Annotated in this window: 109 protein-coding genes, 2 tRNA genes, 1 pseudogene and 1 other annotated feature (1 of these 113 only partly in view); of the genes and pseudogenes, 63 read left to right on the top strand and 49 right to left on the bottom strand. The window is 37.4% G+C overall.

Features of this window, described 5'->3' with window-relative positions:
• Window positions 1–67 precede the first annotated feature (67 nt).
• From ftnA to C0T34_RS09460, 4 genes are all read left to right on the top strand, one after another.
• Complete coding sequence (ftnA, locus tag C0T34_RS09475; RefSeq protein WP_098943162.1) at window positions 68–571, top strand: non-heme ferritin; 504 nt, start codon at window positions 68–70, stop codon at window positions 569–571.
• 435 nt (window positions 572–1,006) lie between these two features.
• Window positions 1,007–1,399: a copper homeostasis periplasmic binding protein CopC gene (copC, locus tag C0T34_RS09470; RefSeq protein ID WP_098943161.1), complete on the top strand. Its 393-nt coding sequence runs from the start codon at window positions 1,007–1,009 to the stop codon at window positions 1,397–1,399.
• Window positions 1,399–2,295, top strand: coding sequence for a copper homeostasis membrane protein CopD (gene copD, locus C0T34_RS09465; protein ID WP_098943160.1), 897 nt, complete (start codon window positions 1,399–1,401; stop codon window positions 2,293–2,295). Before copC ends, copD begins: the two co-directional genes overlap by 1 nt.
• A gap of 47 nt (window positions 2,296–2,342) precedes the next feature.
• Window positions 2,343–2,687, top strand: coding sequence for a YebY family protein (locus C0T34_RS09460; RefSeq protein ID WP_098943159.1), 345 nt, complete (start codon window positions 2,343–2,345; stop codon window positions 2,685–2,687).
• A 304-nt stretch (window positions 2,688–2,991) separates the two neighbouring features.
• Here the strand turns inward: C0T34_RS09460 and C0T34_RS09455 are convergent, their stop codons facing one another.
• From C0T34_RS09455 to yebS, 3 genes are all read right to left on the bottom strand, one after another.
• A complete protein-coding gene (locus tag C0T34_RS09455; RefSeq protein WP_075673379.1) occupies window positions 2,992–3,234 on the bottom strand; it encodes a DUF1480 family protein in 243 nt (80 codons plus the stop codon).
• A gap of 211 nt (window positions 3,235–3,445) precedes the next feature.
• Window positions 3,446–5,764: an MlaD family protein gene (locus tag C0T34_RS09450; protein ID WP_098943158.1), complete on the bottom strand. Its 2,319-nt coding sequence runs from the start codon at window positions 5,762–5,764 to the stop codon at window positions 3,446–3,448.
• The gene (gene yebS / locus C0T34_RS09445; RefSeq protein ID WP_098943157.1) at window positions 5,706–6,962 is read right to left on the bottom strand and encodes a membrane integrity lipid transport subunit YebS; all 1,257 of its coding nucleotides are present in this window, start codon (window positions 6,960–6,962) and stop codon (window positions 5,706–5,708) included. The genes C0T34_RS09450 and yebS overlap by 59 nt, the downstream gene beginning before the upstream one ends.
• A gap of 278 nt (window positions 6,963–7,240) precedes the next feature.
• Here yebS and C0T34_RS09440 point away from each other — a divergent pair, with 278 nt between their 5' ends.
• The 5 genes from C0T34_RS09440 to htpX all read left to right on the top strand — a co-directional run bounded on the left by C0T34_RS09440 (window position 7,241) and on the right by htpX (window position 14,161).
• Window positions 7,241–7,738 (top strand): GAF domain-containing protein, encoded by a 498-nt coding sequence (locus C0T34_RS09440; RefSeq protein ID WP_098943156.1) that lies wholly within the window; start codon window positions 7,241–7,243, stop codon window positions 7,736–7,738.
• A 95-nt stretch (window positions 7,739–7,833) separates the two neighbouring features.
• A complete protein-coding gene (gene proQ / locus C0T34_RS09435; protein WP_098943154.1) occupies window positions 7,834–8,529 on the top strand; it encodes an RNA chaperone ProQ in 696 nt (231 codons plus the stop codon).
• 19 nt (window positions 8,530–8,548) lie between these two features.
• Window positions 8,549–10,609: a carboxy terminal-processing peptidase gene (gene prc, locus C0T34_RS09430; protein ID WP_098943152.1), complete on the top strand. Its 2,061-nt coding sequence runs from the start codon at window positions 8,549–8,551 to the stop codon at window positions 10,607–10,609.
• Between the two features lie 912 nt (window positions 10,610–11,521).
• Window positions 11,522–12,874 (top strand): OprD family outer membrane porin, encoded by a 1,353-nt coding sequence (locus C0T34_RS09425; protein ID WP_098943150.1) that lies wholly within the window; start codon window positions 11,522–11,524, stop codon window positions 12,872–12,874.
• 408 nt (window positions 12,875–13,282) lie between these two features.
• Window positions 13,283–14,161, top strand: a complete 879-nt coding sequence (gene htpX / locus C0T34_RS09420) for a protease HtpX (protein ID WP_075673372.1) — start codon at window positions 13,283–13,285, stop codon at window positions 14,159–14,161.
• A gap of 99 nt (window positions 14,162–14,260) precedes the next feature.
• Here htpX and C0T34_RS09415 read toward each other — a convergent pair whose 3' ends face one another.
• From C0T34_RS09415 to hxpB, 4 genes are all read right to left on the bottom strand, one after another.
• The gene (locus tag C0T34_RS09415) at window positions 14,261–15,124 is read right to left on the bottom strand and encodes a hypothetical protein (RefSeq protein WP_226892298.1); all 864 of its coding nucleotides are present in this window, start codon (window positions 15,122–15,124) and stop codon (window positions 14,261–14,263) included.
• 129 nt (window positions 15,125–15,253) lie between these two features.
• Window positions 15,254–16,645, bottom strand: a complete 1,392-nt coding sequence (locus tag C0T34_RS09410; RefSeq protein ID WP_109850058.1) for an L-cystine transporter — start codon at window positions 16,643–16,645, stop codon at window positions 15,254–15,256.
• A gap of 243 nt (window positions 16,646–16,888) precedes the next feature.
• Window positions 16,889–17,455: a metal-dependent hydrolase gene (locus C0T34_RS09405; protein ID WP_098943147.1), complete on the bottom strand. Its 567-nt coding sequence runs from the start codon at window positions 17,453–17,455 to the stop codon at window positions 16,889–16,891.
• 310 nt (window positions 17,456–17,765) lie between these two features.
• On the bottom strand, window positions 17,766–18,434 hold the full coding sequence (hxpB, locus tag C0T34_RS09400) for a hexitol phosphatase HxpB (protein WP_098943145.1): 669 nt from the start codon (window positions 18,432–18,434) through the stop codon (window positions 17,766–17,768).
• Between the two features lie 200 nt (window positions 18,435–18,634).
• On the opposite strand from hxpB, the gene C0T34_RS09395 reads away from it, so the two are divergent.
• Window positions 18,635–19,174, top strand: coding sequence for a YniB family protein (locus C0T34_RS09395; RefSeq protein WP_006537133.1), 540 nt, complete (start codon window positions 18,635–18,637; stop codon window positions 19,172–19,174).
• Between the two features lie 134 nt (window positions 19,175–19,308).
• Here the strand turns inward: C0T34_RS09395 and C0T34_RS09390 are convergent, their stop codons facing one another.
• From C0T34_RS09390 to C0T34_RS09370, 5 genes and pseudogenes are all read right to left on the bottom strand, one after another.
• Window positions 19,309–20,181 (bottom strand): fructosamine kinase family protein, encoded by an 873-nt coding sequence (locus C0T34_RS09390; RefSeq protein ID WP_098943144.1) that lies wholly within the window; start codon window positions 20,179–20,181, stop codon window positions 19,309–19,311.
• Window positions 20,182–20,335: 154 nt separating this feature from the next.
• Window positions 20,336–21,193, bottom strand: a complete 858-nt coding sequence (locus C0T34_RS09385; protein ID WP_098943143.1) for a metal ABC transporter permease — start codon at window positions 21,191–21,193, stop codon at window positions 20,336–20,338.
• Entirely contained in the window at window positions 21,190–22,101 is a 912-nt protein-coding gene (locus C0T34_RS09380; protein ID WP_098943142.1) for a metal ABC transporter permease, read from the bottom strand. Before C0T34_RS09380 ends, C0T34_RS09385 begins: the two co-directional genes overlap by 4 nt.
• A 2-nt stretch (window positions 22,102–22,103) precedes the next feature.
• Window positions 22,104–22,991, bottom strand: coding sequence for a manganese/iron ABC transporter ATP-binding protein (locus C0T34_RS09375; RefSeq protein WP_098943141.1), 888 nt, complete (start codon window positions 22,989–22,991; stop codon window positions 22,104–22,106).
• Window positions 22,988–23,797 (bottom strand): annotated as a pseudogene (locus C0T34_RS09370) (metal ABC transporter substrate-binding protein); the annotation flags it as partial. The pseudogene C0T34_RS09370 and the gene C0T34_RS09375, both read right to left, overlap by 4 nt.
• Window positions 23,798–24,363: 566 nt before the next feature.
• On the opposite strand from C0T34_RS09370, the gene C0T34_RS09365 reads away from it, so the two are divergent.
• Window positions 24,364–25,035 (top strand): transglycosylase SLT domain-containing protein, encoded by a 672-nt coding sequence (locus C0T34_RS09365; protein WP_098943139.1) that lies wholly within the window; start codon window positions 24,364–24,366, stop codon window positions 25,033–25,035.
• Here the strand turns inward: C0T34_RS09365 and C0T34_RS09360 are convergent.
• Together C0T34_RS09360 and C0T34_RS09355 are read right to left on the bottom strand one after the other, a co-directional pair.
• The gene (locus C0T34_RS09360; RefSeq protein WP_098943138.1) at window positions 25,032–25,745 is read right to left on the bottom strand and encodes a MarC family NAAT transporter; all 714 of its coding nucleotides are present in this window, start codon (window positions 25,743–25,745) and stop codon (window positions 25,032–25,034) included. The two genes, C0T34_RS09365 and C0T34_RS09360, sit on opposite strands and share 4 nt — an antisense overlap.
• A gap of 99 nt (window positions 25,746–25,844) precedes the next feature.
• A complete protein-coding gene (locus C0T34_RS09355; protein ID WP_098943137.1) occupies window positions 25,845–26,438 on the bottom strand; it encodes a GNAT family protein in 594 nt (197 codons plus the stop codon).
• Between the two features lie 266 nt (window positions 26,439–26,704).
• Between C0T34_RS09355 and C0T34_RS09350 the strand changes: the two genes are divergently transcribed.
• Both C0T34_RS09350 and C0T34_RS09345 read left to right on the top strand, forming a co-directional pair.
• A complete protein-coding gene (locus C0T34_RS09350) occupies window positions 26,705–27,043 on the top strand; it encodes a tRNA-binding protein (protein ID WP_109850057.1) in 339 nt (112 codons plus the stop codon).
• A gap of 96 nt (window positions 27,044–27,139) precedes the next feature.
• Window positions 27,140–27,829 carry an AraC family transcriptional regulator gene (locus tag C0T34_RS09345; RefSeq protein WP_109850056.1) on the top strand — a complete coding sequence of 230 codons (690 nt, stop codon included), beginning with the start codon at window positions 27,140–27,142 and terminating at the stop codon, window positions 27,827–27,829.
• Window positions 27,830–27,833: 4 nt separating this feature from the next.
• Here C0T34_RS09345 and C0T34_RS09340 read toward each other — a convergent pair whose 3' ends face one another.
• A complete protein-coding gene (locus C0T34_RS09340; RefSeq protein ID WP_098943134.1) occupies window positions 27,834–28,274 on the bottom strand; it encodes a PACE efflux transporter in 441 nt (146 codons plus the stop codon).
• 627 nt (window positions 28,275–28,901) lie between these two features.
• Here C0T34_RS09340 and thrS point away from each other — a divergent pair.
• The 18 genes from thrS to C0T34_RS09250 all read left to right on the top strand — a co-directional run bounded on the left by thrS (window position 28,902) and on the right by C0T34_RS09250 (window position 47,514).
• Window positions 28,902–30,830 (top strand): threonine--tRNA ligase, encoded by a 1,929-nt coding sequence (gene thrS / locus C0T34_RS09335; protein WP_075673357.1) that lies wholly within the window; start codon window positions 28,902–28,904, stop codon window positions 30,828–30,830.
• Between the two features lie 3 nt (window positions 30,831–30,833).
• The gene (infC, locus tag C0T34_RS09330) at window positions 30,834–31,373 is read left to right on the top strand and encodes a translation initiation factor IF-3 (protein WP_036937410.1); all 540 of its coding nucleotides are present in this window, start codon (window positions 30,834–30,836) and stop codon (window positions 31,371–31,373) included.
• 94 nt (window positions 31,374–31,467) lie between these two features.
• Window positions 31,468–31,665, top strand: a complete 198-nt coding sequence (gene rpmI / locus C0T34_RS09325; protein ID WP_004263702.1) for a 50S ribosomal protein L35 — start codon at window positions 31,468–31,470, stop codon at window positions 31,663–31,665.
• A 42-nt stretch (window positions 31,666–31,707) separates the two neighbouring features.
• Window positions 31,708–32,064: a 50S ribosomal protein L20 gene (gene rplT, locus C0T34_RS09320; RefSeq protein WP_006537111.1), complete on the top strand. Its 357-nt coding sequence runs from the start codon at window positions 31,708–31,710 to the stop codon at window positions 32,062–32,064.
• A 106-nt stretch (window positions 32,065–32,170) separates the two neighbouring features.
• Window positions 32,171–32,294, top strand: a sequence feature (Phe leader region).
• Window positions 32,295–32,394: 100 nt separating this feature from the next.
• Window positions 32,395–33,378: a phenylalanine--tRNA ligase subunit alpha gene (pheS, locus tag C0T34_RS09315; protein WP_023582383.1), complete on the top strand. Its 984-nt coding sequence runs from the start codon at window positions 32,395–32,397 to the stop codon at window positions 33,376–33,378.
• 14 nt (window positions 33,379–33,392) lie between these two features.
• On the top strand, window positions 33,393–35,780 hold the full coding sequence (pheT, locus tag C0T34_RS09310; RefSeq protein WP_109850055.1) for a phenylalanine--tRNA ligase subunit beta: 2,388 nt from the start codon (window positions 33,393–33,395) through the stop codon (window positions 35,778–35,780).
• Between the two features lie 4 nt (window positions 35,781–35,784).
• On the top strand, window positions 35,785–36,081 hold the full coding sequence (gene ihfA / locus C0T34_RS09305) for an integration host factor subunit alpha (protein WP_023582381.1): 297 nt from the start codon (window positions 35,785–35,787) through the stop codon (window positions 36,079–36,081).
• 380 nt (window positions 36,082–36,461) lie between these two features.
• The gene (gene btuC / locus C0T34_RS09300; protein ID WP_098943132.1) at window positions 36,462–37,472 is read left to right on the top strand and encodes a vitamin B12 ABC transporter permease BtuC; all 1,011 of its coding nucleotides are present in this window, start codon (window positions 36,462–36,464) and stop codon (window positions 37,470–37,472) included.
• Window position 37,473: 1 nt separating this feature from the next.
• Window positions 37,474–38,223: an ATP-binding cassette domain-containing protein gene (locus C0T34_RS09295; RefSeq protein WP_098943131.1), complete on the top strand. Its 750-nt coding sequence runs from the start codon at window positions 37,474–37,476 to the stop codon at window positions 38,221–38,223.
• Window positions 38,224–38,356: 133 nt separating this feature from the next.
• The gene (arnB, locus tag C0T34_RS09290; protein WP_109850054.1) at window positions 38,357–39,502 is read left to right on the top strand and encodes a UDP-4-amino-4-deoxy-L-arabinose aminotransferase; all 1,146 of its coding nucleotides are present in this window, start codon (window positions 38,357–38,359) and stop codon (window positions 39,500–39,502) included.
• The gene (gene arnC, locus C0T34_RS09285; protein WP_098943129.1) at window positions 39,503–40,483 is read left to right on the top strand and encodes an undecaprenyl-phosphate 4-deoxy-4-formamido-L-arabinose transferase; all 981 of its coding nucleotides are present in this window, start codon (window positions 39,503–39,505) and stop codon (window positions 40,481–40,483) included.
• Window positions 40,483–42,465 (top strand): bifunctional UDP-4-amino-4-deoxy-L-arabinose formyltransferase/UDP-glucuronic acid oxidase ArnA, encoded by a 1,983-nt coding sequence (gene arnA, locus C0T34_RS09280; RefSeq protein WP_098943128.1) that lies wholly within the window; start codon window positions 40,483–40,485, stop codon window positions 42,463–42,465. Before arnC ends, arnA begins: the two co-directional genes overlap by 1 nt.
• A gap of 9 nt (window positions 42,466–42,474) precedes the next feature.
• Window positions 42,475–43,368, top strand: a complete 894-nt coding sequence (arnD, locus tag C0T34_RS09275; RefSeq protein WP_088495780.1) for a 4-deoxy-4-formamido-L-arabinose-phosphoundecaprenol deformylase — start codon at window positions 42,475–42,477, stop codon at window positions 43,366–43,368.
• 7 nt (window positions 43,369–43,375) lie between these two features.
• Entirely contained in the window at window positions 43,376–45,040 is a 1,665-nt protein-coding gene (gene arnT / locus C0T34_RS09270) for a lipid IV(A) 4-amino-4-deoxy-L-arabinosyltransferase (protein WP_098943127.1), read from the top strand.
• Complete coding sequence (gene arnE, locus C0T34_RS09265) at window positions 45,040–45,375, top strand: 4-amino-4-deoxy-L-arabinose-phosphoundecaprenol flippase subunit ArnE (protein ID WP_098943126.1); 336 nt, start codon at window positions 45,040–45,042, stop codon at window positions 45,373–45,375. Before arnT ends, arnE begins: the two co-directional genes overlap by 1 nt.
• Window positions 45,376–45,377: 2 nt before the next feature.
• Complete coding sequence (gene arnF / locus C0T34_RS09260) at window positions 45,378–45,776, top strand: 4-amino-4-deoxy-L-arabinose-phosphoundecaprenol flippase subunit ArnF (RefSeq protein WP_098943125.1); 399 nt, start codon at window positions 45,378–45,380, stop codon at window positions 45,774–45,776.
• A gap of 149 nt (window positions 45,777–45,925) precedes the next feature.
• Complete coding sequence (locus C0T34_RS09255) at window positions 45,926–46,417, top strand: NlpC/P60 family protein (RefSeq protein ID WP_036937364.1); 492 nt, start codon at window positions 45,926–45,928, stop codon at window positions 46,415–46,417.
• 77 nt (window positions 46,418–46,494) lie between these two features.
• Window positions 46,495–47,514 (top strand): lipoate--protein ligase A, encoded by a 1,020-nt coding sequence (locus C0T34_RS09250; RefSeq protein WP_098943123.1) that lies wholly within the window; start codon window positions 46,495–46,497, stop codon window positions 47,512–47,514.
• Window positions 47,515–47,601: 87 nt separating this feature from the next.
• Here the strand turns inward: C0T34_RS09250 and C0T34_RS09245 are convergent, their stop codons facing one another.
• From C0T34_RS09245 to C0T34_RS09200, 10 genes are all read right to left on the bottom strand, one after another.
• The gene (locus C0T34_RS09245) at window positions 47,602–47,970 is read right to left on the bottom strand and encodes a helix-turn-helix domain-containing protein (RefSeq protein WP_069369334.1); all 369 of its coding nucleotides are present in this window, start codon (window positions 47,968–47,970) and stop codon (window positions 47,602–47,604) included.
• A gap of 526 nt (window positions 47,971–48,496) precedes the next feature.
• Window positions 48,497–49,291 carry a heme ABC transporter ATP-binding protein gene (locus tag C0T34_RS09240; RefSeq protein WP_098943122.1) on the bottom strand — a complete coding sequence of 265 codons (795 nt, stop codon included), beginning with the start codon at window positions 49,289–49,291 and terminating at the stop codon, window positions 48,497–48,499.
• Window positions 49,288–50,292 carry an iron ABC transporter permease gene (locus C0T34_RS09235; RefSeq protein ID WP_098943120.1) on the bottom strand — a complete coding sequence of 335 codons (1,005 nt, stop codon included), beginning with the start codon at window positions 50,290–50,292 and terminating at the stop codon, window positions 49,288–49,290. The genes C0T34_RS09240 and C0T34_RS09235 overlap by 4 nt, the downstream gene beginning before the upstream one ends.
• Window positions 50,292–51,107 carry an ABC transporter substrate-binding protein gene (locus tag C0T34_RS09230; RefSeq protein WP_098943119.1) on the bottom strand — a complete coding sequence of 272 codons (816 nt, stop codon included), beginning with the start codon at window positions 51,105–51,107 and terminating at the stop codon, window positions 50,292–50,294. Before C0T34_RS09230 ends, C0T34_RS09235 begins: the two co-directional genes overlap by 1 nt.
• A 15-nt stretch (window positions 51,108–51,122) precedes the next feature.
• Complete coding sequence (locus C0T34_RS09225; RefSeq protein WP_109850053.1) at window positions 51,123–52,172, bottom strand: ChuX/HutX family heme-like substrate-binding protein; 1,050 nt, start codon at window positions 52,170–52,172, stop codon at window positions 51,123–51,125.
• A 39-nt stretch (window positions 52,173–52,211) separates the two neighbouring features.
• Entirely contained in the window at window positions 52,212–54,239 is a 2,028-nt protein-coding gene (locus C0T34_RS09220) for a TonB-dependent hemoglobin/transferrin/lactoferrin family receptor (RefSeq protein ID WP_109850052.1), read from the bottom strand.
• A 68-nt stretch (window positions 54,240–54,307) separates the two neighbouring features.
• Window positions 54,308–56,494, bottom strand: a complete 2,187-nt coding sequence (locus C0T34_RS09215) for a TonB-dependent receptor (protein ID WP_109850051.1) — start codon at window positions 56,492–56,494, stop codon at window positions 54,308–54,310.
• An 81-nt stretch (window positions 56,495–56,575) separates the two neighbouring features.
• On the bottom strand, window positions 56,576–56,758 hold the full coding sequence (gene hemP / locus C0T34_RS09210; protein WP_098943113.1) for a hemin uptake protein HemP: 183 nt from the start codon (window positions 56,756–56,758) through the stop codon (window positions 56,576–56,578).
• 257 nt (window positions 56,759–57,015) lie between these two features.
• Window positions 57,016–58,065 (bottom strand): 3-deoxy-7-phosphoheptulonate synthase, encoded by a 1,050-nt coding sequence (locus tag C0T34_RS09205; RefSeq protein ID WP_098943112.1) that lies wholly within the window; start codon window positions 58,063–58,065, stop codon window positions 57,016–57,018.
• Between the two features lie 121 nt (window positions 58,066–58,186).
• The gene (locus C0T34_RS09200; RefSeq protein ID WP_098943110.1) at window positions 58,187–59,053 is read right to left on the bottom strand and encodes a pyruvate, water dikinase regulatory protein; all 867 of its coding nucleotides are present in this window, start codon (window positions 59,051–59,053) and stop codon (window positions 58,187–58,189) included.
• Between the two features lie 217 nt (window positions 59,054–59,270).
• On the opposite strand from C0T34_RS09200, the gene ppsA reads away from it, so the two are divergent.
• Window positions 59,271–61,643, top strand: a complete 2,373-nt coding sequence (ppsA, locus tag C0T34_RS09195; protein ID WP_088495766.1) for a phosphoenolpyruvate synthase — start codon at window positions 59,271–59,273, stop codon at window positions 61,641–61,643.
• Window positions 61,644–62,097: 454 nt separating this feature from the next.
• Here the strand turns inward: ppsA and ydiK are convergent, their stop codons facing one another.
• Complete coding sequence (gene ydiK / locus C0T34_RS09190; RefSeq protein WP_088495765.1) at window positions 62,098–63,210, bottom strand: AI-2E family transporter YdiK; 1,113 nt, start codon at window positions 63,208–63,210, stop codon at window positions 62,098–62,100.
• Between the two features lie 216 nt (window positions 63,211–63,426).
• On the opposite strand from ydiK, the gene C0T34_RS09185 reads away from it, so the two are divergent.
• From C0T34_RS09185 to C0T34_RS09135, 11 genes are all read left to right on the top strand, one after another.
• Window positions 63,427–66,483: an FAD-binding and (Fe-S)-binding domain-containing protein gene (locus tag C0T34_RS09185; RefSeq protein ID WP_109850050.1), complete on the top strand. Its 3,057-nt coding sequence runs from the start codon at window positions 63,427–63,429 to the stop codon at window positions 66,481–66,483.
• Complete coding sequence (gene menI, locus C0T34_RS09180) at window positions 66,480–66,893, top strand: 1,4-dihydroxy-2-naphthoyl-CoA hydrolase (RefSeq protein ID WP_072070326.1); 414 nt, start codon at window positions 66,480–66,482, stop codon at window positions 66,891–66,893. Before C0T34_RS09185 ends, menI begins: the two co-directional genes overlap by 4 nt.
• 171 nt (window positions 66,894–67,064) lie before the next feature.
• Window positions 67,065–67,685, top strand: a complete 621-nt coding sequence (locus C0T34_RS09175) for a hypothetical protein (protein ID WP_109850049.1) — start codon at window positions 67,065–67,067, stop codon at window positions 67,683–67,685.
• A gap of 416 nt (window positions 67,686–68,101) precedes the next feature.
• On the top strand, window positions 68,102–68,470 hold the full coding sequence (gene sufA, locus C0T34_RS09170; RefSeq protein WP_036913225.1) for a Fe-S cluster assembly scaffold SufA: 369 nt from the start codon (window positions 68,102–68,104) through the stop codon (window positions 68,468–68,470).
• Window positions 68,471–68,487: 17 nt separating this feature from the next.
• The gene (gene sufB / locus C0T34_RS09165; protein WP_109850048.1) at window positions 68,488–69,990 is read left to right on the top strand and encodes a Fe-S cluster assembly protein SufB; all 1,503 of its coding nucleotides are present in this window, start codon (window positions 68,488–68,490) and stop codon (window positions 69,988–69,990) included.
• A 44-nt stretch (window positions 69,991–70,034) separates the two neighbouring features.
• A complete protein-coding gene (sufC, locus tag C0T34_RS09160) occupies window positions 70,035–70,781 on the top strand; it encodes a Fe-S cluster assembly ATPase SufC (protein ID WP_088495761.1) in 747 nt (248 codons plus the stop codon).
• Window positions 70,756–72,063 (top strand): Fe-S cluster assembly protein SufD, encoded by a 1,308-nt coding sequence (gene sufD, locus C0T34_RS09155; protein WP_109850047.1) that lies wholly within the window; start codon window positions 70,756–70,758, stop codon window positions 72,061–72,063. Before sufC ends, sufD begins: the two co-directional genes overlap by 26 nt.
• 11 nt (window positions 72,064–72,074) lie before the next feature.
• Window positions 72,075–73,313: a cysteine desulfurase SufS gene (gene sufS, locus C0T34_RS09150; protein WP_196556551.1), complete on the top strand. Its 1,239-nt coding sequence runs from the start codon at window positions 72,075–72,077 to the stop codon at window positions 73,311–73,313.
• A gap of 21 nt (window positions 73,314–73,334) precedes the next feature.
• Window positions 73,335–73,763 (top strand): cysteine desulfuration protein SufE, encoded by a 429-nt coding sequence (gene sufE, locus C0T34_RS09145; RefSeq protein ID WP_109850045.1) that lies wholly within the window; start codon window positions 73,335–73,337, stop codon window positions 73,761–73,763.
• 116 nt (window positions 73,764–73,879) lie between these two features.
• A complete protein-coding gene (locus C0T34_RS09140; RefSeq protein ID WP_109850044.1) occupies window positions 73,880–74,797 on the top strand; it encodes a L,D-transpeptidase family protein in 918 nt (305 codons plus the stop codon).
• 162 nt (window positions 74,798–74,959) lie between these two features.
• Window positions 74,960–75,637 carry a hypothetical protein gene (locus tag C0T34_RS09135; protein WP_109850043.1) on the top strand — a complete coding sequence of 226 codons (678 nt, stop codon included), beginning with the start codon at window positions 74,960–74,962 and terminating at the stop codon, window positions 75,635–75,637.
• Window positions 75,638–75,782: 145 nt separating this feature from the next.
• On the opposite strand, the gene C0T34_RS09130 is transcribed toward C0T34_RS09135, so the two are convergent.
• The 5 genes from C0T34_RS09130 to C0T34_RS09110 form a co-directional block, all read right to left on the bottom strand.
• Window positions 75,783–76,022, bottom strand: a complete 240-nt coding sequence (locus tag C0T34_RS09130) for an Lpp/OprI family alanine-zipper lipoprotein (RefSeq protein WP_098943092.1) — start codon at window positions 76,020–76,022, stop codon at window positions 75,783–75,785.
• 445 nt (window positions 76,023–76,467) lie between these two features.
• Window positions 76,468–77,880, bottom strand: coding sequence for a pyruvate kinase PykF (pykF, locus tag C0T34_RS09125; protein ID WP_075673229.1), 1,413 nt, complete (start codon window positions 77,878–77,880; stop codon window positions 76,468–76,470).
• A gap of 466 nt (window positions 77,881–78,346) precedes the next feature.
• A tRNA-Val gene (locus C0T34_RS09120) sits at window positions 78,347–78,423 on the bottom strand.
• Between the two features lie 29 nt (window positions 78,424–78,452).
• Window positions 78,453–78,529 (bottom strand) — tRNA-Val (locus C0T34_RS09115).
• A gap of 148 nt (window positions 78,530–78,677) precedes the next feature.
• Complete coding sequence (locus C0T34_RS09110; protein WP_098943088.1) at window positions 78,678–80,051, bottom strand: MATE family efflux transporter; 1,374 nt, start codon at window positions 80,049–80,051, stop codon at window positions 78,678–78,680.
• 313 nt (window positions 80,052–80,364) lie between these two features.
• On the opposite strand from C0T34_RS09110, the gene C0T34_RS09105 reads away from it, so the two are divergent.
• Window positions 80,365–81,036 (top strand): riboflavin synthase subunit alpha, encoded by a 672-nt coding sequence (locus C0T34_RS09105; protein WP_098943087.1) that lies wholly within the window; start codon window positions 80,365–80,367, stop codon window positions 81,034–81,036.
• 88 nt (window positions 81,037–81,124) lie between these two features.
• Here the strand turns inward: C0T34_RS09105 and cfa are convergent, their stop codons facing one another.
• Window positions 81,125–82,279 carry a cyclopropane fatty acyl phospholipid synthase gene (cfa, locus tag C0T34_RS09100; protein WP_098943086.1) on the bottom strand — a complete coding sequence of 385 codons (1,155 nt, stop codon included), beginning with the start codon at window positions 82,277–82,279 and terminating at the stop codon, window positions 81,125–81,127.
• A 305-nt stretch (window positions 82,280–82,584) separates the two neighbouring features.
• A complete protein-coding gene (gene punC, locus C0T34_RS09095; RefSeq protein WP_109850042.1) occupies window positions 82,585–83,802 on the bottom strand; it encodes a purine nucleoside transporter PunC in 1,218 nt (405 codons plus the stop codon).
• 118 nt (window positions 83,803–83,920) lie between these two features.
• Between punC and punR the strand changes: the two genes are divergently transcribed.
• A complete protein-coding gene (gene punR / locus C0T34_RS09090; RefSeq protein ID WP_098943082.1) occupies window positions 83,921–84,823 on the top strand; it encodes a DNA-binding transcriptional activator PunR in 903 nt (300 codons plus the stop codon).
• A 26-nt stretch (window positions 84,824–84,849) separates the two neighbouring features.
• Here the strand turns inward: punR and purR are convergent, their stop codons facing one another.
• Window positions 84,850–85,875 (bottom strand): HTH-type transcriptional repressor PurR, encoded by a 1,026-nt coding sequence (gene purR / locus C0T34_RS09085; protein WP_075673235.1) that lies wholly within the window; start codon window positions 85,873–85,875, stop codon window positions 84,850–84,852.
• A 489-nt stretch (window positions 85,876–86,364) separates the two neighbouring features.
• Window positions 86,365–86,943 (bottom strand): superoxide dismutase [Fe], encoded by a 579-nt coding sequence (gene sodB, locus C0T34_RS09075; protein ID WP_098943081.1) that lies wholly within the window; start codon window positions 86,941–86,943, stop codon window positions 86,365–86,367.
• A 374-nt stretch (window positions 86,944–87,317) separates the two neighbouring features.
• On the opposite strand from sodB, the gene C0T34_RS09070 reads away from it, so the two are divergent.
• Both C0T34_RS09070 and C0T34_RS09065 read left to right on the top strand, forming a co-directional pair.
• Window positions 87,318–87,677 carry a hypothetical protein gene (locus C0T34_RS09070; RefSeq protein WP_109850041.1) on the top strand — a complete coding sequence of 120 codons (360 nt, stop codon included), beginning with the start codon at window positions 87,318–87,320 and terminating at the stop codon, window positions 87,675–87,677.
• A gap of 80 nt (window positions 87,678–87,757) precedes the next feature.
• Complete coding sequence (locus C0T34_RS09065) at window positions 87,758–88,261, top strand: hypothetical protein (RefSeq protein ID WP_162556821.1); 504 nt, start codon at window positions 87,758–87,760, stop codon at window positions 88,259–88,261.
• Between the two features lie 186 nt (window positions 88,262–88,447).
• Here C0T34_RS09065 and C0T34_RS09060 read toward each other — a convergent pair whose 3' ends face one another.
• Window positions 88,448–89,263 carry a sulfite exporter TauE/SafE family protein gene (locus C0T34_RS09060; RefSeq protein WP_109850039.1) on the bottom strand — a complete coding sequence of 272 codons (816 nt, stop codon included), beginning with the start codon at window positions 89,261–89,263 and terminating at the stop codon, window positions 88,448–88,450.
• Between the two features lie 557 nt (window positions 89,264–89,820).
• Between C0T34_RS09060 and C0T34_RS09055 the strand changes: the two genes are divergently transcribed.
• Together C0T34_RS09055 and C0T34_RS09050 are read left to right on the top strand one after the other, a co-directional pair.
• The gene (locus tag C0T34_RS09055) at window positions 89,821–90,285 is read left to right on the top strand and encodes a hypothetical protein (protein WP_098943073.1); all 465 of its coding nucleotides are present in this window, start codon (window positions 89,821–89,823) and stop codon (window positions 90,283–90,285) included.
• A gap of 355 nt (window positions 90,286–90,640) precedes the next feature.
• Entirely contained in the window at window positions 90,641–90,982 is a 342-nt protein-coding gene (locus tag C0T34_RS09050) for a Grx4 family monothiol glutaredoxin (protein ID WP_006537039.1), read from the top strand.
• A gap of 123 nt (window positions 90,983–91,105) precedes the next feature.
• Here the strand turns inward: C0T34_RS09050 and rnt are convergent, their stop codons facing one another.
• Together rnt and gloA are read right to left on the bottom strand one after the other, a co-directional pair.
• Window positions 91,106–91,744, bottom strand: a complete 639-nt coding sequence (gene rnt / locus C0T34_RS09045; protein ID WP_098943071.1) for a ribonuclease T — start codon at window positions 91,742–91,744, stop codon at window positions 91,106–91,108.
• Window positions 91,745–91,840: 96 nt separating this feature from the next.
• The gene (gloA, locus tag C0T34_RS09040) at window positions 91,841–92,248 is read right to left on the bottom strand and encodes a lactoylglutathione lyase (protein WP_036937247.1); all 408 of its coding nucleotides are present in this window, start codon (window positions 92,246–92,248) and stop codon (window positions 91,841–91,843) included.
• A gap of 185 nt (window positions 92,249–92,433) precedes the next feature.
• Between gloA and C0T34_RS09035 the strand changes: the two genes are divergently transcribed.
• The gene (locus tag C0T34_RS09035; protein ID WP_098943070.1) at window positions 92,434–92,673 is read left to right on the top strand and encodes a DUF1289 domain-containing protein; all 240 of its coding nucleotides are present in this window, start codon (window positions 92,434–92,436) and stop codon (window positions 92,671–92,673) included.
• 452 nt (window positions 92,674–93,125) lie between these two features.
• A complete protein-coding gene (gene slyA, locus C0T34_RS09030; protein ID WP_075674400.1) occupies window positions 93,126–93,554 on the top strand; it encodes a transcriptional regulator SlyA in 429 nt (142 codons plus the stop codon).
• Between the two features lie 319 nt (window positions 93,555–93,873).
• Here the strand turns inward: slyA and C0T34_RS09025 are convergent, their stop codons facing one another.
• On the bottom strand, window positions 93,874–94,341 hold the full coding sequence (locus C0T34_RS09025; protein WP_075672187.1) for a glycine zipper 2TM domain-containing protein: 468 nt from the start codon (window positions 94,339–94,341) through the stop codon (window positions 93,874–93,876).
• 221 nt (window positions 94,342–94,562) lie between these two features.
• Here C0T34_RS09025 and anmK point away from each other — a divergent pair, with 221 nt between their 5' ends.
• From anmK to pdxY, 4 genes are all read left to right on the top strand, one after another.
• Window positions 94,563–95,675: an anhydro-N-acetylmuramic acid kinase gene (gene anmK / locus C0T34_RS09020; RefSeq protein ID WP_098943069.1), complete on the top strand. Its 1,113-nt coding sequence runs from the start codon at window positions 94,563–94,565 to the stop codon at window positions 95,673–95,675.
• A gap of 43 nt (window positions 95,676–95,718) precedes the next feature.
• Window positions 95,719–96,372, top strand: a complete 654-nt coding sequence (gene pdxH / locus C0T34_RS09015) for a pyridoxamine 5'-phosphate oxidase (RefSeq protein ID WP_109850038.1) — start codon at window positions 95,719–95,721, stop codon at window positions 96,370–96,372.
• A gap of 132 nt (window positions 96,373–96,504) precedes the next feature.
• Window positions 96,505–97,779, top strand: coding sequence for a tyrosine--tRNA ligase (gene tyrS / locus C0T34_RS09010; RefSeq protein ID WP_036913193.1), 1,275 nt, complete (start codon window positions 96,505–96,507; stop codon window positions 97,777–97,779).
• A 122-nt stretch (window positions 97,780–97,901) separates the two neighbouring features.
• Entirely contained in the window at window positions 97,902–98,771 is an 870-nt protein-coding gene (gene pdxY / locus C0T34_RS09005) for a pyridoxal kinase PdxY (protein ID WP_088495743.1), read from the top strand.
• 69 nt (window positions 98,772–98,840) lie between these two features.
• Here pdxY and gstA read toward each other — a convergent pair whose 3' ends face one another.
• From gstA to pspF, 9 genes are all read right to left on the bottom strand, one after another.
• Window positions 98,841–99,452, bottom strand: coding sequence for a glutathione transferase GstA (gstA, locus tag C0T34_RS09000; RefSeq protein ID WP_109850037.1), 612 nt, complete (start codon window positions 99,450–99,452; stop codon window positions 98,841–98,843).
• A gap of 212 nt (window positions 99,453–99,664) precedes the next feature.
• A complete protein-coding gene (locus C0T34_RS08995; RefSeq protein ID WP_109850036.1) occupies window positions 99,665–100,369 on the bottom strand; it encodes a DUF3592 domain-containing protein in 705 nt (234 codons plus the stop codon).
• A gap of 243 nt (window positions 100,370–100,612) precedes the next feature.
• On the bottom strand, window positions 100,613–101,401 hold the full coding sequence (gene fabI / locus C0T34_RS08990; protein ID WP_006537026.1) for an enoyl-ACP reductase FabI: 789 nt from the start codon (window positions 101,399–101,401) through the stop codon (window positions 100,613–100,615).
• Between the two features lie 207 nt (window positions 101,402–101,608).
• Window positions 101,609–102,418, bottom strand: coding sequence for a putrescine export ABC transporter ATP-binding protein SapF (gene sapF / locus C0T34_RS08985; protein ID WP_098943064.1), 810 nt, complete (start codon window positions 102,416–102,418; stop codon window positions 101,609–101,611).
• The gene (gene sapD, locus C0T34_RS08980) at window positions 102,408–103,409 is read right to left on the bottom strand and encodes a putrescine export ABC transporter ATP-binding protein SapD (RefSeq protein ID WP_098943062.1); all 1,002 of its coding nucleotides are present in this window, start codon (window positions 103,407–103,409) and stop codon (window positions 102,408–102,410) included. The genes sapF and sapD overlap by 11 nt, the downstream gene beginning before the upstream one ends.
• Window positions 103,409–104,302, bottom strand: a complete 894-nt coding sequence (gene sapC / locus C0T34_RS08975; RefSeq protein ID WP_098943060.1) for a putrescine export ABC transporter permease SapC — start codon at window positions 104,300–104,302, stop codon at window positions 103,409–103,411. Before sapC ends, sapD begins: the two co-directional genes overlap by 1 nt.
• Window positions 104,289–105,254 carry a putrescine export ABC transporter permease SapB gene (gene sapB, locus C0T34_RS08970; protein WP_098943058.1) on the bottom strand — a complete coding sequence of 322 codons (966 nt, stop codon included), beginning with the start codon at window positions 105,252–105,254 and terminating at the stop codon, window positions 104,289–104,291. Before sapB ends, sapC begins: the two co-directional genes overlap by 14 nt.
• 3 nt (window positions 105,255–105,257) lie before the next feature.
• Complete coding sequence (sapA, locus tag C0T34_RS08965) at window positions 105,258–106,943, bottom strand: ABC transporter substrate-binding protein SapA (RefSeq protein ID WP_098943056.1); 1,686 nt, start codon at window positions 106,941–106,943, stop codon at window positions 105,258–105,260.
• A gap of 290 nt (window positions 106,944–107,233) precedes the next feature.
• The gene (gene pspF, locus C0T34_RS08955) at window positions 107,234–108,229 is read right to left on the bottom strand and encodes a phage shock protein operon transcriptional activator (RefSeq protein WP_098943054.1); all 996 of its coding nucleotides are present in this window, start codon (window positions 108,227–108,229) and stop codon (window positions 107,234–107,236) included.
• Window positions 108,230–108,443: 214 nt separating this feature from the next.
• Between pspF and pspA the strand changes: the two genes are divergently transcribed.
• From pspA to tyrR, 8 genes are all read left to right on the top strand, one after another.
• Window positions 108,444–109,112 (top strand): phage shock protein PspA, encoded by a 669-nt coding sequence (gene pspA / locus C0T34_RS08950; protein WP_072062534.1) that lies wholly within the window; start codon window positions 108,444–108,446, stop codon window positions 109,110–109,112.
• 36 nt (window positions 109,113–109,148) lie between these two features.
• The gene (pspB, locus tag C0T34_RS08945; protein ID WP_069369279.1) at window positions 109,149–109,379 is read left to right on the top strand and encodes an envelope stress response membrane protein PspB; all 231 of its coding nucleotides are present in this window, start codon (window positions 109,149–109,151) and stop codon (window positions 109,377–109,379) included.
• The gene (pspC, locus tag C0T34_RS08940; RefSeq protein WP_098943052.1) at window positions 109,379–109,735 is read left to right on the top strand and encodes an envelope stress response membrane protein PspC; all 357 of its coding nucleotides are present in this window, start codon (window positions 109,379–109,381) and stop codon (window positions 109,733–109,735) included. Before pspB ends, pspC begins: the two co-directional genes overlap by 1 nt.
• A gap of 118 nt (window positions 109,736–109,853) precedes the next feature.
• Window positions 109,854–110,108 (top strand): peptide permease, encoded by a 255-nt coding sequence (locus tag C0T34_RS08935; protein WP_223672449.1) that lies wholly within the window; start codon window positions 109,854–109,856, stop codon window positions 110,106–110,108.
• On the top strand, window positions 110,089–111,483 hold the full coding sequence (locus C0T34_RS08930) for a YcjX family protein (protein ID WP_088495733.1): 1,395 nt from the start codon (window positions 110,089–110,091) through the stop codon (window positions 111,481–111,483). Before C0T34_RS08935 ends, C0T34_RS08930 begins: the two co-directional genes overlap by 20 nt.
• Window positions 111,480–112,523: a YcjF family protein gene (locus C0T34_RS08925; RefSeq protein ID WP_109850035.1), complete on the top strand. Its 1,044-nt coding sequence runs from the start codon at window positions 111,480–111,482 to the stop codon at window positions 112,521–112,523. The genes C0T34_RS08930 and C0T34_RS08925 overlap by 4 nt, the downstream gene beginning before the upstream one ends.
• A 537-nt stretch (window positions 112,524–113,060) precedes the next feature.
• A complete protein-coding gene (locus tag C0T34_RS08920; protein ID WP_226892297.1) occupies window positions 113,061–113,480 on the top strand; it encodes a hypothetical protein in 420 nt (139 codons plus the stop codon).
• A 153-nt stretch (window positions 113,481–113,633) separates the two neighbouring features.
• A complete protein-coding gene (tyrR, locus tag C0T34_RS08915; RefSeq protein WP_098943048.1) occupies window positions 113,634–115,199 on the top strand; it encodes a transcriptional regulator TyrR in 1,566 nt (521 codons plus the stop codon).
• 80 nt (window positions 115,200–115,279) lie between these two features.
• Here tyrR and tpx read toward each other — a convergent pair whose 3' ends face one another.
• Window positions 115,280–115,343, bottom strand: the 3' portion of a protein-coding gene (gene tpx, locus C0T34_RS08910; RefSeq protein ID WP_098943046.1) for a thiol peroxidase. Its footprint extends 440 nt past the window's final position; 64 of the gene's 504 nt are visible here — the last part of the coding sequence; the start codon falls outside the window, past its right edge; it ends in the stop codon at window positions 115,280–115,282.

The raw sequence follows: 115,343 nt of genomic DNA, 5'->3' as shown, positions 1-115,343 counted from the left end.
CTATATTTTTATTTTTAAGTGTGCATAATATCCATAATGTTAATTTTCATCGCAAAGGACGTAAAATATGTTACATCAAGATATGATCAATAAATTGAATGAACAGCTAAATTTAGAGTTTTATTCAGCAAATCTTTATTTGCAAATGAGTGCTTGGTGCGATGATAAAGGATTTGATGGTGCAGCTAAATTTTTAAAAGCACATTCTCGTGAAGAAATGGAACATATGCACCGTTTATTTGATTACTTAAGTGATACAGGTGCAATGCCTTTACTTGGTGCGATTGAAGCTCCACCAGCTGAGTTCTCATCATTATCTGAATTGTTCGTTAAAACTTATGAACATGAAAAACATATTACATCTGAGATTAATAAATTAGCGCATGTTGCAATGACGACTCAGGATTATTCAACGTTTAATTTCTTACAATGGTATGTTGCAGAACAGCATGAAGAAGAGAAATTATTCAAATCAATCCTAGATAAATTAGCAATGGTTGGTGACAGTGGTAAGGCTTTATTCTTGTTAGATAAAGATCTGAGCACATTATCAACATCTGCACATGTTTAATTAGTAATAAAGCTTTAGATAACTGAAGTTAATAAATGAATTATTGCGCTCTGCTGTAAATGAATAGCAGGGCGTTTTTTTATTCTTCTGCATTAGCTCCATCCTTATTCCTATTTTTTATCTCTTCCTCACTTTCGTTTGCGTGTTTTTTATCCTAAAAATTCTTTTTGATTGTTATTTATACAAGGTATTTATTTTACTTTTAGTTGTATTCGGTTATGTATTGAACTGTTTAGACTGTCAATATGGGTATTATATTTTTTCGAAGTGTAAAAATGGGTGATATTTGAAACAGAAACTGGTCTAAATAACATATATTTTGAGTGCTAGTTCACAACCTTTTATTTCTAATATCAAGAAGCGGAGATCTTGGCGTAAATTTGCTATAAAATATTTTCATAAATAAAAAAATCACCTGTAATTTAAGAGGTTATTATGTCATTAAATACACTTAAGACATCTTGGGGTAAATTATCGGCTATTGCTGTGTTATTCCTTGGTATGTCATACCAACAAGCATTAGCACACGCACACTTAAAATCACAGTTACCTGCGGAAGGTGCAGCTATTGAACAAGCGCAAGCGCCTAAAGTGATTACGCTAGACTTTTCTGAAGGTATTGAATTAGCCTTTAGCAAAATCAAAGTCACTAATAGCGAAGGTAAAGAAATTACTGTAGGAAAATTGAGTTTAGACCCTGTTAACAATACTAAATTGTTATTGCCTTTAGAAAGTGATTTAGCAGAAGGTAACTATTTAGTTAATTGGAACGTTGTTTCTGTTGATGGGCACAAGACAAAAGGTTCTTATCAATTTAGTGTAAAATAATGACACCTGAAGACGTTTATATTTTATGCCGTTTTTTCCATTTCGTGGCAGTCATGTTTATGTTCGGACTGAGCTTTTCGGCTGCCATTCTTGCAAAAGATAAGTTCATCCCTCTTATTCAAGTTCGTTTGCGTCCTGCATTAGCCATTAGTACTGTCACTGTCTTTATTACAACTTATCTATGGATGGCTGTACAATCAGGTATTATGGGCGATGGATGGGAGGATGCTTGGTCATTTGAAGTATGGAAAGCAGTATTAGGTACTTCATTTGGTCAAGTTTGGCAATGGCAATTAGTGTTGGCAACCATTGCATTAGCTGTTTTATTTATACATCAACGCTATGTTCGTAATTTCTCTCTATTAATTGTTGCTTCGATTATGTTGATCTTACATGCATCTATTGGTCATGGTGCAATGTTTACAGGATCAGAAGCGATATTTTATAAGATTAATCAAAGCATTCATCTTATCAGTGCTGCGTATTGGTTTGGTGGTTTATGGCCATTTGTCGCTTGTTTACAGTTTTTGCGGAATAAAGACGAGCTTGCAGACGGGATGATCAAACCTATTATTGGTACCATGAAGCGGTTTTCACTTTTTGGTCATATTGCCGTTTTATTGGTTACAATTACTGGTGTTATTAGTGCCGTAATGTTAATTCCAGGATGGCCAGCAATACAATTATCATCTGAATATCAAAGTATGTTATGGCTTAAAATTAGTTTAGTGGTGTTAATGCTTGGTCTAGCTGTAATCAATCGTTATGTTTTAGTTCCTCATATCCGTAAGAAAAATAATTTTCAATGGTTACTAGTGAATAGTTGGTTTGAACTGTTACTTGGAACAATGGTTATTTTTACTGTCGCCATCTTTGCGATTAACTCACCTGTATAGATTGTTATATAATCGAAAAAACCTAATTTCTTAAATGAGATATCCACATGAAACGTTTTTTATTAGCAGGAATGTTAATACTATTTTCTTTTCAAGCATTCTCGGCAGCACCTATTTCAACTGTCAGTAAGCTTCAATTTGGTGACGACTGGCCATTTACACGAGAAGAGGTGATGCTTAATTGTCGTGCTGATGGTGCTTGGTTTGTAATTAACCCAGCAACACTGGTGCAATATCCACTTAATGAAATTGCAATGGAACAAATGGAAAGTGGAAAAGTAAAAGCACAGTTAATTGATGTTATTTTACTGCCAGATCCGAATATACCTGAAAAGAAAAAATCAGTAGAAGTGATACAAAATGCGATTAAGTCGCTCTGCGAGAATAATTAATCAAGTGATTAATAATATGGATAAGAATTTTTTATTTTTATCGCATTGATTTAAATGATAAAAATTAAGAGTGATAATTTTTTGAATAGAAAATAGTGTGCTACTAGGTTGTTTACTGGATCTTTACATATTGTTAGCTAATATTTAACAGTAGGTTGTGAGATAGAAAAGTCTGAGTTAGTCCTCGATTTTTTGTTTATGCAGTAATCAGCAATTACTTTTTAGCGCACGGCTCGCAATGAGCCATTTCCCTAAGCCAGATAAATGATTTATCTGGCTTTTTTTATTTCGCTTTAGCATCTCATTATGCCACTTTTAAGATCCAGTGGTGGCTATCTTTATCATAAGCATGGCGATAAAGCAGAATATTTTTATCTTTCAATTGGGCTGGAATACTTGTGTTTTCATCCCATCCGTCTAATTGCATGCAAAACTCTTTGTCATAATCACATGGAATATGAATATAAGTTAATTGGTTATCGGAAGAGTGTTTCAAAGTAATATCTTCAATTTCATAGCAAGCAATTTTCAACGTTGTCTTTTTCATAATAGAGCTCCGGTTTAAGCGATGTCGTGTTGTGTTCCATTGTGTTTTATTGGTAGCATTTATTTTTAAGAATGCTTTTTGACCAAACAAAATTAAGCATAGTATAAATGGAATATGTTTCCAAAATATTTTTTTGAAATAAAAAAAGCGGATCATTTTTTGTGATCCGCTTTAAATAAATTATCTGAAGTAGGGCAGAATTATCTAATTTTTAAGGTTTAGGTATTGCCGTTCCCCATTCATCCCAATCCTTGGGTTCTTTATCATTTAAAATGAAATTCTGTTCCTGTTTTGCTTTCACTTGTAATGGTGTGGAAGGTGGTGTTGCAAAAGTGATCCCTCCACGTATAAATTGCTTGAATGTACCACTACGAATAACACCGCCTGTTAAACCAAATGAGAAGTTATATCCTGATGAAAGCCAAAACTCTGTATTATTTCGAACAAGGTATTGGTATTTTTTACTAATACGGATGTGAATTAATACTCTGTCTGACATGTTTCCTAGTTCAAGACCTGTCACGGCACCGACCTCAAGACCGCGATAGTAAATTGGGGTACCAATTTGTACTGAACCTGCCTCTGTGGCATTTAACACAAGATTTAATCCATCGAGATAGCGTGAGTCTGTAATATTGGATGTTTGCAATTCAAATTGACGATATACGCCACCATTACCAGGCTCTGCTTTAATATAAGGTTGAATAAGTGAATCTAAGTTATCTAACCCTGATGCTGTTAATTCAGGAGTAACAACAGCAAAACGACTGCCAGATCTCGCAAAGGTTTTGACATAATCAGGGTAGAGAACTGCTGATACAGTTACCGCTTTTCTATCTGGCGAAAGGATTAATGATTCGACTTGACCAATATCAATTCCTAAATAACGAATAGGCATTCCTTCAGAGAGTTTACTTGCATCGTATGTTTTTAGCGTAATTTGTGCACCGATAGCTCGAGCACTAGTTTCTGATGGGTAGAGTTTGTAACGTGAAACGTTATTATTGATATTTTCGAAGTTATCAAAACTGATCGCGCCTTTTAATGCACGATTTAATGGTGTTGCTTCAACAGTTAACCCTGAGCCATTAACAGATACTTTAGCAGCCCCTTCAGTCCAGAAGACACTCTTTTCCGTGAGTAGATGGCGATATTGTTTAGAAATATAAACATCAATATCAAATTCATCCATTAAAGGCCGAACATCAGTAATTTCACCGACTTGGAATTGATGATAAAGAACCACTGAACCTTTTTGGATACCCGGAAGGCTTGATGCTTTTAAAGTGAGTGTCACGGGTAATTCATTACCATTAACACTGGCTTTCGCAAAGAAGTCGTTACGGTAAAGGCGATACTGTTCTTTAGGTGCCCCTTTAGTACCTTGAATAAGGTGAATACCTCCCTCAAGCCATTCTTGAGGTGTTGCACCTTGAACTTCAATACCATTTAGACCCATATTGACGTTGATTCGGCTATTGGCAACAAATTTACTATTTTCATAAATATAATGCTTATATTCAGGGGCAATAATTGCATCAAAAATAACCCCATCATCACTCATATTACGCTGAATGATTTGGCCAATAGAAATTCCTCTGAAAAGAATAGGTTGCCCTGCATCGACTCCCCAGCTTTCTTCACTGGTTAGAGAAATAATTAATCCATCTTCACCATATATTGCTTTACCTGCATCTACAGAGGTAGCTGATTGTAAAACGAATTGCTGGTTTTCTTGTGCTGGAGGGCTGTTTTCCGGTGAATCAAAAGCAATTGCGCCATTGATTAAAGCAGAAACACTTTCCATTTTTACAGACACGCCACTTTTTAAATTGAAATTACCTTGAAAGCCAGAGACGTTCCAGAAATGGCTATCTTGACGTATTAAGTGGGCATATTGTTTATCGATACTAAGTTCAATAAAAATACCCTGATTATCGGGGCGAATTGCATAGCTATACACTTTACCAACAGGAACTTGGCGATAATAAACTTGAGAGTCAACATTGAGTGATCCCAGTTTATCTGCTGTCAAAGTAATTAATTGCTGATTTTTATCGATATTAGCTTGAGGGCGGACTTCTTGAGCAATAAATTTAAACTGCTTTTCACCGTCACCCGGCAACATACTGATATAGTTACCACCAACTAAGGCATCTAACCCAGATACACCGGAAAGGCTGGCTTTCGGTGTAACTAACCAAAACTGTGTGTTCTTGCGCAATGCGGTTGCGAGATCTTTGCGGATATCAGCCGTAACAATAACTCGACGTAAGTCATCGCTTAAAGTGACATCTTTAACAAGACCCACATCAACACCTTGATAGCGAATAGGTGTTCTGCCAGAGACAATTCCTGATGCCGATTGAAAATCAATCGTGATTTGTACGCCTTTATCTTGCCAATGTTGGAAAAGCAACCAACTAGCAATAAAAATGGCGATAACAGGGAGTAGCCAAAATGTCGAAATTTTACGCTTGCGGCGTATTTGGGCTTGTGTGTCCTGAACGTCGTTTTCTTCTTGTTGCATAAGTATCCCATAGTAAACGACTATCCAACCATTCAACGGCAAGGATAGTAAGAATAACCGCAGTACCAAAATAAAAAGCCGCTGGCCCCATTGTGAAAGTCATCAGTTGATCTCGATTAATCAATGACATCATCAGTCCAATCACAAAGAGATCAAGCATTGACCATCGTCCTATCCAAGAGACAAAACGGTATAGTTTCATTCGTAGTAGAGGGTCAATACGAGAATTAATATGAATGCTTAATAATAAGCCCAACATAATAATAATTTTGAAAAAAGGCACAAAAACACTGGCAATAAAAACAATAATCGCAATTGGTGTATTGCCTGAATTCACTAAGGAAAGTACACCTGAAAAAATAGTGTCTTCACTACGTTGACCGTTTAAATAGAAGATAGAGATAGGCAATAAATTTGCAGGTATTAGTAAAATTATTGCTGAAATTAATGCCGCCCATGTTTTTTGTAAACTCATTGGCTGTCTTGGGGTATAACAAGATTTACAACGTGGGCAGCGCGTTGATGGCATTTTTTTAAAATGATAGTGACAAGCATGGCAAGTTGCAGGGCTTTTTTCTATCTCTTTTTGTGGGTAAAAGCGTTGCCAAAGTTGGTCCATATTAATGTTAATTAGCATTAATAAGCTGAGTATCATTAAAGAAACAAAAGCAATTAAGCCATTGCCAATATAGACAGTTGCATAATCGCCTAATTTTATTGTTGCAACACCAAGTCCAATTAAATAGACATCTAACATTACCCACTCTTTCAATTTCCCTAACATCAATAAGACTGGGCGAAGATTAAGGCGTAAGCGAGATCCTAAATGGAGATATAAAATAGCGATGGGGAGGCTAAGCGGTGCAGCAATAGCACAAAAGGCTACCATCGTTGCCGTAAGAGGAGAACCTTGCTCTGACATCATGCGAATACCGTCAAGTACATTCGCCGTTATCATTGTGCCTAATAGATGGATTTTAATCAGTGGCTGAGTAAATGCTATTGATGCCAAAATAAGCATTGTAATAGATAGTATAAGTAGACGAGTTAATGACCAATATCGATAAGATGCAAGTTTTGCTTGGCAACGAGGGCAATAAGCATCCTCTCCACGTTTTAATGTGAGAGGGAGTGTCACGAGGTGATCACACTCCTGACAGTGTATTGATTTCTTTTCCTTTGTTGCGATATTGTTCACTATGTTGCTCGTTAATTCGCTTAAGTTGGTTTTCTTAAGAGTTATCGTTTGATTAAGCTAAAAAAAAGTACCTATACTCAATGGTTCACAAGTTATCATTTTTATTATATTTATGCCTTTCATTTTACATTACTAAGTGTCTGATTTTTTTTGTGGGTGTTAAGGGGATATTATCGTTTTTTTACCCAATTCTTGAAAATGGAGTATTCAACCTCAAGATAAAATAGGCTAAATTACGAGTATGTTATCTATTTTAGTTACACAAATAGGGTTTAATGATGCCAAAATCGCTTTTTTATCAGGAACTCACTGATAATTTGTCAGCCTTGTTGTCTGGTGAAAATGATCTTATTGCATCACTTGCTAATACCAGCGCTCTTCTTTACGAGAAGTTAGATACAATTAATTGGGTTGGGTTTTACCTTAATGATGGTGATTCATTAGTCCTTGGCCCATTTCAAGGCAAAATTGCTTGTGTCAGAATAGGTTTTGGGAAAGGAGTTTGTGGAACTGCATACTCTGAAAACAAAATTTTAAGAGTAAGTGACGTTCACCAATTTAGTGGTCATATTGCTTGTGATAGTGCAAGTCAGTCTGAAATTGTTCTACCTTTAGAAGTAAATGGACAAATTATCGGCGTTCTCGATATTGATAGTCCTATTTTTGATCGTTTTGATAAAAAAGATGAAAATGGGCTTAAAGCGTTGTGTGACGTGCTCTGCGAGCATTTAAAAACTTGTCATACAGCAAAATATTGTGAATTTTGTGTAAGTTAACAGGCGTTTGCCATAGAAATTGTTGGCAACACTATTATAATGTCGCTTGTTCATGCCTGCGCTGGTTGGCAAAACCGTTGTAATCAGGAAATTTCATGGAAAATCAACCTAAGTTGAATAGTAGTAAAGAAATCATCGCTTTTTTAGCTGAACGTTTCCCTAAGTGTTTTATCGCTGAGGGCGAAGCTCGCCCTTTGAAAGTTGGCATTTTTCAAGATCTTGTTGAAGATCTAAAAGATGAAACTCAACTGAGTAAAACACAGTTACGTTCGGCATTACGCTTGTATACCTCAAGTTGGCGCTACCTTTATGGAGTTAAAGAAGGGGCAAAACGTGTCGATTTGAATGGTAATGACTGCGGCGAACTGGAAGCTGAGCATATTGAACATGCTCGTACACAATTAGCAGAAGCTAAAGCGCGCGTTCAAGCTCAAAGAGCAGAACAACGTGCTAAGAAGCGTGAAGCTGAAGGTGATAAGGAGACCAGCAAACGTCCGGCAGCGAAAAAGCCAAACAATATGCGTCGTCAGCCACCTAAAGAGGGTGAAAAACGACAGCCTCGTCCTCAAAAAGCGACTCAAGCACCTCGTAAAGCACCAGCACGCCAAAATACCGAAAAGTTAGTTCCAGTGAAAGACACCTCAGTTCTTACTGTTGGTCAATCGCTGAAAGTTAACGTTGGTAGCAGCGTGATGGACGCGACGGTGCTAGAGATAGCGAAAGAGGGTGTACGTGTACAATTGCCTAACGGTTTGGCAATGAATGTACGCACGGAACATTTAAAGTTCTGATACGGAGGCCAACCAGAGCATGAACAAACTTTTAAATGTGGCTTTTGCAATCGGATTAACGTTAACAGGCACTTCTGTTGTGATGGCTGAGAAACCAGCCACTCCAGCAATGGTAACTATTGATCAGTTACCCGAATTAAAGCAAGAGCCACAACATTCTACTGTGAGCGAGCGAGTAACCTCTCGTTTTGAACGCTCTCATTACCGTCAGTTCTCGCTAGACGCGAGCTTTTCTGAAAAGATTTTTAATCGCTATCTTAATTTATTAGATTATAGCCACAATGTGTTGCTAGCATCAGATATCGCCCAATTTGATAAAGAAAAAACCAAAGTAGGTGAATATCTGAAGAAGGGTGAGCTTCAGCCCCTTTATGATCTCTTTAATTTAGCGCAAAAAAGACGTTTTGAACGTTTTCAATATGCTTTAAACCGCCTAGATAAACCTATGGATTTAACTGGCCAAGATAAGTTTGAGTTAGATAGAACAAAAGCACCATGGCCACAAACTCAAGCTGAGCTAGATAAACTTTGGGATGAAAAAGTAAAATATGATTGGCTAACGCTGAAACTATCTGAAAAAACAGATAGCGAAGTTAAAGAGACACTAACTAAGCGTTATAAAGCTGCGTTACGTCGTCAAACACAAAGCCAAAGCGAAGACGTTTTCCAAGTCATTATGTCAGCATTTGCTCGCGAAATTGACCCTCATACAAGTTATCTATCACCAAGAAATACAGAAGCTTTTGACTCTGAGATGAGTCTTTCTTTAGAAGGTATTGGCGCTGTATTGCAGATGGATGATGATTACCCAATGATCAACTCTATGGTAACTGGTGGTCCGGCTGCAAAAAGCAAAGAGTTGAAAGTTGGCGATAAAATTATTGCAGTAGGGCAACAAAACAAGCCAATGGTCGATGTTGTTGGCTGGCGACTTGATGATATTGTTGCTTTGATTAAAGGGCCGAAAGGTAGCCAAGTAAAATTAGAGGTTATCTCTGATGAGAAAGGCGCTAAACCAAGAACAATCACTTTAGTCAGAGAGCAAATCCGTTTAGAAGACAGAGCTGTTAAGCTAACTGAAAAAGTCATTAATGGTGATAAAGTTGCAATTTTGGATATTCCAAGCTTCTATGTTGGTTTAACCAATGATGTGAAAACACAGTTGCAAAAAGTGGCGAAAGATAATGTTTCATCTTTGGTTATTGATTTGCGTGGTAACGGCGGTGGAGCGTTAACAGAGGCGATTTCACTGTCAGGATTATTTATTCCAAGTGGTCCTGTTGTGCAAGTCAGAGATAACAATGGTCGTGTACGACAAGATTTCGATAAAGATGATGTGGTTTATTATAAAGGGCCACTAGTTGTTATCGTAAATCGCTTTAGTGCTTCTGCCTCTGAAATTTTTGCTGCTGCAATGCAAGACTACGGACGAGCATTAATTGTGGGGGAACAAACGTTCGGTAAAGGAACGGTTCAGCAATATCGCCCATTAACCCGTGTTTACGATCAAATGCTAAGCCCTGATTGGCCTGGTTTAGGTTCAGTGCAATACACTATTCAAAAATTCTATCGAATTAATGGTGGTAGTACTCAACTCAAAGGGGTAACACCTGATTTATTGTTGCCAAGCTTTGATAGTGCTGAAATGGGTGAAAGTTTTGAAGATAATGCATTGCCTTGGGATAGTATTTCTCCAGCAAGCTATCAGCTATCTGAGTATTCAGACAAGCTAAAAGCGGCGTTCGCACCATTAACTGAACAACATACTAAGCGCATTGCAAATGACCGAGAGTTTTCATACATCTTTGCTGATATTCAGCGTTATAACGATGCGAAAGCAAAAGGTGAAGATAAATTTGTTATCTTAAACTTCACTGAAAGAGAGAAAGAAAACAAAGAGCTAGAAGCCATTAAATTAAACCGCATAAATGAGCGTTTTAAATTAGAGGGTAAGCCTGCGTTGAAATCACTCGATGATTTGCCTAAGGATTATGAGGGTCCAGATCCTTATTTAGATGAAACTGCTAAAATTGCAGTTGATCTCTCAAAAGTGCTTAAACCTAAGAAATTATTAAATTAAGTTATCAGTTATAACAACGGATACTTAAAGCAACCCCCCAATAATTGGATAACCAATTGCTGGGGGGTTTTTATATTTATATTAATCGAGATATAAAATTATCATTGCTAATCAATGTTTATCAGGCATTCCATCAAAAACTCTTTTTAAGAGAGCCATAATATCTTATTAGATGGGATCATTCATATTTTTAGTTATTCACTATATTAAGTTACCAGTAATATAAATAATTATTAATAAATGGATATTTAAATTTAACTTTATGTAACTTAATTTTTAATTCGAAATATATCTTGAATAACTTTGTAAGCTATAAGAGAGAATGCTAGGTTGATTTTTAGATAAAAAATGAGTTTCTTTTCTTATATGGGGAATAAAAAGATAAAGTGGTTATTTATTGTGATTAAGATCTCATTTAATGGCATGTATATTGCAATAAATGTAACATGTTGTGACAATGATCTCTTAAATTGACATAAGATTACTATAGTATACAGATTATGAAATATTTGCGTCATTTTGGGGATATTGACGCGTTAGCTAAAATCTTACCTAAATGATGAGTTATCTTTATTCTATGAGTTCAAAATGTATTTTTAGAATAAAATGTCATAACTGAAATATATATTTTTAGAGTAAGGTTCTCTACGTAAGAGATAATGACTAAAGGCAAATAATCTACTATTTGCTTATAGAATTTTATTACGAAAAAATAAGTAAATATAAATATGGTGAGATATCCATATTGGATTTTTTATGCCAAAAAATGACTCTATTGCTTGAAATTAATGCAACTATAAATTTAATCAAAGGTTATTTTTTAGCTAAATAAAGAAATAGTGCTTTATTAAACTTGCTGAATATAAGTCAGCATAACTTAATTCAAATATTTATTAACCAGGTTGCATTAAGATGAAAGTAAAAAAATTAGTATTGTTTATGCTGTCTCCTTGTTTTTTAGCGGTGGACGCTGCTAATGCTGCAAATTGGGAAAACTCAATTAAAGAAAATGCATTGATTTCAGATTCTGAGCTTGAGCTTTCTACAATTAATATGTGGAAATACTTAAAAACTGAAAACCGTTTTGATAAAGAAGAGCAGCGTTACAGAAAACAAGTTGCCAATGCTTGGGGTCAAAACTTCCAAGCTGATTTCAGATCAGGTTATTTAGGTGGTATTCTCGGATTTGATGTCTCTTATTATGGTGGTATCAAATTAGGCGCAAGTAAAGACTTCGCCTCTCGTGCAATCTTATTTAATGATGATGGCGAAGCAAAAGGCTATAACAAAATTGGTCAGCGTTTTGCAAAAGTGAAATTCGATTTAGATCCTGTAATGATTAATGGTAAAGCAGGTTGGTTTACTCTGAAAAATACAGGTATCTTCACTAACTCACAACGTCTATCATTAAACAGCTACAATGGTTATGCAACCAATACAGCACTGGGTGACTGGAACTTAGATTTACTGTTCCTTGACGGTAAAGTAATGCGTCGTGATAGCCCAAATATCGACAGAATGTATTTCAGTGATGGTAATGGCGTTAGACATAATATCGACCATGTTCTTACTGGTGGTATTAACTACAACTCCAAACCGTTAAAAGTATTTTATTTCTATGGTCAAGCGGATGATGTATTCCGTCAGCACGGTTTAGAAGCAAAATATAAATTAACCTCAGATGTGACTATTGGTGGTGTTGTTTATTATCACGATTACGGTAGTGATGGTAAACGTACATTAAGTGATGCCAACAAGGGGAAACGTAATTTTGATAATGATGCATGGCACTTTGCAGGTACTATGGAATGGCGTATTCCAGAGTCACCATGGACATTACGTACAGGTGTGACTTATACCGATGCTGAAAAAGCTAATGGTGTTGGTCAATTCGCTCGTAACCCAATTGGTAATACCCGTGGACGCTTTAACTCACCAGCTTACGCAGATATCGACTATGTACGTGATGGTGAGGTTATGGGTGCATTAGAAGCTGAATACAGAGTTAGCAAAGAACTGTCTGTTGGCGCACGTACTAACTATAGTGAATTCAGCTATTCTGGTGAAAGATTAAAACAAGGACAGTTTGGTTTATTTAGCTACTGGAAACCAACAGCAAATCTGTCTGTTTCCTTAAGCGGTGGTATCGGCTGGCACCACCAGCAAGAAAACGACTATACCACACCAAAACTTTATGATGGTCACTCACAACGAGCTCACTCATTATCAGGCTCTATGACAACTACATATCGTTTCAAAATGTAATTTATAGCGTTATTGCTTATATCAGATGCACGACTTGCATACTTTGTAAGTCGTGCATAAAAATATAGAGGTAGTTGTTCTACCGTTGTTTGTGTCGCGTGAGTTATGGTTTTTATGATAAACATAAACCCATTGGCACTATATTAAACGATACAAACCGTTCCTAAATTAATCCTTCCGTTCGACAACACAGAAAAATCACATCATCTATTATCAATCTCACTTTATACTTAAATTTTTAATGATGCCTAATATTGGGTGTTCACTGGCTATTTTTTTTATCAAAATGTAAAGTTATATCGTTTTTAATATTAAATAAGTTAAAGGGCTTGATAAAATCTAAAAAAGCCTTATTTATAAGACAGTTTTTGCAATGTGATAATTAGATAAAATAGGAACAGTATCAATATGATGAGAATTGCATTATTCCTGTTAACAAACTTAGCCGTTATGTTTGTTTTTGGGATCATCTTATCTTTAACAGGTATACAAGGTCGTAGTGTTCAAGGCTTGATGATCATGGCGGGCTTATTTGGCTTTGGTGGTGCATTTATTTCACTATTAATGTCAAAATGGATGGCATTACGTTCAGTGGGTGGTCAAGTCATCGAAAACCCAACTTCAGAAGTAGAGCGCTGGTTATTAGATACAGTAAGACGCCAATCTGAACAAGTCGGTATTAAAATGCCACAAGTGGCTATTTATGATGCGCCTGATATTAATGCGTTTGCGACAGGTGCTCGTCGTGATGCATCGCTGGTGGCTGTGAGTACCGGTTTGTTAGCCAGTATGAGCCGTGACGAAGCAGAAGCAGTTATTGCTCACGAAATTAGCCACGTTGCTAATGGTGATATGATAACCATGACCTTGCTACAAGGTGTTGTGAATACTTTCGTTATCTTCATTTCTCGTATCATTGCCCAATTCGTTGCTAACTTTATCTCTAATGATGAAGAGAGCGAAAGTAGCAATGGAAACCCGTGGGTATATATGGGGGTTTCAATGGTTCTGGAAATCGTATTCGGTATTCTTGCCAGTATTATTACAATGTGGTTCTCACGTTATCGCGAATTCCATGCAGATGCTGGCTCTGCAAAACTTGTTGGTCGTGAGAAAATGATAGCTGCATTGCAACGTTTGAAAACAAGTTACGAACCACAAGAAGAGAGCAGCATGATGGCTTTCTGTATTAATGGCCGTAATAAGTCATTCAGCGAGCTATTTTTATCTCACCCACCATTAGATAAGCGTATTGAAGCACTACGTAACGGTGAGTATTTGAAATAAAGTTGAAAGTTTAATCGCGAACTCTCAAATGAAAGCGCTCGATATGAAAGTATTGGGCGCTTTCTATTTATAAAGAACAGATTATAAAGAGCAGGATCTTTAATCTAAATACTTGCCAAAGTATATCGCCACTTTTTCTTCATCAATTTTCAGATTACCTTTCCAGCCCGCCCACGGCATTTCCATATCAGAGCGACCTTTGGTGTTATTAAGTTGATTTTCTGCAATGGTAATATCGCCGAAATTAGCCCAATGATCCAAAGATAATGGAATATAGGCATTAGGAATAACACCAATTAAGGCAAGTGAGTGCAAAATACCTCGTTTGGTATATCTATCACCAGAAATTAATTTAGTCTCATTTAACCGCTTTTCAAATTTACCCGGTGTTTCATCTTCAGGTGCATGGCGTAATAACTGGAGTAATTGCTTGAAGATTTCTTTATCTGCTAGTGTTGGGCTAACAGGCGCGACAGTGAGTAGATGTTTTAAATTCAAGTAAGCGTAAGAGGAATTGCCTGTATAAGAATTACCGTAATAGAGGCAATATTGAAAATGGCTGTCATTAATATGTTTTTGCTGATCACCATCACTACAAACCCAACAGCAGGCATATTGAGGTTTTTCTTCATAATCATGTAATGGCAAATTTTGTAATTTATGAAAAGCACCTAGAACAGAGCGACCTCTAAGGTAACTGCCTCCGACACCAGCAACAAAAGCATCTAAGCAACGCTTTGGGGTGAGTGATGGATTGTTTTTTAAGCTATTTAATTTTGAAATAACATCAGTGTGATCAGCAAATCTTTCTATGATATTAGGTTGCCAATTGACCTCAGATAACAAGGTTCGTTCTTTGTCTGAAAGAATATCAAGCTGATACAGTGAGACTTGGCGTTCAGGGTCATATTGACTGTTTTCATATTTATAGAGTTTACGTAAAACTCGCATAATTTTTTGCACGATCTTTACCTTGTTATAGTTTTTTATTGATATTGGTGAATGGCATAAATAGAAGATATATAAATTAATATAGATACAAAAAAAAGCCAGTTCAAATGAACTGGCTTTATCAATAGATGCAGATAAAGTTTATTTTACTGTAAGTTCAGTATCTTCATCTTGGTTGAAGATAGCTTTGTCCGTTTGTCCCATAATCTGGCTGGTGATTGTACCCGCTGTCATTGAGCCGCTAACGTTTAATGCAGTACGTCCCATATCGATTAACGGCTCTACAGAGATTAGCAGAGCAACTAATGTTACAGGTAAGCCCATTGCAGGTAAAACGATAAGAGCCGCAAATGTTGCACCGCCACCAACACCAGCAACACCCGCAGAGCTAACAGTCACAATAGCAACTAAAGTTGCGATCCACATTGGATCTAATGGGTTAATGCCCACAGTAGGTGCAACCATCACAGCTAACATCGCAGGGTAAATGCCTGCACAACCATTTTGACCAATCGTTGTACCAAAAGATGATGAGAAACTTGCGATAGATTCTGGCACACCAACACGCTTAATTTGTGTTTCAATATTTAGCGGAATACTTGCAGCACTTGAACGGCTTGTAAATGCAAATGCTAATAAAGGCCCCGCTTTTTTGAAGAATTTAATCGGGTTTAACCCTGTAAAGCTCACCAGTAAACCATGAACAACAAACATTAAGCCAATAGCAACATAAGAGGCAACAACAAAGCTTCCTAATTGAATGATGTCGTGCATATTTGAGCTTGCAACAACTTTGGTCATCAGAGCCATTACACCGTAAGGTGTTAACATCATAACAATACGAACTAGCTTCATGATCCATGATTGTAAGCAATCAATCGCGACTAAAACTTTCTCACCACGAGGCTGATCTTCTTTGAGTAATTTCAGTGCAGCCATACCTAAGAAAGTAGCAAAGATAACAACGCTAATAATCGATGTTGAGCTGGCACCTGTTAAATCAGCAAATGGATTTTTAGGAATAAATGACAAAATAAGCTGTGGCATCGTTAAGTCAGAAACTTTGCCCATATAATTTTGTTCAAGCGCAATCAGGCGCTGTGCTTCTTGTTCACCTTGCACTAAGCCTTCTGCTGTTAAGCCAAATAAATTAGCAATAACAATACCGATTAAGGCAGAAATAGCAGTAGTGAATAATAGTGTACCAATAGTGAGGCCACTAATTTTTCCTAGTGATGATGCTTGATGCAATCGAGCTACGGCACTAAGAATAGAGGCAAAGACTAATGGCATAATGATCATTTGTAACAGCTGTACATAGCCATTACCCACGATATTAAACCAAAGAATAGATTCTTTAATAATAGGATCGTGTGAGTCATAGAATGCGTGTAATGCTAGTCCAAAAGCAACACCAAAAACTAAACCAACAAGAACTTTCTTTGAAAGGCTCCACTGACGTTGACTTAATTTAGCCAAGATGAGTAATAGCACAACAAAGACGAGTACGTTAATGATTAACGGAAAATTCATCTTAACTCTCCAACGAGATCTTTATTTATATAATTTCGACGATTGTATGCGATATGAGTTCTTAGGTAATAAGAAAGGATATAACAGCACCAATTCGTTATATGGTAACAGGATTGTTAATAACTTTTTATAATTAATTATTATTTTATATAATCGTTTGGTTATAAAAACAAGGAGAGTAGGCATAAAAAGATGTAAGAATTTATAAATAGATAGAGAAACGTAGGGTTTTGTCAGAGGGTGTTAAAAATTAGTGCGCTTATCGTGGTACATCTGTAACCAGTTGTTGACTTGCGAAGGCAGGGTAACAGTAAGGTGAGGTGGTAAAAAAAGTGCGCCAACAAGGATCAAAACAGAGATAAATCTCTCTCCTTTTTTATTATTCTTTTTACCTAAAATAGGTAATGCAAAACGCATTTTTAAAGGCCACAAGAAAGGAACACCAGCGGGAGTTAACATATCGGCAATGAGATGGCTAAGATAGCCCAATAAAAGGGCATGGAAGATATCAGCAGAAATATCCCAACGTGGTGAAACTTGGGTTTCCCACAAAATAGCCAAACCACAAAATGCAAGCAAGCTATGTGTAAAACCTCGGTGACCACAGAGTTTTGATAGAGGTAGAGAGATAATACGGAATAATCGCCCAAGAATAGAACCAGGGTGATCTAAATCAGGTAGAAGCGAGCCCAATAAGACAGCAGGGATCATGTGAAACCAATCACCATGAGCAAGAGCTGGCGTTATTTCAAGCTTCTGCGCTAACACAAGTGTTGCTACAGAAAAAAGTAGATGTCCTTCTGCTGTCATTCCATGTCTGTTCGTTTGCTGTTCATTTATACAGTAATGAAGTATAAAAGGTTTTGACGATAACTAACAGTCAAAAAAGATAAAAATTGTCTTAAATATTAAGGAATAACAGAAATATTTTATTTGATTGATTTAAAAATGATCGAATTTAGGATAAAAAACTAAAAAGTCAGATAAAGGTAAGTGAGCATTAAACGAAATATACAAGTGGAAGTCTTAAAGATAAAAAAGAGTGAGGAGAGTTGTGCACATTAGAAATAGAATAAAAAGGATATCTTACAAGGCAGGATATCCTTTTTATTTATGGCTATTAGCCCAATAAATGCAGTTGCGTTAATTCATTGAGTGATGCAATTTTTACATCAGCTAAGCCCCATTGTTTATCATTAAATTGTTCTGTTGCTGGTACAACGATAGAGCGCATTCTTGCGCCTTTACAAGCAATCATACCATTGCGAGAATCTTCTAATGAAACACAGTGGATAGGATCAAGATTAAGAGCTTTAGCTGCGTTTAGATAAACTTCTGGGTGAGGTTTGCTGTGTGGCAATTCATCGGCAGATACGACGGCAGAGAAGTAATGACGAATATTAAACAACTCAAGTACACGCTCAAGCATAAAGTCAGGAGATGCGGATGCTAGTGCAATTTTTAATCCTGATGATTTGCAAAGCTCTAAAGCATGCTCAACACCCGGTAATAGTGGCTTTGTTTCTTCAACCAATTTGACAACACGAGAAACCATTTTTTGTTTTGCTTCTTGTTTTGAAATGCCTTGCCAAGGTGATGCTCTATACCATAAATCAATGACTTCGTTTATTCTTAACCCAACCATATCGGGCATTGCCGATGCGAGGGATAAATCGACGCCTAATTCAGCAAAGACCTCATGTTCTGCTTGCTGCCAAAATGGTTCAGAGTCGATTAATAAACCATCCATATCAAATATTGCAGCTTCAATAGGGAATTTAAAAGACATGTTACTCTCCATAAATAAGGTCTATGTTGTCGAGTGGCGATTGTAGCAAGAGTTACAAGGAAAATCTTTTTAATCAGTTTCTTATTTATTGTGTAAAATAAATAGAGAGAATAGCTACTATTAATTTATTGTCGTATTAGCCGTTAATTAGACTACGATAAACAGATAAATATTGACGAATTCTACTTAGTGAGGATGTGATGAGTTATCAATATGCAGGATTGTATGCCATTTTAAAGCGTGTACTTGGTTGGCTTATTTTTATTCCTGCCTTTATTTCGACAGCCGTATCATTGATAGGATTGGCTGCGATACAACGCCCAAGTGGTGATGGTGTAAATGCCGTAATTAATGACTTTTTTCGTGTATTAGCGGAAATGGTGCAATTTAATACACCTTTCTTAGGTTTTTTCTGGCGAAATTCACCTATTCCCAATACACAAATGGGATTTAGCCAAGAAAATATTACTTTTTTTGTTATCTTTCTTTTTATGTTTATTGGCTTAGCATTTAGTGCATCAGGATTACGAATTTACCGCCAAGTGAAATATTTGAAGGAAAATATACAAGATCAGCTGATTATAGAACGCGCAATGAAAAGTGGTGTGACAGCTGAGGAATTGCAACAAAATATCAAATTGCCTCGACATACTATATTTACGCAAATTATGGTGCTTTATCTTTCGCCTCTAATTGTCATTGCAATAGGCTATTTCTTGATGAAATTCTTAGGATGGTAACACTGTTTTAAAGTGAACGAGGACGGTTCATTTATATTAATTAAAGGGAAAAATAAACCTCGCACAACTGAATCTGGCGAGGTTATACTTTTAGTTTATGTATCTTATCTCAGCAGGACTTCACTCGTTTCCTATTAAGGTGTTGCTAATAGGTCGTCAATTATTTTTCTAACTTCTAAATAATTTTCTTCTCCTCCAAATAAGTTACAACGGTTAAGGAAGAAATAGAGTTGGTAAATAGGCTGACGTGATAAAAACTTATCTGATAGTGGCCAAACACTTTGATAGCCATCGAAAATATTTGCAGGTACTGCTGTGCAAAGCGGTAACATCGCGATATCACACTCTCGATCACCCCAATAACAAGCAGGATCAAACACCGTACCTTCTGATTGACCAATTGCAGCACAGTTTTTAGGCCATAAGTTACCGTGAAGCAAAGAGGGTTGAGGGGTATGATCAGCAAGGCGATGATTGATGATTTTAGTGATCTCGTCGATATCCCCAAAAATCATGCCTTTCTCGGAAGCTAGTTGTAGCTGAAAGCCAATACGTTTTTCCGAATAAAAGTGATTCCAGCGTTTTTCCCAGCTATTGAGTTGAGGAGTGGTATCGATTTGGGTATCGAAATCAAAGCCATAGCTAGGTTGATCTTCCCACTGATGTAGCCTTGCTAGCTGTTGTCCGAAGCAGTAGGCACTATGAGGTGTAAATGGTTGAACAGGCAAAAACTCAAGAAGTAGGAAGCTGGCATCTTTACTATTACCGATACCAAGAACCCGAGGAGTTCGAATTGTTTGGCTTTTTGCCAACATTTCGAGTTGTTCTGCCTCATTTTTAAAATTAGGCAGAAATTCACGCAAGTTGGATTTCACAAAAACAGGCGTATCACCATAATAAATTTTCCATGTATGATGAATATCGCCACTAGAAAGGTGAATTTTTTCGTTTATCTTTGCTGAAAATCCTAAGTTTGATTCCAGTAAACGACCTATATTCTGCCACATACTTACACCTCGCAAAGTTGTTTACTTAGTAGACCCAAATAAAATAATAACGAGCGATGTTTATACTATGACAATAACACTTTAATTAAATCAATAAAGTATAAAGCTAAAAAACGGGATGATTATCCCGTTTTTGCTAAGATAAAGAATATTATCAGGCGCTAGCGGGTTTTGTTTGTCGCTTTATTTTTGCTAATTTAATCTGATTACAGAGTAGCGCAATAATAAAGAACACAGCTTGCGTTAGCACAATACATGGACCTGTTGCTCCATCAATATGGAAACTAATAAATGTTCCTATAACGCTAGATGCGACAGAAAATACAATTGCTAACATAATCATGCGTGAAAAACTGCGTGTTAATAAATACGCGGTGATCCCCGGTGAAATAAGCATAGCGACAACCAAAATAATCCCAACAGCTTGCATTGAGGCGACGATGGTTAATGCCAAAATAGACAGTAATCCATAGTGTAATAATGTGACAGGTAAACCAACAATTCTTGCTTGGTTAGGATCGAAGCAATAAAGCATAAAATCTTTTTGCTTAATAAGCATAATAGTGATGGTGATTACACAGATAATACTAATTTGAGTTAATACGTTCGGCGTAATGCCTAGAATATTACCAAATAAAATATGCATTAAATGTTGGTCTGTATCGACACTGGCAAAAATGACCAAACCCACTGCAAACATGCCTGAAAATACAATTCCCATTACGGTGTCTTCTTTAATGCGGCTGTGTTCTTTTAAATAACCCGTGGCAAAAGAACAAAAGAGTCCGGAAAGAAAGGCGCCTACGGTTAATGGGATAGCGGTGACGTAAGCAAGAACGACTCCGGGCAAAACGGCGTGAGAGATTGCATCCCCCATTAAAGACCAGCCTTTTAATACCATATAACATGATAAAATGGCGCAGGCGATACCTATAATAATGGCTGCAATAATAGCGCGTTGCATAAACGGATATTGAAAAGGCTCAATGAAAAACTCGATCAACTCATTCATAGTTTCACCTCTTCTGATTTTGTTGATCCTTTATGTTGATGAGATTGTGTGATCAACTGTTGTGAACTCTGACGAGCACGGCGACGAGCTGCCAACATACCGTGTTTAGGTGCAAATAAGAACGCCAACAAAAAGAGTGATGTTTGCATTGTAACAATCACGCCACCTGTTGCACCATTAAAGAAGTAGCTAAGATAAGCGCCTACTGCACTTGTGATTGTACCAATACAGATAGCAATAATTGCAAGTCGTTTAAATTGGTCTGTGAGTAAATAAGCCGTTGCACCGGGCGTCACTACCATAGCAATGACAAGAATAGCACCAACAGTTTGAAGCGCTGCAACAGTACATGCGCTTAAAAGAGTAAAAAAGATAATTTTTAATTTTAGTGGCGATAAGCCGATTGATTTTGCATGAACTTCATCAAAGAAAACTACCAGCAAGTCTTTCCAGATGCAAAATAAGACTAAGAAAGAGACACCTGTAATAATCACAACTTGCCATACATCTTCATCAGCAATACCTAAAATATTTCCGAGAATGATGGTCTGAACGTTGACGGCTGTCGGTTTAAGAGAAACCAGCAACAGACCAAAGGCAAAAAAAGTGGAGAAGATAAAACCGATAACGGCATCTTCACGAAGGCGTGTGATATGACGAATAAATGTCATTGATAATGCGGCGAGTAAACCCGTAAAAAAAGCACCGACTGCGTAAGGCAAACCTAATATATAAGCCCCTGCAACACCGGGAACAACTGAGTGGGAAAGGGCATCTCCCATTAACGACCAACCTTTCAAAATAAGATAGGATGAAAGAAAAGCGCAGACGGCACCAACTAAGGCACTTACCCAAATCGCTTTCACCATATAGTTATATTCAAAAGGTTGCAGGAGTAAATCTAGCATGGCTAATCTCCTTGTTTGCGCTGGCTTTGGTGCGCAGGAGTGTGTTCTTCTTGATGACCATAGAAGACGGCAGCACGTTCATCATCAGTAATGACAGTGAGTGAGCGAGGATCGTCATCATCATGAAGATCAGAACCTGATAGGCTAATGTGGCGTAATACACCACCAAATGCGTGTTCTAAGTTTTTCTGCGTAAATGTCGTTTCAGTCGGACCACTGTCTAATACTGTTCTATTGATCAAAATAACGTGGTCACAAAATTCAGGAACACTTCCCAAGTTATGTGTTGAAACTAAAACTAAGTGGCCTTCTTCACGCAAATTACGTAATAGCTCAATAATGGCATTCTCTGTTTTAACATCGACACCAGTAAATGGTTCATCAAGTAATAAAACAGTACCTTCTTGAGCCATTGCTCGTGCTAAGAAAACACGTTTTTTCTGGCCACCTGAAAGCTCACCAATTTGGCGATGTCCTAAACCTGACAAGCCAACGCGTTCTAATGATGCTTCAACAACCTCATGGTCGCGTTTTGAAGGAATACGAAAAAAGCCCATTTTTCCATAACGCCCCATCATCACAACATCAGAAACGAGGACTGGGAAATTCCAGTCAACTTCTTCTGTTTGCGGAACATAGGCGATCATATTTTGTTTTAATGCCTGTTGGATCGGGCTATCGTTTAATGTCACTTTACCTTTAGAGGGCTTTACCAGTCCCATAATGGTTTTAAATAGTGTGGATTTACCACTGCCATTGATGCCCACCAGGGCACAAATAGTGCCGCCAGTGATAGAAAAGCTTGCATCAAAAATAGCCGTATGACCGTTGTTGTAAGTAACAGTGGCATTATCAACAGTCAAAGTAGGATTAGCTTTTATATTGCTCATTGCCCAAATCCTTTCGCAATTGTATCTACTGTAATAGTAATTAAATCAATATAAGTAGGAACTTCGCCACCTTCAGCGGAAAGTGAGTCAACATAAAGAACACCACCATATTTTGCGCCAGTCTCTTTGCTGACTTGTTTAGCGGGTTTATCTGAAATTGTACTTTCACTAAAGACAACAGGGATCTTGTGTTCTCTAACAGTATCAATCACATATTTAACTTGTTGTGGTGTGCCTTGTTCTTCTGCATTGATTGGCCATAAATAAACTTCTTTAAAGCCATAGTCATTGGTTAAATAGCTGAATGCACCTTCACTCGTTACTAACCAACGCTCTTCTTGTGGGATACGAGATAATCTTTCTCTTAATGGTGCATCAAGTTGTTTAATTTTTTCTGCGTAATTTGCTGCATTTTGATTATAAATAGCTGCATTATCTGGATCATGTTCAACAAGCGCTTTACGAATATTTTCAATATAGATTAATGCATTATTCGGTGACATCCATGCGTGTGGATTAGGATTGTTTTTGTAAGCACCTTCACTGATTGCCATTGGTGTAATGCCTTCAGTGACAACGACAGCGGGTACGTTACGTAATTCATTAAAAAAGCGTTCAAACCAACGTTCAAGGTTTAAGCCATTCCATAAAATAAGATCTGCTTTTTGAGCTTTTACAATATCTTTAGGAGTAGGTTGGTAATCGTGAATTTCAGCGCCGGGTTTTGTGATTGATTCAACAATCGCTGCATCTCCCGCCACATTTTGAGCGATATCTTGAATAATAGTAAATGTGGTGACAACTTTTAGTTTATCTTTTGCTTGTGTTGGTGCTGTTAAAAATACGGATGCCATAAGGCATAAAGCCGTAAGTGAAAGTTTGTTTACAGAGCGAAATATATCCATATTATTATTGCCTTATAGTTGCAGAGTTATTTTCTCAATTGATAATGATTATCAATATCATTTCAAAAAAGTCAAGTTATCTCTGTGTAAAAAGCTTCATTTGATAACGACTGGAAATAAGATAACAACATGTATTCCAATAAATGTTAAGTAGATTGTCGGTTTTTGTCACAAAAATTAACAATAGTTCGTAACTATTTGTGCGAGAGATTATTTTTATGATTATAGCTATCCCTCAGTGAATTGTTTTTATTACAGATATTCTGATTGAGAGATTTCGTGAAGAAAACAGGAAATAGGATAGATTTGAGATAAAACGCACACACTAGAAGTAGTAATAGATTGATTTATTTCTCGTGCTTTGCCATATTTTAGCATACATTTTTATGTGGAAATAGAATAATATATCAACAACCCTTTGATATATAAATATATCTTGTACAACCCGTTATGCAAAAGGATAAAACGTGAAAGTAAAAATCATCTTTTCTTTGGCAATTTTGCTTCTTGCTGGTTGTGCGGATCATGCTCGTCAACCTATTCAAAAAGAAACATCACGATTTTTAAGCCAAAAAACAGTAGAGAACCGCGTTAATAATGCTTCAATCTCAACGGCACAATGGAAATCAACACCTTTTGATAATCATATACAGCAAGCATCAAGTCGTTACGATGTTGATGAAACATTAATTAAGGCGATTATCCAAGTTGAATCAAACTTTAGACCTGAAGTTATTAGCAAATCAAATGCAGTTGGATTAATGCAAATTAAAGCATCAACTGCGGGAAGAGATGTTTATCAAAATAGAGGCAAGGCAGGGCAACCAACAACAGCCCAATTAAAAGACCCTGCTATTAATATCGATTTAGGTACAGCCTATATTCAATTATTAAGAGAGCGCCATCTTGTTGGTATTGCCGATCCTGAAACGCTTTATTACGCCACTATCCTTGCTTATGTGAATGGCGCCGGCGCTTTATTAAGAACATTTGATAAAGATAGAGGTAATGCTATTGCTAAAATTAATTCAATGAGCGCGGATGATTTTTATCGTTATGTTGAAAAAAATCATCCGGCTTCTCAAGCGCCACGCTATTTAGCAAAAGTGAGAGCGGCTTACCATGCAGGTGATAATTAATCTGGCAAATTAGCGACTGCTTGAGCCTGTTTTAATAAAGCAGGCAAATCAGCAATAATTTCAAGGACGCCATTGATCATAAACTGAACGCCCATACAGATTAATAAAAATCCCATTACGCGAGAAATAGCGTCAATACCACTGTGGCCTAAATACTTCATAATGCTGGTGGAGCCACGAAGTGACACCCAAACGATAACGCTAATTAAAAAGAAACTTGTCACAGGGGCGATATACAATACCCATTGTGCAATATCAGTACGTGATGGGATTGAAGCTGCTGTACTGATTATCATTGCAATCGTACCGGGGCCTGCTGTACTTGGCATTGCTAAAGGAACAAAGGCAATATTAGGCTCTTTAGGATTACGATGTGGATTATTATCGTCTGAAATAGGATCATCGACATTAGGTGTGTTTGGAAACAACATACTAAAGCCAATAAAGGCAACTATCATTCCGCCAGCAATACGAAGACCGGGGATAGAAATACCAAAAGTTGTCATTATGATCCGTCCCGCATAGAACGCGATGGTCATAATGAGGAAAATATATACACACGCCATTAACGATTGTTGATTACGTTGTTCCTTTGTCATATTGCCTGAAAGGCCAAGCCAAAGAGCGACAGTCGTTAATGGATTAGTTAAAGGCAAAAGCAAAATAAGACCAAGACCGATAGCCTGAAAAAACTGGTAAACAGAGTGCATGGAATATAAAAGCTCCCAATAACAGATAATTAAGGAGTAATTATGATAACAAATTAAATGAGATAAAAGTTATTTTCCTCGTAATATTCTTAATGTGTATTAGTATTTTTTCATAAGCCATTCTAAATGCACTTTTACCGATCCCCAGTCGTAATCAGTAATGCTATAAACGCAAGTATCTCTTTTTTGACCACCTGTTGTTAATCTATGATTACGCAAAATACCATCCAGTTTTGCGCCAAGTCGTTCAATCGCTCTACGGCTAGTTTGATTTAATATATGAGTACGAAATTCAACAGCAATACACTGTAAGTCTTCTAAGGCATATTTAAGTAAGAGGTATTTAGCTTCTGTGTTTATTCCTGTTCTTTGTACTTCTTTGGCATACCATGTTGAACCAATTTCTAATCTTGGTGTTTGACTATCAATATTCATAAAGGTTGTTATGCCAACCACACGGTTATTAGCTTTAGAAATTATGGTAAATGGCAGCATTAACCCTTTTTGTTGCAAATGAAGTTTATGCTCAATATCGCGTTGTAACTCTGTTACTGAAGGAACAGTGGTATACCAAAGCTCATCGGGTCTATCTTTTTCAATTAGCTCATGGAGTTCTGAATAGTGTTCTATGCTAAGAGGCACTAAACGTACAAGTTTTCCTTCCAGTGTTGTCCACTCTGTTATCTTTTTCATAATAAATATTCTCTGGGGTTGTTAATAATACTGCATTTCTTAAGAATACTTTTTATACATAACAAATTTATGAATTGATATGGTTATTTAAAAGGCTATTAGAAAATAAGCAAAATTCAGAATGATGAAAATAAAGAAAAAAGAGTGTGAGTGATTCTTTCTCAACAGAGAATGACTGCCTCACCACAGGTGAGCCAGTATAATGCGTGTTAATCTATAATCCAGTAATAGAGATATAACCGTAAACACAATAGATTGGTAAAAAGATGACAGATTTAATTGAATGGGATGATTTTCTACGTGTAGATATGCGAGTAGGAACGATTATTAACGTAGAAATAAATAAGAAAGCTAATAAGCCGGCTTATGTTATGGAAGTCGATTTGGGCGAATTAGGCATAAAGCGTTCAAGTGCTCAAATTACGGTAAACTATACCCTCGAAGAGCTTGTTGGTCGTCGTATTTTATGTGTATGTAATTTCCCAGTTAAACGTATTGCAGGTATAAAATCTGAAGTTTTAATTACAGGGGCACCTGACGAAACGGGGGCAATTGTATTGGCTGAATTTAACTTACCTTTACCAAATGGCTCTCGTTTGGCTTAAATAAGTATCTTGATAAGACACTCTTAAATAGTGATGTTCTGCTGAGTTTTGATATAGTAATTATTCAATAGCAGGGTGGATATAAAGGAGTGTCTTTTGTTATTACCTCAATTGCATTTGCGATGTTATACACAAGAGACGGTATCTCATCAGCATGATAATTTATGGCAGATTATTTTTGGGCTCTCGGGTTCGATGGAAGTCAATTTCAATCGAGAGGACTTTCTGATTTCTAATCAAAACTGCTTGATTATCCCTCCAACTATTCATCATGCCTTTTCAGGCAATATAGATAATAAAAATCTTATTCTCGAACTTCCAGCGACCTCGCAATGGCAATTAAGTGAGAAAGGTGGGCAATTTGCACTATCACCAGCAGCAATTGGATTATTGGAATGGCTACATCAATATCCTCAACCTCCAGATCAATATTCAACGATCACGCGCTTATTACTCGCTCAAATGGAAATACAAAAAGGTTGGCGCGATAGTTTGGATGCTTGGCTAGTGAATAAATTACATACACCATTAACAACACATGATATTGCTTCTGCTTTTAATACATCAGCGAGTACGTTACAGCGAAAAATGAAAGCAGAGGTGGGTGTGTCTGTGATGCAATATGTCACTCAACAGCGACTTAGCAAAGCCACTGAATTATTAAAATACACATCCGTAAATATTGAAAATATTGCTCTAGCAGTAGGATATGACTCACACTCTGCATTTAGTCAGGTATTTCGCCAATACTTTAATAAAAGTCCTACTGAGTATCGACAGGATTAAGCGATCACGCCACTTTGTTTTCTGTCGAATAAACACGAGGACATAATTTATCGAAAACGAGTGTGAATAAATAGGTATAGATAAAGAAGAACACTAATATAGTGACTTCCATACTTATCGCTTTGATAAAGCCTACATTATACCACCACATATAAAGTGGAATGGTAAAGAAGAACAGACCTAATTCAAAACTTATTGCATGGGTAAGTCGTACCATGACTGTACGTTTTTTGATCCTTAATTTCGACTCAATTAATTCAAAGAAAGAATTAAAAATATAATTCCAAATCAGAGCAATAACAGAAACAGCGATTGCAACGGGCAGTGAATTATGTGATTGGCTTTGGCTTAATATTGCCAGTAAAACAGTGCTTAATAAAATCGCGAGAATCTCAAAGGTAATAGCATAGACCAACTTACGAGGGCGGGGCTTTAGATAAAACACGTTATACACCTTTATGTTAACAATGAAAGTTCTGGCCCGCCCCAGAGAATGTTATTTTTAAAGCCACGGTTTCCGCTTAATGGGTACTGATGGTAATGAAATCCTATAAAAAAGGCAAAGTTTGCCTATAACAAGAATATGCTTAGTGGATTCGGATGGTGATTAGATAATAATCTAGTAAATACAAATAATTATAAATGCAGCGGGTATCATTATTTGGCTGATGAACGTGGCAAAGAAAAAATTGCTTTAGCTATTTACTTTGACACCTTGAATATAATCATGTCATCAAAAATATAGATGATAAAAAAGAGATAGAGAAAAGAGTATCGAGTCAATTAATACAATGTGATGAGTGAGATTTTTTGTTATTTTTATTTCGTGTCTTCTTGGGGAAATATAGGCAGATAAATGTATAAATCTTTACTGTCTGTGATAATATCCCTCCCTGAGTTGCGATAAGGCTCAGTGATGCTATGGGTATTTATAAAATAAATATGTGTACATAACTGTGTGCAAACCTCGCGAGGTAAAGTGAGAACTTGTCGTAACGTACTGAATATATATGAAATAAAAAGCTTACAAGTGATCTTGCGTATGGGTCACCACTGTAAATAAGGATTTTAAATGCCAATTATTACTCTTCCTGACGGAAGCCAACGTCAATTTGAAAATGCAGTTTCTGTCATGGATGTCGCTGCAGATATCGGTCCTGGACTTGCGAAAGCATGCATTGCAGGCCGTGTTAATGGTGAGCTGGTGGATGCTTGTGAATTAATCGAGCAGGATTCAAATCTGGCGATTATCACCGCAAAAGATGATGAAGGTCTTGAGATTATTCGTCACTCTTGTGCCCACTTATTGGGACATGCAATTAAACAATTATGGCCACACACCAAAATGGCGATTGGTCCTGTTATTGAAAATGGATTCTACTACGATGTGGATTTAGACCATTCTCTAACACAGGAAGATTTAGACGCTCTAGAAAAACGCATGCTAGAGTTGGCGAAAACAGATTATGACGTTATTAAAAAACGCGTAAGCTGGGCTGAAGCTCGTGAAACATTTGTTTCTCGTGGTGAAGACTATAAAGTTGCTATTCTTGACGAAAATATTAGCCAAGATTCTCAACCAGGTCTTTATCATCACCAAGAATACGTTGATATGTGCCGTGGACCACACGTTCCAAACATGCGTTTCTGTCATAACTTCAAATTGCAGAAAATCGCAGGTGCATATTGGCGTGGTAACAGCGACAATAAAATGCTACAACGCATTTATGGTACAGCTTGGGCTGATAAGAAACAGTTAAAAGCTTACTTAGATCGCTTAGAAGAAGCTGCTAAACGTGACCACCGTAAAATTGGTAAACAGCTTGATTTATATCATATGCAAGAAGAAGCGCCGGGTATGGCTTTCTGGCATAATGATGGCTGGACTATTTTCCGTGAGTTAGAAACATTTGTACGTTGTAAATTAAAAGAATATGATTACCAAGAAGTAAAAGGTCCATTTATGATGGATCGTGTTCTTTGGGAAAAAACAGGTCACTGGGAAAACTACAAAGAAAATATGTTCACAACATCTTCAGAGAACCGTGAATATTGTATTAAACCAATGAACTGCCCAGGTCACGTACAAATCTTCAAACAAGGTTTACGTTCTTACCGTGATTTGCCATTACGTATGGCTGAATTCGGTAGTTGCCATCGTAATGAACCATCAGGTGCATTGCATGGTTTAATGCGTGTTCGTGGCTTTACACAAGACGATGCGCATATCTTCTGCACTGAAGAACAAATTTTAAGTGAAGTAAATGACTGCATCAAATTGATTTATGATGTATATTCTACTTTCGGATTTGAAAAAATCGTTGTTAAGTTGTCTACTCGCCCAGAAAAACGTATCGGTGAAGATGCATTATGGGATGTTGCTGAAGCAGACTTAGCAAAAGCCTTAACTGATAACAATATTGAATTTGAATATCAGCCAGGCGAAGGGGCGTTTTACGGCCCTAAAATTGAATTTACACTTTACGATTGTTTAGATCGTGCATGGCAGTGTGGTACAGTACAATTAGACTTCTCACTACCAGGTCGTTTAGGCGCATCTTATGTTGCCGAAAACAACGAGCGTAAAGTACCTGTTATGTTACACCGAGCAGTGCTAGGATCCTTAGAACGTTTTATTGGTATTCTGACAGAAGAATACGCAGGATTCTTCCCAACTTGGTTAGCACCACAGCAGGTTGTCGTGATGAATATCACGGATGGACAGGCTGATTATGTACAAAAACTCGTCAAAGAATTGCAAGATGCCGGAATTCGTGCAAAAGCAGACTTGAGAAATGAGAAGATTGGCTTTAAAATTCGTGAACATACTTTACGTCGTGTTCCGTACATGCTTGTCTGTGGCGATAAAGAAGTTGAATCAGGCAAAGTGGCGGTTCGTACTCGTCGAGGAAAAGACCTTGGCAGTATCGACGTTAACGAATTTAAAGAAAAGCTTCTGCAAGAAATTAGAAGCAGAAGTCTTCATCAGTTGGAGGAATAAGGTATTAAAGGCGGAAAAAGAATTCAATCAACGCGTCAGAATCGCATCAATGGTGAGATTCGCGCTCATGAAGTTCGTTTAACAGGTTTAGATGGCGAACAGATTGGAGTTGTTAGTCTGAAAGAGGCTCTTGAGAAAGCCGAGGAAGCAGGTGCTGATTTAGTTGAAATTAGTCCTAATGCCGAGCCGCCGGTTTGTCGTATTATGGACTACGGCAAATTCCTCTATGAGAAAAGTAAGACTCTCAAAGAACAGAAAAAGAAACAAAAAGTTATTCAGGTTAAGGAAGTTAAATTCCGTCCTGGTACAGATGAAGGCGACTATCAGGTCAAACTACGCAACCTGATTCGTTTTCTTGAAGATGGCGATAAAGCCAAAGTCACACTGCGTTTCCGTGGTCGTGAAATGGCGCACCAACAAATCGGTATGGAAATGCTTAACCGTATCCGTGAAGATTTGGATGAACTGGCTGCTGTTGAATCTTTCCCTAATAAGATTGAAGGGCGTCAGATGATCATGGTGTTAGCGCCGAAGAAGAAATAGTCGGGCAATTCAAGTAATAGCGTCAGCCTTTAAAGGCTGATTGCTATTCGCCTTATTATTTTATGTTATTAACAATGCGAAGTGGATTATAGAAATGCCAAAGATTAAAACAGTACGCGGCGCAGCTAAGCGCTTTAAAAAAACTGCTGGTGGTGGCTTCAAGCGCAAGCATGCTAACCTCCGTCACATTCTGACTAAAAAATCAACTAAGCGTAAACGTCATTTACGTCCAAAAGGCATGGTCTCTAAAGGAGATTTAGGTCTGGTCGTAGCTTGCTTACCATACGCATAAGTATCACTTTTTTAACAGAATATAGACATTTAGGAGTTTAATATGGCTCGTGCTAAACGTGGTGTTATCGCCCGTGCTCGTCACAAGAAAATTTTAAAGCAAGCTAAAGGTTATTACGGTGCACGTTCACGTGTATATCGTGTAGCTTTCCAGGCTGTAATCAAAGCTGGTCAATATGCGTACCGTGACCGTCGTCAGAAAAAACGTCAGTTCCGTCAGCTGTGGATCGCGCGTATCAACGCAGCAGCTCGTCAGAACGGTATGTCTTATAGCCGTTTCATCAATGGTCTGAAAAAAGCATCCATTGAAATCGACCGTAAGATTCTGGCTGACATCGCTGTATTCGACAAAGTAGCATTCGCTGCTTTAGTTGAAAAAGCGAAAGGTGCTCTGGCTTAATATTTATTAAGCAATGGAAGAGGGAGTTTTCTCCCTCTTTTATTTTGTCTAAATTTGTGGCTTAATGATATAAATTCAATAAGTTAATACTTTAAGAGACATTATCAATGTTAAATATCGCTTTTTTCCGTTTCTTTTTTTACTTTAGCGCCTAATTCAAGGGGGCTTTTGCGCGTAAGAAAAGAAACGAAAAGTAGCGCCTGAGCCTCCAATATGGAGGCTTTTTTGTTTTCAGATCCCAATACTGGGTTAGAAACCAAAAAGGGCAATTTTATTCGTCATCATTGATAACAACTAATAGACCTCATCAGGTCAAAGGAAGAGGAAACGATGCCACATCTCGCTGAACTCGTTGCTCAAGCTAAAGCAGCTATCGAAGAGGCACAGGATGTTGCTGCGCTGGATTCGGTTCGTGTTGAATACTTGGGGAAAAAAGGTCATTTAACGCTTCAGATGTCCACGCTGCGCGACTTACCCGCGGAAGATCGTCCAGCTGCAGGGGCTGTCATTAATCAGGCTAAACAAGAGGTTCAGCAAGCGCTGAATACTCGTAAAGATTACCTTGAATCAGCATTATTAAACGAACGTTTATCTGCTGAGAAAATCGATGTGTCTTTGCCTGGTCGCCGTATTGAAAACGGTGGTTTACACCCAGTAACTCGTACAATTGAACGTATTGAAACTTTCTTTGGCGAATTAGGGTTTTCTGTAGAATCAGGCCCTGAAATCGAAGATGATTATCATAACTTTGATGCGTTGAATATTCCTGCTCATCACCCAGCAAGAGCCGATCACGATACTTTCTGGTTTGATGCAAAACGTTTATTGCGTACACAAACATCAGGTGTACAAATTCGTACCATGCAAGATAAACAGCCACCTATTCGCATCATCGCACCAGGTCGCGTATATCGTAATGACTACGATCAGACTCACACACCAATGTTCCATCAAATTGAAGGCTTAATTGTTGATAAAGACATTAGCTTTACCAATTTAAAAGGAACACTACATGATTTTCTGAAAAACTTTTTTGAAGAAGATATGGAAATTCGTTTCCGTCCTTCTTATTTTCCATTCACAGAGCCTTCTGCAGAAGTCGATGTAATGGGTAAGAATGGTAAATGGTTAGAAGTGTTGGGTTGCGGTATGGTTCACCCAAATGTATTACGTAATGTAGGTATCGATCCTGAAGTTTATTCAGGTTTTGCGTTCGGTATGGGTATGGAACGTCTGACCATGTTACGTTACGGTGTCACTGACTTGCGTTCATTCTTCGAAAACGATCTTCGTTTCCTCAAACAGTTTAAATAAGGTGGGATTATCTCATGAAATTCAGTGAACTTTGGTTACGTGAGTGGGTAAACCCAGCGATTAGTAGCGAAGCACTTTCTGAACAACTGACAATGGCGGGCCTTGAAGTTGACGGCGTTGAAGCTGTTGCTGGTGATTTTCACGGTGTGTTTGTAGGTGAAGTTGTTGAATGTGGACAACATCCTAATGCCGATAAATTACGTGTAACGAAAGTTAACGTAGGCGGTGATAGATTACTCGATATCGTTTGTGGTGCTCCTAACTGCCGCCAAGGCCTAAAAGTTGCGGTCGCAACAGTTGGTGCTGTATTACCAGGCGATTTCAAAATTAAAGCAGCAAAACTGCGTGGCGAACCTTCTGAAGGTATGCTGTGCTCATTTTCTGAATTAGCAATTTCAGAAAATCATGAAGGTATTATTGAATTACCTGCTGATGCGCCTATTGGCATGGATATTCGTGAATATTTAAAATTAAATGATAATGCGATTGAAATTAGCATTACACCAAACCGTGCTGATTGCTTAGGTATTTTAGGTGTTGCTCGTGATATCGCTGTGATCAACAAAATGGAATGCCAAGTACCTGATATGTCGCCTGTTGTGGCAACATCATCAGCAACATTCCCTGTACGTGTTGAAGCACCAGAGGCGTGTCCACGTTATTTAGGTCGTGTTTTCACCAATATGAATGTGAAAGCAAAAACACCTTTATGGATGCAAGAAAAGTTACGTCGTGGTGGCATTCGTTCTATTGACCCAATTGTTGATATTACCAACTTAATTTTACTCGAAATGGGCCAACCGCTACATGCGTTCGATCTTGATCGCGTTGAAGGTGCTGTAGTTGTTCGTATGGGTAAAGATGGTGAAAAACTGACTTTACTTGATGGCAATGAAATTACATTAAAAGATGATGTATTAGTTATTGCTGACGAAAAACAAGCATTGGGTATGGCCGGTATTTTCGGTGGTGAATCATCAGGTGTTAATGAAGAAACGAAAAATGTCTTCTTAGAGTGTGCATTCTTCTCTCCATTATCCATCACAGGCCGTGCACGTCGTTATGGTTTGCATACTGATGCCTCTCATCGTTTTGAGCGTGGCGTTGATTCTGAGCTGCAATACAACGCAATTGAGCGTGCAACGAAATTACTGCTAGAAATTTGCGGTGGTGAAGTTGGTGAAGTGATTGATGTAACCAATAAAGCACATTTACCAAATATTGCACCAGTCAAATTAACACGTAAAAAATTAGATCGTTTACTAGGTCACGTGATTGATGATACACAAGTTCTGGACTCATTAACTCGCTTAGGTTTCAAAGTTTCTGTTGAAAATGACGGCTGGTTAGCAACAGTTCCTTCATGGCGTTTCGATGTTCAAATCGAAGAAGATCTAATTGAAGAAGTTGCTCGTATTTATGGCTACAACAATATTCCAGATGTGCCATTACGCGCTGACTTGGTGATGACCAATCACCGCGAAGCAAACTTATCATTAAAACGCGTTAAAACAATGCTAGTAGACAATGGCTTCCAAGAAGCAATTACTTATAGTTTTGTTGATCCTAAGATCCAATCTTTATTACATCCAAATGAAGAAGCATTAATTCTGCCTAATCCAATTTCAGCGGATATGTCAGCAATGAGACTGTCTTTACTAACCGGATTATTGACTACAACTGTATATAATCAGAACCGTCAACAATCTAGAGTTAGGTTATTTGAAGCAGGTCTGCGTTTTGTTCCTGATAATCAAGCAGAATATGGAATACGTCAGGAACTTATGTTAGCTGGTGTGATCGCGGGCAACCGTTATGAAGAACATTGGAATTTAGATAAGCAAACTGTTGATTTCTTTGATTTGAAAGGTAATATTGAATCAATTCTGGAATTGACAGGCCAGCTAGATGAAATTACATTTAAACCAGCTAGTCATTCAGCACTTCATCCGGGACAAAGTGCTGGGATTTATCTGAGAAATGAATATATTGGCTGTATTGGCGTTGTTCATCCAGAGCTTGAACGTAAACTTGACTTAAACGGTCGTACGGTAGTATTCGAAATACGTTGGAATGCAATTGCAAATCGCAGTTTACCACAAGCAAAAGCAGTTTCTCGTTACCCTTCGAATCGTAGAGATATCGCTGTAGTTGTTCCGAATGATGTTGCTGCAGAAGATATTTTAGCCGAATGTAAGAAAGTTGGCGGAAATCAAATAGTTGGCATAAACTTATTTGACGTGTATTGTGGTAAGGGAGTAGCAGAGGGCTATAAAAGCCTCGCTATTAGCATAATCTTGCAGGATATCGAGCATACACTGGAAGAAGATGAGATTGCTGCAACAGTGAGTAGCTGTGTAGCAGCATTGAAACAGCGATTCCAAGCATCCTTGAGGGACTAGACCTATGGCGCTTACAAAAGCTGAAATGGCAGAAAATCTGTTTGAAAAACTTGGTGTTAGCAAACGCGATGCAAAAGACCTTGTAGAATCCTTTTTTGAGGAAGTGCGTCGTTCTCTTGAAAATGGGGAACAGGTGAAGCTGTCTGGATTCGGAAACTTTGACCTACGTGATAAAAATCAGCGCCCAGGTCGTAATCCGAAAACTGGGGAAGACATTCCTATTACAGCTCGCCGTGTTGTTACTTTCCGCCCAGGACAAAAGTTAAAAAGCCGGGTTGAAAGCGCAACACCAAAAGAATAAGATTTAAAAAACATCCAAAACGGCTTTCTTTGAAAGCCGTTTTTTTATCATCTCTATTTGTATCTAATTTTGATGATAGCCGTATTGGGGTGTTTATATTTATCAATATAGTCTGAATGGATATTTCTATTTAGATGGCGTGTTTTTATTTCCTAATTATTTTTCTTTTTTATTCTCACTTCTTACTTTGACCCTTCCTTTTTATCTCTTATTTACATCAATACTGTGATAGTTAATCCTAGTTTTTCTTTATTATTAGATGCAGGCTTGCATGTTCTCAATTTAGTTTTTCATCATTGAATGTGAACATGTTATGTTGCTAAAAAATGACTTTATAAATAAAAACAGCAAGAACCTTTGTTGCATGGATAGGGAACGAAATGAATAAAGAAGTTAATCCTTTGATTAAATTTACTAAAAGACAACGCATTGACGACAGAAAAAAACTGTTTCTAATGGTGTTAGTATTATGTTTCTTATTTATTTTTTCCCTTTCTGTCGGTGAGATTGTGTTGTTCCCACATCAATGGTTAACAGATGAAGCCAATTTATTTGTTTGGCAAATTCGTTTACCAAGAATACTTGCCGTCGTGACTGTTGGTGCCAGCCTAGCAATCGCAGGTGCTATTATGCAGGCTCTATTCCAAAATCCACTCGCAGAGCCCGGATTATTAGGAGTAAGCAGTGGTGCGGGAGTGTGTGTTGTATTACTTATTGTTTTGCAAATTGGTTTAAGTCCTTGGTTAATAAGTAGTGTGGCGATATTTGGCGCATTAGGGATCACTCTCTTATTAATGTTTTTTACTCGAATAAGAAAACTATCTAATGCTCAGTTATTATTAATTGGTGTGGCATTAGGTGTTATGGCAAGTGCGATAATGACTTGGTTGGTTTACTTCAGCTCAGCTTTGGATTTAAGGCAATTAATGTATTGGCTGATGGGGAGTTTTAGCGGTATTGATTGGCGCCATCAAGTCTTATTTTGGGCTCTTACACCTATCCTCTTGATCCTTATTCTACAAGCTGATGTTCTTAATTATTTATCACTAGGTTCATTTAGAGCAAAACAATTAGGCATATCCGTTAATCAATGGCGAAATTGGTTTATTTTAGCCGTTGGATTATTGATAGGGTTGAGTGTGGCTTTAGCGGGCGCTATAAGTTTTGTAGGGCTTGTTGTACCGCATTTATTAAGATTATGTGGCTTAACCCATTATAAAACATTATTACCCGCATGTGCGCTTGCTGGTGGCGGATTGTTATTACTTGCTGATTTGCTATCTCGCTTGATTTTAAATGGTGCAGAAGTTCCGATAGGTGTGATTACAGCAACGCTTGGTGCACCTTTATTTATCTGGTTATTGGCAACCAAAGAGATGGGGCGTTTGTAATATGGCGTTACTTAAACTTAATAATGTAAGTGTTGATATTCGACTTAACGCATTTACAGAGCAAGTAAGTTATGGCGAGCGTATCCACTTAATTGGTGCTAATGGTGCAGGAAAAAGTACGCTTTTAATGGCGATCGCAGGAGAGTTTTCGTTTAGTGGCAAAATTATTCTAAACGAAACTTCAATAAGACATTATAAATATGATGATCTTTCTAGAATACAGAGCATTGTTATACAACAATTGGAAGCTTTATCATTTATGCCTGTTTTCCATTATCTCTCGCTATATCATAAATTATCGAAAATGAATGTGCGGCAATTAAATAAGTTGTTAAATGATTTTAAAATTGACAAATTATTGTCAAAAAATATTCATCATTTATCAGGAGGCGAATGGCAGAGGGTCAGAATTGTTGGCGCATTTATCCAATTATGGTCAAGTTATGATTTAAAAGGGAAATTAATGTTACTTGATGAACCAACGAATAATTTAGATGTCGTACAGTTGGCGATTTTGGACAAGTGGGTAGATAAGTTTTGCCAACAAGGTGGTGCCGTTATAATGAGTACACATAATTTGAATCATTCCTATCAAAAAGCAGACAGAGTTTGGCTCATAAAAAATGGATATTTGGTTAATTCTGGCACATCTGCACTCTTATTGGACGAAAAATTATTATCAACTACATTTAATACAAATATCAAGTGCATCAATGATGTTGATCATATTGATTGGCAGGTTTTACAATAATATGGCTATTGTTAAGCTTATCCCCAAGTAATTATTAAGGTTTTTTTAATGTTTTCTTAATAAGACGGATGTCGGTGAACAATAGTTTGTATATAATTGTTTTTTATTCATTCATTAATTAGGCTACATTTTTATGAGTCACTTCCTTCCTTTCTCTCGCCCTGCGATTGGCGATGAAGAAATCAAAGCCGTTGAGGATGTACTGCGTTCAGGTTGGATTACAACAGGCCCTCAAAATCATCAATTAGAGCAAGATTTTTGTGAAAAATTTGGTAGCAAACACGCTATCGCAATTTGCTCTGCCACTGCGGGTATGCATGTTGTTTTAATGGCGATGGGAATTGGCGCTGGTGATGAAGTTATCACACCATCACAAACGTGGGTTTCGACAATGAACATTATTACATTACTTGGTGCAGAACCTGTAATGATTGATGTTGACCGTGATACCTTGATGGTGAGTGCAGAAGATGTCAAAAAAGCAATTACACCTAGAACGAAAGCAATTATTCCAGTGCATTATGCTGGTGCACCTTGCGATCTTGATGCCCTACGAAAAGTTGCACAAGATGCAGGCATTCCTTTGATTGAAGATGCTGCGCATGCTATTGGTACTCGCTATAAAAATGAATGGATTGGTGAAAAAGGAACCTCTATTTTCTCTTTCCATGCAATTAAAAATGTTACTTGTGCAGAAGGTGGATTAGTTGTTACTGATAATGACGAATTAGCCAATAGAGTACGTTGCTTAAAATTCCACGGTTTAGGGGTAGACGCTTTTGATAGACAAATTCAAGGGCGTAAACCTCAAGCAGAAGTTGTTGAGCCTGGCTATAAATACAACTTATCTGATATTCATGCAGCGATTGCCGTGGTGCAATTAGGGCGTTTAGATGAAATGAATGCTAAACGTGCTGAGTTAGTTGCACTGTATCGTGAAAAACTCAAAGATTCTCCATTAGAAATGTTGAGTGTTCCTGAATATTCACATTTACATGCAAATCACCTATTTATGGTGAGAGTTGATAAAAATGCCTGTGGTATCGATCGTGATATCTTTATGGAGAAATTGAAGCAAAAAGAGATTGGTACAGGGCTTCATTTCCGTGCGGCGCACACACAAAAATATTATCGTGAGCGCTATCCTTCTTTATCCCTTCCTCAATCAGAATGGAACTCTGCAACGTTATGCTCGCTGCCATTGTTCCCTGATATGAATAATGAAGATGTTATTCGCGTTGTAGATGCGATCAATGAAATTCTTTCGGAGCATATTTAAGTGTCAACATTTGATGAAATCAAGAAAGTATCGGTTGTGATCCCCGTTTATAACGAGGAAGAAAGCCTTCCTCAGCTTTTAGAACGTACAATTAAGAGCTGTAAACAGTTAAAACAAGAGTATGAACTGATCCTTGTTGATGATGGTAGCAGTGACCATTCAGCTAAGATGTTAGAAGAAGCGGCTGCAATTGAAGAAAATCACGTTATTGCAATTATTTTAAACCGTAATTACGGCCAACACTCCGCAATTATGGCTGGTTTCAATCAGGCTGATGGTGATTTAGTGATCACATTAGATGCTGATTTACAAAATCCTCCAGAAGAGATCCCAAGGCTTGTCGCGACAGCTGAAGAAGGGTATGACGTTGTTGGAACTCGTCGCCGTAATCGTCAAGATTCATGGTTTCGTAAAACCGCTTCAAAAATGATCAACTCAATGATCACTAAAGCAACTGGTCGCTCTATGGGAGACTACGGTTGCATGTTACGTGCTTATCGTCGCCACATTGTTGAAGCGATGTTACAGTGTCACGAAAGAAGTACGTTTATTCCTATTCTTGCGAATACATTCGCTCGTCGTACTATTGAAATCGATGTTGCTCACGCAGAGCGTGAATATGGTGATTCAAAATACAGCTTTTTAAAGCTTATTAATTTAATGTACGACCTATTAACTTGTCTTACCACGGCACCATTACGTTTATTAAGCATTGTCGGCAGTGTTATCGCTGTATCTGGCTTTGTTCTAGCTTTATTGTTGATTATTTTACGTATTATTTTCGGTGCGATGTGGGCTGCTGAAGGTGTATTCACACTTTTTGCAATCTTATTTATGTTTATCGGAGCGCAGTTCGTTGCAATGGGCTTATTAGGTGAGTATATAGGCCGGATTTATAATGATGTAAGAGCGCGTCCTCGGTATTTTATCCAAAAAGTGGTTGGCGTTAATAAACCCAACGAAGATCAGGAAAAAGACTAATGAAAGCAATAGTATTTGCCTATCACGATATTGGCTGTGTTGGTTTAAAAGCACTTGAAAAAGCAGGTTATGATATTCAGGCTGTATTTACCCACACTGACGATCCTAATGAAAATCATTTTTTCTCATCTGTTGCTCGCGTGAGTGCAGAAATGGGATTGACAGTATTTGCACCTGAAAATGTCAATCACCCATTGTGGATTGAACGTATTCGTGAAATGAAACCTGATGTCATTTTTTCTTTCTATTATCGTCACATGTTAAGTGATGAGATCCTGAATTTGGCACCTAAAGGCGCATTTAATTTACATGGCTCTTTATTACCAAAATATCGTGGTCGTGCACCAATTAACTGGGCGATCGTGAATGGTGAAACAGAAACAGGTGTTACTCTGCATAAAATGACAGCGAAAGCTGATGCGGGTGATATCGTAGCTCAAGAAAAAGTGATCATTGCAGATAATGATACTTCTCTGATTTTACATGAAAAAGTAAGAGAAGCTGCGAATAAATTACTCTCTAGTGCATTACCACATATTGCATCAGGTGATTATTCAACAATCGCACAGGATGAAAGCCAAGCTACTTACTTTGGTCGTCGTTGTGCTGATGATGGTTTAATCGATTGGAATGCAGATGCAAAAACAGTCCACAATTTAGTACGTGCCGTTACAGAACCATACCCAGGTGCATTCACGTTCTTAGGTGAACGTAAAATGATTATCTGGCGTTCACGCGCCGTTGCTGATAATCAAGGCAAACGTCCGGGTACTGTTATTTCAACCGAGCCTTTAGTGATTGCATGCGCGAAAGGAGCAATTGAAGTTGTTACTGGCCAAAGTGAAAATGGTCTTTATGTTCAAGGAAGTCGTTTAGCGGCTGAAATGGGTATTGTGACTGATGTTCGCGTTGGACCAAAAGCAACTGCACAAGTTAAACGTCGCAAACGTGTTCTGATTTTAGGTGTGAATGGCTTTATTGGTAACCATCTAACAGAGCGTCTATTAAAAGATGATAACTATGATATCTATGGTATGGATATCGGTTCTTCTGCAATTGAACGCTTTATTGGAAATCCACGTTTCCACTTTATTGAAGGTGACGTGAGCATTCATACAGAATGGATTGAATACCATATTAAAAAATGTGACGTTATTCTGCCATTAGTTGCTATTGCAACACCAATTGAATATACCCGTAATCCATTACGCGTATTTGAATTAGACTTTGAAGAAAATTTAAAAATTGTACGTTATTGCGTTAAATATAATAAACGTATTATTTTCCCATCCACATCAGAAGTTTATGGTATGTGTGATGATAAAGAATTTGACGAAGATAATTCACGTCTGATTGTTGGTCCAATCAATAAACAACGTTGGATTTACTCTGTATCTAAACAGTTATTAGACCGAGTTATTTGGGCTTATGGTGCCAAAGAAGGTCTGAAATTTACGTTGTTCCGTCCATTTAACTGGATGGGACCTCGTTTAGATAACTTAAATTCAGCGCGTATTGGTAGCTCTCGTGCAATCACACAATTAATTCTGAACTTAGTTGAGGGTTCACCAATTAAATTGGTTGATGGGGGTGAGCAAAAACGTTGTTTCACTGATATCAATGACGGTATTGAAGCTTTATTCCGTATTATTGAAAACCGTGATAACAAATGTGATGGTCAAATTATCAATATCGGCAACCCAACTAATGAAGCAAGTATTCGCGAATTAGCAGAAATGCTGTTAGATTGCTTTGAAAAACATGAGTTACGTGGCCATTTCCCTCCATTTGCAGGCTTTAAGAAGATTGAAAGTAGCAGTTACTATGGCAAAGGCTACCAAGATGTTGAACATCGTAAGCCAAGCATTAAAAACGCAGAGCGTTTATTGGATTGGAAACCAAGTATTGAAACTCGCCAAACAGTAGAAGAAACATTAGATTTCTTCTTACGTGGTGCAGTCGAAGAATTAGGCACTAAATAGGAATAAATAATGAAGAAAGTTGGTTTGAGAGTTGATGTGGATACTTATCAAGGAACAAAACAAGGTATTCCACAGCTGCTGGATGTATTTGCCAGACATAACATTCATGCCAGCTTCTTCTTTAGTGTCGGGCCAGATAATATGGGGCGCCATTTATGGCGCCTTTTAAAGCCCAAATTTTTATGGAAAATGCTGCGATCAAATGCTGCGTCACTATATGGCTTAGATATTTTATTAGCTGGGACAGCATGGCCGGGTAAAAAAATTGCTAAAAATTTAGGTTATTTGATGAAAGAAGCCCAAGATGCGGGACATGAAGTTGGCTTGCATTCATGGGATCATCAAGGTTGGCAGGCAAAAGTCGGACGCTGGTCAACAGAAGAATTAATGCAACAGGTTCGTTTAGGTGTTGAAGCACTGGAAAAAGCACTTGAAAACCCTGTAAAATGTTCGGCAGTTGCTGGATGGCGAGCAGATGAACGCGTATTAACAGTTAAAGAAACTTTTCAATTCGATTACAATAGCGATTGTCGAGGAACGCATCCTTTTAGGCCTATTTTAGAAAATGGTTCTATCGGTACGGTGCAAATTCCAGTAACATTACCAACTTATGATGAAGTGGTCGGTACAAAGGTAAAGGATGAAGATTTTAATCAATTTATTATTGATGAAATCAAAAAAGATAGTGGAATACCTGTTTATACTATCCACACCGAAGTTGAAGGAATGTCAAAAGCCGCTCAATTTGAGCAGTTACTGGCAATGATTGCAAATGAAGGCATCGAATTCTGTCCGTTAAGCGATTTATTACCACAAGATAAAGAAACGCTTCCGATGGGTAAAGTTGTTCGATCTGACTTTCCAGGTCGAGAAGGCTGGTTAGGGTGCCAACAAGAGGTCTAACGAAACTATGTTGAATAACCGGGCGAGTAAAATCGGGGCCATCCTCTTGGCTCTTTTTTTTGTTCTTACCTACTTATTTCCATTGAACAGCCGGTTATTATGGCAACCAGATGAAACCCGTTATGCGGAAATTAGCCGTGAAATGGTGGTGAGCGGGAACTGGATTGTTCCTCATATGCTCGATATTCGTTATTTTGAGAAGCCCGTAGCAGGTTATTGGATTAATAATGTTAGCCAATTAATTTTTGGTCACACCAACTTTGCTGTACGTTTTGGCTCTGTCATTTCTATTCTCTTAAGCACATTACTTGTCTATTTATTGGCAAGAATGATGTGGCGTAACCGCCAAGTCGCTTTTGTTTCTAGTTTAATCTATTTGTCCATGTTCTTAGTGTTTAGCGTAGGCACTTACAGTGTATTAGATCCTATGTTGGCACTTTGGGTTACCGCGAGTATGGTGTGCTGTTTTTGGGCACTTAAAGCCACTACGGTCAAAACACGAATCTTAGCGTGGATAACATTAGGGCTTGCCTGTGGTATGGCATTTATGACCAAAGGATTTTTAGCGTTAGCTATTCCGGTCATTGTCATGATACCTATCACAGTGTATCAAAAACAATTTACGCAAATGTTGCTCTATGGCTTGCTTGCTGTATTTAGTGCAGCACTAATTAGTTTGCCGTGGGCACTAGCTGTTGCAAAAGCAGAGCCTGATTATTGGCACTACTTCTTCTGGGTTGAACATATTCAGCGTTTTTCGGGTGAAGATGCTCAGCATAGTGCTCCATTTTGGTACTATATCCCCGTTGTTTTATTAGGTGTGATCCCTTGGCTTGGATTACTTCCGGGCGCATTAATGGGGGCTTGGAAGAAAAGACGTAAACGTCCTGAATTATTCTTCTTATTATGCTGGTTTGTCGTTCCGTTCTTATTTTTTAGCATTGCGAAAGGTAAGCTACCGACTTATATGCTGCCATTTATGGCTCCACTGGCAATGCTAATGGCGAAATATGGCGTAGATTGTGCCCGTAAATTTAGAATGAAAGCGTTACGTATTAACGGCTATATTAATATCTTTATTGGTGTTGCTGTTGTTATCGCTATTTTAGTTATCCAGCTAGCCTCCTCAAAACCCATTTATATGCCATATGAATGGTCTAAATGGGTATTAGCTATAGTGGCATTCTCATTATGGGGCATTATTGGTTATCTTTGCTCTACGCTTAATGGAAAACACTGGTTATGGGCGGCGTCTTGTTCATTAGGTGTAAGCTTATGTATTGGCCAAGCAATACCGAATAGCAGTGTAGATGGCAAATTACCTCAAGAGTTTATTCGCCAAAATATAGAGACATTAAACACAAGCAAATACATTGTGAGTAATAGTGTAGGTGTTGGTGCGGGATTAGCGTGGGAATTGCAACGTAGCGATATCTACCTTTATGAAAGAACGGGCGAATTAACTTATGGTGTTGAAGAATATCCAGATTCTCAGTATAAATTAATTAAACCTGATAATTTTGCTCAATGGTTAGAAGAAGCAAGAAAAGAAGGTCGTGTTTCAGTTGTTATTACGTTTAAAGATCCTAAGAAATTAGCACAATTACCAAGACCTGAAGAGCTGGTGACAAACCATCGAGTTGCTATTTTAACTTATGAGAAGCGTAATTAATGTCATTTGTTTTATTGCTAATCGTGAGTTTTTTGACCTGCATAGGACAGGTGTGTCAAAAACAAGCGGTGGTTAGCTGGCAAGGTGATTCATTAACAAAAGCCAGAAAAACAATTTTCTGGCTTTTTGTTGCCATTGCAATGCTTGGCTTGGGGATGCTTTTTTGGTTACGACTATTACAAATTCTCCCGCTAAGTATTGCTTATCCTATGTTAAGCATTAACTTTATTGTAGTGACATTAATTGGCCAGTTTGTTTATAAAGAGCCTGTTAATGTGAAACATTGGATTGGCATCGCATCAATTATGGTCGGCATTGTATTAATGAGTATATAAGCATGAAAGGCTATTTATGGGCAATTGGAAGCGCGCTATTAGTGACAGCAGCTCAATTGTTGTTAAAGTTTGGCATGTCTGAACTACCGAAACTACAGCTAGAAAAACAGTGGTTTGATTTCGCATGGTTATGGGCGAATATAGCGCCAATCTCTATCGTGTTTGTTGGTCTTGTTGGTTATGTCCTTTCTATGGTTTGCTGGCTATTCACTTTACGTACTATTCCTTTAAATAAAGCCTATCCGCTGATCAGTTTGAGTTATGTGTTTGTTTATATTCTTGCAGTGATATTACCGTGGTTTCAAGAAACACCATCATGGACAAAAACAGCAGGTGTAGCATTTATCATGATTGGAGTGTGGCTAATAAGTCAAAAAACGAAAGTGGCACAATCACACTAACTTAATGATTATGAAATTTATTTTCTGATCCTTGTTGTTAATTGTGCGATTTATTCTACCAATCATCACTCATTCATCTTCAATAACTTGTTTTTGCTTAAAAAAGCAGATAGATTTTAAAATCTATGGTAACAATAATGGTGGATGCAATGAGAAAGTCCGTTTTCTATCCTTTCTTACTCTGTATTATTCTGCTGGCTGGGTGTTCATCTAGCCCGTCGAAGCGTATTCCACCAGCTCCCCCCTTAAAAACACAACTTTCTGATCCTATCATGGTGATAGTGCAATTGAAGTCGCAACTTGAGCAATGGTATGGCACGCCATATAGTTATGGTGGGATGACACCTTCTGGTATTGATTGTTCAGGTTTTGTGTATAAAACTTACAGTGATCGATTTGATATAAAACTTCCACGAATGACCATTGATCAAACCAAATATGGTACACAAATCAGCAAAAGTGATTTAATGCCAGGTGATTTGGTTTTCTTCAAAACGGGAGGGGGTGAGAATGGGCTCCATGTTGGTATTTATGATACTGATAATACGTTTATTCACGCATCAACTAGCAAAGGGGTAACTCGTTCGTCCCTTGATAACGTCTATTGGAAAAAAACATTCTGGCAAGCTCGCCGATTGTAGTTTCGTGCCATTTAACAGCCTAATATATTGAGAGTTATGGTATCTTATACCTTATTTTCTTCATATAGGTATTCCTTATGTCAGGTAATTTACGTCTGTTAATTTCCGAGTCTTATGATCCTTGGTTTAACCTTGCTGTTGAAGAGTGTATTTTTAGACAAATGCCCGCAGATCAACGAGTACTTTTCCTTTGGCGTAACGATAATACGGTCGTTATTGGTCGAGCACAGAATCCATGGAAAGAGTGTAATACCCGAAAAATGGATGAAGATGGTGTGAAATTAGCTCGTCGCTCAAGTGGTGGTGGTGCCGTTTTCCATGATCTTGGTAATACCTGTTTTACCTTTATGGCGGGAAAGCCTGAGTATAATAAAACGATTTCAACTCAAATTATTCTTGATGGATTATTAAAAGCGGGCATTAATGCTACGGCATCAGGACGTAATGATTTAGTAGTTCCTCAAGATGATGGTGAAAGAAAGGTTTCAGGCTCAGCTTATAAAGAGACAAAAGATCGCGGTTTTCATCATGGCACATTATTAATAAATGCTAACTTATCTAGATTAGCTAATTACCTCAATCCAGATCCGAAAAAGCTTAAAGCTAAAGGGATCACTTCAGTGCGCTCTCGAGTGGCTAATTTAGTTGAGCTCAAACCAGATATTACCCATGAAAAACTCTGTGAAACTATCACTGAAAGCTTTTTTGAATACTATGGTGAGCGAGTAGAAGCAGAGATTATATCACCACAAAAATTACCTGATTTACCTGGTTTTGAAGAAACGTTTGCTAAGCAAAGTAGTTGGGAATGGAATTTTGGGCAAGCTCCTGCATTTTCACATCTTTTAGATAACCGTTTTAAATGGGGTGGTGTTGAGCTGCATTTTGATATTGAGCGTGGCAATGTTATCAGAAGTCAAATATATACAGACAGTTTAGATCCCGCACCATTAGAAGCATTATCTGAGATGTTGGTAGGGGAGCGTTATACACCTGAGTCTCTAAAAGGGCTTATTGAGCAACTCATTGTGCATTATCCTAATAATAAAATAGAGCTTAATGAGCTTCAAGAATGGCTTGTTGCAGCGATAGCGTGATTTTTATCAGTATTAGAAAATAATAAAAAACAAAAACCAGCTAAAAGAGCTGGTTTTTTCATGAAGAATAATGTGATGTGAAATTGATTAGTGATTTTCACATGACATAAAGCAATGAGTGTCTGGCATTTTGCCATTTTCTCTAAATTTAGCGGGTGTAGTATTAAAATGCTTTTTAAAGATACGTGTAAATGTTGCTTGAGAGCTAAAACCATACATTAAAGCGATATCTAAAATAGACATATCTTTTTCTTGTAATGATTTAGCGGCTTCTAATAAGCGACGTTTACGAACATATTCGCCTAATGTACAACCTTTAAAATCTTTAAAAATGCGTTGCAAATGCCACTTCGAGTAGCCACTTTTATTTGCAATCGTATCGATTTTTATACCTTCGTTACGTTGTAACTGGGTTTCTAACCATTTCAGAATATCATTAACGACATTTTCAGCCATAAAACCTCCCACAAAAATGGTGGGGACACAGTGCCCAAGTAAATAGAATAGTAACGTATGTTATTTATAATCTATTTTAAGCATGGGAGAAATAACAGGTAGGCAAAAAGTGCTTTTCGTGATTGATAATCATTATCATAACGATAGGTGTGACTTATATAGCTCGAGTAAGGTTCAGTTTATTGAATCTTTATGATTAAAGATATTATTTTGTATGATTTTTACTCTGTTGAATTTATTGATTTATTTTTTAACCTAATAGCTCTGTTATACCTTTTATTTCTAGCTTTGTTATATTTTTTTGTGCGAAATAAAAGCTAATCATTGATTAAGGTATATTTTAAAGTCAATTTATTTGACTAAATGTTGAAAAAGTGAAATAAGATTTATTAATCAATTTGTGTGCTACTACCTTCACTATTTTATTTTCAATTGATCAGTTTATTGAGAATGAATTAACTAAGTCACCCCTTAAAAAATAAAGCTAAGAGGTGATTTAGTAAAAATAACCGTGGCTAATATTCTTTTAAGGGCGTAGAAAGACTTGAGGATAAAAATGTTCTGGATGAGTATTAACACTCACATCTGCACCATACCATTTTTGAATATTCTCTGTTGTGAGTACACTGTGTGGTGTACCTTCACAAACTAACTTTCCTTTATGCAGTAATAAAATTCTATCAGCATAAAGAGACGCCAAATTAAGATCATGCAAAACACAGCACACCATAAGATTTTGTGTTTTTGCTAATTGCTTTAATAAACGTAAGCTATGTTGCTGGTGATAAAGATCAAGTGCGGAGGTTGGCTCATCAAGGAATAAGACAGCTTCTTGTGGCATAGGGTGCCATAATTGCGCTAAAACTCTAGCAAGCTGTACTCGCTGTTGCTCACCGCCCGATAATTGGCGATAGTCTCTATCCTTAAATTTTAAACAATCCGTTTGTAGCAGCGCAGTCTCAATTGCAATTTTTTTATGTTGTTGTCCATGAGGCGTTCTTCCCATAGCAACCACTTCTTCTACTGAAAATGAAAATGAAAGCTGACTGTTTTGTCGCATAACGGCACGGTTTTGCGCTAATTGTTGGCTATTCCATTGTGAATAGGTTTTTTGTTTAAAATAACACTGACCTTGTGTTGGTGTTGTATAGCCTGTTAATAAGCGTAATAGCGATGATTTTCCTGCCCCATTGGGACCAATAATGGTAACTAATTCCCCAGCATTAAGTGAAAGTGACACATCATCAATAATGGTCTTGTTGCCAATTTGATAAGTTAAATTATTTCCATAGAGCAATGGCGTGTTTTGTTTTTCAATCATGACATTCTTCCTGCGGGTTGTCGTAAGATAAGCCAAAGGAAATAAGGGCCACCAATTAATCCTGTAATGAGCCCGACAGGGATTTCAGCTGGAGATACTAATGTTCGTGATAATGTGTCAGCGGCGAGTAATAGTGTTGCACCACCCAAAATGGTGGCAGGTAATAACCATACATGATTACTACCAATACGCATGCGAATAAGGTGTGGAACCACAAGTCCAATAAATCCAATAACACCACTCAGTGCAACAGCACAACCAATTAGGATGGCGCTAAGAAGTAACAAAATAAACTTGGTTCTTCTTACATTTAGCCCTAAGTAATGTGCCTCTTCATCACCCAGTTGTAATAGATTTAATTTATGGCTTTGCCAACATGCCAAAATACTGACGGGAATGATCACAAGGGTAGCAATAGATAAGGTTTTCCAGTCAATCTGGCTTAATGAACCCATCATCCAAAGTGAGAATTGGCGTAATTGTTGGTCAGTACTGATGTAACTTAATACACCAATAAAGGACATACAAAGCGCATTGATAGCGATACCGGCAAGCAATAACCGCGCTAAATTACCATCACTCAATTGATGTAATGAGAAAATAATCATAGCCACAATTAAACCGCCAACAAAGGCGGCGACAATATGGCTATAGAATGCAAAGGCTGGCGAAAAAGAGAACGGTAGAATAATAACGATGGCAACCATTAGTGCTGCACCGCTACTAATACCCAATAAACCGGGATCAGCTAACGAATTTCTAAATAATCCCTGCATTATCGCGCCGGATATTGCTAAAGCGCCTCCAACAAGAATGGCTAATAATACGCGAGGTAAACGGATATCTAGCCAAATTTGCCATTCCATGTCATCAAAAGAGCTATTCCATAATGTATGAAACGAAAGGGCTAATGCTCCGCTATTCACAGAAATTAATGTAACTGTGGTGAGTAAAAAGAGTAAAACTAAAATACTCATCCACGGTGAACGAAAACGAGACATTATTGCTCCAACGCTTGACGAATTTGATGCATGACTTCTGGTGTTGAAAGGGTAAAGCCTAATAATCCCATGTCATCAACAACAACATAATGCTTATTTTTACCCGCAGGTGTGTATTTTATGCCAGGTAATTCCCATAGTTTCTCAATTCCGCCAATGCCTTTAATACCTTCTTTGGTTACAAGCAAAATATCAGGTTGGCTTGCAATAACACCTTCTTGAGAAAGTGGGCGATAGCTTGTAAATCCTTGCATAGCATTTTTACCACCAACCAGTGAAATAATGGTATCTGCAGCAGTATCTTGACCCGCTGCCATTGGAATAACACCACCATGACTCATGATATAAATGATTTTCTTATCGATAGGAGTGGTTGAAATTTGCTTGATAGAGAGGGCGAGTTTCTCTTTTAGTTGATTGCCTTCTTGCTCTTTATTTAAAACAGTCGCAATAGTGTCTATTTTTTCATTAATGGCTTCTAATGAATGTGTACCTGTAATGGTTTTTACAGCGACTCCGGCTTCTTTAATGCGGCGTAATGCCAAAGAAGGGCGAGCTAATTCGCTGGTAATGATCAAGGTTGGTTTGACAGATAAGATCCCTTCAGGGTTTAGCATTCGCATATAACCTACATCAGGAAGCATTTTCACTTGTTCAGGAACTAAGCTGGTGCTGTCTCTTGCAATAATTTGCTCGCCTGCACCCAATGCGAAAACAATTTCTGTAATATCACCACCAATAGTAACGATACGTTCATTAGCTGAAGTGATGAACGACATTACGCTACACAGGATCAAAAGAAGCCATTTTTTCATTAAATCATTCTCCGATTAGGCGATTTTAGTGAGAGTATTCACTTGTTCACGCCATTGTTGTTGCTCGGCAGTGCCTTCAGTACGCTGTCCATAGAGTTGAGCAATTTGCTGCCCCTTGCTATCAAAGATCTCAAGGCTAGTAACAAACCCATCTTGAGTTGGTTTGCGTGTTACCCAACTTTCTGCAATTTCACTTTCAATTAAATGAAGAGTAAAAGCAGGATTGAAAACATTGATCCAAACTTGTTCGCTATTTTCAAATTGATGAGGGACTAGGCGGTCAATTTGGCCTGTGAAAATTTGTACACAGCCACGGCTACCGACAAATATCATGATCTCGTTTTGTGCTTCTTTGGCGAGTTCTAACAAGGTTTTCAGGGCGTTGTTATCGACTTGATAAGCAAGATCATCAGGAACAGCTTTGAATGCTTGTTGACGACTTAAGTTATTTTCTTTTAGTAATTTAAAGAATTGGTGAACATCAGTCATTGAACGCCATTGTTGTTCAAGTTGTTCTGCTAATTCATTACTAACAGGTGTGTTTGAGTATGGTTCAACAGGTGTGATATCGAGAGCCGGGTTTTCTTCCAATAAGAATGATTGAATAAGTGCATCCCATTCATCCATATTTGTGTTATCTGTCGCATAGACTTTATGTAATGCATCACCATGTATATCAAAGAACTGAATACTATAACGCGTCCCTTTTGATGTCTCTTCAGTAAGTGCAAAAATGCTTGACCAGTAAGCGAAGAAAAAGCGTAAATCCATTGCACGTGGATTTAAAATTAAACCAGCGTGATCGCTAAAACGGGCATTTATGTATTCACCAAGATGTTCGTGAACGGCGATATCGTTACGAGTAATGGCTTTGACTTCACCTACTTTACTTAATGCTTTTAATAATTCTTGTACATCATTGCGTAGGCGTTTTGTATCATGGCCTACACGAGCGTGAGTGAGTTCAGCTTCACTGACATTTAAGTAAGAAGCGAGATCACGGGCGTAAGGTGCTTTTTTATCCGCTTTTGCTTGCAGGTAGCTCTCATAAAGAGGTTTATTCACAGAAACTCCTATTGTATCTATCGTTGATTTTATTGTTAATTACCATTGATAACTCACAAGTACTTTTGCATTTCGGCCTTCTTGAGGAATACCTGCAGAAGAATAATAAGTTTTATCAAATGCGTTACTCAGTACAAATGAGGTTGTTAGCCCCTTTAATGAGGCATCACCTTCATAACGAAGGTAAAAATCATTAACGCCATAACCCGCTTGTTGGCGATTAGTTGGGCGATTAAAACGGTCATGGTTGGTAAAGTCCGTTTTTTTGGTAAATTGACCGACCCAACCCACAGAAAAATCAGTTTTTGGTACTGGAACATCAAAGCGGCTGGTTAATGTATCTGGCTCAATTGAGGTAATTGAGGCATTAGTCGCATTATCTTTTCCTTTGGTATGGTTGTAGGCTAAATCCCAATTAAAGAATTTTGATTGGTAGCTCATAGAAACATCCCATCCCCAAATAGTTGCCCTTGAAATATTTGTTGATTGTGTATATCCCTGAAAAATAGCAACATCTGCATCAATATAATCTTTTGCGCGAGTATTGAAATGGGCTGCTTTAATTTTCAGATTATCATTATTAGATAATAAGTCGTCGAATTGAAAACCGAATCCGTATTCAGTTGTTGAATTGGTTTCGGGCTTTAAATTAGGATTTGGACGCCAATAGTTTGTTGGTGCACCGGGGAAAGGTGCATCAAAATGTTTTGCATCATTATACATCTCACCTAAAGTTGGTGCTCTAAACGCCTGTGAGTAAGAGGTATAAAGCATCGACCAATCAGTTGGTGTAATACTGATAGCTCCTTTTGATGACCATTTATCCGCAGTAATATCATCATAACGATCGTTTTGACTTTTATATTTGTCAAAACGCGTTCCTAAAATTAAGGAGACAGGCAAATCACGTAGAGTGACTTCATCTTGTACCCAACCTGACATAAAGCGGATATCGGCTTGTGGGAAGCTTTCTGCATTTTGGCTTGGTGATTGTTTTTGCTTATAAACTTCGCCACCATAAGTCAGTCCATGTGATGCAAAGCTGTATGTACCTACTTGTGAGCGGTTTTCGAGTTTCACGCCATAGGTTTTTTGTTCTCGACCTTCAAATCCTTTTTGTATCGTTTTGGCATTGATATCTACTTCATTGTAGTAAGCCTGTGTTTTCAAATTAATCCATTGTGAATCTGAAGGATCAAATTGATAGGTTAGCTGAACATCTTTTTGTGTCGTGGTGCGATCTGTTTCTACATTTGCAAGTGTAGGGTTTGAGGGAACTTGAGGGTTTTTGGGTTGATTTGTATTGTTATGATAATAGCGGAATTGTCCACTTAACGTGTTGCTATCATCAATTAACCAGCGCCCTTTAGAAAGAAGATTAATAATGGTTTCGTCATTTTGAGCACGATAACCACCACCATAGCGGGTATCGCCTTTGTCGCGAGCTGATAATGCAACAACTCCATCAAGGTTATCGTGTCTACCAAAAGCAGTAACACCTAAACCTTGGCTATGTTGAGCGGTATTACCAAGACCAGTAACACGCACGCCACCTTGTTCGTTTTTTGAAAGTAGATCGCTTGCATTTACAGTATCGTAAGCGATAACACCGCCAAGAGCTCCACTACCATATAAAAGAGCAGAAGGGCCACGGATAACTTCAACTTGTTTTATAAGTAAAGGATCGACAAAAATACTGTCGATATGACCAGTGTCTGTTCCTTGGCGCACGCCATCTACAAGTGTCAGTATTCCATTTTTACTGTATCCACGCATACTGATGGTTTCACCATTAGTACGACCTGCACCCGAAATAGAAATTCCGGGTACATGACGAAGTAATTCAGAAGCACTTCCTGCGGTTTCTGACAACGCATTGTTATTTTTTATAACCGTTGACATCATGGGTAATGTAAAGCTGTCGCGTTCATTACCTGTCGCATAAACAGTAAGTACCTCTGATTTTCTTCCCTCATTAGTTTGTGTTTTCTCTTGCGCAGACACACAGGCAGAAGAGACGGCAACAGCCAACAAACTAAATTTAATCAATAAAGATGACTGAGACATGCAGATGGATCTCCGTAATTTAATGGGCTGTTAAACAGCCCTTTGTTATGTAAATCATTGCTCCTCATCTACCAGCGATAACTGACGGACATTTTGATATTTCTGCCTTCTTGTGGCACACCTAATGCCGAGAAATATTCTCGATTAAAGGCATTAGCGAATACCAATGCAGCTTGAATATTTTTATTGTTTTGAGATTGATAACTGATTGAGAAATCGTGAATGCCATAGCCCGGATATTGAGCAATAAGCTCTTGCATTCGATTTGTTGTTTTGCCTTTTACGTGAGGCGCTCTTCCTTTATGTGTGCCTTTATTTTCAGTTGCACTGGCAAATTTTCCTGACCACCCTAATGAGAAGGAAGTTTTAGCAATAGGAAGTTGAATAAAAGTTGTGAGTATTTCAGGGCGAACAGGCGAAATGGTTTCATGTGTAGTTAATTCAAGGGTTCGAGTACGGTTATAGCCTAACCCAATAGAAATTAATGGATGTGAATAGCGTAAGCCGAGATCAATACCGTCGATAAGTGCTTGAGGAATATTAATAGCTTGTAGATGAAGTTTTTTCGTTAATACACGAGCATTCCAAATATCATACGTAATATAGTCTATCGCTTTCGTATCAAAATAAGTTGCATTTAGAGAAAATTCATCATCAGATGCTAATAAGTGTGAAAAAGTCAGTTTTCCACCATATTCCCAAGTACGATTTTTTTCAGGGCTAAGATTAGGATTTGGGATCCAAAATCCTTTTGTAGTACGACCAAAAACAGCGGGTATTTCAAAATGAAGAGAGTCGTTAAACATTTCATTTAGCGTTGGCACTCTCATATTGGTTGAATATGAGGTATAGAGTTGTAGCCATTGTGTTGGTGTAAAGGTTAGAGCAATATTTTTACTAATATCACCTTCACTTGTTTGATGAAAATCGGGTTTATGTTGGTTAAAATCCTCTAAAAGTGAATTTAACTCACTTTGAGGTTTATTTTTATAATAGTGATAACGCAAACCGGTTGTTAATGCTAAAGGTAAATGTGGTGTCGAGAGCTGACTTTCCATCCAACCAGCAACATAAACCATTTTTGCGAGAGGAAAATTTTTTGCTGCTTGGTTAGAAACCATTTTTTGTTGATAAGCTTCTGAACCTAAAATAATTTTTTGATTTAATATATCTGAATAGGAAAATTGAGAGCTATTCTCAATTTTTAGCCCATAAGTTAATTGTGTCCGATCTTCATTTCTACCTATTTTCCCTTGTTGATCTTTTCTACGTTGATAATCAGAAAGGGAAGTATCGGTTAAAAATATTTGATTAATATTGAATTGTGAGTAATACAAATGATTGGTTAAATTAACCCAACTTTGTGTTTCAGGCTCATAATGATAGGTGACAGAATAATTTTTCTGTTCAGATTTGCGTTCTACTTGGTTACTTTCATTCTTACCAAACCCACCCATGCGATGTAAAACTTCTCGCTGAGTGCCTTTATTTTCATAGTGTCGTGCTGAAAAAATAAGGGTCTGATTTTCTGTTGGATAGAGATAGGCTTTAGCAAAAAAGTTATTAATATGTTCGTGATTTTCGAGTTTTTTACCATTAGCTAAGTGAATAGGACCTCGTTGACGCTGACTGTAGGCAAATAAACCTTCAGCAATATCGTGTCGTCCCGCAATAATCCCTCCATAAGTGAAATGTCTATCTGCGGATGAAAGCGAGGTAAATAATTTAGTACTGAGTTTTTCATCTATTTTTAATAAGTTACGAGGATCAAGCGTTTGAAATGAAACAACACCGCCCATTGCCCCATTACCGTGTAATACAGGGGATGAGCCATGTTTTATATCTATACGTTTAACTAATGAAGGATCGAGAAAAATACCACCTAAATTGTTGATCGTATTTTCTAAAGGTTGCTCGATACCATCGACTAAGATCTTAACGCCTTTTTGATCATAGCCACGCATAAGGATGTTCGCGCCATTCGTAACACCTGTTCCTGATAGAGTTGCACCAGCCACTTTATTTAGCATTTCACCAGTGGTTGATGCAGTTTGTGCTTGAGGTGTCGAATTATCAAGAATGGAATGAAAGTCGTGAGTTGTTTTATCAATGGAATGACCAACAACCGTGAGAGAGTCCATCTCTGTATTGTCTGATTGTGCAGAGGCAATAGGGGTGTACAACAAGCAAAGAGCTGTCGCTATACCTGAATATTTGAAATGTTTTTTCAGCATACACATACCATAAATGTCCATAAAAAGTCCTTGTATATGGAGTTATTTAGCTGGCTGCCTAGCTGAGGGAGTAGGTGGCTTGCAATTTATTGTCAAAAATGATTATTTAGTCAGGATTAATTTTCCCGTCTTTGTTTGACGCAGTTGATACAACTCTCCGTTGTGTTGAATGTAAACCACGCCATCTTTACCCAATAACTCAATGCTATTGATTGATTGAATTATTGAAGAATGAGAATTCTGTTTAGTTAAAGAACTATCCAAATTATTAGCTTTTTTATTCATAATGCATTAAGAGTAATAAGCGTTATCATTATGATAATCATTATCGTTAACAAAAGTATTTAGACAAGCTTTTTTTAACGTAAACAGGTAAATTTAAGTCATATTGTGAATAACTAAACGCTATACGATGAAAATTAAAACAATGGAATAAAAGAGACTTATATTTTTCTCAAAATATAATGTCAATAAAGGGGGGAGTTTGGATGAAAATAGAAAACAAGATAAAAGGGGTAAAGATTACCCCTTAATAAATAAGCTTATTGAAATCGACTCTCAACGGCTTGTGCTAATAATTCAAGAAGTTGTTCTGTATCATTCCAACTTAAACAAGGATCAGTGATCGATTGCCCATAATTAAGCGGTTTATTTTCTACGACTTTTTGTGATCCTTCTTGTAAAAAGCTCTCAGCCATCACACCTACGATCGCTTGTGAGCCATCTTTAATTTGCTGACTAACATTTCTGGCTACTTCTAATTGGCGACGATGAATTTTTTCACAGTTGCCATGACTAAAATCGATAATAAGATACTCTGGTAAATCCACTTGTTTTAGTGCATCAACCGCGTCAGCGATATCGCTTGCGTGATAATTCGGCTTTTTACCTCCACGCATAATAATATGACCATAAGGATTACCACTGGTTTGGTAAATCGTCATACGGCCATTTTTATCAGGTGATAAGAAAGTATGACCTACACGAGAAGCGCGAATAGCATCAATAGCAATACGGGTATTACCATCGGTGCCATTTTTGAATCCCACAGGGCAAGAGAGTGCAGAAGCCATTTCACGATGAACTTGGCTTTCAGTTGTTCTTGCACCAATGGCGCCCCAACTAATTAAATCTGCAATATATTGGCCTGTAACCATATCGAGAAATTCAGTTGCAGTGGGCAAACCTAACGCATTTATTTCAATTAATAGCTTTCTCGCAAGGCGAAGACCTTCGTTGACATTGCAAGAGTTATCAAGGTAAGGATCAGAGATTAAGCCTTTCCAGCCAATGACCGTACGTGGTTTTTCAAAGTAGGTTCTCATGACGATTTCTAAGCGCTCATGATAAAGCTCTTTTAGCTGATTAAGCTTAGTGGCGTACTCTTTCGCGGCTTTAGGATCATGAATAGAACAAGGCCCTACAATCACTAATAGTCGTTTGTCTTCGCCGGTAAGGATCGCTTCAATTCGTTTACGTGCTGATGTGATATTTTGGGTTATCTCATCAGAAATGGGGAACTCTTTTGCTAAGGTTTCTGGTGTTACCAGACTGTCTAGCACCTTAGTCCGTAGTTCGTCAGTCTTTAACATAATTCATCTCAATAAATATACAGGGTAAGTCTACCCAGTGATTAAGATCACAATAAACGAAATTCAGCTAATTTCAACAGCGTTCACAGAGAAAAACGAATAAAAAAGTCGCCAGAAAGAGTTAAAACATTCTTCTCGTTAATCCCATAGAATCAATTACCTTGGTTGAAATTTCTTCAACAGAATAATTTGTGGTGTTGAGATAAGGAATATTGTTTTTTCTAAAAAGGGCTTCAACTTCAGCTAATTCGATTCTACATTGGCGAATTGATGCATAACGGCTATTTTCACGACGTTCACCTCGGATAGCAGCAAGACGTTCTGGTGCAATGGTTAAGCCAAATAATTTATGCTGATATTCTTTTAATTCCGCAGGTAGTTTTAGGAAATCCATATCATCTGCAGTAAATGGATAGTTAGCCGCTTGAATACCAAATTGCATCGCTAAATAGAGGCTGGTGGGCGTTTTTCCACAACGAGAAACACCAATTAAGATTACTTGAGCTTGGTCGAGATTTCGTAAAGATATGCCATCATCATGGGAAAGGGTGTATTCGATTGCAGCAATACGAGCATCATATTTGCTAAGGTTTTTTTCAGTTAATCCGTGGGTTTTGTTTAATTTTGGCGATGCCTTGATCCCCACTTCTTTTTCAAGTGGTATTACGAGAGATTGCACAATATCCTGACAAAAACCTTCACTACTATTTATTATCTGTTTAACTTCAGGGCTGATAATAGAATAAAAAACGAGAGGCTTAGCACCACTCTTTTTATAAATTTCAGAGATTTTCTGTTTTATTTCTTCAGCTCTTTCTACAGTAGAAACGAAAGGTAATGTATAACTTTTCATTTTTAATGGAAATTGAGAAAGTACCGCATGGCCTAATACTTCTGCCGTAATTGCTGTACCATCAGAGATAAAAAAGACTGTTCTATCAATGGGTTCATTATTATCACAATTAATAGAATTCAAGCTTAATATCATAACGCTCACCTTTTTTAGCTGAATTAGCAAATCAAACAATATTATCTAAAGCATTTTTAGTGATTATAAAGGATAAAAAAATAAAGTTTTCTGGTTGATCGATTCACCTTTCTATATTCAGCATCACATTGTGATACGCTTATTTACGTTGTCGTTTTGACAGCGGGTTTTTCTTTTTTTCTCTCTCTCATAATTGTTTAAAAAAGGATTGTTCTCAATGTCCAGCAATAGCCTCACCCCGTGCAATGTGCTTTGGTATAACCAATTAGGTATGAATGACGTTGATCGTGTTGGTGGGAAAAATGCTTCCCTCGGTGAAATGATCACAAACCTAGCGGAACTGGGTGTTTCTGTTCCTAATGGGTTTGCTACCACAGCGCAAGCGTTTAATGATTTTCTGGAACAGAGCGGTATCAATCAGCGTATTTATGAATTACTTGATAGCGTTGATGTTGATGATGTTAATCAACTGGCTCAAGCAGGTAATCAAATTCGCCAGTGGGTAATTGATACACCTTTTACGCCTCAGTTTGAAAAAGATATTCGCGATGCTTATCTCACATTAAGTGAAGGTGAATCTGAAGCTTCATTTGCCGTTCGTTCATCTGCGACTGCAGAAGATATGCCTGATGCTTCTTTTGCCGGTCAACAAGAGACGTTTTTAAACGTTCAAGGTATTGATGCCATACTCGTTGCAATCAAACACGTATTTGCCTCGTTATTTAACGATCGCGCAATCTCTTATCGTGTTCACCAAGGTTATGATCACCGTGGTGTTGCATTATCTGCTGGCGTTCAACGTATGGTGCGTTCTGATCTCGCTTCTTCAGGTGTGATGTTTACCATCGATACTGAATCTGGCTTTGATCAAGTTGTCTTTATTACATCAGCTTATGGTTTAGGTGAAATGGTTGTACAGGGTGCTGTTAACCCAGATGAGTTTTATGTGCACAAGCCAACTTTAGCAAAAGGTCTACCTTCTATTGTTCGTCGTAATCTTGGCTCTAAAAAGATCCAAATGGTTTACGCAGACAGCGTTGAACATGGTAAACAAGTCCGTATCGAAGATACGCCAGAGTCACTGCGCAATCGTTTCTCTTTAACTGATCATGAAGTTCAAGAGCTGGCTAAACAAGCTGTATTGATTGAACGTCATTATGGTCGTCCAATGGATATCGAGTGGGCTAAAGATGGACATAATGGTCGTTTATACATTGTTCAGGCTCGCCCAGAAACAGTTCGCTCTAACCAACAAGTGATGGAACGCTATCAATTAAATGAAAGTGGCTCTGTTATTATTGAAGGCCGTGCTATTGGTCATCGTATTGGTACGGGTGCCGTCAAAGTTATCCATAACTTAAGTGAAATGGATAGAATTGAAGCGGGTGATGTGTTGGTCACTGACATGACAGACCCAGATTGGGAACCTATCATGAAGAAAGCTTCTGCGATTGTAACTAATCGTGGTGGTAGAACTTGTCACGCAGCTATTATTGCTCGTGAATTAGGTATTCCAGCTGTTGTAGGTTGTGGTGATGCAACAGAATGTATTGCGGAAGGACAAGTTGTAACTGTTTCTTGTGCTGAAGGTGATACAGGATTTGTTTACGATGGAAAACTGGATTTCTCTATTCAGAGCTCCGCAATCGATAATATGCCTGAATTAGGGCTCAAAATCATGATGAACGTCGGCAATCCTGATCGTGCATTTGATTTTGCAGGCTTACCAAATGATGGTGTCGGTCTTGCGCGTTTAGAATTTATTATTAACCGCATGATTGGTGTGCATCCTCGCGCATTACTAGAGTATGACGACCAAACTGAAGCACTGAAAGCTGAAATCAATGAAATGATGGCAGGCTATGAATCTCCAGTTGAGTATTACATTAGTAAATTAACGGAAGGGATTGCAACATTAGCAGCGGCATTCTGGCCTAAACGCGTTATTGTTCGTTTATCTGACTTTAAATCTAACGAATATGCCAATTTAGTAGGTGGCGATCGTTATGAGCCAGATGAAGAAAACCCAATGTTAGGATTCCGTGGTGCGGGCCGTTATGTTTCTGACGATTTTCGTCGCTGTTTCTCGCTTGAGTGTGAGGCGGTAAAACGTGTTCGTAATGATATGGGCTTAGAAAACGTTGAAGTTATGATCCCATTTGTTCGTACTGTACGCCAAGCTGAAGAAGTTATTGACGAATTAGCGGCAAATGGTTTGAAACGTGGTGAGAATGGCTTAAAAGTCATTATGATGTGTGAAATTCCATCAAATGCCTTATTAGCAGATAAATTCTTAGAACACTTTGATGGTTTCTCTATCGGCTCTAACGATATGACCCAATTAACATTAGGTCTTGACCGAGATTCAGGTGTGGTTTCTGCACTGTTTGATGAACGCAATGATGCAGTGAAAGCATTGTTATCAATGGCGATCCAAGCCGCTAAACGTAATGGAAAATATGTGGGTATTTGTGGTCAGGGACCTTCTGATCATGAAGATTTCGCACAATGGCTAATGGAAGAGGGAATTGATAGTTTATCTTTAAACCCAGATACCGTAATTAAAACTTGGGTAAAATTAGCACAATAGAATTAATATCATCGCTATAAATAAAAGCTCACAATATAATGTGAGCTTTTTTTATACAATTATTAAATAATAGGCAAAAAAAAAGCCTATCATGGGCTGACAGGCAAAGACTACACACAGCAATATTTTATATTCTTTAATCTCGCCAATTAATCTATTAATATGAAAGGCGAAATTATTAATTCGATGAAACATTTGTTTCGTTGATATTTATATTAAGAGAAATGCGTTAATTATGCTCTAAGAATTATCTCAATAAAAAGAATATAGGCTTATTTGAAAGTGAATATAACTTGCTGGTAACAAACAGGTTTAAAAAAATGTAATTTGTTTCAAATTGTAAGTTTGAATATAAAAATATAATGATTTATTCCTAAATTGATAATCTTTATTAAACCTTACTCTGTTATTTTTAGAGCATGTAAGTAGCTACACTTACATGCTCCATTATTATTTATTCTTTTTCGATAAAGTTTTTATTCATAAATTCTACTGTTTCAGTTAAATCAGGATTAGGTTTTGGTACTTCATTAATCCATGCATTTAATAAGCTATGTGCAACAGCAAGAACAACAGGACCAATAAATAACCCAATCATACCTAATGTTAAAATCCCACCAATAACACCAGTAAGAATTAATACCATAGGCAAATCAGCGCCCATCTTGATTAAATAAGGTCGTAATACACCATCCATTGTCGCAACCGCGCCACCCCAAATCACCATAACAATGCCCCAAGTGGTATCACCTGTCCAAAATAGCCATAAAATGGAAGGGATCAATACTAATAAAGGACCTATTTGAGCAAGGCAGCAAATAAACATAATAACGGTTAATACCGTAGCATAAGGTACGCCAGACACTGCGAGACCGATACCACCAACAATCGCTTGAATTAAGGCGGTTAAAACCACGCCTAATGCGACAGCGCGAATAGACATGGATGCAAGTAAGATTGCGGCATCACCACGCTGACCAGCTAAACGAATGGCAAAATGGCGTAACCAAGATACGACATTTTCACCTTGTAAAAACAGTAAGCCGGAAAATAACAACATCACACCCAAATGTAAGGCAAATCGACCAATATTTAATGCTTGAGCAAAAAACCAGTTTGCAGCTTGTCCGACATAAGGTTGGATTTTTGAGATTAACGCGTTACCGCCAGAGACAAGGATAGAATGCCATGTATCATAAAGCTTGCTCCCTATCATTGGGATATCGTTAAGCCATAATAGTTGAGGTGGCTGAATACTCGAAGGTGATTTTGCTAATTCTATTAAAGGCGCACTATTATCAATAACACTACTGATTAATAAGATAATAGGGATAACGAAGATCAGTAATATCAAAATCATCATTATCATGGTTGATAGCCAACGATATTTTACCCGCTTTTCAATAATAAGAAGTAAAGGCCACGTTGCAACAACAATCATTCCAGCCCAAATAAAACCCACAATAAAGGGATTTAGGATCCAAAAACTGGCGATAATAAAAAAAGAAATAAAAAGAACAGTGAATAAAACTTTGGGTATATCTGTATGGATCTGCGGTTTTTCCATGGTTTTAAATCCCTACACGAATAAAAATGCTAGAAGCAGATGAATAAACATTGCAAATATCACGTTGTTTATATCACTACGCAATTTGCCAGAATTGTATGATAAGGTGAACAGGTATCGGTCTGAAAGTACAAAATGAGGCAAAGTACCTCTTAGCATACATTTCAACATCTAAAATTAAGCAATGTGGACTATTAGATTAAAGAGCTATAACAAATGATCCCACGTATATCGCAAGCACCGCAAGTTAGTGAACTCACAACAGAATTTCTTGATACTCTTCAAAAAAACGGTTTCACCGGTGATATCTCCAGCAGTTACGCTGACAGACTCACTATGGCAACAGATAATAGTATTTACCAGTTATTGCCACAGGCTGTTGTTTTTCCTCGCTCAACCGCTGATGTAACTATTATTGCTCGCTTAGTTGATGAACCTCGATTTCATTCACTCTCTCTGACTCCTAGAGGGGGCGGTACAGGTACTAATGGGCAAGCGTTAACGGATGGTATTGTGGTTGATTTATCTCGCTATATGAAGCGTATTATCGAGATAAACCCGCAAGAGCGTTGGGTAAAAGTGGAAGCAGGGGTGATAAAAGATGAGTTAAACCTCTTTTTAAAACCTTATGGCTTTTTTTTCGCACCAGAACTATCTACCAGTAATCGCGCTACATTAGGTGGAATGATTAACACTGATGCATCAGGGCAAGGTTCAATGGTTTATGGTAAAACCTCTGATCACGTTCTTGGTGTTAGGGCGGTTTTGTTAGGTGGTGAGCTGCTTGAAACACGAGCTATGGATACGGTACTAGCTGAAAACATTGCCCAAGAAAGCTCTGCAATGGGTAAAATTTACCGTACTGTTTTATCTCGTTGTAAAGAGCAACGAAAGCTCATTCTTGAAAAATTCCCTAAATTAAATCGCTTTTTAACAGGGTATGATTTGCGTCATGTCTTTAGTGATGACATGAAACGATTTGATTTAACGAGAATTTTAACAGGCTCTGAAGGAACGCTAGCTTTTATTACTGAGGCGACACTGGATATCACGCCAATTCCCAAACAGCGCAGTTTAGTCAATGTAAAATACGATTCGTTTGACTCAGCATTACGCAACGCCCCTTTTTTAGTTAAAGCGAATGCGCTTTCTGTTGAAACGGTTGATTCAAAAGTATTAAATCTCGCCCGTGAAGATATCGTGTGGCACTCTGTAAAAGAGTTGATCACAGATATACCTGATAAAGATATGCAAGGACTTAATATTGTTGAATTTGCGGGCGATGATGAAAACCTTATCGCATCACAAGTCGCATCATTATGCCAACGCTTAGATTCATTAATGAAAGAGGGCCAGGGCGGTGTTATCGGTTATCAAGTCTGTGAAGATTTGGCGGATATTAACCGTATTTATGCCATGCGTAAAAAAGCGGTTGGCTTATTAGGTAACGCCAAAGGACAAGCAAAGCCAATTCCTTTCGTAGAAGATACTTGTGTGCCGCCAGAACATCTTGCTGATTATATTACCGAATTTAGAGCGTTACTTGATAATCATCAGCTCAATTATGGCATGTTTGGACATGTTGATGCAGGGGTGTTGCACGTAAGACCGGCTCTTGATATGTGCGATCCACAACAAGAATTATTGATGAAATCTATCTCAGACGACATTGTCACGTTAACAGCCAAATATGGTGGGTTACTCTGGGGGGAACATGGAAAAGGCTTTAGAGCGCAATACAGCCCCGAATTTTTCGGTGAAACGCTTTATCATGAACTGCGTCAAATCAAAACGGTGTTCGATCCTCGAAATAGGCTGAATCCTGGGAAAATATGCCCTCCATTAGAGGTCGATGAACCCATGAAGCAAGTCGATACCATCAAACGAGGTACTTTTGATCGCACAATCCCTTTATCTGTGCGTCAAGAGTTCAAAGGTGCACTGGATTGTAATGGTAATGGACTTTGCTTTAACTTTGATGCTAAAAGCCCAATGTGTCCTTCAATGAAAATCAGCGGACAACGCATTCATTCACCTAAAGGACGAGCTGCACTTGTAAGAGAGTGGCTACGCTTATTGACAGAGCAAGGCGTTAGCCCAAAACAACTTGAATCTAGCCTTGAAAATAATAAACCTAGTTTAAGAGGTTTGATTGAGAAAACACGTAATACATGGAAAGCCAAACGTGGCGAATATGACTTTTCTCATGAAGTGAAAGCGGCTATGAATGGTTGCTTGGCTTGTAAAGCCTGTTCAACGCAATGTCCGATTAAAATTGATGTGCCATCGTTTCGTTCTAAGTTTACTGAACTTTATCATCAGCGTTATTTACGCCCGTTAAAAGATCATATTGTCGCGAATGTTGAATTAACAACGCCGATTATGGCGAAAGCACCGGGATTCTTTAACTTTTTTATGAAGCAACCGTTGGTGCAGTCATTAAGTAAACACACGATAGGAATGGTCGATTTACCTTTGCTGTCATCGCCTACATTAAGACAGCAATTGGCTGGGCACAAAGCGTTAAATATGACGCTAGAAGACTTAGAGCGTTTATCTGAAAAGCAACGAAGTCATTATGTGCTGGTGGTACAAGATCCCTTTACCAGTTATTACGATGCAAAAGTGGTTGCCGATTTTATCAAACTGATTGAAAAAATTGGATTTAAACCTGTTTTACTACCATTTTCACCTAATGGGAAAGCGCAACATATTAAAGGTTTTTTACAGCAATTTAGTAAAACGGCACAAAAAACCTCAACCATGCTTAATCGTGTCGCAAAATTAGGTATTCCTATGGTAGGGGTTGATCCTGCATTAGTGCTTTGTTATCGCGATGAATATCGTGAAATACTGGGTGATAAGCGTGGGGATTTTAATGTTCAACTTGTTCATGAATGGCTAAGTAAATTGGTATCTGAGCCAATAGCAGTTCGCGATGATGCTGAAAAATGGTATCTTTTCGGGCATTGTACAGAAGTGACGGCACTACCACAAAGTATGAAACAGTGGCAGGCTATTTTCCAACGTTATGGGCAGCAACTCGAATTTGTGAGCACTGGATGTTGTGGAATGGCAGGTACTTATGGACATGAACTGAACAATTATGAAAACTCGTTGGGCATTTACCAACTCTCATGGGGTAATGCACTAAAAACATTACCAACAATGCGTTGCTTAAGCACAGGATATTCGTGTCGTAGTCAAGTAAAACGTATTGATAATATTGAGCTAAAACACCCACTACAGGCACTTTTGGAGATTATGCCATGATATGGAAACGTGAAACGACAATCGAGCATCTTAATCATATTGGCCAAAACAATATGATGAGCCATTTAGGTATTGAATTAACGTGCCTCGGGGATGATTATCTTGAAGGAACAATGCCAGTTGATCACCGCACTAAGCAACCTTTAGGGCTTTTACATGGTGGTGCTTCTGTTGTTTTAGCTGAAACATTGGGCTCTGTTGCGGGTTATCTTTGTACTGAAGGTGAACAAAAAATTGTCGGGCTAGAAATCAATGCGAATCATATTCGTTCAGCGAGAGAAGGCAAGGTAAGAGGTGTATGCAAACCGATTCATTTAGGACGTTCACACCAAGTCTGGTCAATAGAAATCTTTGATGATGAAGATCGTCAAGTGTGTATTTCTAGATTAACGACATCTGTTATTTCTTAAAGAATAAAAAAGACAAACGCACAGAGTGAAATACTCGCTTTGTGCGTTTTTTGTGTTTATAGATAATGTCAAAAAATAAAAATAGAGAGAGAAAATAGAATTACTTCTTTATTTAGATTTTATTTTTAATGATAATCATTATCTTCATAATAAAAGATAAGACGATCAATAATGTTTACTATTTCTAAATTTAACACCACAGTATTATTAATTGCAGGTTTATTAATCAGTGGGTGCGATAATAATTCTACCTCTGAAACGAGTAATGATATAAGTAATATTTCGGTACAAACTGTTTCTGGTTTTAATATGGCTTATCCCACTTCGTTTTCCATGAGCAGAGAAGATACTGAAAATTATTTTAAATCATTACCAGATAATATTCAGGATGTCACAACGGAAATGATGGTTTATAAATCAGAACCCATTTGTGATTTGACAGAAGTTCGTCTGGTTTATTTTAAAATGATCGATGCAATGAGTTACGATGTAGATGCAGGAGCGCAAGGTATTGTAGATAATATCGCCATCATAGATGGTATGAATGAAATATCTACATCGATAAAACCATTAACTATTCCAAATGTGGAAAGTCGACATGTCTTTTTTGAAGGGAAATATGCAAAAGAGAACGTGAGTTATGAAGGTATTTTAGCGACTGATCTTAAAACGAATCGAGTATGGCAATTGCAACTGATTAGCAACTTCAATAGCCAATCGGACAAACAAAAAAACAGTCAAATTCTTGAATGTACAAACAAATATATTCAAACCATCACTATTAATAAATAACATCAAAGAGCACACAAACCAATAAGAGGTCATCATATCAGTGGTGCTATCTTATTCCTCATCAAAGCATAAAAATGAATGTGAATAGGCTCAATAAGCGAGATGTAAAAGCACATTTTTATGCTTTTTTCTCTAAATTTCAGTGATAACATATAAAGTGTATTTATTTTGCAACTTATGTGCGTATTGTGCGAAATATAAGAAAAATTAAAAGTTTTATTTTTTAGAATGAAAAAATATAAAAGTGTTATATTACATTGCGTTAACATGTATTGTTAACAAAATGAGCGCAAAAATAGAACAAAAAATACACATTTACGGAATATCCTTTCAAAAGACATGGTTGAAGTGATAAGGGTTATCATTACCATTAGTGTCAGGAAAGATATCAATCTCCTTTCGAAATGAGGTCAGAAATGACAAACAACGTTGAAACTTTTTCTCTTAATGACACAGCTTGGCAAGGCATTGTATTAACGGATAATGCGGCAAAGCATATCTGCCATTTGGTTGAGAAAAACCCTGAAAAACAAGGGCTTTCCTTAAGTATCAAACCCTCCGGTTGTACAGGGTATGGTTATGTTATTGAACTCGCTACTGCCCCAAATGATGATGATCTTGTTTATGAACATAATGGCGCAAAACTCTTTGTTTCATTAAAAGCAATGCCATTTATCGATGGGTTGGTTGTTGATTATGTTCGTGAAGGACTTAATCAAATGTTTAAATTTAATAATCCTAAAGCTCAAAACGTCTGCGGATGTGGTGAGAGCTTCGGGGTATAACATAGTGAAGTCAGATTATGTCTCAGAGCAATGTTGAAATTGGTGATGAAGTTCAGGGATGGCTAAGCGATCACCACTATAAAGAAGGTTTTTATACCGATATCTCAACCGACACCTTAGAAAAAGGATTAAATGAAGCGGTTGTACGTGCAATATCGGCAAAAAGAAACGAACCAGAGTGGATGCTGGAATTTCGTTTAGATGCTTATCGCCATTGGTTAGAAATGGAAGAGCCACATTGGCTAAAAGCAGATTATCCATCGCTTAATTATCAAGATTATAGCTATTACTCAGCACCATCTTGTAGTTCATGTTGTGCTAACGGCAGTTGTGCTGGTGGCACAAATGAAGCTGTTACGAGCGATAAACAAGCTGCACAGGATTATTTAACCAAAGAAGTTGAAGATGCTTTTAACCAACTCGGAGTGCCTGTAAGAGAAGGGCAAGCTGTTGCTGTTGATGCCATTTTTGACTCTGTTTCTGTTTCAACAACATATCGTGAAGAGCTTGCTGAACATGGCATTATTTTCTGTTCATTTAGCGAGGCTATTCAAGAATACCCTGATTTAGTGCGCCAATATTTAGGCACCGTTGTCTCAAGCCATGATAATTACTTTGCTGCGCTGAATGCTGCGGTCGCATCTGATGGTACCTTTGTCTATATTCCCAAGGGGGTTCGTTGCCCAATGGAGTTATCGACTTATTTCCGTATTAATGCGGCTCAAACGGGTCAATTCGAACGAACAATTCTGGTTGCTGATGAAGGCAGTTATGTCAGTTATATCGAAGGTTGTTCAGCACCTGTTCGAGACAGCTATCAGCTTCATGCAGCTGTGGTTGAAGTCATTATCCATAAAGATGCCGAAGTAAAATACTCTACTGTACAAAACTGGTTCTCTGGTGGCGATAGTGAAGGCGGTATCCTTAACTTTGTGACTAAACGCGCTATCTGTGAAGGCGAAAACGCCAAAATGTCATGGACGCAATCAGAAACAGGTTCTGCAATCACATGGAAATACCCAAGTGTGATTTTAAAAGGGGACAACTCCAGCGCTGAATTCTTCTCGGTTGCTTTAACCAATGGCAATCAACAAGCAGATACGGGGACTAAGATGATCCATATCGGCAAAAATACCAAATCAACCATTATCTCTAAAGGTATTTCTGCGGGTAAAAGTCAAAACAGTTACCGTGGGCTCGTAAAAGTACTTCCTGGTGCGCAAAATGCTCGTAACTTCACCCAGTGTGATTCCATGTTAATTGGTACACAGTGCGGTGCGCATACTTTCCCTTATGTTGAGGTAATGAACAACTCAGCACAGCTTGAACACGAAGCAACAACATCACGTATTGGTGAAGATCAGTTGTTCTATTGTCGCCAGCGTGGATTAAGCGAAGATGATGCAATCTCAATGATTGTAAACGGATTTTGTAAAGATGTGTTCTCAGAATTACCGCTGGAATTTGCTGTAGAAGCACAAAAATTATTAGCAATCAGCTTAGAGCACAGCGTCGGTTAACTATTAACCAAATTCTGAGTATAAAGATACCGAAGGCATATATTATGTTAGATATTAAAAATTTACATGTCAGTGTTGAAGGCAATGAGATCCTTAAAGGATTAGATTTGCAGGTGCGTGCAGGTGAAGTTCACGCGATTATGGGACCAAATGGCTCGGGTAAAAGTACGCTATCTGCAACGCTTGCTGGTCGTGATGAATATGAAGTTGATGAAGGTTCAATTACCTTTAAAAATAAAGATTTATTAGAGTTAGAACCGGAAGATCGCGCAGGTGAAGGCATCTTTATGGCATTTCAATATCCTGTTGAAATACCCGGTGTCAGTAATCAGTTTTTCTTACAATCTTCTGTAAATGCAGTGAGAGAATATCGTGGCCAAGAGCCGTTAGATCGCTTTGATTTTGAAGATTTTATTGAAGATAAAATTAAATTACTGGATATGCCACAAGATTTGCTAACACGCTCTGTTAACGTGGGATTTTCTGGTGGTGAGAAAAAACGTAATGATATTTTACAAATGGCTGCGTTAGAGCCTGAGTTATGTATTTTAGATGAAACAGACTCAGGTCTTGATATAGACGCATTAAAAATCGTTTCTAATGGTGTTAATAGCTTACGTGATGGTAAACGTGCTTTCATCGTTGTAACACACTACCAACGTATTCTTGACTATATTAAACCTGATTTTGTGCATGTGCTTTATCAGGGAAAAATCATTAAATCAGGTGATTTTTCATTGGCGCAAAAATTGGAGGAACAAGGTTATGGCTGGCTTATTGACCCTCAATGAAAAGCGTGAAAAACAGCGCCAAGTTGAACAGCGTAATCAACAAGCACTAGAGGTATTTTCAGCGTTATATCATCAACGTAAAGGTGACGATAATCTCAACGCTCGTAATCATTGGTTGCAAGTTGAGAAAGTAGGTTTCCCTGCTTACCGCCATGAAGATTGGCATTATACGCCATTAGAAGAAACACTAAGCCAGTGCTATCAACAGTTGCCACCTTTTGATGTACAAAGTTTAATGGCTAAACATGCATTATCTTTTGATTGCTACCGTATTGTTATGGTGAATGGCACATTTTCACCGATAGAAAGTAGTAAAGATTTTGGTCCTTATCAAGTTACTTTACTTGATAATCAAAGTGAATTACCTAAAGCGGTAAATGGTGAAATCTTCCTGCATTTAGTTGAAAGTTTAGCGCCACATCCATTGCTTATTACCCTGAAAAACGGTGTTATTGCGGATAAGCCACTCTATATCCTCAATATTACTCAAGGTGATCAAAGCACAGAGGTAAATAGTGCAAATTATCGTTTTCACCTTGATGTCGGTGCGAATACTCAGATGCAAGTGGTAGAACACTATATCAGCAGTGATAGTGAAAACCGTCATTTTACAGGTGCAAGATTAACCGCAACGATTGGCGATAATGCCTCTTTTAACCATATCAAATTAAGTTTTGAAAATGGAGTAAGTCAGCATTTTGCCCATAACGATCTGACGATAGGCCGTGATGCTCGTGTTAACAGTTACGCTTTCTTATTAGGCGCTAAACTTAGTCGTCATCACACGAGTTCTGCACTAAAGGGTGAAAATACAGAGCTTTCAATGAATAGCGTTGTATTACCTAAAGCTGGAGAGATTGCAGATACTCGTACATGGCTAGTTCATGGTGAGAAAAATTGCCAGAGTCGTCAACTGCATAAAAGTATTGCGATGGATGCAGGGAAAGCTGTATTTAACGGTATGATCACGGTGACACCTCAAGCATTAAAAACAGATGGTCAAATGACTAATAACAATCTGTTGCTGGGTGAAAAAGCGCAAATCGATACTAAACCACAGCTTGAGATTTATGCTGATGATGTGAAGTGTAGTCATGGTGCTACTGTGGGAAGAATTGATGATGAGCAACTATTTTATCTGCGTTCACGAGGTATTTCCTTAAGTGATGCCCGTAAAATGATCATTCATGCATTTGCGGCTGAATTAACTGAATCGCTAGAAAATAGTGTGATTAAAGCTCTGGTATTAGAAAGAATTAATCAGCGCTTATTAGAGGTATAAAATAAGGCATTATGACGCATTCCATTGAAAAAGTGCGAGATGATTTTCCAATTCTTTCACAACAAGTGAAAGGAAAACCTCTGGTTTATCTCGATAGTGCCGCAAGTGCTCAGAAACCGGCTTGCGTCATTGAACATGAAAAACAATTTGCCTTAACACAATATGCCGCGGTTCACCGTGGCATTCACACATTAAGTGCAAATGCGACAACGTTAGTTGAAAATGTCCGTAAAAAAGCCTGTGATTTTTTAGGTGCCAATAGCGAAGAAGAGATAATTTTTGTTAAAGGAACAACCGAAGGGATCAACCTTATAGCGAACGTTTATAGCCAACGATTTTTAAATGATGGTGACAATATCATCATCACAGAAATGGAACATCACGCAAATATTGTTCCGTGGTATATGTTGGCAAAACAGTATGGTTTTAATGTTCGTGTATTACCGCTATTACAAGACGGCACGCTCGATTTTGCTCAATTGCCTCACTTAATCGATGAGCGAACCAAATTGCTCAGCCTCACTCATCAATCAAATGTATTAGGCACAGTGAATCCAGTCGCTCAAATTATTCGTGATGCTCGTCAATATGCAATTGAGCAAGGTGGTGAATTACATATATTGGTTGATGGTGCTCAAAGTGCAATGCATCAAACAATTAATGTTTCACAACTTGATTGCGACTTTTTTGTTTGTAGCGGTCATAAACTTTATGGGCCTACAGGTATTGGTTTGTTATACGGCAAAAAAGCGATACTGGATGAATTACCGCCGTGGGAAGGCGGCGGCGCAATGATAAAGCATGTTCATATTAATGGCGATATTACCTACGCAGATGCGCCTTGGCGCTTTGAAGCAGGAACACCTAACATAATGGGAATGATTGGTTTAGGTGCGGCATTAGATTATCTTTTACAAATAGGCATGGATAATATTGCTGAGTATGAAAGACATATAATGAAGTATGCCCAAGAGCAGTTGCAAAAAGTAAAATCCTTAACGCTTTATGGCAATGATTCTCGACAAGGTGTGATAGCGTTTAATTTAGGCAAATATCACGCTTATGATGTTGGGGCATTCCTTGATAATTATGGCATTGCTATTCGTACAGGGCATCATTGTGCGATGCCAATTATGGATTATTACCAAGTTCCTGCGATGTGTCGTGCATCTCTCGGTTTATATACCAATAAAAATGATATCGATACGTTGGTTAATGCGCTATTACGTGTTGAGATGTTATTAGGTTAAAAATTAAAAAAGAGGTTATTCATGGCAGTTGCCAATTTGCCAGATGAAGCAAAGCTATTACGCAATTTTTCTCGTTGTCAGGATTGGGAGCAACGTTATCTCTATATGATGGAGTTAGGTGAGCGTCTTCCTCCTTTAACGGATGAACAACGTATTTCAGCTAACTTTATTGAAGGTTGCCAAAGCCAAGTTTGGATCGCTGTTTCTCTTAATGAGAATAAACAGTTAGTGCTGGCTGGCGATAGTGATGCAGGTATTGTAAAAGGCCTTGTTGCCTTAGTGATTATCTTATTTCAAGGTAAAACTATCGAACAAGCATTAGAGACAGATATCAAACATTACTTTTCATCATTAGCACTAGAAAGCCACTTAACACCTTCTCGCACGCAAGGTTTGCATGCGATGGTTACGACACTTATTAAGCGTTTTTCAGAATACGCTGTAGCATAAATGTTACCTGATCCCGCATTAATGTTCTAAACTGACTTATTATATGAAAGCATAACAATGATAATGTTATCATCATAATAGTCAGTTTATTTTATTTCTAACACACGGGATAAACGATGAAAAAATGGTTAACTCTCTTAGGGGTATCGCTGTTAGGGATGAGTAGTCACTTATCTTATGCGACAGAATATCTACTACCTGCTGATGGCCAGCGTATTATTGGTGAAAATTTTTCATATATAGTTCCCGATGATAAACGCTCATTAGAGGCTATTGCGTCCGAATACCAAGTGGGATTGCTCAATATGATGGAAGCGAATCCTGGTATTGATCCTCTTTTGCCTGATGCAGGTAAAACCTTAACAATCCCTTTGCAGATGATTTTGCCTGATACTCTACATAAAGGCATTGTTATCAACCTTGCTGAATTGCGTCTTTATTATTATCCAAAAGAGGGTGGAACTGTTGATGTTTACCCTATTGGAATTGGTCAATTAGGGCGAGAAACACCTGAGATGGTGACATCGATTTCTCAATTAATTAAAGATCCCACTTGGACACCAACGGCGAATATTCGCAAAAATTATGCAGCTAAAGGGATCACGCTACCGGCTGTCGTTCCTGCTGGCCCTGAAAATCCAATGGGGGCATATGCTTTAAGATTGGCACATAGTCGAGGTGAATACCTTATTCATGGTACTAATGCTGATTTTGGTATTGGTTTAAGAGTGAGTTCAGGCTGTATTCGTTTACGCCCAAATGATATTGAGACCTTATTTAACGTGGTACCTAAAGGGAGCCGAGTTCAGGTTATCAATAAACCGATTAAATTTACTGAAACTGCAGACGGTAGACAGTTTATTGAAGTTCATCAGCCACTATCACGTAATGAAGATGACGATCCGCAAACCATGCCTCTTACATTCACAAAGCAATTTAATGCTTGGTATGAAAGTGGCAAGGTTAATAAAGATAAAGCTGATTCAGAGCTTATTCGACGCTCTGGTATTCCGGTGGATGTGACAGCATATTAATACAACATTTTATTAAACAGATGTTTAAGGCATCTGTTTTTTACGTGAGGATTAAAGTCTAAAACAAACTAATAGAGTAAAAAGGCGTATTTTTAACATTAAATTAACGTTATTATCTTTAATATAAATAGCTTCTCCTATTGATATAAGGAAATAGATATTATGATAAGCGACGTAAATAATACCCCTCCTCGTAGCGTTAACATTTTTGAACATATTACTATTGACGTTGAAAACAAATGTAGTCAATTGGCAAATTTAGTTGCGACACTAAAAAATAGTGTAGCAACTTTTTTCACTGGAAGTGAAACGAAAAGACAACAGAATACTAAAAAAATATGTGGTGAGTTGATTCAGCGGATCTCAACACAAAAAAAAGATCATGGCTATGAAGTATTAGATATAAAAAAAATGAATGATAATAAACATATAAGTACTCGGTTCACCCATAAAACGCTGGATAATACCGTGACTGAATTATTCTGTTCTGTCAAAAATGAATTGTTAAATCAAACAGATAAAAAATTATCACTCACAAAAGGTCATTCTGATGAATCAGTCAATATAATGCTAGCAGCACTGTATCAGATTTATGAACAGGCAGATAAATTTCTTCAGAAGAATATTAATTTTGGGCATAATAGTTTATTAAAAACACGGATATTTGAATTAATTATTAATAATTTTATTATTGAAAATATTGAGGGGGCTACTCAAAATGATAAACTTATTGAATTACTTAAAAATATGCATGACATCTATAAATATGAATTAAATTCGTACAAAGAGATATCGAAAGAAAAAATAGAATATAAAATTGAGAGATTCGGCAAGCTTTAAGACAATTTAAAAGAATATATATTTTATATAAAACCTAATAATGTATAAAACAAAGCCCTAACATTTGAATTGATCCCAGTTCATATTGTTAGGGCTTTGTGATTAATGCTTACCTAAAGCTGTTTCAGCTTATTGGTAAGTCAAATTACTTTTTATAAGTAGTGACTTGGTTATCTAAACGCTGATTTGCACGAGCTGCTTCGTCGTAAGCTGATTTCGCTTCAGCACGAGCAGATTGTACATCACTACTTAGTTGTTGAACTTGAGAATTCAGGCGGCTTACATCAGAAGAGATTTGATCTAATTGTGCATTATTACTAGAAGAACAACCTGCTAATAAGCCTGAAGCCAGAATTACCGCACCTAGTACAAGTTTCGCTTTCATAGTTACAACCTCTATTATTAGTTTGTGTAAAGGAACAAGTAGCATTTATATGAAACCATTAATAAGTATGGCACACATATAGGAAAAAGCTGGATTTATTCTTAATAAGTGTATCTTACGTTCCCTATAACAATAGGAAAAATAACACTTATATTGTAAATTTTCAGCACAATAAATGTGTGCTTTCTCACAAAAGTTCATTATTAGTAAAAATCCTAATCACTGAAAAGCGGTTTGTTGACTAAAAATCACACAACTCAACATTGGTAATTTACTCTTAAACTGATTGATAAATAGCCATAAAAAGATAAAAAAGAGATAGAAACAGGAAAGAGGATTAATCTAAAGAGAATGACGAAAAATAAGAAAGAAAAATTTTTTTTAGAAATAGATAAAGAAAACGCCACTCAATGAGTGGCGTTTGACATCTTCGCGTTGTGTAAAATTACAGAACGTGAACAGATGAAGTATTTGTTGTACCGCTATCAACCAGGGCACCAGTAACCATAACAACACGCTCACCAGCATGCGCTAAACCACTTGCTAATGCAGCTTCTTTACCAATACGGTAGAAGTCATCAGTAGAGGCGATTTCGTTAACTAATTGAGTGGTTACACCTTTAACTAACAGTAACTGACGAGCTGTTTCTTCGTTGTTTGTTAATGCTAAGATTGGTGCAGTTGGGAAATATTTACGGATAGAACGCGCTGATTTACCACCGAAAGTTGCTACAACAATCAGAGGCGCATCTAAGTTTTCAGCCATTTCAACCGCACCGCGACAAACTGCTTCAGTTACGCGTAATTTTGCAGCTGTTTGTTTGTAATCAAGACGAGATTGCATGATACGGTCTGTACGATCACAGATAGTAGCCATGATAGTCACAGCTTCTACTGGGTATTTACCTTTTGCACTTTCACCTGACAACATAACAGCATCAGTACCATCTAAGATAGCATTCGCAACGTCACCCGCTTCAGCACGAGTAGGGCGTGGGTTTTTGATCATTGAATCTAACATTTGCGTTGCAGTGATAACCACTTTACGTGCAGCGTTACATTTTTCGATCATCATTTTTTGTGCGAAGATAACTTCTTCAACTGGGATCTCAACACCTAGGTCGCCACGAGCAACCATGATACCGTCAGATGCTTCTAAGATCTCATCAAAATTGTTTAAACCTTCTTGGTTTTCAATTTTTGAGATGATCATGATGTTTTCGCCGCCGTGTGCATTTAAGTGAGCACGCATTTCTTCAACGTCAGAACGTTTACGAATGAATGATGCAGCAACGAAATCAACGCCTTGCTCGCAACCAAAGATAAGATCTTGTTTATCTTTTTCAGCTAATGCAGGTAAACCGATAGAAACGCCAGGTAAGTTAACACCTTTGTTTTCACCTAAGTCACCGTTGTTTAAAACTTCACAAACAACTTCTTTATCAGTCACAGCAGTGACTTTCATGCCGATAAGACCATCATCAACTAAAACAGTGTTACCAACAGTTAAGTCTTTAGCAAAACCCTCGTAAGTTACAGCAACGCGGTCTTTATTACCCACAACAGTTTTGTCTGTGGTGAAAGTGAAAGTTTGACCAGCAACTAAAGCGACATCATTACCACCTTCTAATTTGATGGTACGAATTTCTGGGCCTTTAGTATCTAATAAGATAGCGGCTTTTTTGCCTGTTTTAGCGCAAATGTTACGCAGGTTTTTGATACGGTTGCCATGCTCTTCATAGTCACCGTGAGAGAAGTTTAGACGCATAACGTTCATGCCTGCGTCCAGTAATTGATTCAGTTTTTCTTCAGATTCGGTTTTTGGTCCGATGGTGCAAACAATTTTTGTCTTTTTCATGGCAGTCTATTTAATGGTTGTATTGTAATGGATGAATAAGGATTAATGTCGCTGTTTTCTATTAACAGTATCAACGGTGCAAAACAGGGTGTACAACTCATCTCTAATGGATAAGTTGCGCAACATGTTAATGGTTCAGCAACATCATAAAAATCTTGTCACTATTTTGTATCAAAGGTTGGCAGACATCTTACATTATAGTCTATCACGATTCATTTGTTCTGTTTTCTAAAGATGCCCGTAAATCAATACGCTGAAACCTTTCAACAAAATTATGTTTCGTATTATAGAGGTTAATTTCTATGAAGAAAATCGAAAAAAGGTAAATTTAAGTGATGTGATCAAAATACGGCGCTGATTGCTTGTTTTTTAAGCACTTTGTTGCGCAATAAAATATTGCAAGCTAAATTAATTGTTTTGTAGGGTAGGTAAGATGAGTAAAAATAAGAAAATAGAGAAAGAGAAATGGTGCGTCCAAGTGGACTCGAACCACCGACCCCCACCATGTCAAGGTGGTGCTCTAACCAACTGAGCTATGGACGCACTGTATTGAGATGTTGTCGAAAAATAAATGGTGCGTCCAAGTGGACTCGAACCACCGACCCCCACCATGTCAAGGTGGTGCTCTAACCAACTGAGCTATGGACGCATTATCTATTGGGTGACAACGGGGACGAATATTAACGAGATGATTCGATTCTGGCAAGAGGAAAAACACAAATTTATATTCAACTGCTCGTATTTAAAGCTATTTGTTGATATTTGTGTCATTCCTTTGCCTAAATAACCGTTTCTGTTTAACGCTCTGAGCGTAATAACACCACTTCATCAGGTTGGCGTTGGAGCCACCAAATACGGGAACCCATCATAATTGCTGAGGCAGTTAAACCTAAAATAAAGCCAATCCAGAAACCAGCAGGTCCCATCGCCTCAACAAAGTAATTAGTACGCCCTAATATATAACCAGAAGGTAGCCCAATTACCCAGTAGGCAATAAAAGTAATAAAGAAGATAGAGCGGGTATCTTTATAACCTCGTAATACACCTGAGCCAATAACTTGCACAGAATCTGATAACTGATAAAGTGCAGCGAATAACATAAGATGAGAAGCTAATGTCACCACTTCAATATTATCGTTATACATTAACGCGATTTTTTCTCTGAAGATGATAGAGAAAATTGCGGTACAACTTGCCAACATTAGTCCAACAGCAAGCGCTGTAATGGCTGAAATACGCGCTTGCTCTGTAGAGCGTTGCCCTAAGTTATGGCCGACACGGATGGTTGCTGCTATTCCCAATGAAAGAGGGAACATAAACATCAGTGAGCTAAAGTTAAGTGCTATTTGATGACTGGCAACCGCAGTAACGCCTAAAGGTGAAACTAATAACGCAACAACGGCAAATAGAGTTACCTCAAAGAATAAGGCTAAGCCAACAGGTAATCCTAAAAATGTAATACGCTTTATTGTATGGAAATCCGGGCTTACTAAACGTTTCTTTGGCATAACGTCACGTTGTGTTGGCGCTCGACGCACGTAATAACGCATCATTAAGAACATTGCCCAGAAAACGGAGGCCGTTGCAACACCACAACCAATCCCCCCTAATTGTGGGGCACCAAATTTGCCGTAAATAAAGGCGTAGTTAACAGGGATATTAATTAATAAGCCAATAAAACCAATTATCATGCCGGGTTTCGTTTTAGATAATCCCTCACATTGGCTTCTCAATACCTGATAGTAAAGGCAACCTGGAGCACCCCACATAATGGCATGAATAAATCCAATGGCTTTTTCGGCTAATTCGGGTTCTATATCATGTTGCGCTTCAATAATAAAACGGCTGTTATAAAGAATAGCAATTACCATGATTGATAAGAAAGTGGCGAGCCAAAAACCTTGCTGTGTGCGATTAGCAATATGTTTTCGTTGTCCTGAACCATTTAATTGAGCAACGATTGGAGTCAATGCCATTAATATACCTTGGCCTAATAAAATCGTTGGTAACCAAATAGACGTGCCTACTGCCACCGCCGACATTTCTGTGGCATTTACAGCACCCGCCATGACAGTATCAACGACACCCATTGCTGTCTGGGAAAATTGCGCGATGATAACGGGGATACCGAGAGCAAGTAAGCTACGCGCTTCTCTTATGTACTTCTGCACGCATACACCTTTATTTATTATAAGAAAACGAAAGGAAAGGAAGAGAACAAACGTCGTATTATTAAAATGACGTAAAGAGATCCTCAAGACCGCTTATTCTAATGATAAAAGTTTAATAAGCAACGAAAGAAGTTTAGCTTTTCAAACACAGGATTTTGATAATTTATTAGGTGTTTTTACGTTATATTTAACGGCAATCATCGACAAGGAATAAATACGATAATTGTTCCTTTGTATTAATACGAGCTATGTTATCCTTTATAGCATAAGCCTAAATTGAGTTTACCAGTTTATCGATCCAAGGAGATGTAAGATGTTTACAGGTATTGTTCAGGGAAAAGGGCGGGTTATTGCTATCGAAGATAAAGGTGATTTTCGTACCCATGTCATTGAATTACCCAAAGAGCTAGTCGGCAATTTAGAAACAGGTGCTTCTGTTGCAAATAATGGTTGCTGTTTAACAGTCACTAAAATTGAAGATACACATATTAGCTTTGATTTAGTGAAAGAGACATTACGTTTAACTAACCTTGGTGAATTAAAAGTTGGCTCTGAAGTGAATATTGAACGTGCAGCTAAGTATGGTGATGAAATTGGTGGTCATGTTATGTCTGGTCATATTGTAACAACTGCTGAAGTTGCCAAAATTATTACATCAGAAAATAATTTACAAATTTGGTTTCGCATCTTTGATAAAGCATTAATGAAATACATTTTACACAAAGGTTTTATTGGTATTGATGGAATAAGCCTAACTGTGGGCGATGTGGTTAATAACCGTTTTTGTGTACATTTAATTCCTGAAACGCGTGATAGAACGACATTAGGTCGCAAACGTCTTGGTGATAAAGTCAATATTGAACTTGATCCTCAAACTCAAGCGATTGTCGATACAGTAGAGCGCGTTATGGCGCAACAAGTACAGCAACAAGCATTATTAGCAGCACAACAAATTGAAAATGAAGAACAAGCTTCACATAATTAATAATTAATGTTGTTGTTCTTAAAACAGAACAAAAGAAAAAGCCAGTTTGATTGATAAACTGGCTTTTCTCTTTTTATAAAAAGAAGAATTAACGAGGAATTTGTAAACCGCCAATATGACCTTTAGGGCTTAGTACGATTTGCCATAGCTGAATATCTCTGGCACGAAATGCACCCGCACAGGCATTAAGATAATAGCTAAACATACGTTTAAAACGCGGTGTGTAATTAGATTCAATATCTGGCCAACAGGCTAAAAAACGCTGATACCATGCCATTAATGTTTTATCGTAATCAGCACCAAAGTTATGCCAATCTTCCATCACAAATTTACTGTCCATTGCATGAGCAATTTTTTGAATAGACGGTAAACATCCATTAGGAAATATATATTTGCTTATCCAACTATCTACATTCACTTTATCGCGGTTAGAGCCAATGGTGTGCAATAAAAACAGACCTTCTTCCTTTAAATTACGACGAACCACATCAAAATAAGTAGCATAATTTTTGGGCCCTACGTGCTCAAACATACCCACTGAAACTATGCGATCAAACTTTTCATGTAAATCGCGATAATCTTCTAAAATAATATTTACATCAAGTCCTTGGCATCGAGCTTGTGCCAGTTTTTGCTGTTCAACAGAAATGGTGACTCCCGTTACAGAAACACCAAAATGTTTGGCTGCATAGCCTGCAAGCCCACCCCAACCACAACCAATGTCTAATAAGGTCATTCCCGGTTTTAAATCTAATTTTCGGCAAATTAAATCTAATTTATGTTCTTGAGCTTGAGTTAAATTATCTGCGTTTTTCCAGTAACCACAGGAATATTGCATATTAGGATCAAGCATGGCTGTAAATAAATCATTACCAAGATCGTAATGCTCTTTACCTACCATCCATGCGCGTTTTTGAGTTTGCAAATTAAAAAGGCGGGCTGTCGCAATCTTGACAATATCACGTAGATTTTGTGGGAGCTTATTTTCAAGACCAGCACGTAAAACTTTATGAAAGAATATATCCAGTCGCTCACAATCCCACCAACCATCCATATAGCTTTCACCGAGACCTAATGAGCCTTGTTGCAATACTCTTTTATAAAAATTTTGATTATGAACCTGAATATCATAAGGTTCTGAACCATTAACTCGAATATCAGCGTGAGTTAGTAGCTCTGTAGCAATCCTTTCGTAAGGATCATTGGAGGTCTTTCGGCCTTCTTCTACACAAGATGTACTCATATACTCTCCGGCGTAAACTAAGCGGGTTTTGAGACATAAACTAAGAAAGGGTGTGTGCAGATTGACAGTATTAAAATGGTATCGTGTTCAATATGGGTTGAACGAATAGAATTAATAAGACAACTAATCTGACATAATCAGCTAATAATCTGTTTAAGGCCTCAAAATCCGAAAGAAAAATAGATAAAACGCTATTACAGCGTATGGACAAGTATAGAGACGTAGAATATTTTTCTCTAGAAAAGAAAAAGGCTATTTTTTATAAAATAGCCTTTTTAAGATAATTCTTAAAAGAATGAGTGCGATTATTCTGCGGTTTGAACTGTGTGTTTGGTAACAGATTTATTACGCTGAATAAAGTAGCCAACTGCCATTGGAATTGCTGTTAACGCCATAATTGCTGTGGTGTTAATCAGAGGTTGTTGGCTAATAAATGCAGATACGATAAAACTTGCTAAGCTACAAAGACCCAATTGAAGCGCATTTTGTAACGCAGCTGCTTTACCACTAATTTCAGGATAAGCAGATAGAGCATTAGATACTGCAATTGGATAAGATGCACCATTCATTGCAGCCATAATACAGAACGGAATTAAAATAGTTGTCAATGTTGGTTCCGTAAATTTAGCAACAAGGTATAACGCAGTCATACTGACAGCATAACCAATTAATAACAGTGGTAGCAGTGTTTTACCTGTCATTTTTGACAGTAAAATACGACAACCATAACCACCGACCATAAAGGCAATAGTTTGTGGAATATAACTTAAACCGATATCCTGTGGAGAGTAGCCCATCTTTTCAAGAATGATTGGTGAGCCAGCTAACCAAGCAAAGAAACCTGCACTACAAGAAGCGTAAACTAATACGTTACCTGTGTAGAGAGGAGATTTTAGTAAAGTTATAAATGATGCAGAAGATTGGTTTGCATCTGTAACTGATTTTTGTTTAATGTTTTTTAGCATTAGTGTCGGTAACATAAGAACTAACGTTACGGCCATTAACAGCATAAAAATCATACGCCAGCCACCGTGATTTAATAACGATGCACCGATTAAAGGCGCAAGTGCTGGTGATAATGCAACCAGTGGCATAATTAAAGCAAAAACGTGTTGGGCGCGAGATTCATCAAAACGGTCGATGACAAGAGCTTGCCAAATAACAGCAGCAGAGCAGACGCCGAAAGCTTGTAGGAAGCGCATAGCAAGTAAGCCAGTTGCACTTTCAACCCATAGCATACCAAGGCAGCCTAAAGAGAAAAGACTTAAACCAATAAGAAGAATAGGTTTACGACCGACTTTGTCAGAAAGTGGTCCCCAAAGTAACTGAGCAACAGCAAAGCCAAATAAAAAGATACTTAAGCTATTACTAATAGCACCTTCGCTGATAGAGAGCTCACGTTGCATCATACCAAATGCAGGTAAGTACATATCAATAGCTAAGTAACCTAGCATACTCAAACCAGCTAGGTACACCATAAAGCTCATAGGTGTTTTTGATTGTGTGGATGTTTTAGAATTCATTTTATTTTCTATGCTATGTGATGTAGAACATTTTATGTATTGTAACTAAGACCTATTTTACTTGTGAAACGGGAATATTTGGTTAATGCTGTGAAAAATTTTCAAAGGAATAAACTCTATGTGGTCAGAATACTCTTTAGAAGTTGTTGATGCAGTCGCAAGAACAGGAAGTTTTAGCTCAGCTGCTCAAGAATTGCACAGAGTGCCATCCGCCGTTAGTTACACTGTTCGGCAATTAGAGGAATGGCTTGCCGTTCCTCTGTTTGAGCGCCGTCATCGTGATGTAGAATTAACCGACGCAGGTAAAATTTTCATCAAAGAAGCACGATCTGTTATCAAAAAAATGAATGACACTCGGCATCTTTGTCAACAAGTTTCTAATGGATGGCGCGGTCAATTTAGTATAGCAGTTGATGGCATTGTTAAACCTGAAAGAACACAACAACTTATTCTCGATTTCTACCGCCATTTTCCAGATATAGAACTGTATGTCTACCCTGAAGTATTTAATGGCGTATGGGACTCCTTAGTTAATGGTCGTGTTGATTTAGCCATTGGTGCAACAAGAGCCTCACCAATCGGTGAACGTTATAGTTTTAGAGATATGGGATTTATGCCTTGGCGCTGCGTTTGCCATGTTGATCACCCTTTAGCGAAAGCACCGCATCCATTAACGGATGATGAAATGCGACCTTATCCAAGTTTATGCTTAGAGGATACCTCACGCAGCTTACCAAAACGTGACACTTGGGCACTCAATAATCAGCGTAGAATGGTTGTTCCGACATGGGATATGGGGCTTGAGTGCTTGTTAGCGGGATTATGCGTTGGAATGGTGCCTTGGCATCGTGCTGAGCCTTTAATTGAACAAGGTAAGTTGGTAACTTTACAACTGGCACAACCATTGCCAGACAGCCCATGCTGCCTGACGTGGGTCGATAAAAGTGAATCACCCGCTTTGACATGGTTGTTAGATTATCTTGGAGATAGCCAAACCTTAAATGAGGAATGGCTTCGCTAGAAATCCGATAGCTAAATAAATATGAATTAGCGACGATAGTCGATAAAAGGACCGTCAGCAACTGAACGTCGCTCAACTAATCGTGGATGAACTTCGATTGTTTGAGCGTCTTCGCGTTTATTGACGATACGATCAAGCAGCATCGATAATGCCATTTGACCTAGACGTTCTTTTGGCTGGTGGACGGTTGTTAGTGCAGGTGTAAAATAGCGTGCATTACGAATATTGTCATAGCCAACAATAGAAATATCTAAAGGAACACGCAGGCCAAGTTCATCCGCAGCACAAATTGCCCCCATCGCCATCACATCACCACCACAAAAGACAGCAGTCGGTCGATGTTTTTGGTTTAGCATTTGGTACATGGCTTTATAGCCAGATTCTGGTTCAAAGTCGCCTTGTACAATCCATTCGTCTTTGACAGTTATTTTGGCTTCTTCCATGGCTTTTAAGAAACCTTGTAAGCGACCACCACCTGTATTACGTTCTAATGGGCCTGGGATAATACCAATATCACGATGACCTCGCTCAATAAGGTAACGACCTGCAATATAACCACCATGGAAAGCGTTATCGATAATGGTATCTGTAAAGTCGCCACGCGCTTTACCCCAATCCATGACAACCATTGGAATATTACGATAGCCTTCTAAAAGAGTAAGAAGGTGATCGGGATATTCAGAACACATGACTAATAATCCATCAACACGTTTTTGTGCCAGCATCGCTAAATAGGCTTTTTGTTTATCAAGGTTATTATGTGAATTACATAAAATCAGTGTGTAGCCTTTGCTATAACAACTATTTTCAACAGCTTCAATCACTTCAGCAAAGTAAGGAGCTTCACTGGACGTGGCTAACAGGCCAATAGATTTGGTGTGATTGACTTTTAAACTACGCGCAACGGCACTAGGCGAATAATTTAACTCTTTTATAGCGGCCCAAACTGCTGCCCGTGTGTTCTCAGCAACAAAACGTGTTTTGTTGATCACATGAGAAACAGTCGTGGTTGATACGCCTGCGCGTTTTGCCACGTCTTTTATTGTTGCCATGGTGTGGAAAACTCCTGACCTTCATTGGTCTCTTTTATCTAATTTTATGGTTTAACTGCCAGTATAGTCATACATAGGGCAAACACTGGCAATAATTTAGCGATTAGCTGTGAATTTTGTATGATCTAGCTCAAAAGTGAAAGTATTAATCAATGTTATAAATTGTGCACTGGTCGCTATTTTAGCAAATTTTGATATGTGATAATAATTAACCATGACAAGGTTATGGTTAAAAAAGTGTATTATAATCATTTTGAGGGAGAAATAGATGGATACGGATCTGAAATTTGGTTTGAGTACAGCAGTAGCAGCGCTTGTTATGATTGTTTTATTTTCGACTATGTTGTTCTAATCACTGCTTTATAGAATATCCGATCAATTTAAATAATAGATTATCGAATATCTGAATATAACAAAGGGCTCAAGGCCCTTTGTTATTTTGTCACCAAAAATGAATCTCAATCACTCACCTTTGATTATTAAGCTCAATTAAGCAAGGTTAGCTTCAACAAATGACCAGTTAACCAGTGCCCAGAACTCTTCTAAATATTTAACGCGCGCATTGCGGTAGTCGATGTAGTAAGCATGTTCCCATACGTCTACTGTTAACAGTGGTTTGTCTGCCCCTGAAACTGGAGTTGCAGCATTAGAGGTGTTAACAATTGCAACTGAACCGTCAGCTTTTTTAACTAACCAAGTCCAACCTGAACCGAAGTTCTTAGCTGCAGCATCATTAAATTGCTTTTTGAACTCTTCAAAAGAGCCAAATGCTTTGTTGATAGCATCAGCAATTTTACCTGTTGGTGTACCACCTGCATTTGGTGCTAAGCAGTTCCAGTAGAAAGTGTGGTTCCATACTTGAGCAGCATTATTAAAGATACCGCCATCAGTAGATTTGATGATTTCTTCTAAAGATTTGCTTTCTAAATCAGTACCTTTAACCAGATTATTTAAATTGGTTACATAAGTCTGGTGGTGTTTGCCGTAGTGATATTCTAAAGTTTCTTTAGAGATGTGTGGCTCAAGAGCATCTAACGCATAAGGTAATTTTGGTAATTCGAAAGACATTGCGTACTCCTTTAAACTATCTATTTCGGGTTTTGTGCCTGAAATCATTCAATCAAAATCATTTGAATTGATAGAATGAGGCAAATGAATCACTAAGTTGTTACTATTTTGCTAATTATTTTAACAAAAATCTGCTGAAATAACAGCTAAATATCTTTTATCTATAGTTATAAGCCATATAGATTAATTATATTAATAAGAGTATATCCGTCTTGCCTGTACGTAAAGTAGCAAAAGTGCATTTGTAAGAAGAGATGTAAAAATGAAGGGGAGTATGAATTTTATTCTATTTATGTGATTTAATGAAATTTGTATATTTATTGTAGCAACCGTATTTTATATTGAAATTATACAAATAGAGTGTAGGAGTTAAAATGAGTTATAATATTGCACTATTTGATTTTCCCATTCCGAATGATTTTGAAAAGGCGTGTAAATACTTCGAAAAATATGAAGATGAAGATATTCAGGAATTAAGCCCGTCAATGTTGTTTTTTTATCAAGAAATTTCTCATCTATATCCGTGCCTTTGCGAATTACCTGATGATGACATAGATGATAGTGTGTGGTGTGATGGGCCTTTAATTAATAACTTTATGACTAAAATCCCAGTTATTGGTTTTGTTTACTCTAAAGTAGATGAGGCTCTTCCTGTAGTTATTAAATTAGCAAATAAAATGGGAATTTCAGTCCTTGATTGGCAGCAAGGAACGGTATTTAATGCTAAACAATAAAAATGATATTTAAGATGATATAAGGATTGATTTAAATTTTCCGACAATAGTTTAAGTTTTTTCAAGGGAGTGATAAAAGTATGCATGGAAGTATTATTTTTAAGTCTTTTTCTATAAAAAGTTTAGTTCAGTGTCTATTTCTGCTTATTTTTTGTAGCGTACTAAATGGCTGTAGCATGTTCTATGGTATTGCATGCAGTACCAGTATTTTATTTACACCGTCAGAATCACAAGAAAAAATCTATATGCCAGAAGCTGTTGTTAATCAAGATTATGATCAACAGATTGAAATTGGTGTATTTTCTGGTTTAGCTCCATATTATATTGTGGAAAGTCCTGAATGGGTTACTGTGACATTTATGGTAAAAAATAAAGATGGGGTGTGGCTTTCTCTTATTACACATGAAAATTGGCAAAAGCATGTCATGCATCAAGAAGAGCGCCCTATCATTTTTGCTCGTTTACAAGGAACAGCACCTAAAAGTGGCAATGCACGGATAAAAATAAAAGCCACAGTAGGGCGTACTATGTGTGGCACAACGGAGCCTGTTTTTGCTTTACAAGTCAAAGTGAGAAAAGAATAAAGCTATCCGTGATACTTAAATATTATTATTTTAATTAGGTGAAGATTATCTAATAAGACTCACCCATTTTATTTTATCTCTAAATACTCTAATTTACTAAAATCTAACATTATTATAAATGTTAGATTTTAGTGTTACTTGTTTGTATAGAATAATTTAACGGAATATAATTTTCAACTCACGAGCTTATCCTGTAATAAGCGTATACATCATTTTCACAACAACTAAGAATAGGAATAATGCAAATATTTGGCGAACTCTAGGAATTGGTAGGCGATAAGCAACTTTTACACCGACAGGTGCGAAGAGTATGCTGGTAATGCTTATTCCGATAAAGGCAGGTAAATAGATAAAGCCGAAGTAATAGTCGTCAATATTTGTTTGATTCCAACCATAGATAATACCCATGATTGTGCCTATAGAAGCAATGATGACGCCAATCATTGAAGAGGTTGCAATACATTTACGTGTATTAAATCCCCAGTGACTTAAAAGAGGAATGGTGATAGTACCACCAGCGATACCGATAAAACTGGATATAAAACCAATTAAAGAACCACCACTTGTTAACGCTGGTTTTGAAACAATAGGATCTTTCACATTTTCAATGCGTTCCGCTTCTTTCTTTTTAGTTAATAAACCATAGATGGTATATACCATGAAAATACAGAACACGATTTGTAATATCGTGTTTGACATTTTTTGTACCAGAAATGTCCCCACAAGCATACCAATGATAGTGCCGAGAGATAATAGAGGGAATTGCTGCCATAAAATGGCTTTATGTTTGTTATGGGAATACGCTGAAGATGCTGTGGAAAATATAATGACAGAGAATGAGGTAGATAAGGCAATTTTCATTACCATATCTGTTGGGATAGCTTGTTGACTGACTACATACATAACCACCGGAACAATGATTGCACCGCCTCCTATGCCAAGTAGTCCAGCAAAAAAGCCAGTGATACATCCCACTAAAAGAAACAGTAAAATCATGTCCATAGTTAATACTCATCAGGGTTTATAACAAACCCATTTATATACATTATATCCTTTTAAGAAGGTAGCGTTTTATCTTAATGTATAGATTATGAAATTTAATGTGTTTATTTTGATATGAAAAGTGTTATTTCTTCTCTTGTTACCTCTTTAATATTAAAGAATATATAGCTAAATATAATTCAAATAAAGAAAAATATTAAATATTTAATCTTGAATTTTATAATAAATTCTATTTTTAAACTACAGGATAAAAATAATAATATTAATTCCATAGGTAAAATAAATCGAAATATGACTATCTTGTTTTTATTTATTTATTTATTTATTTATGTAAGTCTAGGGTGGAAAGATTTTTCTTATTTAAAATAAGATAACGAAAAGTTATATTACTATTTTTATGATCTATACTGTCAGATCGAAATATTAAGCGATTTAGAAAGGGTCATACATTTATCCATAATGTTGGCAAGGGCGTTGTTTTATTTAATTAAAATAGATTTTTATCTTATTGGATTTATATTTTATCTATCTTTTTTTGACTTTATAAAGGAATTTGTATGAAGAAGACGGTGTTATTACTATCTATGATCACATTATTATCAGGGTGTAAAATAAACGAGGCTATTCGTTCAGTTAATAGTGCTGTAAACCAAATCGTTCCATCAATGGAATCTCCAGTAACTGAAGCGACTTATGCGGGAATATGTAAGGATTTTAGTGATAATGAGATTGCAGCGAAGAAAAAATGGAGAGGGAAGTGGGTTATTTTAGAAGGAAGAGTGACCACTATCGCAAGTTTAGAAGAAGTTGTCAGATACGACCTCTATAAACCAACACCACCTAAAGTTGTTGCTATTTCATTTAATAATAAAGTCAGTGCTTCATATACTTTAAAACCAAGTGAAGAAGATAATGTTCTTAAAATTAAGAAAGGACAAACTGCAAAAATAAAAGGTGAAATAAGCGATATTACTGATGCACTGGGTTGTTTGATCCTTTTAGAGAACGGAACCATACAGTAATAAGTCATTTAAATTGATCCAATCGATTCGTGCATTGACGATTTTCTTAATTGAAATACTCTCAGCCTCTTAATTGAGGCTTTTTATTTCTCCTAACATTTTAGTTAGTGATTGTGTCGGTAATAAGAGATGAAATAATAATATAAAACACACTCATAAACATCTGTAACGTATTGATTTATTTTTTATGTTTTATTGTGTATTTTCTCATCAATAGTACTGTGGTTTAGTACCAATCTGTTGTTTTATATCGATAATTAAACTTATATAGAGGTTTCTAATATAAAGTGGTATTCTTCTTTCATGTTTTCCCCTATAAAGCATATCGAATATAAAAGGCTGTAAGGACTTACAAATGACGACTATTGAAAAAATTGAACGCCAGATCAACGAAAACCCAATTATTTTATACATGAAAGGTTCACCAAAGTTACCAAGTTGTGGTTTTTCTGCTCAGGCAGTTCAAGCTATCTCTGCTTGTGGTGAGCGTTTTGCGTATGTTGATATCCTGCAAAACCCAGATATTCGTGCAGAATTACCAAAATATGCACACTGGCCAACCTTCCCACAATTATGGGTAGATGGTGAATTAGTCGGTGGATGTGACATTATTTTAGAAATGTATCAGCGCGGTGAGTTACAGAAGTTATTAAAAGAGACTGCTGATAAATATCGTGGTGAAGAAGAAGCACAGTAATTAATTTTTTATCGTTTCGGTATTGGAACGTATAAAAATAGTGAGATCTTCAATAAAAAAACCAGTTCATCATTGAACTGGTTTTTTTCTGTTATTCATAAATGTACCAGAGACACCATGACTTTAAGGTGTTGGTAATGGCCATCCACCAAGCTTTTTCCAGCGGTTAACTAATTCACAAAAAAGTAATGATGTGCGATTTGTATCGTATAACGCGCCATGCGCTAATTTGCTATCAAAGGGAATACCAGCAGTGATGCAGGCTTTGGCCAAAATTGTCTGCCCTAATACCAATCCACTTAAAGCTGCTGTATCAAAGGTGGCAAATGGGTGAAAAGGATTGCGTTTTAATCCAGCTCGCTCAGCTGCAGCCATTACAAAGCTGTGATCAAAAGTTGCATTGTGAGCCACAATAATGGCGCGATTACAATCTGCATCCTTCATTCCTTTACGTACCATTTTAAAAATGGCATGAAAGGCTTCATATTCACTGACTGCACCACGTAAAGGATTGGTTGGATCAATGCCTGTAAATTCTAAGGCTGCAGGTTCTAGATTAGCCCCTTCAAAGGGTTCAATATGAAAATGTAAGGTGTTGTCAGGTTTTAGCCAACCTTGTTCATCCATTTTTAATGTAATAGCGGCGATTTCAAGTAAACCGTCTGTTTTCGCATTAAATCCACCTGTTTCAACATCGATGACAACAGGGTAGTAACCCCGAAAACGGTTACAAAGCTTATTGGGATTATTTATATCAGGCATTAAATTGTACTTATCCGACAAAAAATAGAGTATCGGAAATTGATAATCAGTAAGGCCAGAAAGATAAGCATGTTATCTTTCTGGTTTTAATAAAAATTAGTTACCTAGAGCGTGACTTGCACTTTTGTTTTCGATGAGCTCGATTTTGTATCCATCAGGATCTTCAACAAAAGCAATAATTGTTGAGCCGCCTTTTACTGGGCCTGCATCACGGGTAACATTACCGCCAGCTTGGCGAATGGCTTCGCAGGTTGCAGCAACATCATCAACACCTAATGCTACATGCCCAAAAGCAGTTCCCATTTCGTAGCTGTTTACACCCCAGTTATAGGTTAATTCGATAACCGCACCGGTGCTTTCATCACCATAACCAACAAAAGCTAACGAGTATTTATATTCCTCATTCTCGCTAGTGCGTAGAAGTTGCATACCTAAAACCTTGGTATAAAAGTCGATAGAACGTTGCAAATCGCCCACTCGGATCATGGTATGAAGTACTCGCATATAAACCTCTTGTGTTTTTCTAATGATTAAACCCTACAGATAAACTGATGGCGGAGTACTATAACGCGTTAAAGCCCTAAAGTTCAATTTTACTACGCCTTTAACAGTTCAATAAATCATGTTGTGCAGATAATATCTCTATTAACTATACTCTATTGTAACAAACAATAGGGAGGGAAAATCAAATGCAAGAACAATTAGAATTTTTTGATATTCCTAGCCCTTGTATTGGACGTTGCGAAATGAATGCGCAAGGATATTGCTTGGGGTGCTATCGCAGCCGTCAAGAGAGGTTTAATTGGTCAAAAATAAATCAGTATGAGAAAAGAAATATATTACGACTTTGTCAGCAACGTTATTTAAGATCATTAAAAAGAATGGGTTCCTCAATTGAAAAAGAGAATGAACAACTCAATTTATTTTAAATATTCCACTTATTTTTTAATATTAAAATAATAATTAACTATTTTTTTAATTCATTGTTTTTATTTATTGTAGTTATGTGGTTTATTATTTTTTCTTTATTAATATAAAATTATAACTTTAAAGTGTCACTCTGGTTATTTATTTTTCAACTGCTTGATAATAATGATATTTTCCTTGTTTTTTAGTGTTGAATTTAAAATAATAATAATTATTATGTAAAAAAATATAGATTAGTTTTTATAACAAGGTTATTCTTTATGGACTTTCGTTGCTAGAAAGAAATGATTTAATTACATCTGGAAAATAATTACTTATCTAATAAATAGGATTATAACTATATTAGTTATTAAAGGTAATATTTTAATTAAAAAGAATAGGTAAATATTGTATTAAAAATGAATATCTAAACTTTGTAATAAGTTGACTGAAAATGCTAATTAAGGAGAGATAAGTGGAATCAACATTAGGAGCTGATTTAGCGCGTTTAGTTCGATTATGGCGTGCTTTAATTGATCATCGTCTCAAACCATTAAAATTAACCCAAACCCATTGGGTTACTTTGTATAATATCAGCCAATTACCTCCAGAGCAGTCACAAATCCAATTGGCAAAAGCAATAGGAATCGAGCAACCATCTTTAGTGAGAACCTTAGATCAACTGGAAGAAAAAAAACTGATATGTCGGCATACATGTGCAAATGATCGCAGAGCAAAACGTATAAAATTAACAAAAGAATCTGAGCCTTTTATTAATGAGGTTTACACAGTAATAGAAAAAACGAGACGAGAGATATTAGGTGGTATCCAACTAGAAGAAATCGAAAGGTTAATAGGTACAATCAAAAAATTAGAAAAAAATATAAATAGGCTAAATGACTAATAATTTCAAATTTAATATATATTCTATTTAAATGATATTAATTGCATGATGGTGACTATACTCTAAATAGTTCAGTACTCAGCTAGATAACAAGTGAATGAGTCACTAGGACATATAAAATATGTAACTGGTGTGAGTAAACGATGTCAACAACACTGAAACTTGAAATATGACGAGTATATAACGTAACTCATTATATAGTTTGAATTGTGATAACTAGATTATATATTCGCGCTCTCTTTCGGTTACTTATTATTAAGTCATAAAATAAAACAGGCAACTTTAAAGTTGCCTGTTTTTTGTTGCTAATTGCTAATTATTAGCGAGGAGAAACAGTTAAGTTATTTCCGTTACCAATAACGGCAACACGTTGACCTTGGCTGTAAACAGTATTATCTGCTTTTTGAACGATAGCGACAGTTCTACCACTATCTAAACGAACTTCAATTTGAACACCCTTAGTGGTGTTTAATGCGCCTTGTGCTTGTTGTCCTGCCATACCACCTGCAATTGCACCAGCGGCTGTTGCAAGGTTACGGCCTGTACCACCACCCACAGTGTTACCTAACATACCACCGAGAACGGCACCACCAATCGCACCTAAAATATTCTCATCGCTACCCGCTTGAATATTCACTGCACGCACAGAAACCACTGTACCATAAGTAATATTTTGAGCTTGTTTTGCTTGGCTTGCGGTGTAAGTATCACCGGACAGTGAATTTGTATTCACACAACCAGTAAGTACAGTCATTGTAAAAAGACCAATAAGTAAATGCTTAAACATAGTTACTCCTAAAGAAAACCTGAGGTGAGTTGCTCAGATTATACCAATGTTATCTAGTATCAGTTATAGCTCGTTTTTTGCGTTTGTCGACACTGATTTTAATAATATATAGCTTACTATATAGTAAAGGCCGATAGTAAAAACAGAAGAGATTTCTGAAAAAAGAGAATATAACATTATATGTTAAAAATTTGCATCATCTTGATTATAAGGAAAAGAACATGATAGCAGGGCGGTACATTGGCGTGATGTCTGGCACAAGCTTAGATGGTGTTGATGTTGTATTAGCTGCAATCAATAATAAGTTCGTTGCACAACAAGAAAATCACTTTCTGCCTTATCCACAAAATCTACGCCAACGAATTTTAGCTGTTTGCCAAGGGCAACCTACTACCTTGCATGAAATCGGCCTATTAGATGCCCAATTGGGCGAGCTTTATGCGCAAGCAATTATAGAGTTACTCGCAAAAGTAAAACTTAGTGCGAGTGATATTACGGCGATAGGGTGTCATGGACAAACCATTTGGCATGAGCCAGAAAGTGATATGCCATTTACTATGCAAATTGGTGACAACAACCGTGTTGCTGCATTAACAGGAATTACGACGGTTGGTGATTTTCGTCGCAGAGATATCGCTTACGGCGGACAAGGCGCACCTTTAGTACCTGCTTTTCATCTTGCTGTATTAGGGCATTCTGTTGAAAAACGTATTATTTTAAATATCGGTGGTATCGCCAATATTTCATTGTTATTACCTGGTATTGCAGTTAAAGGCTACGATACAGGTCCTGGAAATATGCTATTAGATAGCTGGAATTGGATCCATAACCAAACACCTTATGATGATAATGGTAAATGGGCTGCTACTGGCGCTGTAAACCCCATTTTATTGAAAGATATGCTTTCGGATCCTTATTTTTCGCGTTCAGCACCTAAAAGTACAGGGCGAGAATATTTCAATACACAATGGTTAAATTACCATTTAGCAAGAGTACCTAATGTTTTTCCTGAAGATGTACAAGCAACTCTAGTCGAATTAACCGCAATAAGTATTGTGCAACAGATCCAATTAAACGGTGGATGCGAACGTTTACTCGTTTGTGGTGGTGGGGCGCGAAATGGGCAGATTATGCATCGTTTAGCTTCACTATTACCAGGTACAGAAGTCGCGACAACGGATAAATATGGTTTAAGTGGTGATGACATGGAAGCGTTGGCATTTGCTTGGTTAGCCGCGCGCACTATTGCAAATGAATCAGGGAATTTACCTTCTGTAACAGGGGCATCAAGAGAAACCGTTTTAGGGGCGATTTACCCTACAAATCCTCGTTAAGCGTGATATGCTGAATGCAGTTTCTCAAAAGAGAGAGTGAAAAATGACAGAACTTGATTTTATTGATGTTGCAGATTTACGCCGTGAATATATGAACGGTGGACTACGACGTCATGAATTAACTGAACAGCCGTTAGTTTTGTTTGAAAAGTGGCTAAAGCAGGCTTGCGAAGCGCGTTTGAGTGATCCTACTGCAATGTGTGTCGCAACAGTTGATGAAAATGGGCAACCTTACCAACGTATCGTGTTATTAAAACACTTCGATGAACATGGCTTAGTTTTTTATACCAACTTGGGTAGTCGCAAGGCGAGTCATTTAGAACACAATCAACGAGTTAGTTTATTATTTCCTTGGTATCCCTTAGAAAGACAAGTTTGTTTTTTAGGAAAAGCAGAAAAACTTTCTCCTATTGAAGTGATTAAATATTTCCATAGTCGCCCTAAAGATAGCCAAATTGCTGCCTGGGCTTCTCAACAGTCTTCTCGCATTTCTGCAAGAGGTGTGTTGGAAAGTAAGTTCTTGGAATTAAAGCAAAAATTCCAAAATGGAGATGTACCATTACCGAGTTTTTGGGGTGGATATCGTGTGACATTTGATTCTGTTGAATTTTGGCAAGGACGAGAAAATCGTCTGCACGATCGCTTTATCTACCAAAAATCACCACAAGGATGGGACATTGAGCGATTAGCACCTTAATAGTGTGTTAATAAATTTGCTTCAAAAAGTCTTTTTCTACTGGTACTTAATGTAGTGGCGCTTTATGCTATACCACTTATGTTTCACTTATATTTTAAATAGACAAAAAACAATAAACCGATGGAGTCATTGATGTCTAGCAAGAACCTAATCACACAATTGCAGGAGCGTGGGCTAATCGCTCAGGTCACGGATGAGGCAGCTTTAGTAGAGCGTTTGGAGCAAGGTCCTATCGCTCTCTATTGTGGCTTCGATCCTACCGCTGATAGCCTGCATTTGGGGCATTTGGTTCCTTTGCTGTGTTTAAAACGATTCCAACTAGCCGGGCATAAGCCTGTGGCGTTGGTGGGTGGTGCAACGGGTCTAATTGGTGATCCTAGTTTTAAAGCCACCGAGCGCAAACTGAATACCCAAGATACTGTTCACGAATGGGTAGAAAAAATTCGTAAACAAGTGTCACCTTTCTTAGATTTCAACAGTGGTGAAAACAGTGCGGAATTAGCAAACAACTATGACTGGTTCGGTCAAATGGATGTGCTGACATTCCTGCGTGATATCGGTAAACACTTCTCTGTGAACCAAATGATCAACAAAGAAGCGGTTAAACAGCGTTTAAACCGTGACGATGTGGGTATCTCTTTTACTGAATTCGCCTATAACCTATTACAAGCTTATGACTTTGCGTCATTAAATACGCATTTAGGTGTTGAATTACAAATCGGTGGCTCTGATCAGTGGGGTAATATCACTTCAGGTATCGATTTAACCCGTCGTTTCAATCAGAAACAAGTATTTGGTATGACCGTACCATTAATTACTAAATCTGATGGAACTAAATTTGGTAAGACAGAAGGCGGTGCGGTTTGGTTAGATCCTAAGAAAACCAGCCCATACAAATTCTACCAGTTCTGGATCAATACAGCGGATGCTGACGTTTATCGCTTCTTGAAATTCTTCACATTTATGAGTATTGAAGAAATTAATGCACTTGAAGAAGAAGATAAAAATAGCGGTCAAGCACCTCGTGCTCAGCGTGTATTAGCAGAACTAGTTACTGGTTTAGTTCATGGTGAAGAGGGTTTAATCGCCGCTAAACGTATTACTGAAAGCTTATTCTCTGGTGCAATTGCAGACTTAACACAAGCTGACCTTGAGCAATTAGCACAAGACGGTATGCCAACTATTGAGTTAGAAAAAGGCAGTGATTTGCAACAAGCGCTGGTTAACGCAGAATTAGTTCCTTCTCGTGGTCAGGCTCGTACAATGATTGGCTCTAACGCAGTTTCAATTAATGGCGAAAAACAGGACAATCCTGAATACGTCTTTGAAGAAAAAGATTTCTTATTTGGTCATTACTCCATTTTACGTCGCGGTAAAAAACATTACTGCCTCGTTATCTGGAAATAATTGACAGTAAAGGGCAGCCGGTGAGTTGCCCTTTTTCTTAATAACAATAAATAAACGTATATACCTCGCCTATGATGATAAAGCTTGGGTGTTGTGTGTATTCACAATAATCGGTTTATGTCATGAAAAATATACTCTCTATTCAGTCACATGTTGTTTTCGGTCACGCAGGTAACAGCGCTTCTGAGTTTCCAATGCGTCGTATGGGGGTGAATGTTTGGCCTCTAAATACAGTGCAATTTTCAAATCACACACAATATCCAGAAAAATGGACTGGGTGCGTTATGTCAGCAGAACACATTACTGAGATTGTTGATGGTATTGCCGCAATCGGTAAACTCTCACAATGTGATGCTGTGTTAAGTGGTTATTTGGGATCGGCTGAACAAGGTTTGCGTATTGTTGATATTGTGAAAAAAGTGAAACAAGCGAATCCTAACGCATGGTATTTTTGTGATCCTGTAATGGGACATCCTGAAAAAGGGTGTATTGTACCTCCTGCTGTTTCAGGTGTGCTGTGTGAAGAAGCATTACCTATTAGTGATATTATTGCACCTAACTTATTAGAGCTTGAAACATTAAGTGGTGGAAAAGCCCTTCATAATGTTGATGAGTGCGTAAATGCTGCTCGTGAATTGTGTAAACAAGGCCCTAAAGTTGTATTAGTAAAACACTTATCACGTGCTGGATATCGTCATGATCGCTTTGAAATGCTGTTAGTAACCGCGGAACATAGCTGGCATGTTAGCCGTCCATTAGTCGATTTTGGTGAGCGTCAACCTGTGGGGGTTGGTGATTTAACCAGTGGTTTAATGCTGGTGGATTTACTCAAAGGTGTTGAATTACAAACCGCATTGGAACACGTTGCTGCGGCAGTTTATGAAGTGATGCTAAAAACAAAAGAGATGAATGAGTACGAACTGCAACTTGTTGCCGCTCAAGATCAAATGGTGCATCCAACGCATAGATTCTGTGCGACACAAATAGATTAATAGTTCTATAACAAGCATTAAAAAATAGCTCAAATTATCTTATATAACTTGAGCTATTTAAATCAAAAATTACTCTTTAATTAATCCTTCAGTGACCAGTGCACTGTGCACATTAGGGCGTTGTGCAATACGTGTTAGGTAGTTTTGTAAGTGTGTTAAATCAGTTAAATCTAAACCAACATGTGGCGCCCATTGGCTTAATGTAAATAAATAGGCATCAATAACCGTAAAATGCTCACCACATGCACATTTTTGTTTGCTCAATACATCATTAATATAAGCGAATTTACTTTTTAATTTAGTTTTAACGATAGGTACATAGCTTTCAGGTGTATCTGGTGAAAATAGCGGGCCATAGCCTTTATGTACTTCACTTGCGAGAAAGTTTAACCACTCAATTTGATGGTAACGTTCTAGTGATTTTGGTGGTGCAATTAAATTTCTATCCGGTTTTAAGTCCGCGAGGTATTGAACAATTGCAACACCTTCAGTCAAAATATCACCATTATCTAATTGAAGAACAGGGACTTGGCCTTTTGGATTGATGGTTAGAAAGTCTTTCCCCGACTCTGTCTTCTTAGCCTGTAAATCGATACGCTCTATTGAAAAATCTAAACCTGTTTCACGTAAAACGATATGAGGGGAAAGCGAGCAACTACCTGGCGTGTAGTACAATTTCATGTTGAATAGCTCCCTATCAATAAGGTGGTGAATTAACTTACAGATATCAGAATATCTTCATTAATATAAGATGATAAAAGGTTCTAAGAAATTAGCAAACTCAAATGATGCGAATAAAAAAGGCTTTTGTAAATCTGTGAACAAGGCTGTTAATTGATGAAAATATACGAAATAAATACTCCTTATATTAATAACATATAAGGAGTATTTTATTATGACTCTTCAAACGAAGGTAAGAATGAAATATCAAGGTAATAAATTTTGGGATTCTTTTTATCAACATAGACTGTAACAAGCTCTCTATTAATATAAGGTGTGGGATCAAAGAAGATATAACCACTCTTGTAACGAATCAATCGATTGTTTAATGTATCATGATAATCAGCAATAATTTGATAGGGAGAGCGGTGATTAAAACTGATATTACTATTAATAATAATTTCAGAAATTTTTACATTAATAGGCATTCCATCACGTTTTAATCGTTGATCCCTTGTGGCCCTTCTTCTGATAAAATACAAAGGGATAAGCCCTGTTGATGCAAATACCAACCCGAAAATACTTAATATAGTCCCAGCACCATACAAGCCTAAAAAGTTGTTAATAGTCGCTCTTTGTGGATCACTTGGAAGATAAATAACATTAATCTTTTCACCAAGATAAAAGTGGGATTGACTGCCACCTTCTGGTGAACGAAACGTTATCTCTCTATTATCTTCAGTATGGAATTGAATAATAGGGTGATAAAAAGAGTTACCATCAGAAGATTTACTCACACTTTGGTCAATAACAACGCCTATTGTTTCTATTCCATTCCTTACTACATTTAATTCAGATTTAATAATAAATAAAGCTACAACAAAAATAATCGCACCAATAAGAGCAAAAATATAAAACAGAAATTTGAATTTCTTCATATATTAAATCCTTTTATTAATATGTGATTATTTTATCGCTAATATAAAGAAAAGATTATAGGAATAAACTAAAAAAACAAAAGTAAAATTTATCTAAAACGTAGCATTATTAAAAATAAAAGGGATAAGGGAGATATTAGATAAAAATTCGATAGTTAATGGAGTTAAGAGTAAAAACAGTCGAGCAACATAAAAAAACCAGCCTTAACAATGAGGCTGGTTTTTGTTATTCATAGAACAGAATTATTTCAGTTCTAATTCATTCATAGCTGCGATGCTGAAACCACCATCTACGTGAACGATTTCACCTGTAATACCACCAGATAAGTCAGAGCATAGGAATGCGGCTGTATTACCTACATCTTCAGTTGTTACAGTGCGACGCAGAGGAGTGACTGACTCACAATGGCTTAACATTTTACGGAAATCTTTGATACCAGATGCCGCTAATGTACGGATTGGGCCAGCAGAGATACCGTTAACACGAATACCTTCAGGGCCCATAGCATTTGCCATATAACGAACGTTAGCTTCTAAAGAAGCTTTCGCCAGACCCATAACATTATAGTTAGGGATTGCACGTTCAGCGCCTAAATAAGTCAGAGTTAACAGAGCTGAGTTTGGATTTAGCATTTCACGGCTTGCTTTCGCCATAGCAACGAAGCTGTATGCACTGATGTCGTGAGCAATTTTAAAGCCTTCACGAGTTACTGCATTAACGTAGTCGCCATCTAATTGGTCAGCAGGAGCAAAACCGATAGAGTGAACAAAACCATCATATTTTGGCCAAACTTTTGCAAGTTCTGCATACATAGTATCGATGCTTTCGTCTTTTGACACATCACACTCTAATACGATATTTGAGTCTAATGATGCTGCAAATTCTTCAACGCGTGGTTTCAGTTTTTCATTTTGGTAAGTAAATGCAAGTTCTGCACCTTGGTCACGCATAGCTTTGGCAATACCATAAGCAATTGATAATTTACTAGCAACACCAGTAATAAGAATGCGTTTGCCGGTCATAAAGCCCATAGCTGTATCCTTGTTTTTTCGTAAATCGCGATAATAACATCATTCACAGTTTTATTTATCTGTTAGGTTATCACGCTTATTGTTAATAAACGTGGCTGATTCTACCACGACATTTGTAAATTTGTTTAATTTCCCTAGCACCTCCGAGGAGTTAAGGGAAAAGGGTGAAATAATGTGCAATCAACATTATGCCTATATTGTTTACACTTAAATTAAATCTTGACGCCAAGCTTCTGCTGTTAAGGCTTCACCAAAGTGACTAGCGACTAATCTTCGTGTGACTTCATGTAATGGTGATGCAAGAACTTCTGCTGTATTGCCACGTTCAACGACTTCACCATTATCCATCACAATAATTTTATCGCTAATATGTTTTGTCATGCCTAAGTTTTGTGTCACATAAATATAGGAAATATTATGAGTCTCTTGCAGTTCTAACATCAAATTTATAATTTGTGAGCGCAAAGACATATCCAGTGAAGCTATAGCTTCATCGGCAATAATAACTTGAGGTTGTAATATCAATGCTCGTGCAAGCGCAATTCGTTGGCGCTGGCCTGATGCAAACATATGAGGATAATAGTTTGCATGTTCAGGTAAAAGGCCCACTTGGCGTAATGTTTGATAAATTCGTTTCTCACGCTCAATCGCACTTAAGTCTGTATTCAGGCGTAAAGGGATTTCTAATGTTTGACCAATACGCTGGCGTGGGTTTAATGAGTTAGTGGGATCTTGAAATATCATTCTAATTCGCTGACTACGATAAGGGTAATCACCAAAAGTTAGTTGATGTCCATTAATAAAGATATCACCACCCGTAGGCTCAGTCACACCTGATAGCATTCTCGCGAGTGTAGATTTTCCTGAACCATTAGCGCCAATAATGGCTAAAGTTTGCTTGGGTTCTAGCGTAAAACTTATAGGTTTTACGGCTTCTAACTGTTGACGCCGAAATAATCCAGTACGATAGCGAAATGTCTTTGATAAGTTTTTCACCTCAAGCAGTTTATCGAACATCAGTTGGCTCCACATTTAATGGAAAATGACAAGCCACGGCATGGTTTTTAAATAAACGTAACCGAGGTGCTTCAATACATTGTCGCTGTGCATAAGGGCAACGAGGCCCTAAACGGCAACCCACAGGCAAATGCTCAAGTGAGGGGATTGCACCGGGTAATGTATTTAAACGGCTCTTATGTGCCAATGAGTTGGTAAAGTCAGGAATAGAGCGGATCAACGCTTGAGTATAAGGATGATAAGGTGTTACTAACAACTCGTCGGGGGATGCTGTTTCGACCGTTTGCCCACAATACATAACCGTAATTTTATTCGCCAATTTACTCATCCATTGCAAATCATGGCTAATCAACAAAATAGTCATATTGTTATTTTGATTGAGCCGAGTCAGTAAGCGAAAGATTTGGGTCTGTGTTGCGGGTTCCATTGCGTTAGTAGGCTCATCCGCAATCAGTAATCGAGGTTGATTTGCAATAGCAATAGCAATCATCACTTTTTGGCATTCACCCTCAGTTAATTCATAAGGGTAACTACGCATAATGTCTTTATGATCTTTAATACCCACACGGTGCAATAGCTCAATTGCGCGGCGTTTTCGCCAATGAAGTCGTTGCCACCAATGTCCTTTAAAAGTCCAGCCGGGAATTGCCTGTATGAGCTGCTGCTCAATTTTTGTGGCAGGGTCAAGACAAGATTGTGGCTCTTGGAAAATCATTGAGACATTATGGCCAATGACACGACGTCGTGCTCTTGGTGATAATTTAAGTAAGTCGATATCATCAAAACGGAAACGATCGGCTGTCACACTGATATTATCTTTCGTAACGCCACAAATCGCCTTTGCAATTAAGCTTTTACCTGATCCCGATTCGCCAACAAGGCCTCTCACTTCACCTTCATTTAAGGTAATAGAAACACGATCTACCGCTTTTACTGGGCCATCGGGAGTCATAAATTCAATGGTTAAATTGCGTATATCTAATAAAGGCATTATTCAACTCCCTCATTTATTGCACGCTGTAAACCATCACCTAAAAGGTTCACCAGTAAAACGCTTATCATAATAGTGGCGCCCGGAATTAAGACTGTCCAAGGAGCAACATAAATTAACTCTAAGGAATCGCCTAACATCGCTCCCCATTCGGGGGAAGGAAGTTGAGCACCTAAATTAAGAAAACCTAATGCTGTAATATCAAGAATAGCAATTGAGAATGCGCGTGTTAATTCAGAAACTAATACAGGCGTGATATTAGGTAGTACTGTGTACCATAAAATGGAAATATTTGATGCACCATCAAGTCGAGAAGCAATCACATACTCTTTGTTTAATTCATCATTAACAGCAGAGTAAATCATTCTGACTAAACGAGGTAACAGTGCCAACCAAATCGCTATCATGGCATGTTCAAGACTTGTTCCTACAAAAGCCACAACAATAATAGCAAGCAACAGGGATGGAATTGATAACAAAGTGTCTAATATATGATTAAGAATAGCGGATTTTAAGCCATGGGTCATGCCTGCAAAACAGCCGATAATTAACCCCATTAGTGTCGCTGCAAAAGTGACAATAAATGCGCCACCAAAAGTCATGCTTGTACCAATTAAAATTCGGCTAAATACATCGCGTCCTAAATCATCTGTACCAAAAAAATAGGAGACATTGCCGTTTTGATACCAAGACGGTGGTGTTAGTTGATGACCAAAAAACTGTTGATCAAGCGCATAAGGCGCAATATAAGGACCTATAATACTGAGCGCTAAGAGAAAAAGAACGCCATAAAACCCTACCATTGAGATAACGTCTTTAGAAAAACATTGCCAAATCACCGCTGCAGGTGTGGGTGTTTTTTTCTCTTTATAAAATTGGCTATCTAAAGGCATATCCCACCTTGTGTTTCATTGGGTTACTCATTGCGCCCACAATATCGGATAAGACGTTGACGATAATGACCATTGAACCCACCAACATTACGCCAGCTGAAATAGCAGAATAATCTTGTTGGCGGATTGCTGTGACTAACCAACGACCAAGCCCTGGCCAGTTAAATACAATTTCTGTCACCATAGTGAGTGTAAGCATGGTAGAGAACTGTAAGCCTAATTTAGGGATGATAGGGGGTAAAGCATTATGAAGAATATGGCGACGAATAATTGTAAAACGTGAGAGACCTCGAGTCGCGGCTGCCTTCACGTAGTTTTCTGACATAATTTCTTCCGTGCTGTTTCGCATTAATCGAATAACTTCAGTGGTTGGTGCAATAGCCAGCGTTATTACGGGTAAAATTAGATGTTGTAATACATTAATGATCATTTGCTGGCGATAAGGCGAATCAGATAACCATGCATCTACTAATGCAATGCCGGTAATAGGTTGCAAGTTATAAAGCAAATCAATACGACCTGAAACAGGTAGCCAACCTAATTTCAATGAAAAGAATAGAGTTAACAGCAATGCAAGTCCAAATACAGGGACAGAAAAACCTAAGAGCGCGAAGTTACTGATAATAATATCAGCGGATTTATTACGCCAAACCCCTGCAATAATACCAGCAGGAATACCTACAAGAAGGGCAAAAAGAAAGGCTAATGTACAAAGCTCCATGGTCGCTGGAAGTGCTTCCACTAATTGTGCTTTTATAGGTTCACCATTGATAGAGGAAATACCAAAATCAAAGTGGATCATATTATGGGCATAAAAAAAGTAGGCATCGGTGAGTGATGCACCACTTAATGGGGCATTGGGCGTGTAATAGCTCAGACTAAAGCTCACTAGCGACAAAAAGAACAGTGTCACAAGTAATAAAAGTAATCGACGTATTGAATAAATAATCATGGATTATTTTATAGCCTCTTTCTTGTGATTTTGTTCGTCTACTTCTGCCTCTCGATAAACACCAGCAAAAGACGCATTACCAAAAGTACTTAATACCAATCCTTTAATATCATAACGATATGCTTGCATACGTAAAGAATTAGCTAAAGGTAACACCGGTAACTCTTGAGCAAGAACATCCTGAGCTTCATGATAATAATCCATTCTGGAAGCAAGTTGCTGACTATAAAGCGCTTTTTTCAAAATTTCATCAAAGCTAGGTAAACACCAATGACTCAAGTTAGTTTGTGAGCCAATTGCTGCACAGCTAAAGAGAGGACGGAAAAAACTATCGGGATCGTTACTGTCAGTTGACCAACCAGATAGGGTCATATCATGGGTGCGATCCATCATACTCGTTTCTTGATATCGACCTTCAATAGGCCGAATATTCATTTGAATACCAACTTGCGCTAAGTCTGCTTGAATAAGTTCAGCCATTTTTAATGGGCTTGGGTTATAAGATTGCGAAGCGCTAGGTACCCAAAGATTTAATTTCAGTCCATCAAGGCCTAGCTCTTTAAGGATTTGTTTCGATTTCTCAGGATTATACTCTGTAATTTTTGCTCGGTTATCATAAGCCCAAGATGCACGAGGAAGTACAGATGCTGCCGTTTCAGCCGTACCATAATAAATAGACTCCATTAAACGTTCATTATTAATGGCATAAGCAATAGCTTGACGAACTTTAAGATCATTGAGTGGTGGTTTACTGGTGTTAAAGGCTAAATAAGCGATATTCATACCAGAACGCAACGTTAATCTTAGTCGCGGATCGTCACGTAAGACTTTTAATTGGCTTGCAGCTGGATAGGCTAGAACATCACATTCACCCGTGAGTAATTTAGATATGCGGCCTGTACCACCTGCACCCATATCAATAACAATCTGTTGCATCTTTGGTTGGCCTTTCCAGTAATCTTTATTTCTAAACAAACGAACAAATTGTCCCGGCTGATATTCATCTAAAAAGAAAGGACCTGTTCCTACTGGTTTCCAATCAAGCAGCGATTGATCGCCTGATTTTTCTAAATTCTGGGCGTATTCAGCAGAAAGAATAGGGGCGTAATGTGTTGCTAAATGCCATAGAAAAGAAGCGTCAGGCTCTTTTAAGCTAAATTCTACCGTGTATTGGCCTAGTCTTTTTATCGATTTGATATTATTGGCAAAACTTAAGCTGTCAAAATAAGGATATTTACCGCCATTAACTTGATTGAAAGGATTTTGTGGATTAATCATCCTTTCAAAACTAAAAATAACATCATCAGCGGTAAGTTTTCGTGTTGGTGTAAACCAAGATGTTTGTTGAAAAGAGACATTTTTACGTAAATAAAAGCGGTAGGTCGCGCCGTTATCTAATGTTTCCCATCGAGCTGCGATTTCAGGGATCAAACGATAAGTGTAAGGGTCAACATCTAAAAGACGGTCATAGAGCTGTGCAGCTAGAGGATCAATAATTAATCCACTACTTGATAATTGTGGATTAAAGGTATTTACACTGCCATCAACACAATAAACAAAGCCATTTTGATTAATTGGAGTTGGCTCAAGCGTTATAGATGGCGCTTGTGTTTTGGGTGCTACATTCGCGATACAAGTTGCACTTGTAAAGGTGAGTAGCAAAGTACCAATAAATAAAATAGGGCGCATAAATAATGTCTTTTAGAGAAACGATTTTGCTATTGTAACTTAAAAAACTTTCTATCCCCAAATAGTCAAAAAACAAAGTGAGAAAAATTCTCAATAAAATGCTTTACAAATGCTAATGATAAAGATTATCATCCGTATTGTCCTTCGGCGGTAAGAGGTTTTCCGCAGAGGGCACGACATTGCTCACATTGCTTCCAGTATTTTTTTACTAGCCAGCTCGGGTGCTGGCTTTTTTTTGTCTATTGTTCCCTAGATCCTCTAACGATTAAAAAACTAAATTTATCAATATATTAAGTTACTATTTGATGTTTTTTAATTAGCCCTCTAAATTGATCGTAGCTTAGTGATAATTTTTCAGCCGCCTCTTTCTGGTTATATAAACACTCTTTTAATGCATCATTAACTAATTTTTTTTCTACATCATTTTGCCATTGGCGTAAATTCAACGGTAATGAAGGCATTGAAAAATTTTCTTTAGATGAGTTTTTTAATATGGGGGTTTTTGGTGTTTGAAGTCCAGCAAAGGGATCAATAATAATATTATTGAGTACATTATCACTGGTTCCATGACGATAAACTGAACGTTCAACAACATTTTTTAGCTCACGAATATTACCTGGCCACGAATAATCTAAAAGTACTTGGCACGCATTATCACTAAAACCAGGAAAGAAGGGTAAACCTAACTCTTGACACATTGAGATAGCGAAATTTTCAGCAAGCAACATAATATCTGTACGTCGCTCTCTTAATGGCGGGAGCCTAATCACATCAAACGCCAATCTATCGAGTAAATCGGCTCGAAATTTACCTTCTTCTGCCATTGAGGGTAAATCTGCATTTGTCGCGCAAATAAGCCTAACATCAACATGCAGAGATTGACTGCCCCCAACACGCTCTAAATGGCCATACTCAATGACGCGCAAGAGCTTTTCTTGAACAAGCATAGGCGCTGTAGCCAGCTCATCAAGAAAAAGAGAACCGCCATCAGCACGCTCAAAACGGCCTTGATGACGATTTTTAGCGCCCGTAAAAGCACCAGCTTCATGACCAAACAGTTCAGAATCAAGTAAATTATCATTGAGTGCAGAGCAATTGATTGAAATAAAAGGCCCTTGCCACCAAGGAGCAAGATAGTGCAATCGATGAGCGATCAACTCTTTACCTGTACCTCTTTCACCAATAATTAATACAGGCTTTTTTAATTGAGCAAGTGCTGAAGTTTGTTCTAATACATCAATAAATTGACTATCAACACCGATTATTGTCTCTAAATTCTCATTCATTGGTTAAATTCACTATATTGAGGTATTTTTTGCCAGTTTATCAGGTGTTCGAAAAATAGGCGAATAATATAAATCGCTAATTATTAATAGCTTAAGTAAACTCAAAAAGTTGGCACGCAAATTGTATTAACTAAAGTATGCAGGCGTTACGACAGTGCGCCATTATTGAAATAATTCAACGTTACTAATTAGCATAGCTATTAAGGATGACATCATGGGTATATTTTCACGTTTTGCTGATATTATTAATGCCAACATCGCTTCTTTATTAGATAAAGCGGAAGATCCTGAAAAAATGATCCGCTTAATGATCCAAGAAATGGAAGATATGTTAGTTGAAATTCGCACAACTTCTGCACGTACTTTAGCTGAAAAGAAAGGGTTAGAACGCCGTATCGAACAAGCTGAAAAACAGATGAAAGATTGGCAGGATAAAGCAGAGTTGGCTCTTATTAAGGAAAAAGAAGATTTAGCGCGTGCGGCATTAATCGAAAAACAACGTGTAGCATCAGTTAATGACACATTGAAACACGAACTCATTATTATTGATGAAACGTTAACTCGTTTAAAAGGCGAAATTAGCGAGTTAGAAAACAAACTGACTGAAACACGTGCAAAACAGCAGTCTTTAGTTGTGCGTCATCAGGCAGCAAACTCATCTCGCCAAGTTCGTCGTCAATTAGACAGTGGCAAAATGGATGCAGCAATGGCGCGTTTTGAGCAGTTTGAACGCCGCATTGATCATATGGAAGGTGAAGCTCAAAGTTACGGGTTAGGTAAAGAGAAATCATTAGACCAACAGTTTGCTGAATTAAAAGCTGATGACGAAATTAGCGCGCAATTAGCGGCATTAAAAGCTAAAATCAATATCAACAAAGAGTAACAGCAAGCGTAATAACCATCTTATAAAGGATATGTAATGGGCTATATATTTCTGGGAATACCACTGACCATTTTTATTTTGTTTATTCTCCCTATTTGGCTGTGGTTGCATTACAACAGTCAGAAAGGTGGAGGTAATGTTCAGCTAACCCAACAAGAAATGCAGCGACTGAGCGCGCTGGTGGATAAGGCTCAGCAAATGCAGGAGCGCATTAAGACATTAGAACAAATACTTGATGCAGAACATCCTAACTGGAGGCAATCATAATGACGATGCAGAGCAAACAATTGTATCGCTTGCCACAAGAGGGCGTGATCCGTGGCGTATGCGCAGGCCTAGCCCATTATTTTAATATTCCTGTTTTACTTGTCAGGGTTATTGCGGTGATTGCGCTGTTTGCTGGCTTTTTCGGTTTAACTATTATTGCTTATCTTGTCTTAAGTTTCTTTATGGAGCCGGCTCCTGCTAATTACCAGCAAGGTGAAAATCAGCAAGAGAGCTTAAAAGAAATTTTAAGCGGAGTTGATAATCAATTGATGCAAGGTGAAAAACGTTTACAACAAATGGAACGTTACATTACCTCTTCTACTTATCAGCTAAATAAACGCTTTCGAGACTTGTAATATTTTTGCCATTTAATCTGATAAGACGCTCCATTTTAGGGGCGTCTTTCTTTCAATTCGTTTGTCTTTTCAATGCTTGTATTATGAGAGAGTAAAATTTTTGATTGAGGAGCGTATTGTGAATTCCAATCAAGTATTCGTTTCTTTAAAAACAAATAAACTCACCCAATTAGCCAAAAAAGGGTTAACATTTGGGTTAATGTTATTCACTTTATTTGGGCCAGCAGCAATTACAGGCGGTATATTAAAACGAGTAAGTAGCAAACCGCTACGTTGGCTGGTTCTATTGATAGCTGAACCTGTTATTAAGGCAGGCTTTAATAAGCTATCGCGTCAAGTGTCTTGGGAGAAACATGAAACGCCTACAAAATGAACTTACAGCTTTTATTAATCGCGGTGTTGATAGACATCTTCGTTTGGCTGTAACGGGATTAAGTCGAAGCGGTAAAACAGCATTTATTACCTCGTTAGTTAATCAACTTATTAATGTGCACACTGGGGCACGTTTACCGCTATTTTCGGCAGCACGAAATAAGCAACTACTAGGTGTAAAGCGTATTCCTCAACATAATTTAAATATTCCCCGTTTTACTTATGATGAAGGTATGGAATCGCTTTATCACACGCCTCCAAGTTGGCCTGTTCCTACTAAAGGGGTTAGCGAAATTCGTTTACAGCTTCGTTATCGTTCTAATGAATCTTTAACACGTTTTATAAAAGAGACATCTTCACTTTATTTAGAAATTGTTGATTACCCCGGCGAATGGTTATTAGATTTACCTATGCTCGAACAAGACTATTTTGAATGGTCAGAGCAAATAAATAAGGTCAATCGCCAAAGAACATCACCAGAACAAAATTGGCAATTACTTCTTAAAAAGTGTGATCCCTTTGCACCAGCTGATGAAACGTTATTAGCCGATATTGCCTCTGCTTATACTGACTATTTATTAGCATGTAAAAAAGAAGGGCTTCATTTTATTCAACCAGGACGTTTTGTATTACCGGGTGAATTAGCGGGAGCACCTGTTTTGCAGTTTTTCCCTTGGGCTGATTTACAAAAATATGATATTGCTAAATTAAAGAACGCAGATAAACGTACTAATATTGGCATGCTTAAACAGCGTTATGAATATTACGGGCAACATGTGGTAAAAGGCTTTTATCGTGATCATTTCCAAGGATTTGATAGACAAATTGTTTTGGTTGATTGCCTACAACCTCTAAACCAGGGTGCGGATGTTTTTAATGATATGCGCCAAGCATTAACACAATTAATGCGCAGTTTTCATTATGGAAAAAGAACCTTACTTAGGCGCTTATTTTCACCTTGTATCGATAAACTTTTATTTGCAGCCACAAAAGCTGACCATATCACTGTTGATCAACATGAAAATTTAGTGTCATTGCTCCAACAGCTTATTCAAGATGCTAAACAAAATGCTATTTTTGAAGGGATCAGCATTGATTGCATGGGGCTTGCTTCTATTGCAGCGACGGAAAGTGGGATCGTTGATCATCACGGTGAAAAAATTCCAGCATTAAAAGGTTTCCGTTTGAGCGATAACAAACCTTTGGTGTATTTCCCTGGTGAGGTTCCTAAGCGATTACCAGAAAAAGCATTTTGGGAAAAACAAGGTTTTAGTTTCGAATCTTTTAGACCACAGCAAATATCACGAGATAGTGCGGTTCCTCATATTCGTATGGATAGTGCAATGGAATTTTTGTTAGGGGATAAATTAAAATGAATGAGCCATTAAAATCGCGAATTGATTTTAAAGAGCCTATACTTCAAGAAGAAGTTATCTTGAAAAAAGGTGTTGGCTTTAATGAAAATGAGCAATTTTTACCTATTGATCCACAATTAGATGAAGAGAATGAAGGGCAATTAGAAGGTGATGTTCAATCAATTTTAAAACCGAAAAAAAGTGTCTGGAAACGGTTATTAACGATTGCGAGTACCATTTTAGGGATTAGTGTTATTGCTCAAACTGGACAATGGATTTATGACTCATGGATAAATTTTGACTGGATTGCATTGGGTGCAGCCAGTGCAGGCGGGTTAATTGTTGTTGCTGGAATAGGATCAGTTATAACAGAGTGGCGTCGTATTTATCGTTTACGTCAACGCGCAGATGAAAGAGATAAAGCAAAAGAATTACTTTATAGCCATGCAATGGGAAACGGACGACCATTTTGCGAAAAACTCGCTAAACAAGCGGGTATTGGCCCTCAACATCCAGCATTAATTCGTTGGCAAAGTGCATTACATGACACACATAATGATAAAGAGGTATTAGAACTTTATAGCCAACTTGTTCAACCTATTTTAGATAAACAAGCAAGAGCCGAAATTAGCCGTTCTGCCGCTGAATCAACCTTAATGATCGCGGTTAGTCCGCTGGCGATGGTTGATATGGCCTTTATTGGTTGGCGTAATATTCGTTTAATTAATCGCATAGCGGAGATTTACGGTATCGAATTAGGCTACTATAGTCGTTTAAAACTCTTTCGTCTTGTTCTGGTTAATATTGCATTTGCGGGTGCGACAGAACTGGTTAGAGAAGTTGGGATGGACTGGCTTTCACAAGATCTTGCGGCTCGATTATCAACAAGAGCAGCTCAAGGTATTGGAGCCGGTTTACTAACGGCACGCTTAGGAATAAAAGCAATGGAACTATGCCGTCCTTTACCGTGGATTGATGATAATAAACCTAAGTTAGGCGATTTTAGAAAAGAGCTAATAGGAAAATTAAAAACTACAATTAGTGGCAAGAAAAAGGAATAAATTATTATTTTCACCTTCCAGCCATTTTAAATAAAAACCGTAGAAGCCTTTCTGCGGTTTTTTTGTATAAGAATTGGCAAAAAATATTGTTTATATAAAATAACCATAATAAAGGAAGTAATAAGATATTATTTTAAAATAAGGCATTAAATAACATAAAGTATTTTTATTATTTTATTGGTAATGAGGTTATTGTTTTAATAAGAAACTATCGTGATAAAAAATTTTAAGAAGAGTAAGTTCTCATGAAGAAAAGAAGATTTATAACTAATTGTATTTAAAGGTTAATATATGCTCATGCAGTGAAATATTTGTAATTTTAATCATAATATTCCTTTTTTGAAAGAAAATAGTATTGAGTTTAGTATGATAAATAGCGTTAAATATCACCGCAAAAACGTACCACAGAACCATTTTCTCAATATATTTTCAAATGTCTAATTTGTAAGCGACTTGCTATTAAATAAATAGAGAGTTTTTTTATTTATAAAAAATAGAAAAGTGGTTAATAAACAATCCTTCTAAATAGGTTAAAATATGAAAGAAATACACATGTCAGTAATAAAAAAACTTTCTAAACAAAGGCGTCAACTCTATTTGAGTTCGGCATTTAATGTCTCAAATATCGATAACCAACTCAGCATTTTAATTCCTATTCTTAGTGAGACGATTAGCGAGATTAAAAAGAGACAATACCAAAAGCAACCTAAGTTATTTCAAATAAAAGAGGCATCCCAATTTTTTGAATATCTGACTGAGTCGGATAAGAAAGAAAAGGCAATAACTGCATTAGATTATCTCCTTTTTTGTTTTGATAATGGATGTAAAACTATCAAAAAAGTGATCCGTCGAGAATTGAGCCCTTTGGTAAAGGATGTCGAATATCTTATCGATTTTGAACTAAAAAAAATAATAAAACCCTCTTCATTTTCGTTATTCGGCTTTTTTAAAGCATAAATAATCTTGGTTAAAAATCAGGAGATTAATTTAGTTGTGTAAAAATAAATGCTAGTGGTGTCAACCTTTGCTGACAAGCCTCTTTATTTCGTTGATATTTATGTATAATATCTAGAATTAGTTCAGGGTCACTCAGTATTAAGAAGGTTTATAATGCGTTTAGAGGTCACTTGTGAAGATCGCATCGGGTTAACCCGTGAATTATTAGATCTGCTGGTATTAAAAAATATTGATTTGCGTGGAATTGAAATATTCCCAATAGGTCTTATTTACCTGAATTTTTCACAGATTGATTTTGATATTTTTCAACCGTTGATGGCGGAAATACGTCGAATAAATGGTGTTATTGATGTGCGTACTGTTGCATTTATGCCATCAGAGCAAGAACATCGTGCAATTTGGACATTATTAGAATCTGTTCCTGTTCCTGTTTTTTCTATTGATACCAAAGGCAAGGTCAAGTTACTCAACCCTGCAACAAGACTGCTTTTTGGTTTATCTCCAGATGACCATTCTGAGAAAACATTTAATCAATTTATTCCAAATTTTAATATTCATCGTTTTTTAGAACAAAAAGAGCACTTTATCCAAATGGTGCCTATTACTGTGAAAAAACAGAATTTTGAAATGGAAATAGTCCCAATTAAACTTACGGATGATAACCAATATAATCATTGTGTTGGAGCTTTTGTTTTACTGAAATATCATGAAATTATTTATGATCATCCTAAATTAGTGGCTAATGATCAAAGTGGTTTTGACCAAATTATTGCCGTAACACCTAAAATGAAGCAGCTTATTATTCGTGCAAAGAAAATGGCAATAATGAATGATCCATTGTTATTAGTGGGTGAAACAGGTACAGGAAAGGATTTATTGGCAAAAGCCTGCCATTTACTAAGTAACCGTTTAAGGTATCCATTTCTTGGCTTAAATTGTGCGTCAATGCCCGATGATGTTGTTGAAAGTGAGTTATTTGGCTATGCAGCAGGTGCTTATCCTAATGCTATTGAAGGAAAAAAGGGCTTTTTTGAGCAAGCTAATGGTGGCACTGTTTTACTTGATGAAATCGGTGAAATGTCACCGCAAATGCAGATCAAACTTCTACGCTTTTTAAATGACGGAACGTTCCGCAGAGTGGGCGAAGAAGAAGAAGTTAATGTCGATGTGCGTATTATTTGTGCTACTCAGAAAAACTTATGGGAATTAGTACAAAAGGGATTGTTTCGAGAAGATCTCTATTACCGTTTGAACGTATTAACACTAACATTACCGCCATTAAGAGAAAGAAAGGACGATATAATTCCGTTGGCAACTCATTTTATTAATCAGTACTGCCAAGAACAAAAGATGGGAGTACCATCTATTTCTACCGATTTCTCAAATTATTTAATGCAATATTCTTGGCCGGGTAATATTCGTCAATTACGGAATATTGTTTACCAAGCAATGGCACAGTTAGTCGGAAATACATTGCGTGTTCAAGATATTACGTTACCTGAGCATACGGATGAAACATTATTTGATGAGAACTTATTAGAAGGCTCGTTAGATGAAATGACAAAACGCTTTGAAGCTTCTATTTTAACGCGTTTATACCGTGATTACCCAAGTACACGTAAATTAGCAAAACGCTTAGGCATTTCTCATACTGCTATTGCGAATAAGCTAAGAGAATATAATCTTACAAGTAAAAAGAGTGATAAGTCTGAAGATTAATTGAGTAGTAAGATGAGTAGTAAGATTGTGTGCATGATAAAAATAGACGAGCATAATGCCCGTCTATTTTTTTATCAGTATTATTTCAATGCGTTTAATGCATCATCATAATTTGGTTCAGTTGTGATTTCATCAACCAACTGG

This window comes from Proteus sp. CA142267 (genome assembly GCF_003336825.1).
Lineage (GTDB): Bacteria > Pseudomonadota > Gammaproteobacteria > Enterobacterales > Enterobacteriaceae > Proteus > Proteus terrae.
The sequence above is the reverse complement of the archived record's forward strand: the minus strand, read 5'-3'. Positions and strand labels throughout refer to the sequence as shown.

What these genes read in the sequence shown, in the direction of transcription:
- ftnA (WP_098943162.1), top strand. Translation starts at nt 68, where the DNA reads ATGTTACATCAAGATATGATCAATAAATTGAATGAACAGCTAAATTTA.
- copC (WP_098943161.1), top strand. Translation starts at nt 1,007, where the DNA reads ATGTCATTAAATACACTTAAGACATCTTGGGGTAAATTATCGGCTATT.
- copD (WP_098943160.1), top strand. Translation starts at nt 1,399, where the DNA reads ATGACACCTGAAGACGTTTATATTTTATGCCGTTTTTTCCATTTCGTG.
- C0T34_RS09460 (WP_098943159.1), top strand. Translation starts at nt 2,343, where the DNA reads ATGAAACGTTTTTTATTAGCAGGAATGTTAATACTATTTTCTTTTCAA.
- C0T34_RS09455 (WP_075673379.1), bottom strand. Translation starts at nt 3,234, where the DNA reads ATGAAAAAGACAACGTTGAAAATTGCTTGCTATGAAATTGAAGATATT.
- C0T34_RS09450 (WP_098943158.1), bottom strand. Translation starts at nt 5,764, where the DNA reads ATGCAACAAGAAGAAAACGACGTTCAGGACACACAAGCCCAAATACGC.
- C0T34_RS09440 (WP_098943156.1), top strand. Translation starts at nt 7,241, where the DNA reads ATGCCAAAATCGCTTTTTTATCAGGAACTCACTGATAATTTGTCAGCC.
- proQ (WP_098943154.1), top strand. Translation starts at nt 7,834, where the DNA reads ATGGAAAATCAACCTAAGTTGAATAGTAGTAAAGAAATCATCGCTTTT.
- prc (WP_098943152.1), top strand. Translation starts at nt 8,549, where the DNA reads ATGAACAAACTTTTAAATGTGGCTTTTGCAATCGGATTAACGTTAACA.
- C0T34_RS09425 (WP_098943150.1), top strand. Translation starts at nt 11,522, where the DNA reads ATGAAAGTAAAAAAATTAGTATTGTTTATGCTGTCTCCTTGTTTTTTA.
- htpX (WP_075673372.1), top strand. Translation starts at nt 13,283, where the DNA reads ATGATGAGAATTGCATTATTCCTGTTAACAAACTTAGCCGTTATGTTT.
- C0T34_RS09410 (WP_109850058.1), bottom strand. Translation starts at nt 16,645, where the DNA reads ATGAATTTTCCGTTAATCATTAACGTACTCGTCTTTGTTGTGCTATTA.
- C0T34_RS09405 (WP_098943147.1), bottom strand. Translation starts at nt 17,455, where the DNA reads ATGACAGCAGAAGGACATCTACTTTTTTCTGTAGCAACACTTGTGTTA.
- hxpB (WP_098943145.1), bottom strand. Translation starts at nt 18,434, where the DNA reads ATGTCTTTTAAATTCCCTATTGAAGCTGCAATATTTGATATGGATGGT.
- C0T34_RS09395 (WP_006537133.1), top strand. Translation starts at nt 18,635, where the DNA reads ATGAGTTATCAATATGCAGGATTGTATGCCATTTTAAAGCGTGTACTT.
- C0T34_RS09390 (WP_098943144.1), bottom strand. Translation starts at nt 20,181, where the DNA reads ATGTGGCAGAATATAGGTCGTTTACTGGAATCAAACTTAGGATTTTCA.
- C0T34_RS09385 (WP_098943143.1), bottom strand. Translation starts at nt 21,193, where the DNA reads ATGAATGAGTTGATCGAGTTTTTCATTGAGCCTTTTCAATATCCGTTT.
- C0T34_RS09380 (WP_098943142.1), bottom strand. Translation starts at nt 22,101, where the DNA reads ATGCTAGATTTACTCCTGCAACCTTTTGAATATAACTATATGGTGAAA.
- C0T34_RS09375 (WP_098943141.1), bottom strand. Translation starts at nt 22,991, where the DNA reads ATGAGCAATATAAAAGCTAATCCTACTTTGACTGTTGATAATGCCACT.
- C0T34_RS09360 (WP_098943138.1), bottom strand. Translation starts at nt 25,745, where the DNA reads ATGCACTCTGTTTACCAGTTTTTTCAGGCTATCGGTCTTGGTCTTATT.
- C0T34_RS09355 (WP_098943137.1), bottom strand. Translation starts at nt 26,438, where the DNA reads ATGAAAAAGATAACAGAGTGGACAACACTGGAAGGAAAACTTGTACGT.
- C0T34_RS09350 (WP_109850057.1), top strand. Translation starts at nt 26,705, where the DNA reads ATGACAGATTTAATTGAATGGGATGATTTTCTACGTGTAGATATGCGA.
- thrS (WP_075673357.1), top strand. Translation starts at nt 28,902, where the DNA reads ATGCCAATTATTACTCTTCCTGACGGAAGCCAACGTCAATTTGAAAAT.
- rpmI (WP_004263702.1), top strand. Translation starts at nt 31,468, where the DNA reads ATGCCAAAGATTAAAACAGTACGCGGCGCAGCTAAGCGCTTTAAAAAA.
- rplT (WP_006537111.1), top strand. Translation starts at nt 31,708, where the DNA reads ATGGCTCGTGCTAAACGTGGTGTTATCGCCCGTGCTCGTCACAAGAAA.
- pheS (WP_023582383.1), top strand. Translation starts at nt 32,395, where the DNA reads ATGCCACATCTCGCTGAACTCGTTGCTCAAGCTAAAGCAGCTATCGAA.
- pheT (WP_109850055.1), top strand. Translation starts at nt 33,393, where the DNA reads ATGAAATTCAGTGAACTTTGGTTACGTGAGTGGGTAAACCCAGCGATT.
- ihfA (WP_023582381.1), top strand. Translation starts at nt 35,785, where the DNA reads ATGGCGCTTACAAAAGCTGAAATGGCAGAAAATCTGTTTGAAAAACTT.
- btuC (WP_098943132.1), top strand. Translation starts at nt 36,462, where the DNA reads ATGAATAAAGAAGTTAATCCTTTGATTAAATTTACTAAAAGACAACGC.
- C0T34_RS09295 (WP_098943131.1), top strand. Translation starts at nt 37,474, where the DNA reads ATGGCGTTACTTAAACTTAATAATGTAAGTGTTGATATTCGACTTAAC.
- arnB (WP_109850054.1), top strand. Translation starts at nt 38,357, where the DNA reads ATGAGTCACTTCCTTCCTTTCTCTCGCCCTGCGATTGGCGATGAAGAA.
- arnA (WP_098943128.1), top strand. Translation starts at nt 40,483, where the DNA reads ATGAAAGCAATAGTATTTGCCTATCACGATATTGGCTGTGTTGGTTTA.
- arnD (WP_088495780.1), top strand. Translation starts at nt 42,475, where the DNA reads ATGAAGAAAGTTGGTTTGAGAGTTGATGTGGATACTTATCAAGGAACA.
- arnT (WP_098943127.1), top strand. Translation starts at nt 43,376, where the DNA reads ATGTTGAATAACCGGGCGAGTAAAATCGGGGCCATCCTCTTGGCTCTT.
- arnE (WP_098943126.1), top strand. Translation starts at nt 45,040, where the DNA reads ATGTCATTTGTTTTATTGCTAATCGTGAGTTTTTTGACCTGCATAGGA.
- arnF (WP_098943125.1), top strand. Translation starts at nt 45,378, where the DNA reads ATGAAAGGCTATTTATGGGCAATTGGAAGCGCGCTATTAGTGACAGCA.
- C0T34_RS09255 (WP_036937364.1), top strand. Translation starts at nt 45,926, where the DNA reads ATGAGAAAGTCCGTTTTCTATCCTTTCTTACTCTGTATTATTCTGCTG.
- C0T34_RS09250 (WP_098943123.1), top strand. Translation starts at nt 46,495, where the DNA reads ATGTCAGGTAATTTACGTCTGTTAATTTCCGAGTCTTATGATCCTTGG.
- C0T34_RS09245 (WP_069369334.1), bottom strand. Translation starts at nt 47,970, where the DNA reads ATGGCTGAAAATGTCGTTAATGATATTCTGAAATGGTTAGAAACCCAG.
- C0T34_RS09240 (WP_098943122.1), bottom strand. Translation starts at nt 49,291, where the DNA reads ATGATTGAAAAACAAAACACGCCATTGCTCTATGGAAATAATTTAACT.
- C0T34_RS09235 (WP_098943120.1), bottom strand. Translation starts at nt 50,292, where the DNA reads ATGTCTCGTTTTCGTTCACCGTGGATGAGTATTTTAGTTTTACTCTTT.
- C0T34_RS09230 (WP_098943119.1), bottom strand. Translation starts at nt 51,107, where the DNA reads ATGAAAAAATGGCTTCTTTTGATCCTGTGTAGCGTAATGTCGTTCATC.
- C0T34_RS09220 (WP_109850052.1), bottom strand. Translation starts at nt 54,239, where the DNA reads ATGTCTCAGTCATCTTTATTGATTAAATTTAGTTTGTTGGCTGTTGCC.
- C0T34_RS09215 (WP_109850051.1), bottom strand. Translation starts at nt 56,494, where the DNA reads ATGGACATTTATGGTATGTGTATGCTGAAAAAACATTTCAAATATTCA.
- hemP (WP_098943113.1), bottom strand. Translation starts at nt 56,758, where the DNA reads ATGAATAAAAAAGCTAATAATTTGGATAGTTCTTTAACTAAACAGAAT.
- C0T34_RS09205 (WP_098943112.1), bottom strand. Translation starts at nt 58,065, where the DNA reads ATGTTAAAGACTGACGAACTACGGACTAAGGTGCTAGACAGTCTGGTA.
- C0T34_RS09200 (WP_098943110.1), bottom strand. Translation starts at nt 59,053, where the DNA reads ATGATATTAAGCTTGAATTCTATTAATTGTGATAATAATGAACCCATT.
- ppsA (WP_088495766.1), top strand. Translation starts at nt 59,271, where the DNA reads ATGTCCAGCAATAGCCTCACCCCGTGCAATGTGCTTTGGTATAACCAA.
- ydiK (WP_088495765.1), bottom strand. Translation starts at nt 63,210, where the DNA reads ATGGAAAAACCGCAGATCCATACAGATATACCCAAAGTTTTATTCACT.
- C0T34_RS09185 (WP_109850050.1), top strand. Translation starts at nt 63,427, where the DNA reads ATGATCCCACGTATATCGCAAGCACCGCAAGTTAGTGAACTCACAACA.
- menI (WP_072070326.1), top strand. Translation starts at nt 66,480, where the DNA reads ATGATATGGAAACGTGAAACGACAATCGAGCATCTTAATCATATTGGC.
- C0T34_RS09175 (WP_109850049.1), top strand. Translation starts at nt 67,065, where the DNA reads ATGTTTACTATTTCTAAATTTAACACCACAGTATTATTAATTGCAGGT.
- sufA (WP_036913225.1), top strand. Translation starts at nt 68,102, where the DNA reads ATGACAAACAACGTTGAAACTTTTTCTCTTAATGACACAGCTTGGCAA.
- sufB (WP_109850048.1), top strand. Translation starts at nt 68,488, where the DNA reads ATGTCTCAGAGCAATGTTGAAATTGGTGATGAAGTTCAGGGATGGCTA.
- sufC (WP_088495761.1), top strand. Translation starts at nt 70,035, where the DNA reads ATGTTAGATATTAAAAATTTACATGTCAGTGTTGAAGGCAATGAGATC.
- sufD (WP_109850047.1), top strand. Translation starts at nt 70,756, where the DNA reads ATGGCTGGCTTATTGACCCTCAATGAAAAGCGTGAAAAACAGCGCCAA.
- sufS (WP_196556551.1), top strand. Translation starts at nt 72,075, where the DNA reads ATGACGCATTCCATTGAAAAAGTGCGAGATGATTTTCCAATTCTTTCA.
- sufE (WP_109850045.1), top strand. Translation starts at nt 73,335, where the DNA reads ATGGCAGTTGCCAATTTGCCAGATGAAGCAAAGCTATTACGCAATTTT.
- C0T34_RS09140 (WP_109850044.1), top strand. Translation starts at nt 73,880, where the DNA reads ATGAAAAAATGGTTAACTCTCTTAGGGGTATCGCTGTTAGGGATGAGT.
- C0T34_RS09135 (WP_109850043.1), top strand. Translation starts at nt 74,960, where the DNA reads ATGATAAGCGACGTAAATAATACCCCTCCTCGTAGCGTTAACATTTTT.
- C0T34_RS09130 (WP_098943092.1), bottom strand. Translation starts at nt 76,022, where the DNA reads ATGAAAGCGAAACTTGTACTAGGTGCGGTAATTCTGGCTTCAGGCTTA.
- pykF (WP_075673229.1), bottom strand. Translation starts at nt 77,880, where the DNA reads ATGAAAAAGACAAAAATTGTTTGCACCATCGGACCAAAAACCGAATCT.
- C0T34_RS09105 (WP_098943087.1), top strand. Translation starts at nt 80,365, where the DNA reads ATGTTTACAGGTATTGTTCAGGGAAAAGGGCGGGTTATTGCTATCGAA.
- cfa (WP_098943086.1), bottom strand. Translation starts at nt 82,279, where the DNA reads ATGAGTACATCTTGTGTAGAAGAAGGCCGAAAGACCTCCAATGATCCT.
- punC (WP_109850042.1), bottom strand. Translation starts at nt 83,802, where the DNA reads ATGAATTCTAAAACATCCACACAATCAAAAACACCTATGAGCTTTATG.
- punR (WP_098943082.1), top strand. Translation starts at nt 83,921, where the DNA reads ATGTGGTCAGAATACTCTTTAGAAGTTGTTGATGCAGTCGCAAGAACA.
- purR (WP_075673235.1), bottom strand. Translation starts at nt 85,875, where the DNA reads ATGGCAACAATAAAAGACGTGGCAAAACGCGCAGGCGTATCAACCACG.
- sodB (WP_098943081.1), bottom strand. Translation starts at nt 86,943, where the DNA reads ATGTCTTTCGAATTACCAAAATTACCTTATGCGTTAGATGCTCTTGAG.
- C0T34_RS09070 (WP_109850041.1), top strand. Translation starts at nt 87,318, where the DNA reads ATGAGTTATAATATTGCACTATTTGATTTTCCCATTCCGAATGATTTT.
- C0T34_RS09065 (WP_162556821.1), top strand. Translation starts at nt 87,758, where the DNA reads ATGCATGGAAGTATTATTTTTAAGTCTTTTTCTATAAAAAGTTTAGTT.
- C0T34_RS09060 (WP_109850039.1), bottom strand. Translation starts at nt 89,263, where the DNA reads ATGGACATGATTTTACTGTTTCTTTTAGTGGGATGTATCACTGGCTTT.
- C0T34_RS09055 (WP_098943073.1), top strand. Translation starts at nt 89,821, where the DNA reads ATGAAGAAGACGGTGTTATTACTATCTATGATCACATTATTATCAGGG.
- C0T34_RS09050 (WP_006537039.1), top strand. Translation starts at nt 90,641, where the DNA reads ATGACGACTATTGAAAAAATTGAACGCCAGATCAACGAAAACCCAATT.
- rnt (WP_098943071.1), bottom strand. Translation starts at nt 91,744, where the DNA reads ATGCCTGATATAAATAATCCCAATAAGCTTTGTAACCGTTTTCGGGGT.
- gloA (WP_036937247.1), bottom strand. Translation starts at nt 92,248, where the DNA reads ATGCGAGTACTTCATACCATGATCCGAGTGGGCGATTTGCAACGTTCT.
- C0T34_RS09035 (WP_098943070.1), top strand. Translation starts at nt 92,434, where the DNA reads ATGCAAGAACAATTAGAATTTTTTGATATTCCTAGCCCTTGTATTGGA.
- C0T34_RS09025 (WP_075672187.1), bottom strand. Translation starts at nt 94,341, where the DNA reads ATGTTTAAGCATTTACTTATTGGTCTTTTTACAATGACTGTACTTACT.
- anmK (WP_098943069.1), top strand. Translation starts at nt 94,563, where the DNA reads ATGATAGCAGGGCGGTACATTGGCGTGATGTCTGGCACAAGCTTAGAT.
- pdxH (WP_109850038.1), top strand. Translation starts at nt 95,719, where the DNA reads ATGACAGAACTTGATTTTATTGATGTTGCAGATTTACGCCGTGAATAT.
- tyrS (WP_036913193.1), top strand. Translation starts at nt 96,505, where the DNA reads ATGTCTAGCAAGAACCTAATCACACAATTGCAGGAGCGTGGGCTAATC.
- pdxY (WP_088495743.1), top strand. Translation starts at nt 97,902, where the DNA reads ATGAAAAATATACTCTCTATTCAGTCACATGTTGTTTTCGGTCACGCA.
- gstA (WP_109850037.1), bottom strand. Translation starts at nt 99,452, where the DNA reads ATGAAATTGTACTACACGCCAGGTAGTTGCTCGCTTTCCCCTCATATC.
- C0T34_RS08995 (WP_109850036.1), bottom strand. Translation starts at nt 100,369, where the DNA reads ATGAAGAAATTCAAATTTCTGTTTTATATTTTTGCTCTTATTGGTGCG.
- fabI (WP_006537026.1), bottom strand. Translation starts at nt 101,401, where the DNA reads ATGGGCTTTATGACCGGCAAACGCATTCTTATTACTGGTGTTGCTAGT.
- sapF (WP_098943064.1), bottom strand. Translation starts at nt 102,418, where the DNA reads ATGTTCGATAAACTGCTTGAGGTGAAAAACTTATCAAAGACATTTCGC.
- sapD (WP_098943062.1), bottom strand. Translation starts at nt 103,409, where the DNA reads ATGCCTTTATTAGATATACGCAATTTAACCATTGAATTTATGACTCCC.
- sapC (WP_098943060.1), bottom strand. Translation starts at nt 104,302, where the DNA reads ATGCCTTTAGATAGCCAATTTTATAAAGAGAAAAAAACACCCACACCT.
- sapB (WP_098943058.1), bottom strand. Translation starts at nt 105,254, where the DNA reads ATGATTATTTATTCAATACGTCGATTACTTTTATTACTTGTGACACTG.
- sapA (WP_098943056.1), bottom strand. Translation starts at nt 106,943, where the DNA reads ATGCGCCCTATTTTATTTATTGGTACTTTGCTACTCACCTTTACAAGT.
- pspF (WP_098943054.1), bottom strand. Translation starts at nt 108,229, where the DNA reads ATGAATGAGAATTTAGAGACAATAATCGGTGTTGATAGTCAATTTATT.
- pspA (WP_072062534.1), top strand. Translation starts at nt 108,444, where the DNA reads ATGGGTATATTTTCACGTTTTGCTGATATTATTAATGCCAACATCGCT.
- pspB (WP_069369279.1), top strand. Translation starts at nt 109,149, where the DNA reads ATGGGCTATATATTTCTGGGAATACCACTGACCATTTTTATTTTGTTT.
- pspC (WP_098943052.1), top strand. Translation starts at nt 109,379, where the DNA reads ATGACGATGCAGAGCAAACAATTGTATCGCTTGCCACAAGAGGGCGTG.
- C0T34_RS08930 (WP_088495733.1), top strand. Translation starts at nt 110,089, where the DNA reads ATGAAACGCCTACAAAATGAACTTACAGCTTTTATTAATCGCGGTGTT.
- C0T34_RS08925 (WP_109850035.1), top strand. Translation starts at nt 111,480, where the DNA reads ATGAATGAGCCATTAAAATCGCGAATTGATTTTAAAGAGCCTATACTT.
- C0T34_RS08920 (WP_226892297.1), top strand. Translation starts at nt 113,061, where the DNA reads ATGAAAGAAATACACATGTCAGTAATAAAAAAACTTTCTAAACAAAGG.
- tyrR (WP_098943048.1), top strand. Translation starts at nt 113,634, where the DNA reads ATGCGTTTAGAGGTCACTTGTGAAGATCGCATCGGGTTAACCCGTGAA.